The sequence below is a fragment of the Intrasporangium flavum genome (assembly GCF_001956915.1).
GTDB lineage: Bacteria > Actinomycetota > Actinomycetes > Actinomycetales > Dermatophilaceae > Monashia > Monashia flava.
Window position 1 is genome coordinate 1 of the sequence record NZ_MLJO01000028.1, and the last position, 88134, is coordinate 88134.

General features: G+C 72.1%; 83 protein-coding genes. 38 read left to right on the top strand and 45 right to left on the bottom strand.

Features of this window, described 5'->3' with window-relative positions:
• Together BIV28_RS18405 and BIV28_RS18410 are read left to right on the top strand one after the other, a co-directional pair.
• Nucleotides 1-358: hypothetical protein (locus BIV28_RS18405; protein ID WP_207556099.1), on the top strand; the 358-nt coding region annotated here is incomplete at its 5' end.
• A gap of 41 nt (nucleotides 359-399) precedes the next feature.
• Complete coding sequence (locus tag BIV28_RS18410; protein ID WP_083707503.1) at nucleotides 400-1350, top strand: phosphotransferase enzyme family protein; 951 nt, start codon at nucleotides 400-402, stop codon at nucleotides 1348-1350.
• Here BIV28_RS18410 and BIV28_RS18415 read toward each other — a convergent pair.
• Complete coding sequence (locus BIV28_RS18415; protein ID WP_076263992.1) at nucleotides 1343-3094, bottom strand: FG-GAP repeat domain-containing protein; 1752 nt, start codon at nucleotides 3092-3094, stop codon at nucleotides 1343-1345. The genes BIV28_RS18410 and BIV28_RS18415 overlap by 8 nt on opposite strands.
• Nucleotides 3095-3214: 120 nt before the next feature.
• Here BIV28_RS18415 and BIV28_RS18420 point away from each other — a divergent pair, with 120 nt between their 5' ends.
• The 3 genes from BIV28_RS18420 to BIV28_RS18430 all read left to right on the top strand — a co-directional run bounded on the left by BIV28_RS18420 (nucleotide 3215) and on the right by BIV28_RS18430 (nucleotide 4558).
• Nucleotides 3215-3670 carry a helix-turn-helix transcriptional regulator gene (locus BIV28_RS18420; RefSeq protein ID WP_076263993.1) on the top strand — a complete coding sequence of 152 codons (456 nt, stop codon included), beginning with the start codon at nucleotides 3215-3217 and terminating at the stop codon, nucleotides 3668-3670.
• A 10-nt stretch (nucleotides 3671-3680) separates the two neighbouring features.
• The gene (locus BIV28_RS18425) at nucleotides 3681-4091 is read left to right on the top strand and encodes a VOC family protein (RefSeq protein WP_076264055.1); all 411 of its coding nucleotides are present in this window, start codon (nucleotides 3681-3683) and stop codon (nucleotides 4089-4091) included.
• 83 nt (nucleotides 4092-4174) lie between these two features.
• Entirely contained in the window at nucleotides 4175-4558 is a 384-nt protein-coding gene (locus BIV28_RS18430) for a pyridoxamine 5'-phosphate oxidase family protein (RefSeq protein ID WP_479723841.1), read from the top strand.
• Between the two features lie 21 nt (nucleotides 4559-4579).
• Here BIV28_RS18430 and cobA read toward each other — a convergent pair whose 3' ends face one another.
• The 8 genes from cobA to BIV28_RS18470 form a co-directional block, all read right to left on the bottom strand.
• Complete coding sequence (gene cobA, locus BIV28_RS18435) at nucleotides 4580-5800, bottom strand: uroporphyrinogen-III C-methyltransferase (RefSeq protein ID WP_076263994.1); 1221 nt, start codon at nucleotides 5798-5800, stop codon at nucleotides 4580-4582.
• 19 nt (nucleotides 5801-5819) lie between these two features.
• The gene (locus BIV28_RS18440; protein WP_076263995.1) at nucleotides 5820-7199 is read right to left on the bottom strand and encodes a sulfate adenylyltransferase subunit 1; all 1380 of its coding nucleotides are present in this window, start codon (nucleotides 7197-7199) and stop codon (nucleotides 5820-5822) included.
• Nucleotides 7200-8216, bottom strand: a complete 1017-nt coding sequence (gene cysD, locus BIV28_RS18445) for a sulfate adenylyltransferase subunit CysD (RefSeq protein ID WP_242653131.1) — start codon at nucleotides 8214-8216, stop codon at nucleotides 7200-7202.
• Entirely contained in the window at nucleotides 8213-8962 is a 750-nt protein-coding gene (locus BIV28_RS18450) for a phosphoadenylyl-sulfate reductase (RefSeq protein ID WP_076263996.1), read from the bottom strand. Before BIV28_RS18450 ends, cysD begins: the two co-directional genes overlap by 4 nt.
• Nucleotides 8959-10674, bottom strand: a complete 1716-nt coding sequence (locus tag BIV28_RS18455) for a nitrite/sulfite reductase (protein WP_076263997.1) — start codon at nucleotides 10672-10674, stop codon at nucleotides 8959-8961. Before BIV28_RS18455 ends, BIV28_RS18450 begins: the two co-directional genes overlap by 4 nt.
• Before the next feature lie 117 nt (nucleotides 10675-10791).
• Entirely contained in the window at nucleotides 10792-11760 is a 969-nt protein-coding gene (locus BIV28_RS20360) for a lytic transglycosylase domain-containing protein (protein ID WP_076263998.1), read from the bottom strand.
• A gap of 142 nt (nucleotides 11761-11902) precedes the next feature.
• On the bottom strand, nucleotides 11903-13582 hold the full coding sequence (locus BIV28_RS18465; protein WP_207556100.1) for a 5-oxoprolinase subunit B/C family protein: 1680 nt from the start codon (nucleotides 13580-13582) through the stop codon (nucleotides 11903-11905).
• Between the two features lie 3 nt (nucleotides 13583-13585).
• Complete coding sequence (locus tag BIV28_RS18470; protein ID WP_076263999.1) at nucleotides 13586-14344, bottom strand: LamB/YcsF family protein; 759 nt, start codon at nucleotides 14342-14344, stop codon at nucleotides 13586-13588.
• A gap of 192 nt (nucleotides 14345-14536) precedes the next feature.
• Between BIV28_RS18470 and BIV28_RS18475 the strand changes: the two genes are divergently transcribed.
• The gene (locus BIV28_RS18475) at nucleotides 14537-16144 is read left to right on the top strand and encodes a zf-HC2 domain-containing protein (protein WP_076264000.1); all 1608 of its coding nucleotides are present in this window, start codon (nucleotides 14537-14539) and stop codon (nucleotides 16142-16144) included.
• A gap of 23 nt (nucleotides 16145-16167) precedes the next feature.
• On the opposite strand, the gene BIV28_RS18480 is transcribed toward BIV28_RS18475, so the two are convergent.
• Nucleotides 16168-17538: a 6-phospho-beta-glucosidase gene (locus tag BIV28_RS18480; RefSeq protein ID WP_076264001.1), complete on the bottom strand. Its 1371-nt coding sequence runs from the start codon at nucleotides 17536-17538 to the stop codon at nucleotides 16168-16170.
• Between the two features lie 76 nt (nucleotides 17539-17614).
• On the opposite strand from BIV28_RS18480, the gene BIV28_RS18485 reads away from it, so the two are divergent.
• Nucleotides 17615-18733: a carbohydrate kinase family protein gene (locus BIV28_RS18485; RefSeq protein ID WP_083707513.1), complete on the top strand. Its 1119-nt coding sequence runs from the start codon at nucleotides 17615-17617 to the stop codon at nucleotides 18731-18733.
• A gap of 165 nt (nucleotides 18734-18898) precedes the next feature.
• Here BIV28_RS18485 and BIV28_RS18490 read toward each other — a convergent pair whose 3' ends face one another.
• The 4 genes from BIV28_RS18490 to BIV28_RS18505 all read right to left on the bottom strand — a co-directional run bounded on the left by BIV28_RS18490 (nucleotide 18899) and on the right by BIV28_RS18505 (nucleotide 22423).
• Nucleotides 18899-19333, bottom strand: coding sequence for a VOC family protein (locus BIV28_RS18490; RefSeq protein ID WP_076264003.1), 435 nt, complete (start codon nucleotides 19331-19333; stop codon nucleotides 18899-18901).
• 91 nt (nucleotides 19334-19424) lie between these two features.
• Nucleotides 19425-19823, bottom strand: a complete 399-nt coding sequence (locus tag BIV28_RS18495; protein WP_076264004.1) for a hypothetical protein — start codon at nucleotides 19821-19823, stop codon at nucleotides 19425-19427.
• 93 nt (nucleotides 19824-19916) lie between these two features.
• Nucleotides 19917-21584, bottom strand: a complete 1668-nt coding sequence (locus BIV28_RS18500) for an alkaline phosphatase family protein (protein WP_242653132.1) — start codon at nucleotides 21582-21584, stop codon at nucleotides 19917-19919.
• Nucleotides 21581-22423, bottom strand: coding sequence for a CDP-alcohol phosphatidyltransferase family protein (locus BIV28_RS18505; protein WP_076264006.1), 843 nt, complete (start codon nucleotides 22421-22423; stop codon nucleotides 21581-21583). The genes BIV28_RS18500 and BIV28_RS18505 overlap by 4 nt, the downstream gene beginning before the upstream one ends.
• Before the next feature lie 155 nt (nucleotides 22424-22578).
• Here BIV28_RS18505 and BIV28_RS18510 point away from each other — a divergent pair, with 155 nt between their 5' ends.
• The 6 genes from BIV28_RS18510 (at nucleotide 22579) to BIV28_RS18535 (ending at nucleotide 27818) form a co-directional block, all read left to right on the top strand.
• A complete protein-coding gene (locus BIV28_RS18510; protein WP_076264007.1) occupies nucleotides 22579-23604 on the top strand; it encodes a zinc-dependent alcohol dehydrogenase in 1026 nt (341 codons plus the stop codon).
• Between the two features lie 2 nt (nucleotides 23605-23606).
• Nucleotides 23607-24002, top strand: coding sequence for a 6-pyruvoyl trahydropterin synthase family protein (locus tag BIV28_RS18515; protein ID WP_076264008.1), 396 nt, complete (start codon nucleotides 23607-23609; stop codon nucleotides 24000-24002).
• Between the two features lie 10 nt (nucleotides 24003-24012).
• Nucleotides 24013-25056, top strand: coding sequence for a glycosyltransferase family 4 protein (locus BIV28_RS18520; RefSeq protein ID WP_242653133.1), 1044 nt, complete (start codon nucleotides 24013-24015; stop codon nucleotides 25054-25056).
• Nucleotides 25057-25220: 164 nt separating this feature from the next.
• Nucleotides 25221-26225 carry a lysylphosphatidylglycerol synthase domain-containing protein gene (locus BIV28_RS18525; RefSeq protein WP_076264010.1) on the top strand — a complete coding sequence of 335 codons (1005 nt, stop codon included), beginning with the start codon at nucleotides 25221-25223 and terminating at the stop codon, nucleotides 26223-26225.
• Between the two features lie 97 nt (nucleotides 26226-26322).
• Nucleotides 26323-27081 carry a RibD family protein gene (locus BIV28_RS18530; protein ID WP_242653134.1) on the top strand — a complete coding sequence of 253 codons (759 nt, stop codon included), beginning with the start codon at nucleotides 26323-26325 and terminating at the stop codon, nucleotides 27079-27081.
• Nucleotides 27078-27818, top strand: a complete 741-nt coding sequence (locus BIV28_RS18535; protein ID WP_242653135.1) for a GTP cyclohydrolase II — start codon at nucleotides 27078-27080, stop codon at nucleotides 27816-27818. The genes BIV28_RS18530 and BIV28_RS18535 overlap by 4 nt, the downstream gene beginning before the upstream one ends.
• Nucleotides 27819-27923: 105 nt before the next feature.
• On the opposite strand, the gene BIV28_RS18540 is transcribed toward BIV28_RS18535, so the two are convergent.
• From BIV28_RS18540 to BIV28_RS18555, 4 genes are all read right to left on the bottom strand, one after another.
• Nucleotides 27924-28817 carry a hypothetical protein gene (locus BIV28_RS18540; protein ID WP_076264011.1) on the bottom strand — a complete coding sequence of 298 codons (894 nt, stop codon included), beginning with the start codon at nucleotides 28815-28817 and terminating at the stop codon, nucleotides 27924-27926.
• Nucleotides 28818-28918: 101 nt separating this feature from the next.
• Nucleotides 28919-29770, bottom strand: coding sequence for a carbohydrate ABC transporter permease (locus BIV28_RS18545; RefSeq protein WP_076264012.1), 852 nt, complete (start codon nucleotides 29768-29770; stop codon nucleotides 28919-28921).
• The gene (locus BIV28_RS18550; protein ID WP_076264013.1) at nucleotides 29770-30675 is read right to left on the bottom strand and encodes a carbohydrate ABC transporter permease; all 906 of its coding nucleotides are present in this window, start codon (nucleotides 30673-30675) and stop codon (nucleotides 29770-29772) included. The genes BIV28_RS18545 and BIV28_RS18550 overlap by 1 nt, the downstream gene beginning before the upstream one ends.
• Nucleotides 30676-30746: 71 nt before the next feature.
• A complete protein-coding gene (locus tag BIV28_RS18555) occupies nucleotides 30747-32066 on the bottom strand; it encodes an ABC transporter substrate-binding protein (RefSeq protein WP_076264014.1) in 1320 nt (439 codons plus the stop codon).
• 223 nt (nucleotides 32067-32289) lie between these two features.
• Between BIV28_RS18555 and BIV28_RS18560 the strand changes: the two genes are divergently transcribed.
• Nucleotides 32290-32988: a GH25 family lysozyme gene (locus BIV28_RS18560; protein ID WP_076264015.1), complete on the top strand. Its 699-nt coding sequence runs from the start codon at nucleotides 32290-32292 to the stop codon at nucleotides 32986-32988.
• A gap of 27 nt (nucleotides 32989-33015) precedes the next feature.
• Here BIV28_RS18560 and BIV28_RS18565 read toward each other — a convergent pair whose 3' ends face one another.
• Complete coding sequence (locus BIV28_RS18565) at nucleotides 33016-33492, bottom strand: hypothetical protein (protein ID WP_076264016.1); 477 nt, start codon at nucleotides 33490-33492, stop codon at nucleotides 33016-33018.
• 225 nt (nucleotides 33493-33717) lie between these two features.
• On the opposite strand from BIV28_RS18565, the gene BIV28_RS18570 reads away from it, so the two are divergent.
• Nucleotides 33718-34635: an SDR family oxidoreductase gene (locus BIV28_RS18570; RefSeq protein ID WP_076264017.1), complete on the top strand. Its 918-nt coding sequence runs from the start codon at nucleotides 33718-33720 to the stop codon at nucleotides 34633-34635.
• 4 nt (nucleotides 34636-34639) lie between these two features.
• On the opposite strand, the gene BIV28_RS18575 is transcribed toward BIV28_RS18570, so the two are convergent.
• From BIV28_RS18575 to BIV28_RS18600, 6 genes are all read right to left on the bottom strand, one after another.
• Nucleotides 34640-35935 (bottom strand): glucoamylase family protein, encoded by a 1296-nt coding sequence (locus tag BIV28_RS18575; RefSeq protein ID WP_083707505.1) that lies wholly within the window; start codon nucleotides 35933-35935, stop codon nucleotides 34640-34642.
• Nucleotides 35936-36080: 145 nt separating this feature from the next.
• Nucleotides 36081-37097, bottom strand: a complete 1017-nt coding sequence (locus BIV28_RS18580) for a LacI family DNA-binding transcriptional regulator (protein ID WP_242653136.1) — start codon at nucleotides 37095-37097, stop codon at nucleotides 36081-36083.
• Nucleotides 37098-37219: 122 nt separating this feature from the next.
• The gene (locus BIV28_RS18585; RefSeq protein WP_076264019.1) at nucleotides 37220-39073 is read right to left on the bottom strand and encodes an ABC transporter ATP-binding protein; all 1854 of its coding nucleotides are present in this window, start codon (nucleotides 39071-39073) and stop codon (nucleotides 37220-37222) included.
• 3 nt (nucleotides 39074-39076) lie between these two features.
• Nucleotides 39077-40051, bottom strand: coding sequence for an ABC transporter permease (locus BIV28_RS18590; protein ID WP_083707506.1), 975 nt, complete (start codon nucleotides 40049-40051; stop codon nucleotides 39077-39079).
• A complete protein-coding gene (locus tag BIV28_RS18595; RefSeq protein WP_076264020.1) occupies nucleotides 40048-41037 on the bottom strand; it encodes an ABC transporter permease in 990 nt (329 codons plus the stop codon). The genes BIV28_RS18590 and BIV28_RS18595 overlap by 4 nt, the downstream gene beginning before the upstream one ends.
• Nucleotides 41038-41121: 84 nt before the next feature.
• On the bottom strand, nucleotides 41122-42798 hold the full coding sequence (locus BIV28_RS18600; RefSeq protein WP_076264021.1) for an ABC transporter substrate-binding protein: 1677 nt from the start codon (nucleotides 42796-42798) through the stop codon (nucleotides 41122-41124).
• Nucleotides 42799-42979: 181 nt separating this feature from the next.
• On the opposite strand from BIV28_RS18600, the gene BIV28_RS18605 reads away from it, so the two are divergent.
• The 7 genes from BIV28_RS18605 (at nucleotide 42980) to BIV28_RS20140 (ending at nucleotide 54943) form a co-directional block, all read left to right on the top strand.
• A complete protein-coding gene (locus BIV28_RS18605) occupies nucleotides 42980-46498 on the top strand; it encodes a GH36-type glycosyl hydrolase domain-containing protein (RefSeq protein ID WP_076264022.1) in 3519 nt (1172 codons plus the stop codon).
• 1 nt (nucleotide 46499) lies between these two features.
• Nucleotides 46500-48683, top strand: a complete 2184-nt coding sequence (locus BIV28_RS18610) for a glycoside hydrolase family 3 N-terminal domain-containing protein (protein ID WP_083707507.1) — start codon at nucleotides 46500-46502, stop codon at nucleotides 48681-48683.
• A 34-nt stretch (nucleotides 48684-48717) separates the two neighbouring features.
• Nucleotides 48718-51045, top strand: a complete 2328-nt coding sequence (locus tag BIV28_RS18615; RefSeq protein WP_076264023.1) for a beta-galactosidase — start codon at nucleotides 48718-48720, stop codon at nucleotides 51043-51045.
• 247 nt (nucleotides 51046-51292) lie between these two features.
• Nucleotides 51293-51496 (top strand): colicin E3/pyocin S6 family cytotoxin, encoded by a 204-nt coding sequence (locus BIV28_RS18620; RefSeq protein WP_207556101.1) that lies wholly within the window; start codon nucleotides 51293-51295, stop codon nucleotides 51494-51496.
• Nucleotides 51489-51821 carry a hypothetical protein gene (locus BIV28_RS18625; protein ID WP_076264024.1) on the top strand — a complete coding sequence of 111 codons (333 nt, stop codon included), beginning with the start codon at nucleotides 51489-51491 and terminating at the stop codon, nucleotides 51819-51821. Before BIV28_RS18620 ends, BIV28_RS18625 begins: the two co-directional genes overlap by 8 nt.
• A 217-nt stretch (nucleotides 51822-52038) precedes the next feature.
• Nucleotides 52039-52803: an ImmA/IrrE family metallo-endopeptidase gene (locus tag BIV28_RS20135; RefSeq protein ID WP_341350239.1), complete on the top strand. Its 765-nt coding sequence runs from the start codon at nucleotides 52039-52041 to the stop codon at nucleotides 52801-52803.
• 787 nt (nucleotides 52804-53590) lie between these two features.
• A complete protein-coding gene (locus BIV28_RS20140) occupies nucleotides 53591-54943 on the top strand; it encodes an ApeA N-terminal domain 1-containing protein (protein WP_207556103.1) in 1353 nt (450 codons plus the stop codon).
• 163 nt (nucleotides 54944-55106) lie between these two features.
• On the opposite strand, the gene BIV28_RS20145 is transcribed toward BIV28_RS20140, so the two are convergent.
• Nucleotides 55107-55715: a hypothetical protein gene (locus tag BIV28_RS20145; RefSeq protein WP_207556104.1), complete on the bottom strand. Its 609-nt coding sequence runs from the start codon at nucleotides 55713-55715 to the stop codon at nucleotides 55107-55109.
• A gap of 255 nt (nucleotides 55716-55970) precedes the next feature.
• Here BIV28_RS20145 and BIV28_RS20150 point away from each other — a divergent pair, with 255 nt between their 5' ends.
• Both BIV28_RS20150 and BIV28_RS18635 read left to right on the top strand, forming a co-directional pair.
• A complete protein-coding gene (locus BIV28_RS20150; RefSeq protein ID WP_076264025.1) occupies nucleotides 55971-56804 on the top strand; it encodes a DUF4062 domain-containing protein in 834 nt (277 codons plus the stop codon).
• A 1018-nt stretch (nucleotides 56805-57822) separates the two neighbouring features.
• Entirely contained in the window at nucleotides 57823-58443 is a 621-nt protein-coding gene (locus BIV28_RS18635) for a hypothetical protein (protein WP_207556105.1), read from the top strand.
• 670 nt (nucleotides 58444-59113) lie between these two features.
• Here the strand turns inward: BIV28_RS18635 and BIV28_RS18645 are convergent.
• Both BIV28_RS18645 and BIV28_RS18650 read right to left on the bottom strand, forming a co-directional pair.
• Nucleotides 59114-59350, bottom strand: coding sequence for a hypothetical protein (locus tag BIV28_RS18645; RefSeq protein ID WP_076264028.1), 237 nt, complete (start codon nucleotides 59348-59350; stop codon nucleotides 59114-59116).
• A 127-nt stretch (nucleotides 59351-59477) separates the two neighbouring features.
• Entirely contained in the window at nucleotides 59478-59822 is a 345-nt protein-coding gene (locus tag BIV28_RS18650) for a hypothetical protein (RefSeq protein WP_076264029.1), read from the bottom strand.
• A 641-nt stretch (nucleotides 59823-60463) separates the two neighbouring features.
• On the opposite strand from BIV28_RS18650, the gene BIV28_RS18655 reads away from it, so the two are divergent.
• Nucleotides 60464-61042 carry a DUF1269 domain-containing protein gene (locus BIV28_RS18655; RefSeq protein WP_076264030.1) on the top strand — a complete coding sequence of 193 codons (579 nt, stop codon included), beginning with the start codon at nucleotides 60464-60466 and terminating at the stop codon, nucleotides 61040-61042.
• A 41-nt stretch (nucleotides 61043-61083) separates the two neighbouring features.
• Here the strand turns inward: BIV28_RS18655 and BIV28_RS18660 are convergent, their stop codons facing one another.
• The 5 genes from BIV28_RS18660 to BIV28_RS18680 all read right to left on the bottom strand — a co-directional run bounded on the left by BIV28_RS18660 (nucleotide 61084) and on the right by BIV28_RS18680 (nucleotide 65689).
• Nucleotides 61084-61893 carry an NAD(P)-binding domain-containing protein gene (locus BIV28_RS18660; RefSeq protein WP_076264031.1) on the bottom strand — a complete coding sequence of 270 codons (810 nt, stop codon included), beginning with the start codon at nucleotides 61891-61893 and terminating at the stop codon, nucleotides 61084-61086.
• A gap of 24 nt (nucleotides 61894-61917) precedes the next feature.
• Nucleotides 61918-62553: an RraA family protein gene (locus BIV28_RS18665; protein WP_076264032.1), complete on the bottom strand. Its 636-nt coding sequence runs from the start codon at nucleotides 62551-62553 to the stop codon at nucleotides 61918-61920.
• A gap of 11 nt (nucleotides 62554-62564) precedes the next feature.
• Nucleotides 62565-63566, bottom strand: a complete 1002-nt coding sequence (locus BIV28_RS18670; protein WP_076264033.1) for a Bug family tripartite tricarboxylate transporter substrate binding protein — start codon at nucleotides 63564-63566, stop codon at nucleotides 62565-62567.
• A gap of 95 nt (nucleotides 63567-63661) precedes the next feature.
• On the bottom strand, nucleotides 63662-65164 hold the full coding sequence (locus BIV28_RS18675; protein ID WP_076264034.1) for a tripartite tricarboxylate transporter permease: 1503 nt from the start codon (nucleotides 65162-65164) through the stop codon (nucleotides 63662-63664).
• A 3-nt stretch (nucleotides 65165-65167) separates the two neighbouring features.
• Nucleotides 65168-65689 carry a tripartite tricarboxylate transporter TctB family protein gene (locus BIV28_RS18680; RefSeq protein WP_083707508.1) on the bottom strand — a complete coding sequence of 174 codons (522 nt, stop codon included), beginning with the start codon at nucleotides 65687-65689 and terminating at the stop codon, nucleotides 65168-65170.
• Nucleotides 65690-65842: 153 nt separating this feature from the next.
• Between BIV28_RS18680 and BIV28_RS18685 the strand changes: the two genes are divergently transcribed.
• Both BIV28_RS18685 and BIV28_RS18690 read left to right on the top strand, forming a co-directional pair.
• On the top strand, nucleotides 65843-66595 hold the full coding sequence (locus BIV28_RS18685; RefSeq protein ID WP_083707509.1) for an IclR family transcriptional regulator: 753 nt from the start codon (nucleotides 65843-65845) through the stop codon (nucleotides 66593-66595).
• Between the two features lie 112 nt (nucleotides 66596-66707).
• On the top strand, nucleotides 66708-67217 hold the full coding sequence (locus BIV28_RS18690; protein ID WP_242653137.1) for a LysR substrate-binding domain-containing protein: 510 nt from the start codon (nucleotides 66708-66710) through the stop codon (nucleotides 67215-67217).
• Nucleotides 67218-67236: 19 nt separating this feature from the next.
• Here BIV28_RS18690 and BIV28_RS18695 read toward each other — a convergent pair whose 3' ends face one another.
• From BIV28_RS18695 to BIV28_RS18705, 3 genes are all read right to left on the bottom strand, one after another.
• Nucleotides 67237-67569 carry a J domain-containing protein gene (locus tag BIV28_RS18695; protein WP_076264035.1) on the bottom strand — a complete coding sequence of 111 codons (333 nt, stop codon included), beginning with the start codon at nucleotides 67567-67569 and terminating at the stop codon, nucleotides 67237-67239.
• 271 nt (nucleotides 67570-67840) lie between these two features.
• Nucleotides 67841-68149, bottom strand: coding sequence for a hypothetical protein (locus BIV28_RS18700; protein ID WP_076264036.1), 309 nt, complete (start codon nucleotides 68147-68149; stop codon nucleotides 67841-67843).
• Nucleotides 68150-68172: 23 nt separating this feature from the next.
• Nucleotides 68173-68604, bottom strand: a complete 432-nt coding sequence (locus BIV28_RS18705; RefSeq protein ID WP_076264066.1) for an Hsp20/alpha crystallin family protein — start codon at nucleotides 68602-68604, stop codon at nucleotides 68173-68175.
• A 154-nt stretch (nucleotides 68605-68758) separates the two neighbouring features.
• Here BIV28_RS18705 and BIV28_RS18710 point away from each other — a divergent pair, with 154 nt between their 5' ends.
• The 4 genes from BIV28_RS18710 to BIV28_RS18725 all read left to right on the top strand — a co-directional run bounded on the left by BIV28_RS18710 (nucleotide 68759) and on the right by BIV28_RS18725 (nucleotide 70727).
• Complete coding sequence (locus BIV28_RS18710; protein ID WP_207556107.1) at nucleotides 68759-69073, top strand: MerR family transcriptional regulator; 315 nt, start codon at nucleotides 68759-68761, stop codon at nucleotides 69071-69073.
• Nucleotides 69070-69375, top strand: coding sequence for a hypothetical protein (locus BIV28_RS18715; protein WP_076264037.1), 306 nt, complete (start codon nucleotides 69070-69072; stop codon nucleotides 69373-69375). The genes BIV28_RS18710 and BIV28_RS18715 overlap by 4 nt, the downstream gene beginning before the upstream one ends.
• A gap of 70 nt (nucleotides 69376-69445) precedes the next feature.
• Nucleotides 69446-69682 (top strand): hypothetical protein, encoded by a 237-nt coding sequence (locus tag BIV28_RS18720; protein WP_076264038.1) that lies wholly within the window; start codon nucleotides 69446-69448, stop codon nucleotides 69680-69682.
• Between the two features lie 301 nt (nucleotides 69683-69983).
• Nucleotides 69984-70727 carry a hypothetical protein gene (locus BIV28_RS18725; RefSeq protein WP_076264039.1) on the top strand — a complete coding sequence of 248 codons (744 nt, stop codon included), beginning with the start codon at nucleotides 69984-69986 and terminating at the stop codon, nucleotides 70725-70727.
• Nucleotides 70728-70731: 4 nt separating this feature from the next.
• Here BIV28_RS18725 and BIV28_RS18730 read toward each other — a convergent pair whose 3' ends face one another.
• From BIV28_RS18730 to argE, 4 genes are all read right to left on the bottom strand, one after another.
• A complete protein-coding gene (locus tag BIV28_RS18730; protein ID WP_076264040.1) occupies nucleotides 70732-73068 on the bottom strand; it encodes a hypothetical protein in 2337 nt (778 codons plus the stop codon).
• Nucleotides 73069-73219: 151 nt separating this feature from the next.
• Complete coding sequence (locus BIV28_RS18735) at nucleotides 73220-73975, bottom strand: peptidoglycan-binding protein (RefSeq protein ID WP_076264041.1); 756 nt, start codon at nucleotides 73973-73975, stop codon at nucleotides 73220-73222.
• A gap of 115 nt (nucleotides 73976-74090) precedes the next feature.
• Nucleotides 74091-75377 (bottom strand): MFS transporter, encoded by a 1287-nt coding sequence (locus BIV28_RS18740; RefSeq protein ID WP_076264042.1) that lies wholly within the window; start codon nucleotides 75375-75377, stop codon nucleotides 74091-74093.
• Nucleotides 75378-75403: 26 nt separating this feature from the next.
• Complete coding sequence (gene argE, locus BIV28_RS18745; RefSeq protein ID WP_076264043.1) at nucleotides 75404-76642, bottom strand: acetylornithine deacetylase; 1239 nt, start codon at nucleotides 76640-76642, stop codon at nucleotides 75404-75406.
• An 88-nt stretch (nucleotides 76643-76730) separates the two neighbouring features.
• Here argE and BIV28_RS18750 point away from each other — a divergent pair, with 88 nt between their 5' ends.
• The gene (locus tag BIV28_RS18750; RefSeq protein ID WP_207556108.1) at nucleotides 76731-77834 is read left to right on the top strand and encodes an Lrp/AsnC family transcriptional regulator; all 1104 of its coding nucleotides are present in this window, start codon (nucleotides 76731-76733) and stop codon (nucleotides 77832-77834) included.
• Here the strand turns inward: BIV28_RS18750 and BIV28_RS20155 are convergent.
• The 3 genes from BIV28_RS20155 to BIV28_RS18765 form a co-directional block, all read right to left on the bottom strand.
• The gene (locus BIV28_RS20155) at nucleotides 77734-78177 is read right to left on the bottom strand and encodes a GNAT family N-acetyltransferase (RefSeq protein WP_207556109.1); all 444 of its coding nucleotides are present in this window, start codon (nucleotides 78175-78177) and stop codon (nucleotides 77734-77736) included. The two genes, BIV28_RS18750 and BIV28_RS20155, sit on opposite strands and share 101 nt — an antisense overlap.
• 218 nt (nucleotides 78178-78395) lie before the next feature.
• Nucleotides 78396-79103 (bottom strand): class I SAM-dependent methyltransferase, encoded by a 708-nt coding sequence (locus tag BIV28_RS18760; RefSeq protein WP_076264046.1) that lies wholly within the window; start codon nucleotides 79101-79103, stop codon nucleotides 78396-78398.
• A gap of 61 nt (nucleotides 79104-79164) precedes the next feature.
• Nucleotides 79165-80196: an alpha/beta fold hydrolase gene (locus BIV28_RS18765; RefSeq protein ID WP_076264047.1), complete on the bottom strand. Its 1032-nt coding sequence runs from the start codon at nucleotides 80194-80196 to the stop codon at nucleotides 79165-79167.
• 204 nt (nucleotides 80197-80400) lie between these two features.
• Here BIV28_RS18765 and BIV28_RS18770 point away from each other — a divergent pair, with 204 nt between their 5' ends.
• The 5 genes from BIV28_RS18770 (at nucleotide 80401) to BIV28_RS18790 (ending at nucleotide 85537) form a co-directional block, all read left to right on the top strand.
• Complete coding sequence (locus BIV28_RS18770; RefSeq protein ID WP_076264048.1) at nucleotides 80401-81486, top strand: acyltransferase family protein; 1086 nt, start codon at nucleotides 80401-80403, stop codon at nucleotides 81484-81486.
• Nucleotides 81487-81548: 62 nt separating this feature from the next.
• Nucleotides 81549-83417 (top strand): glycoside hydrolase family 15 protein, encoded by a 1869-nt coding sequence (locus BIV28_RS18775; RefSeq protein WP_076264049.1) that lies wholly within the window; start codon nucleotides 81549-81551, stop codon nucleotides 83415-83417.
• Nucleotides 83418-83483: 66 nt separating this feature from the next.
• Nucleotides 83484-83948 carry an aromatic ring-opening dioxygenase LigA gene (locus BIV28_RS18780; RefSeq protein ID WP_076264050.1) on the top strand — a complete coding sequence of 155 codons (465 nt, stop codon included), beginning with the start codon at nucleotides 83484-83486 and terminating at the stop codon, nucleotides 83946-83948.
• 63 nt (nucleotides 83949-84011) lie between these two features.
• Nucleotides 84012-85058 (top strand): glucose 1-dehydrogenase, encoded by a 1047-nt coding sequence (locus tag BIV28_RS18785; RefSeq protein ID WP_076264051.1) that lies wholly within the window; start codon nucleotides 84012-84014, stop codon nucleotides 85056-85058.
• A gap of 68 nt (nucleotides 85059-85126) precedes the next feature.
• Complete coding sequence (locus BIV28_RS18790) at nucleotides 85127-85537, top strand: MmcQ/YjbR family DNA-binding protein (protein WP_076264068.1); 411 nt, start codon at nucleotides 85127-85129, stop codon at nucleotides 85535-85537.
• 33 nt (nucleotides 85538-85570) lie between these two features.
• Here BIV28_RS18790 and BIV28_RS18795 read toward each other — a convergent pair whose 3' ends face one another.
• On the bottom strand, nucleotides 85571-86560 hold the full coding sequence (locus BIV28_RS18795; RefSeq protein WP_207556111.1) for an alkaline phosphatase family protein: 990 nt from the start codon (nucleotides 86558-86560) through the stop codon (nucleotides 85571-85573).
• Nucleotides 86561-86717: 157 nt separating this feature from the next.
• Between BIV28_RS18795 and BIV28_RS18800 the strand changes: the two genes are divergently transcribed.
• Entirely contained in the window at nucleotides 86718-87542 is an 825-nt protein-coding gene (locus BIV28_RS18800; RefSeq protein ID WP_083707512.1) for a hypothetical protein, read from the top strand.
• Between the two features lie 41 nt (nucleotides 87543-87583).
• Here the strand turns inward: BIV28_RS18800 and BIV28_RS18805 are convergent, their stop codons facing one another.
• Entirely contained in the window at nucleotides 87584-88066 is a 483-nt protein-coding gene (locus BIV28_RS18805; protein WP_207556112.1) for a hypothetical protein, read from the bottom strand.
• Nucleotides 88067-88134: the final 68 nt, after the last annotated feature.

Sequence of the window (88134 nt, forward strand, 5' to 3'; positions counted from 1 at the left end):
CGGGGCCGGGGCCGGGGCCGCCCCGGGGTACCCCACCGGCTCCGTCCCCGACCGGCCCGTCGACCCGCTCCTCGGGCAGATCGGCGTCGCCCTCTTCTGGGTGACCGTCGGGTGGTGGGTCTTCGTCCTGGTCCGGCTGCTCGGCTGGTTCACCCGGTACGGGCTCACCGACACCATCCTCATCCGCACCATCGACCGTGGCGCCGAGGAGACCGTCGTGGCCGCCGTCCTGTCGGTGCTCGCGGCGCTGCTGCTGCTCCTCGGCCGCGGCCGGCGCGGTCGCGACCTGCTCGGGTGGGCCTCGCTCGCCCTGGCGGTGGTCACGGTCGCGGTCGCCGTCTGGCGCGTCGTCCCCTGACGCGTCGGGGCGCCAGGGCGATTCGGGCACAAGGGGATCCGGTGATCGGGGGCGATGAGGGCGAGGCGATCGCCGCGGCGTACGGGCTGGCACGACCGGGCGAGGCCGTGCGGCTCGTCGGCCCGGTGGCCCGCGGGCAGCTGGGCCGCATCTGGCGACTCACGGCCGGCGAGCGGTCGTTCGCGGTCAAGGAGTGGTACGCCGGGCCGCGTCTCGAGGACGTCGGCCGCGACGCCGGCTTCGTCGACGCCGCCCGCGCCATCGGCGTCCGCACGCCCGAGGTGCTGCGCACGACCGACGGGCGCGTCGCCGCCGAGGTCGACGGCACCGTGGTGCGCGTCTTCGAGTGGGTCGACCTGCGCCCTCGCACCCGCTCGCTCGACCCGGCGGCGGTCGGGCGCACCGTCGCCCTGCTGCACCGGGCCGCCCGCGGCACCGACGAGCCCGTCGACAACTGGTTCGCGACCGGGGCCGGCGAGCAGAGCTGGCGCGACCTCGCCCGACGCGTCTCCGAGGAGCAGGCGCCCTTCGCCGGGCAGCTGCGCGCCCTCGTCGACGACCTCGTCGCCGTCGAGGCCGTCATCGAGCCGCACGAGGCACCCATCGTGTGCCACCGCGACCTGTGGGCCGACAACGTCCTCGCGACGGCCGGCGGCGAGGTGTGCGTCATCGACTTCGAGAACCTCGGTCCGGCCGACCCGAGCCAGGAGCTGGCCATGGTGCTGTTCGAGTTCGGCGACGACGACCCCTCGCGCGCCCGCGCCCTGCACGAGGCCTACCGTGCCGCCGGCGGCCCCGGCCGCGTGACGCGTCGCGGCCACTTCTCGATGCTCGTGGCCGAGCAGGCCCACATCGGCCAGCTCGCGTGCTCGCGGTGGGTCGGGGCCGACGAGGGGCCCGAACGCGACCGGCTCGCCGACTGGTTCCTCGAGATCCCCGAGGACCCGGTCACCCTCGCGCGGATCGACCGGGTCCTCGCCGCCGTCAGCTGATCGCCGTGGTGAGCGGGTGGCCGGCGTTCGTCAGGCTGCGCGCCGTGAACCCGCCGCGGCCGTTGCCCGGGTAGAGCCAGAGCCGGCCGGCCGGGTCGAGGGCGAGCAGGTCGACCTTGCCGTCGCGGTCGAGGTCGCGCCCGGTCAGCAGCCTGGTCATCGACCCCCAGCCGGTGCCGACCCGCACGGGAGCGGCCAGACCGCCGTTGCCCCGACCCGGGTAGAACCACAGCGTGCCGTCGGGCCGCACGACGTGCAGGTCGGCCAGGCCGTCGCCGTTCGCGTCGCCGAGGGTCACGATGTGCCGCGCCGAGCGGAAGGCGCTCGTGGCCACGACCTTGCCGGCGGCCAGGCCCTGCCGGCCCCGTCCGGCGTAGAAGACGAGCTCGCCGGTGGAGCGGCGCGCGAAGAGGTCGGCCGAGCGGTCGCCGGTGAAGTCGCCGCCGGCCACGAGCAGGTTCATCGAGCCCCAGCCGCTGGCTCCGATCCGGACGCGGTCGCGAACGAACGGGTAGAGCCAGAGCGCTCCCCCGGAGTCACGAGCCAGGAGGTCGTCCCGGCCGTCGTCGTCGAGGTCACCGGCCAGGGAGACCATGCTCATCGACCGGGTCGGCAGGTAGGAGGTGCTCAGGGGGTCACCGAAGTAGAAGGAGCCGGGCCGGCCCTTGTTGAGCCACAGGTCGGGCGTCCAGCCCTGGTACTCGCCGAGGTCCCGGACCGCGTCGTTGCCCAGCAGGGACACGAGCGCCGGCACGCCGGGCACGACGAGCTTCGCCGACCAGAACGTCTGGGGAAGGTAGCCCGGGCTCGTGCACCGCGTCCGAGCCTGGAGCATCCGTCCGCGCTCCATCGTGTGCACGTAGTGGTGCGGCCCGGTCTCGCCGTAGACGGCCGCGCCGTCGCGGTACCACTGGTGGTCGCACGTCAGCTCGGGGACGACGGTGGGGTCGCCCGGGTACCACGACGTCGGTCGGACCTCTGCGGCGAGCGTCTGGCCGGAGAGGCCGCTGCCGGTGATGGCGTAGGCCACCTGCACGACGCCCACCTGGGGCGTCGGTGTGGATGCCCACGTGCTGCCGGCTCCTGTGGAGGCCTGGTGCGACACCACGGCGACGGACAGCGTCTGGCCCTCGTCGGCCGCGGCCCGGGTGTGCACCCAGGGCGCCACCCCGGGCTCGGCGGGGATCGGCGTGCCCGACCGCGACCACTGGTAGGAGACCGTGACCGGGCCGAGCTCGGCGTCGAAGGTCGCAGGCAGCTGCGGCGAGTACCAGGCGAACCGGCGGGTGGCGTCGTCGTAGGTCAGGCCGCCGACGCGCCACCGCGTGGCCACGACGGGCACGCTGCTCTCGGTCTCGGTCGCCCCGTCCGGCGCGGTGGCGGTGACGCGCAAGGTGACCGTACGGCCGAACTTGGCGCGCCCGATGGGCGTCAGGGCTGCCTTGTCCGTGGTCGTCTTGCGACCCAGCTCGCCCGTCTCGTCCGACCACACGTAGGTGTAGGTCGTGCCGGACGGGGCGGCCGGCCCGGCGGTGACGATGCCGAAGGCGTCCGCGTCGAGCACCACGTGCAGCATGACCTTCGAGATCAGGTCGGCGGTTCCGGCAGCGTCTGCGGCCCTCGCAGCGGTCGCCGGTGCCGCGAGCGCGAACGCGGCGGCCAGTGCTGCGGCGCGGCGCCACGGGACGCGTCGGTGCGCCCTCCGCAGCGGCTTCTGGGCACGGCGAGGCACGGACACGTTCATGGTGGTTCCCCTGTCAGGCGAGCCGGGTTCGGCACCGGCTGCACGCACTCTAGGACCGCACCGCCGACAACGGGCCCCTACCGCCGGGTTTCTTCGAGCGCGGGGTGCGAGGATCGGGCCGTGGGGACGAGTGCGGGATCACGGACGGACGAGGCACAGCGGCGGCGCGACCTCGCGCTGCTGCGCAGGGTGCGCGACCGGATCGACCGCGAGTACGCCCAGCCGCTCGACGTCGAGGCACTGGCCCGCGGCGTCAACGTGTCGGCGGGCCACCTGAGCCGGCAGTTCAAGGCGGCCTACGGCGAGTCGCCCTACCAGTACCTCATGACGCGTCGGATCGAGCGGGCCATGGCGCTGCTGCGCCGCGGCGACCTCAGCGTGACCGACGTGTGTTTCGAGGTCGGGTGCTCCTCGCTCGGTACGTTCAGCACCCGGTTCACCGAGCTCGTCGGGGTGCCGCCGAGCGTCTACCGGCAGGAGCAGGCGGGCGCCACGGACGGCTTCGTGCCCTGCGTGGCCAAACAGGTCACGCGACCGGTCAGGAATCGAGAAGCATCCGGCACCCCGCGCGCCTAGCGTGGGCGGCATGGACCTCAGCATTCACTCCAGCTTCCTCCCCCAGGACGACCCCGACGCCGCCATCGCCTTCTACCGCGACGCCCTCGGCTTCGAGGTGCGCATGGACGTCGGCCACGCCGGCATGCGGTGGATCACCGTCGGCCCGCCCGGCCAGCCGGGCACGTCGGTCGTGCTCTACCCGCCGGAGGCGACGCCCGGGCTCACCGACGACGAGCGCCGCACCATCGGCGACATGATGGCCAAGGGCACCTACGGCTCGCTGCTGCTCGCGACGCCCGACCTCGACGAGACCTTCACGCGGATCGAGGCCACCGGAGCCGAGGTCGTGCAGGAGCCGACCGACCAGCCCTACGGCGTGCGCGACTCGGCGTTCCGCGACCCGGCGGGCAACCTCGTGCGCATCCAGGAACGACGCTGAGCGCGCCGGAGTCGGCCGCGCCCGCCCGCGACCGGGCCACGCGCGTCGCCGACACCCGTCACCGGCTCGAGCACGACATCGACCTGTGGGTCGCCACGGCCGACGCCGGTGGTGGCGTGCCGGGGCTCGTGCCGCTGTCCTTCGACTGGGACGGCACCGAGGTCATGGTCGTGACCCCGGTGGGCTCACCGTGCGGGCGCAACCTGCGCGAGACCGGTCGGGCACGACTGGGGATCGGCGAGTTCCGCGACGTCGTCATGGTCGACGCGTCGGCCCGCGAGGTGTCGACCGACGACGTGCCCGAGGAGCAGTGGCAGCACTACATCGAGCGCTGCGACTGGGACCCCCGCACCGAGCGGCCGGACTACGCGGTGTACTTCCTGCGCCCGGAGCGGATCCAGGCGTGGCGTGAGGCGAACGAGATCCCCGGCCGTACCGTGATGCGCGACGGCGCCTGGCTCACCTGATGGTCCGGCCCGCCTGACGCGTCAGGCGGGCTCGTCGGTCCAGGCGGGCGCGAGGCGCACGACGTCGCCGACCACGACGACGGCGGGCGCCTCGATGCCGACCGCCTCGGCGCGGTCGGCGATCGTCGCGACCGTCCCGACGGTGACGCGCTGGTCGGGGGCGAACCCCCGCTCGACGACGGCGACCGGGCAGTCCGGCGAACGGCCATGCGTCGCAAGCAGATCCATGGTGCGCGGCAGGGTGGTGACGCCCATGAGCAGCACGAGCGTGTGGTCGCCACCGGTCGGCAGGGCGGGCACGTCGTCGTGGCCGGTGACGACGGTGAAGCCCCGCGCGACGCCCCGGTGGGTCACCGGGATGCCGGCGGCCGCGGGCACCGAGACCGCGGAGGTGACGCCGGGCACCACCTCGACGGGCACGCCGGCGGCCTCGCACGCGGCGCGCTCCTCGCCGCCGCGGCCGAGGACGTACGGGTCGCCGCCCTTGAGCCGGACCACGCCGAGGCCACGCTGGGCCTCCTCGACGAGCACGTCGTTGATCCGCGCCTGCGGCACCGGGTGGTGGCCGGGCGTCTTGCCGACGTCGATGACGCGCACCGACGCCGGGAGCCGGTCGACGACGCCGCGCGGGGCGAGCCGGTCGAGCACGACGACGTCGGCCGACGCCAGCAGCTCGTGGCCGCGGGCCGTGAGCAGGCCGTCGGCACCGGGGCCACCGCCGACCAGTGCGACCCAGCCGCGGCGTCCGTGCGTGCGGGTGCGGCGCAGGTCGAGCCGCCCGGTCGCGAGGGCCTGCTCGACGCCGTCGCGGACCGTGACGGCGAGGCCCGGGTCGCCGGCGGCGTAGGCCGCGATCGTGACGCGCCCGTCGGGCGTCGTGACGTCGGCCCGGGCCGTGACGCTGGCCGTCGTGCCCGCGGCGTCGGTGGCGTCGACGCACCACACGCGCAGGGCCTCGGCGTCGGCGGCGACCTCGCGGTCGACGGACGGCTCCCCCGTGGCGGTGTGCACGAACCAGGCGCCGTCGAGGTCGGCCGGGCCGGCGTAGTCGCGCTCGACCCACTCGACGCGTCCGGTGGCCGCGAGGTCGCGCAGGTCCTCGCAGGCCCACGGCGCCACGACCCGCACGACCGCGCCCTCCTCGAGGAAGGAGCGGACGCGTCGGGCCGACACCGGGCCGCCGCCGACGGCGACGACGAGCCGGCCGGTGAGGTCGAGGACCACCGGCAGCGCGGACTTCACGGATGCCACGGCGCGGGCCTCAGATGTCCCACTCCTCGTCGCCCTCCGGCGACGAGGGGGCCTCGGGTGCGGTGGGCAGCGTCGCTCCGACCATGCCCGCGGCGAGCGTACGGCCGTCGTGCGCGTCGATGAGCAGGAACGCCCCGCTGCGACGCGACACGGCGTACGGCTCGATCGGCAGTGGCTGCGACACACGGAGCGTCACGAGGCCGATGTCGTTGAGCGACAACGACTCTGCCGGCACGGCGTGCAGGTCGTCGAGGTCGAGGGCGCCGTCGATGGTGCGGACGGCGGTCTGGACCGTGCGCGACCCGTGCTTGAGCAGCAGGCGCTGGCCGGGGCGCAGCGGCGCGTCGCCGAGCCAGCAGACGACCGACTCGACGTCCTGGGTGGGCTCGGGGGCGTCGGCCGCGGCGGCGATGACGTCGCCGCGCGAGATGTCGATCTCGTCGGCGAGGCGCAGGGTCACCGACTGCGGCGCGAAGGCCTCCTGCAGCGACCGGTCGCCGAGGTCGATGCCGGTGACCGTCGTGCGGCGGCCCGACGGCAGTGCCACGACCTCGTCACCGACGCGCACGACGCCCGAGGCCACCTGACCGGCGTAGCCACGGTAGTCGCGGTGCTCGGCGTCCAGGGCCGCGCCCTGTGGGCGGATGACGAGCTGCACCGGGAGCCGGAACGACTCGTGCGCCGGGTCGTCCGAGGGCGGCAGCGCCTCGAGCAGCTCGAGCAGGCTGGGGCCGTCGTACCAGTCGGTGCGGGTCGAGCGGTCCACGACGTTGTCGCCGTCGAGCGCACTCACCGGGACCGTCGTCACCTCCTCGACGCCGAGCTCGCGGGCCACGGCGCGCACCTGCGCGTCGACCCGCTCGTAGACCTTCTGGCTGAAGTCGACGAGGTCGATCTTGTTGACTGCGACGACGACGTGCGGCACCCGCAGCAGGGCCGTGACCGCCAGGTGCCGGCGCGTCTGCTCGAGGACACCCTTGCGCGCGTCGACGAGCAGGACGACGACGTCGGCCGTCGAGCTGCCCGTGACCGTGTTGCGCGTGTACTGCACGTGGCCGGGACAGTCGGCGAGCACGAACGAGCGGCTCGCGGTGGCGAAGTAGCGGTAGGCGACGTCGATGGTGATGCCCTGCTCGCGCTCGGCGCGCAGGCCGTCGGTGAGGAGGGCGAGGTCGGCGGCGGTGAGGCCGCGGTCGCGGGACACGCGCTCGACGGCGGCGAGCTGGTCGGACAGCACCGACTTCGTGTCGTGCAGGAGGCGGCCGACGAGCGTCGACTTGCCGTCGTCGACCGAGCCGGCCGTGGCGAGGCGCAGCAGCGTGCCGGCGGTGGCGGGTGCGGTGACGGGCGCCGAGGTGGCGGCCGCGGCGGGGGCGGTGGTGGTGGCCATTTAGAAGTAGCCCTCCTTCTTGCGGTCCTCCATGGCGGCCTCGGAGATCCGGTCGTCGGCGCGGGTGGCACCGCGCTCGGTCAGGGTCGAGGCGGCCACCTCGACGACGATCTCGGCGTTGGTGCGGGCGGGCGACTCGATGGCGCCGGTGCACGACATGTCGCCGACCGTCCGGTAGCGGACCAGGCGCGTCTCGACGGTCTCGTCCTCGCGCGGCTCGCTGTACGGGCCGACCGCGAGCCACATCCCGTCGCGGCGGAACACCTCGCGCTCGTGGGCGTAGTAGAGCGGCGCGAGCGGGATGTCCTCGCGCTCGATGTAGCGCCAGATGTCGACCTCTGTCCAGTTGCTGATCGGGAAGATCCGCACGTGCTCGCCGGGGCGGTGCCGCGGGTTGAAGAGGTTCCACAGCTCGGGGCGCTGGTTCTTCGGGTCCCACTGGCCGAACTCGTCACGGAGGGAGACGATCCGCTCCTTGGCGCGGGCCTTCTCCTCGTCGCGCCGGCCGCCGCCGAAGACCCCGTCGAAGCGGTTGTCGTTGATGGCGTCGAGCAGCGGGAGCGTCTGGAGCGGGTTGCGGGTGCCGTCCGCGCGCTCGCGCAGCCGGCCGTCGTCGATGTAGTCCTGGACGCTCGCGACGACGAGGCGCAGCCCGAGCCGCTCGACCGTCTCGTCGCGGTAGTCGAGCACCTCGGGGAAGTTGTGGCCGGTGTCGACGTGCAGCACCGGGAACGGGATCGGCGCGGGCCAGAAGGCCTTGGCCGCGAGGTGCAGCATGACGACGGAGTCCTTGCCGCCTGAGAAGAGCAGCGCCGGGCGCTCGAGCTCGGCGGCCATCTCGCGGATGACGAGGATCGACTCGGCCTCGAGGGCGTCGAGCTGGCCGAGGCGGCGCGTCGACGCGTCGGGCGCCTCAGGCGCGTCGATCGGGCCGGGCGCCGCGGCGTCGGGGGTGAGGGTCGTGTCGGTCACGGCGATGGCGTCCGTCCGGGAGGGGATCGTGTCGGTGGTCGTCATGTGTGCAGTCCGCACTCGGTCTTGGTGAAGCCGGCCCAGCGGCCGGCGCGGGGGTCCTCGCCGGGCTCGACCCGACGCGTGCACGGCTCGCAGCCGATCGACGGGTAGCCATCGGAGAGAAGGGAGTTGACCTCGACCTGGTTGTCGGTGGCGTAGGTCTGCAGCTCGTCGAAGGTCCACGCGGCGAGCGGGTTGATCTTGACGAGGCCGTTCTTGTCGTCCCACGTCACGAGGGGCGTCTCGGCCCGCGTCGGTGCCTCCTCACGCCGGACGCCGGTGACCCACGCCTCGTAGGTCGGCAGGGTGCGGGCGAGGGGCTCGACCTTGCGCATCTGGCAGCACAGGGCCGGGTCGCGCTCGTAGAGGCGGGCGCCGTACTTCTCGTCCTGCTCGGCGACGGTCAGCTCGGGCGTCACGTTGACGAGGGTGATCGGCAGGTCCTCGGCGACGATGTCGCGAGTGACGATGGTGTCGGAGAAGTGGTAGCCGGTGTCGAGGAAGAGCACGTCGACGCCCGGGGCGAACCGCGAGACGACGTGTGGCAGAACGGCATCGGCCATCGAGCACGCGACGGCCAGCGAGTCGCCGAAGTGGAACGCGGCCCACGCGGCGACCTCGTCGGCGGTCGGCTCGTGCTCGGGGTCGGCGCCAAGCGTCGCGTTGAAGTCGTCGACGAGCGCCTTGAGCTCGGCCTCGGAGCGGCGCTTTCGCGGCACCTTCGGGGTGGCGAGGGGGACGGCGGTCACTGGAGGGCTCCTTCGTCGGCTCGGCGGGTCCAGGAGGAGAACGTCTCGCCGCCCTCGCGCTCGGCGAGGAAGCGGCGCACGACGCGCTCGACGTAGTCGGGCAGGTCGCCGGCGGTCACCTTGAGGCCGCGGACGGTGCGGCCGAGGCCGGCCTCGTCGCGGTCGACGGAGGCGAGGCCGCCGCCGAGGTGCACCTGGAAGCCGGGCACCTGCTCGCCCTCGATCGTCACGAGCTGGCCCTTGAGGCCGATGTCGGCCGTCTGGATGCGGGCGCACGAGTTGGGGCAGCCGTTGACGTTGAGGGTGATCGGGGTGTCGAGCTGCTCGGTGACGTCGGCGAGGCGCTGCTCGAGCTCGGCGATCGCGGTGGCCGCCGTTGCCTTGGTCTCGACGATGGCGAGCTTGCAGAACTCGATGCCGGTGCAGGCCATGGTGTGTCGCCGGAACGGGCTCGGGGTCGTGGTGAGGCCGAGCTTCTCCAGCTTGCCGACGACACCGCGGACGCGTCGGCCGGGCACGTCGAGGAGCACGAGCTTCTGGTGCGGGGTGAGGCGCAGCCGGTCCGAGCCGACCGACTCCATGATGTCGGCAAGGCCGGCGAGCACGTCGCCGCTGATGCGCCCGACGGTCGGGGCGGCCCCGACGTAGCGCAGGCCGTCCTTCTGCAGGTGCACGCCGACGTGGTCGCCGGGCCCGGTGGCGGGCGCGGGCGCCGGGCCGTCGGGCAGGGCGCGGCCGAGGTACTCGTCCTGGAGCACCTGGCGGAACTTCTCGGCACCCCACTCCGCGAGGAGGAACTTCAGGCGCGCCTTGTTGCGCAGGCGTCGGTAGCCGTAGTCGCGGAAGATCCGGATCACGCCGTGCCACACCTCTGCCGCCTCCTCGGGGCGGACGAAGACGCCGACGCGCTCGGCGAGGCGGGGCGCGGTCGACAGGCCGCCGCCGACCCAGAGGTCGTAGCCGGCGCCGAGCTCGGGGTGCACGACGCCGACGAGCGAGATGTCGTTGATCTCGTGGACGACGTCGAGGCTCGGGTGGCCGGTGACCGCCGACTTGAACTTGCGCGGCAGGTTGGCCAGCTCGGGGTCGCCGATGAAGCGGCTCGTGATCTCGTCGATGACCGGCGTCGGGTCGAGGATCTCGTCCTGGGCGATGCCGGCCACCGGGCTGCCGAGCACGACGCGCGGGGTGTCGCCGCAGGCCTCGGTGGTCTGCAGGCTGACGGCCTCGAGGCGGCGCCAGATCTCCGGCACGTCCTCCACGCGGATCCAGTGGTACTGGATGTTCTGTCGGTCGCTGATGTCGGCGGTGCCGCGCGCGAACTCCGTGGAGATCTCGGCCAGGGTGCGCAGCTGGGCCAGGTTCAGGGCGCCGCCGTCGAGGCGGACGCGGAGCATGAAGTACTCGTCGGACAGCTCGGTGTCGTCGAGCTGGGCCGTGCGGCCGCCGTCGATGCCGGGCTTGCGCTGGGTGTAGAGCCCCCACCAGCGGAAGCGGCCGGAGAGGTCCTGCGGCGGGATGCTCGCGAAGCCCTCCTTGGCGTAGATCGTCTCGATCCGCTCACGGACGTTGAGGCCGCCGTCCTCCTGCTTCCACACCTCGTTGGGGTTGAGGGGTTCGGTGCCGTCGACCTTCCACTGCCCGTTGGAACGGCCGGCGCGAGGGGGTCGGGTCGCCGGACGCGTCTCGGAGGGGGTGTCGGTGACGGTCATGTAATCGAATGTATAACCACCGATTATCGACGCCATCACGGGTCCACGATCCGGCCCATTCCCCTCGAGCCGGTGGGAGATGGCTGGGAGATGCGGTCGGACGCGTGGGACGCGACCTCAGCGGGCGCTCGCCGGCGCCGACGCGTAGAGGCCGAGCACCGTCGCGACGTACCGGGCCGAGTGGTTGTACGACCGGACCGCGGCCCGGCGGTCGGCGTCGCGCGACAGGTCGCGGCCGCCGGCGCAGAGGTAGCGGGCCGCCGCGAGCGCCGCGTCCTCGACGTTCTGCGGGTCGGCGACGCCGTCACCGCTGCCGTCGGCGCCCCAGATGCGCCAGGTCGCGGGGATGAACTGCATCGGCCCGACGGCGTGGTCCCAGCTCGGGTCACCGTCGAGGGCGCCGCCGTCGGTGTCGTGGATGCGCGCGTACGTGCCGCCGGTGAGGGCCGGGCCGACGACCGGGGGAACGACGTCGTGGAACGGGTCGAGCCGTCGCCCGCGCAACGAGGACGACTCCACCTCGCCGATCGAGGCGAGCAGCATCGGCTTGAGGTTGCACGAGCCCTGGGCCTGCGCGGCGGACACGTAGGCGGCCCAGAGGACCTGCTCGGTGGTCACCGGGACCGGCCCGTCCGCGGCCGAGGGCGCCACCGGCACCTTCACTGGCGCGCTCGGCTTCCACGTCTCGGGGGTCGCGACGGACCCGCCGCCCGGCTCGAGGCCCGCCGCTCCAGCAGCGCCGGGCGCCGACCCAACGGCTCCGGTCGCGCCCGAGGCCCGGGCCACGCTGCCGATGCTCGCGAGCGCCGGCAGGACGAGCCCGTCGATGACCGCGCTGACGGCGGCCCCGGCCGGGTCGGCGCCGGTCTGCGGCGTCGACGCACCGGCCTGCGGGGAGGACGGGCCGGCGGCGGGACCGGACTGGTCGGGGATGCTCGGCAGGGCCGACGGCGAGGGCGTCGGGGGCTGGGGCCCGTCGGCGGCGAGGGCCGGCGGTGCGAGCACGGCAGCCGCCAGCATCACGGTCACGGCGGCGGACAGCGCACCCGCCGCTCGGGCGCGGCCGGCCGGGTCGCGACCTGCCACCGGGTCACCTCCAGCCGTCCTCGGGCGCGGCCGTCGCCGCGTCGTCCTCCCAGTACACCTCCGGGGGTCGGCGCTCGGGGCCGATCGGGGTGCATCCGTCCGCACAGGTTCGCACGCGCCCACGGCGCGCGCAGGTCGGGCCTCAGGCCCAGCGCAGCCGGACGCGGTCGCCGGGGCGCAGCTGGGCCGCGCGGTCGACGTCGCGACGCGTCACGACCGCCACGACGGGGTAGCCGCCGGTCACCGGGTGGTCGGCGAGGAAGACGACCGGCTCGCCGCCCGGGGGCACCTGGACGGCGCCGGCCACCATCGGCTCGCTCGGCAGCTCGGCGTCGGCGAACGCGTCGTCGCGTCGGACCGGGCTGCCCTCGAGCCGGAGGCCGACGCGGTTGCTCCGCGACGACACGCTGAACGACTCGTCGGTGAGGGCGGCGAGGTCGCACCAGTCGGCCCGTGGTCCGGGCGTCACGTCGAGGACGACGACGTCGTCGCCGGCGGTCGAGCGGCGCTGCGGCGCCTGCTCGGCGACGGGGAACGCGTCGGGGGCCGGGCCGACGGGCAGCACGTCTCCGACGCCCACCGGCGCGGGGCCGAGCCCGGACAGCGTGTCGGTGGAGCGTGACCCGAGGACGGGCGCCACGGTGACCCCGCCGCGCACGGCGAGGTAGGACCGCAGCCCGACGGCCGGCGTCGCGACCGCGAGCACCTGGCCGTCGCGCAGGTGCAGCGGGGCGGCGTGGCCGACCGGACGCCCGTCGACGGTGGCCGGTGCGGGGGCGCCGGTCAGCGCGACGAGGAGGTCGCCGCGGGCGCGCACCGTGAGGCCGCCGAGCGTCACCTCGAGCGAGGCGGGTGCCTGGGCGTGGAGGTCGGTGGTGGCTGGGTCGGTGGTGGCTGGGTCGGGGTCCACCGGGTGGCCGACGAGCCGGACGCCGAGCAGGTAGGCCGCACGGTCGGCCGCGCCGGACCGACCGACCCCGACGTCACCGAGCCCGGGCCGGCCGAGGTCCTCGACGAGGACGAGCGGGCCGGTGGCGAGCACCTCGAGCCCGCGGGTGACCTCCGGCGCCCGGTCCGGCGGCGCCGCGATGCGGTCGGGGACGCCGGGGGCGGCGTCGGGGGTGGGACGCGCGGCACGCGTCGAGGCGTCGACGAACCGGACGCTCGTGCCGGGCCCGAGGAGGGCGGGCGGGTCGCGGTCGGGGTCCCAGAGGACGGCGTCGGTGGTGCCGAGCAGCTGCCAGCCGCCCGGCGAGTCCTGCGGGTAGACGCCACTGAACTCGCCCGCGAGCCCGACCGACCCGGCGGGCACCCGCGGTCGCGGCTCCGATCGCCTCGGCACGCGCAGCCGCGGGTCGCCGCCGACGAGGTAGGCGAAGCCGGGCGCGAAGCCGCCGAACCCGACGCGCCAGGGCGTGCCGGAGTGGGCACGGACCACCTCGTCGCGGGTCAGCCCGGTCAGCGCGGCGACCTCGTCGAGGTCGGGCCCGTCGTAGACGACCGGCACCTCGACGACGCGGCCCCCACCGTCGCCGGACGCGTGCGCGTCGGACGCGTCGGACGCGTCGGACGCGTCGGTGGCCGGCGTGGCGGCGGCGTCGAGGCAGGCCCGTCGCACGGCGTCGAGGCTCTCGGCGTCGGTCCGCACGAGCACCGTCCGCGCGGCCGCGACGACCTCCCGCACCGAGCGCCACGGCGCGGTGCCGGCGTCGACCAAGGCACGCACCCGGTCACGGAGCGCGACCGCCTCTGCCGTGCCGCCGACCTCGACGAGGAGGGCGTCCTCGCCCATAGGCAGCAGCCGCGCCTCGCCGCCGACCATGGTTCAGCCCGCGAAGGCGTGGATCTCGATGCCGGCCGCCTCGAGTGCGCCGCGGACGCGGCGCGCCATGACGACGGCGCCGGGGGTGTCGCCGTGGATGCACACCGACTCCGCCTCGACCTCGACGTCGTTCCCGTCGACCGACCGGACCACGCCGTCGCGGACGAGGTGCAGCACCCGCTCGGCCACCGCGTCGGGGTCGTGGAGCACCGAGCCGGGCTCGCTGCGCGGCACGAGGCGGCCGTCGCGGGTGTAGGCACGGTCGGCGAACGCCTCTCGCACGACGGGCAGCCCGGCGTCGGCGGCCGCGTCGAGCAGGACGCTCCCGGGCAGGCCGAGCACGGGCAGCGTCGAGTCGTAGGCAGCCACCGCCGCGACCACCGCGGCGGCCTGGGCCTCGTGGTGCACGACCGCGTTGTAGAGCGCGCCGTGCGGCTTGACGTAGGCGACGCGGGTGCCGGCGACGCGGGCCATCGCCTCGAGCGCGCCGAGCTGGTAGAGCACGTCGGCGGCGAGGTCGTCGGGGGCGACGTCGACGAAGCGGCGGCCGAACCCGGCGAGGTCGCGGTAGCCCACCTGGGCGCCGACGACGACGCCACGTCGGGCGGCGTCGTGGCACGTCGTGCGCAGGGTGAGCGGGTCGCCGGCGTGGAAGCCGCACGCCACGTTGGCGCTCGTCACGACGTCGAGGACCCCGGCGTCGTCACCGAGCGTCCACGCCCCGAACGACTCGCCGACGTCGGCGTTGAGGTCGATCCGCATGTCCTCGATCCTGCCCGACACCGCTGCCGTGGCGGGTGCGGACGCGTCGCGAACCACCGTGAATGACCCGAATCGGGCGCTGCATCTGGTCACGGCCCGCGAAGCGCGACATGATCCGACTTCTCGGGCGACTCCCCGCGTGGCGACGGCGCATCGGGGGCCGATCGGCAACGACAGGAGAGCAGCGAGCAGGTGGCGCGACCGAACGAGGAGCGGCGACCGGGCGAGTCCGACTCGGCGCTCCTCGACCGCGCCCGCACCGGCGACGACGCCGCCTTCGAGACGCTGTGGCTGCGGCACGTCGACGCGGCCCGGGAGGTCGCCGAGCGCGTCGCGACCCCGGAGCGCGCGCCGGACCTCGTCGGCGACGCCTTCGCCCGGACACTCGTCACGATCCGCGCCGGCGGCGGCCCCGACAACGCCTTCCGCCCCTACCTGCTGGCCACGGTGCGACGCCTCGCGGCCGAGGCCGCTGACGGCGCCGCGGACGGAACCGACGACGACGCCGGAGGCAGCGAGGGCGCGGCCGGCGGGGAGCTGACGCTCGTCGGCACCGACCGCGACGCCGCCTGGGCGGCCTGGCAGGCGCTGCCGGGCGACGAGCGCGACCTGCTGTGGCGGCTCGTCGTGCACGAGCAGAGCCCTGCCGCGCTGGCGCCGGTGCTCGGCACGACCCCGGACGGCGTCGCGGCGCAGGCCAAGCGGGCCCGGGACCGGTTGCGCCGCGCCTACCTCGTCGACCTCGCGACGGCAACGCCCGACGCGGCCTGCCGGTCGGCGCGACGGCAGTTCGGCCCGTACGGGCGCGACGCGCTCGCCGACGGCGACCGGGACCGGGTCGACGCGCACCTCGACACCTGTGCCCGGTGCCGCGAGGCCGTCGCCGGGCTCGTCGACGTCACCGAGCTGATCCGCGCCGGCGTCGGACCGCACCTGCTGCCCGGCCTCTTCGGCGTCGACGAGGAGAGCGCTGCCGAGGCGACCCCGGGCGAGCCTGCCGCCGACGAGGAGGAGGACGCGGACGACGAGGGGGCGGGTCTCCTGGCCGGCGTCGCCGCCCCAGGGGCGACGCTCGTCGCGACCCGGGCGGACGCGTCCGGGCGCAACGACACCCGACGCCTCGACCTCCCGCTCGTGCTCGTCGGGGGCGCCGCGGTCGTGGCCGTGGCCGGCATCGCGGTCCTGCTCGCGTTGCTCGGCGGCAGCTCGCCGGCTCCCTACGGCGCCGCCGGGCGCCCGACGACCTCCGCGACGCGTCCGGGCCCGGGCACCGAGGCGCGACCCCGGCCCGGGGTCGTCGTCGCGTTCCCGACGCTCCCGGCCGCCGTGTCGACGGCGATCCACGCCCTCAGCACGTCGACGATCGAGGCCGTGAGTGCCGCCGCCCGGGTCGCCCGTCCCGCCACGACCACCGCGGCCGCACGGTCGCGCACGCCGACCCCGACCCGGACCCCCACCCGGTCCCCCCGCCCGACGCCGACCGCGCCGCCACCCGGACCGGTCGTGACGCCGGGCGTGCCGACGGTCCTCGCCTTCGACCCGAGCCCCGACCGGCGGTACACCGCCTCGATCGTCGCGCCCGCCGGCTGGCTCATCACCTCGGTCCGCGACGTGCGCGGCGGCCGGGAGGTGGAGCACGTGGGCGCGCCGACGCAGACGTTCGAGGGCACGCTGCGGGCCGGCCGGCTCGTCGTGGAGGTGACGCCGCAGTCGGGCGCCGCACCGGGCACCCTGGTCACCCGCTTCACGGACCGGACGGGTGCCCTCCTGCCGGGCTCGGGCGGCCACCCGCTCCCCTGACAGGCGGTGCCGGGGGCCTCGCGTCAGCGCAGGGCGTCGTAGAAGGCGGGGAGCCGGTGGCGGTAGCCGTCGAGCAGCTGCCGCGCCACGCTGACCGAGTCGACGAGCGGGTGCAGCGCGAACGCCTCGACGGCGAGCCGGGCCGAGCCCTCGCGAGCGGCCCTGACGACGAGCTCGTCGACGGCCTTGACCTGCTGCGCCAGCCCGAGCGAGGCCCCCGCGAGGGGCGAGACGGGAAGCGGCCGTGGGCCGGACGCGTCGACGGCACAAGGGACTTCGACGACGGCGTCCTCGGGCAGGCCGGGCAGCGTCGTGCCGTTGCGGACGTTGAGGATGAGCCGCGCCGGCTCGTCGCGGGCGATGGCGGCCATGAGCGCCAGCGCGACGCCCTCGTAGCCCCCGCCCTCGACGTCGGACTCGTCGCGCTCGTTGTGCTCGTCGCCGCCGCCGTTGCGGCTCTCCTGCATGTACGTGGCGTTGCGTTCGCGCCGCACCGCGTCCCACACGGCGAAGGCATCAGCGGAATCCCTTGCCGCCGTGTAGAACTGCTCCTGCTGCTTCACGAGGTACTCGCCACGGGTCTCGGCGGCAGCCGTGATCTGGGCGACAGCGTCGCGGGCGAAGTAGTAGTACCAGAGGTACTCGTTGGGGATGGCGCCGAGCGTCTGGAGCCAGTCGACGCCGAAGAGGTGGCCCTCCTCGGTGCCGCCGAGCCGCGCGGGGTCGGCGAGGAGGTCGGGCAGCACGTCGCGGCCCCCGACCCGCAGGCCGGAGAGCCAGCCGAGGTGGTTGAGCCCGGCGTAGTCGATCTCGACGTCGTCGAGGCGGTGGCCCAGGGCGCCGGCGGCCCGCTTGGCCAGCCCGAGCGGGGAGTCGCAGATGCCGACGACGCGGTCGCCGAGCACCTGTTGCATCGCCTGGGTCACGAGCCCGGCGGGGTTGGTGAAGTTGATGACCCACGCGTCGGGGGCCAGGCGCGCGACGCGCTGGGCGACGTCGACGGCCACCGGCACGGTGCGCAGGCCGTAGCCGACGCCGCCCGGGCCGGTCGTCTCCTGGCCGAGCAGCCCGAGGCCGAGGGCGATGCGCTCGTCGGCGGTGCGGCCCTCGAGTCCCCCGACGCGGATCGCGGAGAAGACGAAGTCGGCGCCGTCGAGCGCGTCGTCGAGGTCGGTTGTCGCCCGGACCGTGGGCGGTGCGGGCGAGTCGGGCGCCGCGGCGCACGCGGCCTGCGCGTCGAGGACCCGGAGCACGACGTCGAGCCGAGAGGGGTCGGTGTCGTGGAGGACGACCTCGGTGACGCGTCGGGCGGCGTCGGGCGTCCGGTCGCCGAGGAGCGCGCCGTGGACGAGCGGCACCCGGAAACCCCCGCCACCGAGCACGACCAGCCTCATCGCGTCCTCACCGCGCCACCCCCGTCGTCACCGAACCGACGCTAACAGGGTTGCGGCGGATGGGAGCATGGTGGCGATGCCGACGAGCTCTGCCTTCGACCCGCTCGCAGCCCGACGTACCGCCGCCGGGCCCGACCTCGACGTGTTCGTCTGGGGGACGGTCTTCCTCGACATGATCTTCGCCGGGCTGCCCGCGTCGCCGTCACCCGGCACGGAGGTGTGGGCCGAGGGCCTCGCGTCGTGCCCGGGCGGGATCGCCAACCTCGCCGTGGCGACGCGTCGGCTCGGCCTGCGCACGTCGCTGGCCGCGGCCTTCAGCGACGACGACTACGGCGACTTCTGCTGGCGCACCCTCGAGGAGCAGGAGGGCATCGACCTCTCCCGCAGCCGCCGGTTCGCCGACTGGCACAGCCCCGTGACCGTGTCGATGTCGGTCGACCGCGACCGCAGCATGGTCTCGCACGGCCACCCGTCGCCGGTGCCGGCCAGCGAGCTCATCGGCACGCCGCCGCGGTCCCGGGCCGTCATGGTCGACCTCGCCGAGGACGAGGCGTTCGGGGCCACGAGCACGTGGGTCGACCGTGCCCGCGCCGACGGGGCCCTGGTGTTCGCCGACGTCGGCTGGGACCCCAAGGAGCGGTGGTCGCCCGAGGTGCTCGACCGGCTCGAGCGCTGCGACGTGTTCATGCCCAACGCCGTCGAGGCGATGGCCTACACCGGCACCCGCACGACGGTCGAGGCGCTCTACGCCCTCGCCGACCGGGTGCCCGTCGCGATCGTCACCGACGGGCCGAACGGCGCGGTCGGCATCGACCAGCGCACCGGTGAGGAGGCGCGCGTGCCGTCACTGCGCGTCGAGGAGGTCGACCCGACCGGGGCCGGCGACGTCTTCGGCGCGGCGCTGCTCGTCGGCACCCTCGCGGAGTGGCCGCTCGAGCAGCGGATGACCTTCTCGACGCTGTGCGCCGGGCTCGCGCTGCAGCAGTACGGCGGGTCGCTCGCCGCGCCGGGGTGGGGCGACCTCGCCGACTGGTGGACCGCCCTGGCCGCCGACACGACCGACGACGCGTACCACCGGTCGCTGCGGCGTCGGTACGCCTTCCTCGACGACATCGTGCCGCGCGTGCCGACGATGGCCTGCCGGCGCGCGACGGCGACGATCGCCCGCCGCGCCGACGTCCACGACCTCGACTGACGCCTCGTTTCCCGCCGGTGCACCGGCTCCTCGCGGGTGCACCCCGTGCAACCGGTGCACCCTCCCCTCAGAGGTGCGCGTTTCCGGTAGAGGCGCCGGCTGCAGCGCGCACTCCTCGCGGAAGCGCGCACCGCTGCGGGCACCGCGCACCGCCGGCGAGGCGGGTCAGTCGAGGCAGAACTCGTTGCCCTCGACGTCCTGCATGACCTGGCACGACTCGTTGAACCCGTCCGCGACGAGCAGCTGCACGCGAGAGGCCCCGAGCGCCTCGAGCCGGACCGTCTCGGCCTCGAGGGCGTCGAGCCGTTCCTGCCCGACGAGGCCGGTGCCCACGCGCACGTCGAGGTGCACGCGGTTCTTGACGACCTTGCCCTCGGGGACGCGCTGGAAGAACATCCGCGGCCCGACGCCGTTCGGGTCGACGATCGCGAACGCCGAGCCGTGCATCTCGGCCGGCAGCGACTGCTCGAACGCCGCCCACGAGTCGAAGCCGGGCGGCGGTGCGGGCACCTCGTAGCCGAGCACCTCGCACCAGAAGCGCGCCACGCGCTCGGGCTCCGCGCAGTCGAACGTGACCTGGACCTGTCGCACCGTCGCCATGCCGTCACCCTAGGCGCGGCGGACGACGCCGCGCGCGGCCTTTGTCGACGCGTCCGCGCCCGACTCCCGACGCGTCAGGCGTCCGGACGCGTCAGGCGTGGCGTCCCGTGTGGGCACCCGCGTGGGCGGAGGGGTGCAGCACCTCGTCGCGCTGCTGCACGAGCAGCACGGCCCCGACGACGATGCACACGACCTCGGCGATGGCGGCCAGCCACACGGACCCGCCACGCCACTCGGTGTGCACGCCCATGAGGCCGACCGTCGAGGCGATGGTGAAGGCGCCGAGCGTCGCGGCCCCGAAGCCGAGCGTGAGGAACGCCGAGAGCCAGTGCCGCCACCGCACGATGAGCACGGCGAGGACGATGCCGGCCACGACGTTGACGAGGAACATCGGCCCGACGGTCTGGTTACGCACGCCGTCGAACCACAGGTAGAGGTGCACTCCGGCGGAGACGAGCAGCGCCGCGGCACCCACGAGTCGCAGGGTCATCGAGACCCTCCCTTCTGTGTCACAGCCGGTCGTGAGGCGCGCGGCCCGCTGTTCGGTGGACACCTGTGACGACGCCTGATCGGCCGGGTCGGTTCAGCGGAAGGAGCCGAGGATGCGGTCGCGGACGGCGCTCATCGGCCACACGGGAGCGGCGGCGTCGGGGCGCAGGCCGTCGTGCCAGCCCCACGCGTCGACGCGGCTGCCGACGGTCGCGTCGCGGGTCAGCAGGGCGACCGGCACGTCGTGCGACGCGTTGTCGCCGGACACGACGCTGGCGGGCTGGTGGTCGCCGAGGACGAGCACGACGAGGTTGCGGTCGCGGGTGTGCGACAGCCACGACACGACGCTGTCGAGGGAGTAGGCGACGGTCTGCGCGTAGGCGTCGCGCACCCCGGCGTCGGTGCGCCACACGACCTCGCGCGGGGTGGCCCGACCGACCTGGGCCCGGAAGACCGAGCCGTCGCCGAGGCTCGGCCAGTCGACGAGTCGCGGCAGGGGCGCCCACGGGATGTGGCTCGTGACGAGGTCGACCTCGGCGAAGACCGGCGGACGCGGCGACGGCGCGAGCTCGAGGCGGTCGAGCGCCGACAGCGTGTACTGGTCGGGCATCGGCGCGTAGCCGAACCCCGGGCCGCGGTAGCCGAGCGTGCGGGCGTCCCAGACCTTGTCGTAGCCGTAGAAGTCGCGGCCCTCGGGCCAGTCGTGGCGGTTGGCGGGCACGACGTCGACGGTGCGGTAGCCGGCCCCGGCGAAGACGTGGCTCAGGGTGAGCCGGTGCGTGGTGACGAGCTGGTCGTAGCGCTGCTGGCTGTCGACCCACAGGCCGGACTGGATGCTCGAGTGGGCGAGCCAGCTGAAGCCGCCGAAGGTCGGTGACGTCAACCACGCGCTGCGCACCGAATAACCCTGCGCGGCAAGCGCCTTCGTGCCGGTGGACAGTGACCGGTCGACGACGGGAGCGCCGAGGGCGACCTTGCCGTAGCTCTCGACGAAGACGACGACGACGTCCTTGCCCCGCAGCGCGCCGAGCATCCCCGACGTGTCGGCGCCGGCGAGCGGGTCGGTCGCGATGGCGGTGGCGAAGACCGCATGGTCCTGCGCGTCGTGCACGGCCTTGCGGGCCTGCGCGTCGGCGAGGGCCACGGTGCTCGACGCCGCGACGGGCAGCCCCGGCGCGAGCGCCACCCGGGACACGGCGGCGACGACCCACACGGCGGTCAGGGCAACCAGGACGCGTCGGGCCGCGGTCCGGTGCCGGTCACCGACCCCAGCGAGCCGCCGCAGCGCGAGCGGTACCGCGACGAGGACCCCGACGAGCGCCAGCCCGACGCCCACCGCCGCCAGCACGGCCACGACCTGGCCCGAGGCGTCGCTGGCCAGCTCGAACCCGGACGACGCGTAGCGCCAGTCGCTGAGCAGGTTGAAGGGCCGGTAGAAGACGTCGCGGAAGGCGATGTCGAGGGCCCGGACGAGCAGGAGCACCGCGAGGAGGACCCCGACCGGCGGCAGCACCCAGCGGCGCACCCACCGACCCGTCCGGCGCGGCACGGCCAGGACGAGCGCCCCGAGCACGAGCCCCTCGACCGGCACGCGGAGGAACGCGCTGGGTCGCGTGAGGGCTGCCGCCTCGGGGGCCGTGAGCGCCACCCACACGAGGGCTCCGGCGAGCACCGAGAGCGCGATGCCGCCGGCCCGCCTGACGCGCAGACCCACCCCGACGCGTCGGCGCGCCCGACCTGCCGACGGGGCCGGCTCGGTCATCCGGACCGCCGCTGGGCGACGACGACGCGGGCACCGGACATCGTGACGACGACGGCTCGGCCGTCGGGTGCGAGTGCGGGGACGGCGGTGGCCCGCGCTCCTGCGGCCGCCTCCTGCGCGCGCTCCGTCGCGCCGTCGGCCCCCCGCAGGCGCCACAGCGTCGCGGCCTCGGTGCCGAACGACACGGCGAGCGCCGCGAGCCCCAGCCCGACGACGCCGACGGCGACCGCCGGTGCGAGCAGGCCCGAGGCCGCCGCCGTGAGACCGACGCCCTGGTAGGCGGCGACGGCCTTGCGCCACCGCCGCGCGGGCACCCCGCGGCGCAACCACGGCGCGAACCGCTGGGCGAGGAGGAGCAGGTACCGGGCCGCCCCGACGGCGAGCACCCACTGGCCGAGGTCGCCGGCGACGTGGACCGCGAGCACGAGGATGAGGACGGCGTCGGACTCCATGTCGAACCGGGCGCCGAACGCGCTGACGGTGCCGGTGCGTCGGGCGACGCGCCCGTCGACGGCGTCGAGGGAGAGTCCGACCGACGCGAGCACGACGAGCGCAGCGGTCCGCGTCCCCGCGTCCGCACCGGCAGGACCCACCGCCGCGTCGGTCACCAGCGCGGCGACGCCGCACGTCAGCACCGCCCGCAGGAGGGTGACGCGGTCGGCGGGCCCGGGCAACCGGCGCCCGGAAGCAGCGAGGCCGACGGTGACGAGCACGAACAGCACCGCGGCACAGGCGAACCCGACGGCGGCCCCTTGCGCCCCGACGCCCGCGACGAGCGTCAGCCCGAGCACGAGTGCCGTCGCGGTGGCGAACCCGACCGCGGGGCCCCGGTGAACCATCCGTCCCACGCTACCTCCGGCCCGTCGGGCGGGCGCTCGGCCCGCATCGCACCCGCATTGCACTGACATCGCACCCAAGGACGCCGACCGCCCCGACCCGGTTCACGCGTCGCGCATCGGGCGCCGGCCGGGCGCGGCGTGGTTACTCTGGCGCCGTGGCGACGGACGCGAGGGCGTTCTGGCTGGTCGAGCCCGGCAGGGGCGAGATCCGGCCCGAGCCCCTGCGTGCGCCCGGCCCCGACGAGGTGCTGGTGCGCGCGCTGCACTCCGGCGTCAGCCGCGGCACGGAGACGCTCGTCTTCCGTGGCGAGGTGCCTCGCAGCCAGTGGGACGCCATGCGGGCGCCCTTCCAGGACGGTGACTTCCCGGCGCCGGTCAAGTACGGCTACCTGTCGGTCGGCGTCGTCGAGGAGGGGCCGGACGCGCTGCGTGGGCGAACCGTGTTCAGCCTGCACCCGCACCAGACTGCGTACGTCGTCCCGGCGTCGGCCGTCGTCGTCGTGCCCGACGGGGTGCCGCCGCAGCGGGCCGTCCTCGCCGGCACCGTCGAGACCGCCGTCAACGCGCTGTGGGACGCCACACCGCTGCTCGGCGACCGGGTGGCGGTCGTCGGGGCGGGCATGGTCGGCTGCAGCGTCGCCCGGCTGCTCGGCCGGTTCCCCGGCATCGACTGCACGCTCGTCGACGTCGACCCGGCGCGCGCCGGGACGGCCGCACGCCTCGGTGTCGGGTTCGCGAACCCTGCGTCGGATGCGCTCCCCCTCGGCGACTGCGACCTCGTCGTCCACGCGAGCGCCACCTCGGCCGGGCTGCAGACCGCGCTCGACCTGCTCCGCCCGGAGGGCACCGTCCTCGAGCTCAGCTGGTACGGCGAGAAGACCGTCGAGCTGGCCCTGGGCGGGGCCTTCCACTCGCGGCGGCTGGGCATCCGCGCGAGCCAGGTCGGCGTCGTGTCGCCGGCGCGGCGGTCGCGGTACACCACCTCGCAGCGGCTCGCCCTGGCGCTCGACCTGCTGCGCGACGACGCCTTCGACGCGCTCGTCACCGGCAGCTCGCCGTTCGAGGAGCTGCCCGACGTGCTGGCCCGGCTCGCCGACGGCAGCCTCGGCGCCATCTGCCACGCCATCAGCTACCCCGACAGCCACCAGACCACCGACAAGCCCACCGACGGAGAGGCCTGAGCATGTTCGCGGTCACGGTCCGCGACCACATGATGGTCGCCCACAGCTTCGAGGGCGAGCGGTTCGGCCCGGCGCAGCGGCTGCACGGCGCGACGTTCGTCGTCGACGCGACCTTCCGCGGGCCCGAGCTCGACGCCGACGGCATCCTGCTCGACATCGGCCTGGCCACCGAACAGGTCCACGAGGTCGTCGGGGCGCTCAGCTACCGCAACCTCGACGACGAGCCCGACCTCGTGCGCAACACCTCCACCGAGGTGCTGGCGCGGCTCGTCGCCGACCGGCTCGCCGAGCGCGTCGCGGCCGGCGCCCTCGGCACCGAGCCGGGGCAGCTCACCGGGCTCGTCGTGACGCTCCACGAGTCGCACGTCGCGTGGGCGTCGTACGAGCGCACGGTGTGAGGGGCTGAGGGTGCCCACCCTCCACGCCGTCCTCCCCGACGCGGTCCGCGACCCGGCTCGCCCGAGCGGCGGGAACACCTACGACCGGCGGGTGCTGGCCGGGCTCGCCGCGTTCGGCTGGAGGGTGCACGAGCACCTCGTGACCGGGCGGTGGCCCGAGCCCGACGCGGAGGCGCGACGCAGCCTCGCTGACGCGGCCGGACACGTCGCTGACGGGAGCTGGCCCGTGCTCGTCGACGGGCTGCTGGCCTCCCGCTCCCCCGACGTGCTGGTCCCGCTCGCGCGCCGCGCCCCGCTCGTCGTCCTCGTCCACCTCCCCCTCGGCGGCGAGCCCGAACGCGCCGTGCTCGCCGCGGCCGCGGCCGTCGTCACGACGAGCGCGTGGTCGCGTGACCGGCTCGTCGAGGTGCACGGCCTCGACCCCGCGCGTGTCCACGTCGCCGAGCCCGGCACCGACCCGGCACCCCTGGCGGCCAGCACGCCCGGCGGCGGGTCGTTCCTCTGCGTCGGTGCGGTCACCCCGGTGAAGGGGCTCGACGTGCTCGCCGATGCCCTGGCCGAGCTGGCCACCCTCACCGGCCTGCCGTGGCACTGCCTGGTGGCCGGGTCGCTCGAGGTCGACGCCCCGTTCGCGACGGAGGTCGTGGAGTGGACGCGTCGGGCCGGCGTCACGGACCGCGCCACCTTCGCGGGGCCGCTCACCACCGACGCGCTCGGCGACGCGTACGCCGCGGCCGACCTGCTCGTGGTGCCCTCCCGCGTCGAGACGTTCGGGATGGCCGCCGCCGACGCCCTCGCCCGCGGCCTGCCGGTGGTCGCGAGCGACGTCGGCGGACTGCCCCGGACGCTGCGGGGCGCCGGCGAGACCCTGCCCGGGCTGCTCGTGCCGGCCGGCGACCCGGCCGCGCTGGCGGGGGCGCTGCGCACGTGGCTCTCCGACGCCGGGCTGCGCGAACGGCTGCGGGCCGCCGCCGCGGCGCGACGCCCCACCCTGGCCCCGTGGCCGGAGACGGTCCGACTGGTCGCCGACGTGCTCCGACGGGTGCGCGGGTGACGGATCGTGGGTTCCGGGCGCTTGGGGACCGTCCGGTCGGGGTAGTGGAGAAACCGGGGCGCGGACGACGCGGCGCCGCTGAACCGGGCGGCGCCGCGTGTCGTCCTCGGTGGTGGCGCGTCGGAGCGTCGTGATCGCCGGCCCCGCGCGCGAAGGAGGCAGTGATGGCTCGGACCCGACGGTGGCTGCGCCCGCTCGGCGTCGCTGCGCTCGTGGCCGTGCTCGTCTGGCGCGTCGGACCCGTGGCCGTGGGCGACGCGCTCCGCGCCGTCGACGCGCGTGCCCTCGCGGTCGCCGCGGTGGCGGCCCAAGCCGTGGCCGCGGTCTCGACGGTGTGCGTGGCCTGGCGCTGGGTGCTCGTGGCCCGAGGTCTCGGGCTCGAGCTGTCGCTGCCCGAGGCCGTCCGCGCGTCGTACCGCTCGCAGTTCCTCAACGTCACCCTTCCGGTCGGGGTGGCCGGAGACGTGCACCGCGCCGTCTCGCACGGCCGCTCCTCCGGCGACCTCGGCCGTGGGGTGCGGGCCGTCGTGTGGGAGCGGACGGCCGGGCAGGTCGTCCAGGTGGTGCTCGCGCTCGTCGTGCTCGTGGCGGTGCCGTCGCCCCTGCGTGCCGTGGTGGCCGACCACGCCCCGACGCTCGGCGCGGCCGCACTCGTGCTCGCCCTGGTCGCCGGGGTCGTCCTGCGGATCCGGTTGCGCGACAGCAAGTCCCGCGCCGCAGGCGTGGCCCGCACGGTCGTCGACGACGTCCGCCACGGACTGCTCGCCCGACGCGTCTGGCCCGGGGTGCTCGCCGCGTCGGCCCTCGCCGTCGCCGGCCACGTCGCCACCTTCCTGCTCGCCGCGCGGGCCGTCGGCGGGACCCTCGACCCGGCGCGGGTGGTGCCCGTCGCCTTCGTCGTGCTGCTCGCGGCGGCCCTGCCCCTCAACGTCGCGGGGTGGGGCCCTCGCGAGGGCGCGGCCGCGTGGGCCTTCGGCGTGGCCGGCCTCGGCGCCGCGCAGGGCGTCGTCGTCGCCGTCGTCTACGGCGGCCTCGTGCTCCTGGCCGGGCTGCCCGGCGCCGTGGTGCTGCTCCGCGACGCGGCGCGTCGCCCGGACCGCGCGACGGGGCGGGTGCGCGTCGACCCGCCCACCCGCGTCGACGAGGTCGTGGGTGGTGCCCGTGCCTGACGTCGGTGACATCACCCCAGCGCTGCGCAGCCCCCGGACCACACGTGGGCCGCGGACGTCCGCCGGGACCCACCGGCCCCCGGCGCCCCCGACGAGCGTGCGCGAGCGCCCGACGCCAGAGGCGCCCGACGCGTCCGACCTGTCCGACACCGCCGTCGCGCTGCCGTACGTCGTGCTCAGCTGCGGGATGTCGATCGACGGCTACCTCGACAACCCGACGCCGCAGCGGCTGCTCCTGTCCAACGACGACGACTTCGACCGGGTCGACGCGGAGCGGGCCGCGTCCGACGCGATCCTCGTCGGTGCCGCGACGATCCGCCACGACGACCCGCGCCTGCTGGTCAGGTCCGCGGCCCGCCGGGCCGAGCGCGTCGCCCGCGGTCTGCCGGCCTCGCCCACGAAGGTGACGCTGACGCGGCGGGCCGACCTCGACCCGGACGCCCGGTTCTTCGCCGCCGACGACGCCGAGAAGCTCGTCTACTGCGCGTCCCCGGCGCTCGAGGCCGCCCGCCACCGGGTCGGCGACCGGGCCACCGTCGTCGACGCCGGCCACCCCTGCGACCTCCGAGGCGTCTGGACCGACCTCGCCGCGCGTGGCGTCGGCCGGCTCATGGTCGAGGGCGGCGGCGCCGTCCACACTCAGGTGCTCGCCGCCGACCTCGCCGACGAGCTGCAGCTCGTCGTCGCACCGTTCTTCGTCGGCAGCTCTCGCGCCACCCGGTTCGTCGGCGACGCCGCGTTCCCCTTCAACGAGCAGCGACGCGCCCGCCTGGCCGAGGTGCGCCAGATCGGCGACGTCGTGCTGCTGCGCTACGCCCTCTCGCCCCGCTTCGAGGATCCGACGGTGACCGCATGACCCAGCCCATGGCCCGCTCGCACCGCCCCGCCGGGGGCCTGCCCACCGGCGGGGTCACGCCGATCCGTCCCGCCGTGGGCTCGCCGCCACCGGCGTCGGTCCGTGCCGCCGTGCGCGTGCCGATCGCACTGGCCGACGGGTTCGAGACCATCGCGCTGGCGCACTCCTTCACCGGTCTCGTCGACGGGCTCGAGCACGTCGCCCTCGGCCTCGGCGACCGCGCCGACCCGACGCGCTCCGGCCGCCGCCCGCACGCCCCCGAGGCCCCGCCGCTGGTCCGGTTGCACAGCGAGTGCCTGACCGGCGACGTCTTCGGCAGCCAGCGCTGCGACTGCGGCCCGCAGCTGCACGAGGCCGTCCGCCGGCTCACGGCCGAGGGCGGCTACCTGCTCTACCTGCGCCAGGAGGGCCGGGGCATCGGCCTCTACCCGAAGCTCGACGCGTACGTGCTGCAGGACTCCGGGCTCGACACCTACCAGGCCAACGTCGCGCTCGGATTCGGCGCCGACGAGCGCGACTACACCGTCGCCGCGCAGATGCTCCTGGCCCTCGACCTGCCGCGGGTCCGGGTGCTGACGAACAACCCCGACAAGCCCGCCCAGCTCGAACGGCTCGGCATCGAGGTCACGCGCCAGGAGCCGACCGGGGTCCACGTGTCGCCCGCGAACGCCCAGTACCTGTCGACGAAGGCCACCCGCGGGGCCCACACGCTGCGCCTGCCCGACGCGACGCCCTAGCCGCCCCGACGCCCAAGCGACGTCGCGGCACCTCCTCACCGGTTCGAGGTATTCGCGCGGGCCAGGGCGCGCGCAGATACCTCGAACCGGATGCCACCCGACGCGTCAGCCGGCGGTGAGGCCCGGTGGCGCGGTCGCCCGCCGGTCTCGGCCGACCAGGGCCAGTGCCGCGGTGCCGAGGCCCCACGCGATGCCGGGCACGGTCCACGGGTGCCCCGCGTTGCCCACCAGCAGCGCCACGCTCACCAGCTGCACGACGACGAAGATGCGCCGGAAGTCCGGGTACCGGCGCCGGAGTGCCACAGCCAGGGCGAAGAACCCCGCTGCGAGCGCCAGGCCCAGGACGGCCAAGCCGCCCAGGATGACGTAGGCCGCGCCGGCCCAGGGACCGGTCGACGGGTGCCGCTTCTCGAGGAGGTAGCCCCATCCGGCGTACCCGACCAGCGCGAGGCCGGCGACTCCCTGCAGAGCGGTCGCGGCGACGACCACCGGTGCGAGCAGCCGCTCCGACGCGGACGGCTCGTGGTACGCCGGCTGCACGTGCGCCGTCCCCGCGGTGACGCCATCGCCACCGACCCCACCGACCCCATCGAGCCCACCGTCCCCGGGGGCCGGCTCGGCGCGTCGGTCATGACGCAGCCGGGCCAGGCCCACCGCCGCACTGGTGAACGGGATGGCCAGCACGAGCAGCATCGTCAGGCCCCGCCCACCGGACGCCGCGAGCGCCAGGCACCCGACCATGACGGTGGCCGGAACCGCCCACTGCGCCCACAGCCGCTGCCACGGCAGCGCGGCCGCCACGAGCAGGTACGCGAAGGGCACGACGAGCAGGGCCAGGAGGCCGAGCCCGCCCGACACGGCACCCACCACGGCAGCCACGGAGAGGACCGGACCGATGAGCAGCGCTGCGGCCTGTCCGGGCCGCGGACGCCACGTCGCCGCGGCCATGACCGCGGCGACCGCGGTGGTGATGACGGCGTAGAGCCAGGCCTCACCCATCGATTCCCCCTGTGCGTGTCGGTCCGCGCGCTCGCGCGGGTGAGGTCACTGTCGCGCAGTCGGGGGCGGCGCGGGTGAGTCGCCGTGCTCAGTCGGGGTGCTCAGTCGCCGGCGATGCCGGTGCGCTCGACGCCCTCGACGATCCAGCGCTGCAGGAACAGGAACATGAGCAGCAGCGGCAGGATCGCGACGAGAGCCGCCATGAACAGCTGGCTCACCTGCACCGACTGCGCCGTGAGGAACGTCGACAGCGCGATCTGCACCGTCCACGACTCCTGGTCGCGGCCGATGACGAGCGGCCACAGGAACGCGTTCCACGAGCCGATGAAGGTGATGGTGCCGATCGCGGCGACGAAGCCCATCGAGTTCGGCACGACGATGCGCCAGAAGGTGCCCCAGTACGAGAGCCCGTCGATGAACGCGGCCTCCTCGATCTCCTTGGGGAAGTTGAGGAAGAACTGCCGGAACAGGAACGTCGCGAGCGCCTGGAAGAGCCCCGGGATGATGAGGCCGCGCAGCGTCGAGATCCAGCCGAGCGTCGACACGAGCACGAAGCTCGGCACGAAGGTGACAGCCGCGGGGATGAGCAGCGTCGCGGTGATCGCGTAGAACACCGCGTTGGAGCGGCGGTACGGGATGCGGGCCAGGCCGTAGCCGGCCAGGCCCGAGACCACCAGCACGCCGATCGTCTGGGTCACGGCGATGAGCCCGGAGTTGAGCAGCGAGCGGGCCATCGGGATCGCCGGGTTGGCGAACAGGTCGGTGAGGTTCGCGGTGTTCCACGTCGGCGGCAGCCAGTGGAAGTCGGGCGAGGAGAGGTCCTGCTCGCGCATGAAGGCGCTGCGGACGATGAGGTAGAACGGCACGAGGAACAGCAGCGCCGCCACGACGAGCGCGCTGTAACGGGCCCACCCGGCGGTGCGGGACTGGCGCTTGCTGCGGACGATGGCCATCAGGCGTCCCTCTCCCCGATGCGGAGCAGCCGCCCCTGCACGACGGCGACGATCGCGATGATGAGCGTCAGGATGACGGCGCCGGCCGAGCCGTGCCCGAAGTCCTGACCGGAGCCGAGGGCCGTGTAGTAGAGGTAGACGAGCGGCGGTCGGGCGTAGGGCGGGTAGGTGCCGAACGTCGACAGGATGTTGTAGAACTCGTCGAAGGCCTGGAACGCGTTGACGAGCAGGAGCATCAGCACCGCCGTCGACGTGGCCCGCAGCTGCGGCAGCGTGATGTGCCGGAACACCTTCCAGCCCTCGGCGCCGTCGATGGCGGCCGCCTCGTAGAGCGTCGGGCTGATCCGCTGGATGCCGGCGAGGAACAGGATCATGTAGAAGCCGATCTGCAGCCAGAGCCGGGCCGTGACGATGACGAGCCAGTACCAGGGCGGGTCGGCGAGGCTGAGCCACGGGATCGAGTCGACGCCGAACCAGCCGAGCACCGCGTTGGCCAGGCCGGAGCGGATGCCGCTGAAGATCGACATCTTCCACACGAGGGCCGCGACGACGTACGAGCAGGCCGTCGGCAGGAAGAACACCGAGCGGAAGAACGCCTGCATGACGCGCGTGCGCGCCACGAGCAGCGCCGCGCCGAGCGACAGCGCGAACGTCGTCGGCACGATGAAGAGCGCGAAGAGCACGAAGGTGACCAGGCTGCTGCGGAAGGCCGGGTCGCGCAGCATGTCGAGGTAGTTGCCGACGCCGACGAACTGCGTCGGGGTCACGGTGTTGTACGAGTCGAAGAACGACAGGTAGATCGACCAGGCGATCGGCACGTAGACGAAGACGACGAGCCCGATGACAAACGGCCCGACGAAGAGCCAGAACCACACGTTGCGGTTCTGGTAGCCCCGCAGCCGCACACCGAGCGGAGGCCGGGGCGGACGCGTCGGTGCGGAGACCGACGCGTCCGGCCGGGTGGTGGCCGGCGCGCTCAGGCGAGCACCCGCTTGAGCTCGGGGTCGGCGACGGCCTTGACCTTGGCGATCTCGCCGGCCGGGTCCGCGCCCTCCTTGACGATGCGGTTCATCGCGTCGCCGAAGGCCGTGGCGCACTTTGGCGTCCACAGCAGCGGGCTCTGCGCGTGGCCGACGTCGGTGGCGAGCTTGGCGGCCTCGGCGGCCTGCCCCTCCTTGAGGGTCGAGGCCTGGCTGATGAGGCTGGTGCGCGAGGGGATGTGGAAGCCGTACGCGGTGGCGAAGTCGAGCTGGTCGGCGGTCTGGTCGACCCAGAGCCACTTGGCGAACTTCTTCGCGGCGTCGACGTCCTTGGCCTTGGCGCTGACGCACGAGCCGTACGCGCCGACCGGCACCGACGCCTTGCCGCTGCCGTCGAGGGCCGGCCAGGCCATGACGCCGAAGTCGTCGCCGAGGCCCTTCTTGATGTCGGGGAAGGTCCAGAGGCCGGTGAACTGCATCGCCGTGAGGCCGGAGGTCAGCGCCGACGCGTCGAACCAGTCCTTCGGGGCGCCGAGCAGCAGCACCTTGGCGTCCCACATCTCGCGCAGCTTGCCGAGCGCGGTGGCGGCCCGGGGGTCGTCGAAGCCGAACTCGTTGTTCTCGGTGAGGTAGTCGAGGCCGGCCGACCACAGCATCGGGCCGCCCATGAGGCCGGCGCCGCCGTCGTTGCCGAGGAAGAGGCCCTTGACGTTGCCCTGGGTCAGCTTCTTGGCGGCGGCGATGAGCTCGTCGATCGTCTGCGGAGGCTGGATGCCGGCCTTGTCGAGCAGCGACTTGCGGTAGACGAGCAGCTGCATGTCGACGACCTGCGGGATGGCCCAGACCTTGTCCTGGTAGGTCATCCGCTTGAGGATGCCGGGGTTGAAGTCGCTCTTGGCATCGCCGAGCAGGTCGGTGAGGTCGACGACCTGGTTGCCCTTGATCATGTCGATCGTCGGGCCGTTGCCGTACTCGAACACGTCGGGGCCGGCGTCGGTCAGCAGCGACGCGGCGGTGGACTGGTCGTAGTCGCCGGGCTTCCAGCTGACCTTGACCGTGGCGTCCTTGTACGCGGCGGCGTACTTCTCGACGGCCTGCTGCGTGCCGGCCTCGCCGTACTGGTGGTACCACTGCTGGATCGACGCGCCACCGCCTCCGCCCCCGGTGGCCCCGCCGGACGCCGCGGGCTCGCGGCCGGTGTTGCTGCCGCACGCGGCGAGGGCGCCCGTGAGGACCGCCGCCCCACCGAGGCCGAGGAGGGTCCGGCGGCTGAACGCGCCGGAGAGCTGGGTGAGCTGGGTCTGCTGGTCCGTCATTCCCCTGGGTCCTTCCTGCCCGTGGCACGGGCACCGAGTGTCGGCCGGGCCCTGCGGAACAGATACCCGTCCGCGCTCGATCGTATGCGTCCACCCGGGCCGTCGGCGTTGTGGGCGTGGGCGATTCGCGACCCGGGCGGCCGCCCCGGATGAGCACCCCGACGCCCCAACCCGGCACGAGGCTCACAGGCCGAGCGCGCCTCGCTGTGGCACGATCCCTGCCGTGCGCCGTCGATGCGTCAAGCTGCTCGCGGTCCTCGTCGTGCTCGTCGTCGGCGGGGGCGCCCTGGCCTACGCGGCCTGGCCGCACTACCGGCCCGTCCTGGAGGACGGCGAGGTCTACGGCGTCGACGTGTCCTCGCACCAGGGGGACATCGACTGGCGCGCCGTCGCGGCCGACGGCGTGGCCGCCGCCTACGTCAAGGCCAGCGAGGGTGGCACGTACGTCGACAGCACGTTCGTCGCCAACTGGCGCGGCGCGTCGGCGGCCGGCCTCCGGGTGGGCGCGTACCACTTCTTCACCCTGTGCCGCGGCGGCGACGAGCAGGCCGCCAACTTCCTGGCGCGCCTCCGGCAGGTGCACGGCACCGACGCCGGACGCGTCCTGCCCCCCGTCGTCGACCTCGAGCTCGGTGGCAACTGCAGCGCGCGCCCGGCTGCCGCGGTCGTCGACGCGCGGCTCGTCGACTTCGTGTCACGGGTCGAGGCGGCGACGGGACGGCGGGTGCTCCTCTACGTCGTCGACGACTACGCGAGCCGCTACCCCCTGCCGGCCTCGCTCGAGCGCGACCGCTGGGTCCGCCGCCTCGGGTTGCGCCCTGAGGGGGCGTGGGCGTGGTGGCAGGTGCACAACGACGCGTCGGTCGACGGGGTCCACGGGCCGGTCGACCTCGACGTGGCCCGCCTCGACCACGCGAGGTAGGCGCTCTCCGGCCCTCGGCGGTCGGCCTCAGATGGCGGCCGGGGAGTCGAGCGGGTTGTCGGCCGCGGTCTCGGCGGCGGTGCGGAGCAGCTCGCCGAGGAGGATCAGGGTCTGTTCGTCCTCGGGCAGGATGCGTCGCCCGAACGGCCCGCGGGCCAGGGCCACACCCTCGCCGATGCGCAGGACGGTGCGGCGCACGTCGTCACGGGTGGCGGCGTCCATCCGCTCGAGCAGCCGCGTCACGGCGAGCATCCCCGACACGACGCTGCGCCCGTCGAGCTCGAACTCGTCGAAGAGCCACGTCCGCTCGGCAGCCGCCCCGGCCAGCACCTCCCGCCCGGGGCCCTCGCTGCGCAGGGCGGCCGAGGTGGCGGCGTCCCAGAACGCGCCGCGCTCGTCCTCGTCGAACCGGACCCGGCCGGCCAGTGCGCTGAGCACCCAGACCGGCGCGAGGCGCAGCGTCACCCACTCGGCGGCCGACCACTCGTCCTGCCAGCGGCCCACGGCGCCACCTCCTCCTGCCCGCGCGAAGCCCTGACCGGTGACCCGTCCAGCGTACGACCGCCCGGCAAGGGGGCGATGCCCGCGACGACCGACGCGGGCCTCCCCGGGGTATCCACGGGCGTCCCCGGGCATCCGCCGGCGGGCCCGTGCGTTGTCAGGGAGGATCGGCCCCAGCCCGCCCACGCCGACCCCACCCGGGCAGCAACCCTCAGAGAGGCACCGCGCATGGACCAGCTCCCCGACCTCACCGGCCGTCACGTCGTCGTCACCGGCAGCAACAGCGGCACCGGCAAGGAGGCGGCCCGCCGGCTCGCCGCGGCCGGCGCCGACGTGGTCATGGCGGTGCGCTCCACCGACAAGGGCGACGCGGCGCGCGCGGAGATCCTCGCGGCCACCCCCGACGCGTCGGTGACGGTGCGCCGGCTCGACCTCGCCGACCTCGCGTCGGTGCGGGCCTTCGCGGGCCTCCTGCTCGAGGAGGGCCGGCCGGTCGACGTGCTCGTCAACAACGCCGGGGTCATGGCGCCGCCGAAGCGGTTCGAGACCGTCGACGGCTTCGAGCTGCAGATGGGCACGAACTTCCTCGGCCCGTTCGCGCTGACCAACCTGCTGCTGCCGCTCGTGCTGAAGGGCGAGCGCCCGCGTGTGGCGACGATGACGAGCGGCGTCGCAGCGGTCGGCACCATCGACTTCGCCGACCTGCAGTGGACCTCGCGCCGCTTCAGCCCGTGGCGCGCCTACGCCCAGTCCAAGCTCGCCGACAGCCTCCTCGGCCTGTACCTGGCGCGGGTCGCCACCGAGCGCGACTGGCCCCTGCTCAGCACCCTCGCCCACCCCGGCTACACGCGGACCAACCTGCAGGTCGCCGGTGCGAGCCTCGGGCGCGAGGGTGCCAAGCCGCCGCTCTACACCCGCCTGTCGGTGCTGCCGGTCCAGGAGGTCGAGCAGGGCACCGAGCCGCTCCTGCGCGCCATCGCCGACCCGACCGCCATCCAGGGCGCGTTCTACGGCCCGGGCGGACGCTTCGGGCTGGCCGGTCCGGCGACGCTCGTGCCCCAGCCGCGCTCGGCCCGCAAGCCCGAGCTGGCCGCGTCGCTGTGGGCCGTGGCCGAGAAGCTCACCGGCACGACGCTGCCCGACTGACGCGTCAGGCGATCGGCATCTGCCGCGCCTCGACGACGGGGCGCAGCACGGCCTCGACGTCCGGCGTGCAGAACCAGCGGCGCAGGCAGTCGTCGGCGAGCACGTTGGCGAGCGAGCCGAGCACCATCGACTGGTCGAGCGAGAGGTACCGGCCGGCGCCGCGGCCCGTGCGCACGTCCACGGCGTCGACGAACCCGCCCGGGCCGTACGCCCCGAGGTCGCGCTCGAGCCGCGCGAGGTTGTCGGCCGCGGCGTCGGGCTCGACCATGAGCGCCATGGCGGACGCGTGCGGCGTGACGACGACCTCGCCGTCCTCCTCGCTCGGGTAGCCGCCCTCGACCCACGCGATGGGCGGCACGCCGAAGACGCCGTAGCCCTCGCCCGGTTTGCCGCACGGGCTGAATCCCCAGTAGCCGTAAACCTTCTCGTCGAGGGCGTACTCGCGCTGGAGGGCCACGGTGCGGGCCTCGTTGACGCCCCAGGTGGCCGGCGCCCAGGCCGCCTCGGGCACGAAGATCGTCGGCATGAGCGCCTCGAACATCGAGCCGCCGTAGGTCGGCACGACGTCGCGGCCGCGGTAGTGGCGCACCGGGGTGTCGAGGGAGGCGTAGTGCTCGGGCGGGATCTGGCCGTGGGCGATGCCGACGTAGCTGGCGATGCGCGGCTCGGAGTCGAGCAGGTCGTAGTGGTGCGGGGTGTGCAGCACCGGCGCGTGGCCCTCGACGTAGGCCTCGCTCACCGTGTCCTGGCCGGGGTCGGCCACCCAGAAGCCGCCGCGCAGCCGGCCACGCGGGCCGCCGTCAGAGCCTCCGGCCGCGGCGTCGTGGAAGGCGCCGAAGTGCATCCGGTCGAGCACCCGGTGCGCCTCGGTGGCCACGTCGGGCTCGGCGGCCGCCGCCACCATGAGGCCGGCCGCGAGCCAGCCGTTGTCGACGCTCGACAGGAACGGGTGGATGGTGCCGCCGTCGGGCATCCAGTGCAGCAGCGCGCCGGTGCGGTCGTCGTACCAGTTGAAGAACATCCCGGACTCGTCGTGCACCTCCATCCCGGCGAGGGTCGCGAGGAGGCGGCGCAGGCGGTCGCGGGCGTCGGCGGCCGGGAGCAGGCCGAGGTCGCGGGCGGCCACGGTGCACCACAGCAGGCCGCCGATGTTCGTCGGCGAGGTGTAGCCGCTTCGGGTGGCGGGGTCCAGCGATGTGGCGATGCTGTCGGTGGGCAGGCCGCTGTCGGGGTCGGTCATGGCCTCGAACGAGCGCCACGTGTCGGTGGCCCAGCGGGTCAGCAGGTCGGTGTCAGGCATGCAGGGGTCCTTGGGAGAGACGAGGAGGAGGTCGTGAGAAAGTGCCCACTCGACGGAAGAGGATTCGCGAGAAGGTGGCCACTCGACTGAGGAGAGGGGGCGAGCCCCTCGGTCGAGTGGGCAGTTCCTCGAGGAGGGGGTGGGGTCAGGCGCCGGCGACGGACGCCTGGTCCCAGTCGCAGCCGCACGAGCCGCGCACGACGAGGCGGGTCGGCAGCACCTGGGGGTGCACGTCGGTGGTGCGGCCGCCGATGCGCTCGTGGAGGCGGATCGCGGCCCAGCGCCCGAGCTCGCGCATGGGCTGCTGCACCGTGGTGAGGCCGGGGGCGAGGTAGCGCGAGGTCATGATGTCGTCGAAGCCGACCACCGCGAGGTCCTGGCCGACGACGCGTCCTTCGCGGGCCAGCAGCACCATCGTCGCGAGCGCGAGCTCGTCGTTGGCGCAGACGAGCCCGTCGACCGGGCCCTCCGACGCCTCGATCGCCCGCAGCCCCTCCATGACGGCCCGTCCCGACTGCTCCTCGTACGGCACGTCGATCGGCGGGGCCACCTCCTCGCCCTGCTTGCGGGCGAGCGCGTGCTGGAAACCGCGGTAGCGCTCCGACACGTCGTGCGACGTGGCGGTGTCGCCGACGAAGACGAGGCGTCGGCGTCCGTGGTCGAGCACGTGACGCGTCAGCTCGGCCGAGCTGATGAAGTTCTCCACCTGCACGGCGTCGGCACCCTCGATGGCGTCGCGCGCGACGAGCACCGTCGGCGTCGAGCGGACGATCTGGCGGACCGCCGCGTCGGAGATCGTGTCGTTGGCGATGACGATCCCGTCGACCCGGGCCAGCATCCGGCGCACCGCCGCCTCGACGTCCTTCGACGCGTCGCAGACGAGCACGACCGTGGACTGGTGGTCGGCCGCCGCCGTCGACTCGAAGCCGGAGAGCAGCTCGGAGTAGTAGGGCCCGCGCAGGCCGGGCAGGATCAGGCCGTGCGTCTCGTGCTGGGGCACGTCGACGGGGCGGCCGGCACGCAACGGCACGTACTCGAGCTCCTCGACCGCGCGCAGCACCCGCTGCCGGGTGCGGGCCGAGGCCGGCGTCGACCCGCTGAGCACCCGCGAGACGGTGGCGATGGACACGCCGGCACGCTCGGCCACGGTGTAGATCGTCACCGGGCGAGCGTCGTCGCTGTCTGTCGTCACCGAGGCCCTTTCGTCCCGGGACAACTGTGCACGGCGTCAGCCGACCGGACAAGCCGGGCGCGCGGTGGCGCCCGGCCCGGCCGGTGCTCGGCTCAGAAGGGGTTGGGGATGGCGTCGATGAGCTTGCGCGTGTAGGCGTCGCTCGGGTCACGGATCACCTTGAGGGTCTGGCCCTGCTCGACGACGCGGCCCTGGTTGAGCACGATGACCTCGTCGGCGAGCATCCGGGCGCTGAGCAGGTCGTGCGTGATGTAGAGGATGCCGACGTCGCTGTCCTGCACGAGGTCGTGGAGCAGCTCGAGGATCTCGGCGCGGATCGACACGTCGAGGCTGCTGATCGGCTCGTCGGCCACGATGATCTCCGGCTGCACCGCGAGCGCCTTGGCGATGACGACGCGCTGGCGCTGGCCGCCGGACAGCTCGTAGCCGAAGCGGTTGACGAACCGGTCGGCCGGGGTGAGCGCGACCTTCTCGAGCAGCTCGTGGACGCGGCCACGCAGCTCGGTTCCCTTGAGCCCGTGGTAGTTCGCCAGGGGGCGGGACAGGATGTAGCCGAGCCGCTTGGCCGGGTTGATCGAGCTGTACGGATCCTGGAAGACCATCTGCACGTGGCTGCAGTAGTCGCGCAGGCCGCGTCCGCGGAACCCGGCGACCTCCTCGTCGCCGCGCGGGCCGTGGAAGACGATCCGCCCCGACGTCGGGCTGTCGACGCCGGTGATCATCCGGGCCAGCGTCGACTTGCCGCTGCCGCTCTGGCCGACCAGGGCGGTCACCTCGCCCTTGCGCAGCGTGAACGACGCGTCGGTGACGGCCTCGACCTTGGTGACGGTGAGGCCGCGGCGGCGGCTGAACACCTTCGACACGTTCTCGACGGTGAGGATCGGCTCGCCGCGGGTGGCCGCGGCCGACTCGGTGGCCGTCTTGACGAACTGCGGCCCCTCGAAGTGGCGGGTGGGCTCGCCGAACTCGCGCGCCCCGTCGTCGGTGCGCTGCAGCCGGGCCACGTGGCAGGCGGCGCGACCGCCGGCCAGCGGCGCGAGCTCGGGCTCGACGCTCGTGCACCGCTCGATGCGCTCGGGGCAGCGGGGCGCGAAGCTGCAGCCGGCGATGGGCAGCGACAGGTCCGGCGGGCGGCCCGGCACGTAGGTGATCCGGACCTCCTCGGCGCGGGGGTCGCCGTACGAGCCGAGCAGGCCCTTGGAGTACGGGTGCAGCGGCTCGGCCAGCAGCCCGGCCGCGGTCTGCTCCTCGACGATCCGGCCGCCGTACATGACGAGGATCCGGTCGGACAGGTCGAGGACGGTGCCGATGTCGTGGCTGATGAAGAGCACCGCGAAGCCCTGCTCGGCCTGCAACCGCCGCACGTTCTCGAGGATCGAGTGCTGCACGACGACGTCGAGGCCGGTGGTCGGCTCGTCGAGGAGGATGAACTTCGGCTCGAGGGCGAGCGCCAGGGCGAGGTTGACGCGCTGGCGCATGCCGCCGGACAGCTCGTGCGGGTAGGCGCCGATGAACTTGTGGTCGATGATGACCATGTCGAAGAGCTCGCGGATGCGGCGCGTCACGGCCTCGCCGCGCAGCTTCGAGTGCTGCTCGATGACGTCGCGGAACTGCGCCTCGACGCGGGTCACGGGGTTGAGCGAGTTCATGCTGCTCTGGAAGACGGTCGAGATGTCGCGCCAGCGCAGCGAGCGCAGCTCGTCCTCGGGCAGGCTCGTGATGTCGGTGCCGTCGAAGGTGATGCTGCCGCCGCTGATGCGCCCGGGCCGCTGGAGCAGGCGCAGCACGGCGGTGCCGAGCGTCGTCTTGCCGGAGCCGGATTCGCCGATGAGGCCGACGAACTCGCCCGGTTCGATGCTGAACGACACGTCCTGGACAGCGTCGAGGGCGCGGTGCGCCTTGGGTTCGTAGCGGACCGACAGGTCCAACACGTCGAGCAGGGCCATGGGTCAGTCCTCTCGCAGGTGCGGGTTGGACAGCAGGTCGACACCGAAGTTGATGAACGCCATGCCGGTCATGAGGACCGCGAGCACGAGGCCGGGCACGAAGACCCACAGCCACAGGCCCTGCGCGATGGCGCTCTGGGCGTTGGCCTGGTAGAGCATCGTGCCCCACGAGACGCTGCGGCTGTCGCCGAGGCCGAGGGCCGCGAGGCCAGCCTCCGCGCCGATCGCGCCGGTCGCCGCGCCGACGAAGCTCGCCGCGACGAGCGAGGTCATGTTCGGCATGATCTCCCGGAACACGATGCGCCACGTGCTCTCGCCGGAGAACTTCGCGGCGGTGACGAAGTCGCGGTTGCGCAGCGTGATGATCTGGGCGCGCTTGGCGCGGGCGGCGCCGGCCCACGAGGTGATCGAGATGACGCCGACGATGAGCCAGACGCCGCGCGCCTGCGAGTAGGCGACGAGCGTGATGATGAGCGGCAGCGCCGGGATGACGAGGGCGACGTTCGTCAGGAACGACAGGACGTCGTCGATGACGGTGCCCTCGGTGTAGCCCGAGATCATGCCGACGACGAGGGCGATGGCGGTGGACAGCAGGCCGGCGAAGAGGCCGACGAGCAGGGAGATCCGCGTGCCGTAGATGAGCTGGCTCGCGATGTCCTGCCCGCTCGTCGTCGTGCCGAGCCAGTTGGTGCCGCTCGGGCCGGCGAGGGGCTCGAACGAGCCGTCGAGCGGGTCGTGCGGCGCGATGAGCGGGGCGAAGACCCCGACGATGATGTAGACCGCGACGATGACGACGCCGACGCGCGCCTTCTTGCTCGCCCAGACGACCTCCCACCAGCGGTCGGGACGCGCCGCGTCGGAGACCTGCTCGACCTCGTGGACGGCGAGCTCCTGCGTCGGGTCGCCGGCCTCGATGACGCCGCCGGGGGCCGAGCCGCCGGACGACGGCAGGCCGGGCGTGGGGTTCGAGGTGCTCATGACTGGGCCCTCCTGGCTCGCGGGTCGAGGACGCCGTAGAGCAGGTCCGCGACGAGGTTCGCGAGGAGCACCCCGACCGTCGTGAGCAGCATCAGCGTCTGGAGCAACGGGTAGTCCTTCATCTCGACGGCCTCACCCATGAGCCGGCCGAGGCCGGGGTAGTCGAAGGCCTGCTCGACGAGGATGGCGCCGCCGAGCACACCGCCGAGCGCGAGGGCGAAGCCGGTCACGCTGGGCAGCAAGGCGTTTCGCGCCGCGTACTTGAGGGCGACGGTGCGGTCGGGCAGGCCCTTGGCCTTGGCCAGCCGGATGTAGTCCTCGCCGAGGTTCATGATCATCGTGTTGCGCATGCCGAGGATCCAGCCGATCGGCGTCACGACGAGCAGCGCGACGGCCGGCAGGAACGAGTGGCTCACGGCCTCCTGGACGAAGGCGAAGTTCCAGCCCGGCGTCGACTCCTCGTAACCGCCCGACGTCGGGAACCAGCCGAGGCTGTAGCCGAAGACGTAGAGCAGCAGCAGGGCGATCCAGAACGGCTGGAGGGTGCCGAGGAACGTCGACCCGAGCGTGACGACGCTGTCGAGGCGCGAGTTGCGCCGCCAGGCCGCGTACGCGCCGAGCACGACGCCGATCGCGAAGCTCAGCACCTGCGTCACGACGACGAGGATGACCGTCCACCACAGGGCCTGGCCGATGACCTCGGTGACCTTGTACGGGTAGTAGGTGTAGCTGAGGCCGAAGTTGCCGTGGACGAGCTCGCCGAGGTACTGCGTGTACTGGCTCCACAGCGAGCCGTCGGGCGCGCCGAGCATGGCGCGCATGGCCTTGACCTGGGCGGGGTCGAGCGCCGTGTCCTTGCCGGCCAGGCGCTTGACCATGATCTCCGCGGGGTCTCCCGGCTGGAGCCGTGGGATGAGGAAGTTCAGCGTGACGACTGCCCACAGCGTCGCGAGGAAGAACCCGAGCTTCCGGAGGAAGTACTTCATCGGGATGGCCTTCCGTCGGGCCCGGCGCCGCGGCGGTGGCCGCGGCGCCGAGCCTCTTCAGGGGTCACCGAAGGGTCGCTTCGGTCACTTGGGTGCGGTGAGGTGCGTCAGCACGAGCAGCTTGTCGTCGGACGGGTTGGCGTACGGGTCCTGCTCGCTCGGCCAGCCGACGGCGTGGTCGGTGCGGTAGAGGATGCGCGCCGGGGCGTAGATGAGCGGCGTCACCGGGTACTGCGTCATCATCGCGTCGACGAGCGGAGCGAGGTTCTCCTTCTGCTGCTCCTTGTCGGTGGAGCCGGCCAGCTTGGAGATCGCCGCGTCGATGGACGGGTCGCTGAAGCGTCCGACGTTGGGGAAGATGTCCTTCGCCGTCGGGAACTGCTTGCTCGACAGCTTGGCGCCGATGTTCTTGGCCAGCTCGCAGCCACCGTGCAGGTACTCGAGCATCAGCTGGAAGTCGCCCGACTTCTTCTGGCCGTCGACCGAGTCGGGGGCCGAGGCGGTCACCTTGGCGTCGATGCCCGCGTCGTTGAGTCCCTTGACGACGACGTCGGCGATGGCCTGGTAGTCGATGAACCCGGCCTGCACCGAGAAGTTGACCGACAGCGGCGTGCCGTCGGGGTTGGTGCGTTTGCCGTCGGGGCCCTTCTTGTAGCCGGCGGCGTCGAGCATCTGGCCGGCCTTGGCGACGTCGTAGGGCAGCACCGTGTCCTCGCCGGCGTACTTGGCCGGCAGCAGGTTCTGCATCGAGGGCAGCTTGAGGCCGGACTGGCTCGCGGGCTTCATGATCCCGTACGTCGCCTTGGTCGACATCGACTGCTTGTCCATCGCGTAGCTGATCGCCTCGCGGAACTTCGGGTCGTTGAACGGCGGCTTCTGGTCGTTGCCGGTGAGCACCGTCATGCCGTTGGGCGCGTAGTAGAAGTGGTTGTTCTTCGGGTCGGCGTCGACGAGCGTCTTCTGCGGGTTGGGGACCTCGCCCCAGTAGGCGTCGAGCTGGCCCGAGCGCAGCTTGAGTGCGGCCTGGGCGGCGTCGTAGGTGCCCTCGAGGACGATCTTCTTGACCTTGACCTTGTCGGCCTGCCAGTAGTCGGCGCGGCGCTCGAGCACCAGGCGGCGGCCGTTGTACGTGCCGACCTTGTAGGGGCCGGTGGAGACGGGCGCCTTGTCGACGTACTTCGTCGGGTCGCCGACCTTGGAGTAGACGTGCTCGGGCAGGATCTTCGTGGAGATGATGCCGTCGTACTTCGCGGCGGCGTTGCCGGAGAAGGTGAAGACGACCTTGTTGCCCTCGGCGGTGACGGAGGTGGCGGGGGCGCCGAAGGTGTCGTTCCACACGCCGGACGTGTCGAGGCCCGGGTACTGCTTCATGAGGTTGAAGGTGAACGCGACGTCCTTGGCCGAGAACGCCTGGCCGTCGCTCCACTTGACGCCGTCACGGATGTCGAGCGTCAGCTTGTTGGCGCCCTCCCACGTGGACTTCGTTGCGAGCCAGGGGGTTTCCTCGCACGTGAGGTTGTTGCGCACGATGAGCGGCTCGTAGAGCCACGTCGTCGTCAGCGGCTTCGGCGAGTACGGGTTGTAGTTGACGAGGCCGCCGACCGACGCGTCGACGTCTGCCGGGAACGTCAGCTGGGCGATCATGCCGTCGGCGCTGTCACCTCCGCCCGATGCGTTCTTGCTGCCGGTGCAGGCGGTCAGGGCGAGGCTGGCCGTGAGGCCGGCCAGGATGAACGTGGTCTTGGTTCGAGTTCGCGTCATTGCGGACCTCCGTCAGGGGGGCGGGAATTCCTCTGAGAATTGAGGCGGCCCGCGACGGATGTCAACGCTTTGGACGCATGTAACTACTTTCATGCACTTCCGCGTGCTCACGCTGACTTTCATTTGTTTTCAAGGCAATTGGGGGTGGAGGTCCGAGAGACGCTGGTGGTACGAAAGATCCGTGCTCGACGACAACGCCGTCCTCTCCGCCCTCCCGGCCCGTACCCTCACCAGTGCCGCCGGTCTCACCGCCGAGGTGCTCGACAACGGTGCGTTGCGCCGCCTCGAGGCCTTCGGGCTGAGCCTGCTGCTGCACCCGGCGAGCGTCTCCGAAGCGGGCCTGGCCAACGTCCACCTCCGGGTCCACCGCCCGGACGGCGTGAGCCGCCTGCCCCTGCTCGGCCCCGACGCGGCCGGCCCGGACGCCGGCTCCCGCACCGTCTCGCTCGGCGCCGACGGCACGGACGCCACCGACCGCACGGTCGTCGAGGGCGTTCACGAGGGCGTCGCCTACCGGCTGACGCTGACGCTGGGCCGCGAGCACCCGAGCTGGCACTGGCGCCTGACGACCCGCAACACGACCGACGCCGCGGTCCGCGTCGACGCCGTGCTGACCCACGACCCCGCCCTGGCCCCGCTCGGCGCCGTGCGCACCAACGAGTACTACGTCGCGCAGTACCTCGACGTCTCGCCGGTGTCGGTCGAGGGGCACGGCACCGCCCTCGCGGTGCGGCAGAACATGCCCGGCCCGCGCGTGCCGTGGCTGCTCGTCGGCACGACGGGCCGCGGCACCGGCTGGGCCACCGACGCGCTCCAGCTCGTCGAGCGCCGCGCCGACGGCGTCCGCTGGCCGGGCCTCGACGCACCCGAGCTGCCGGCCGAGCGCCACCAGCACGAGCACACCCTCGCCGCCCTCCAGGACGAGGCCGTGCACCTGGCGCCCGGCGCCTCGCACACGACCGGCTTCTGGGGCATCGCCATCGAGGACCACCCCGAGGCCACCTCCGACGCCGACGCCGAGTGGGCGCGCGTCGCCCTCGCCGACGGCCCGGACGCCACCGCCTCCGGCACCGACGCCCACGCGTCGGGCGGCGCCACCGACGGCGGGACGCCCGCCCACTCGACGCTGTGGACCAGCGCCCCCGGCTTCCCGTCCCGCCCGCTCGCGGCCGACGAGCTCGACGCCCTCGGGCTGACCGCCGGCCGCCGCCACGTCGAGACGATCGACGGCACCGAGGTGGCGTGGCAGCTGCCCGACGGCCAGCTCGTCACGGCCGCCAAGGACCTCGCGGTGCTGCGCCCGCACGGCCAGCTGCTGCGCACCGGCGACGCCCTGACGCCCGACACCCGCACCCTCACCTCGACGGTGTGGATGGCCGGCACCTTCCACTCGCAGCTGACCCGCGGCCACGCCGGGCGGCAGACCGCCGTCACCGGCCGGCGCACCTACCTCGGCCTGCTCCGCGCCAGCGGCGTGCGCCTGTTCGCCGACGACGGCGTCGGCGGCTGGCAGCTGCTCGAGACGCCGAGCGCGTGGAAGGTCGGCCTCGACCACGCCACGTGGTGGTACGCCGACGCGTCGGGCCGGCGCATCGCCGTCACCTCGACCGCACCCGCCGACGAGCACCGCCTCGGCCTCACCGTCGAGCAGTCGGGCGGTCCGGCCGGCGGCGCTCCCCGCCGCCTCCTCCTCGCCGTCCAGGTGGCCGACGACCTCACCGACGCCCCCGAGATCACCCTGCACGACGGCCGCGCCGAGCTGACGCCGGCCGGCTCGCCCCGCGCGTGGCACGTGTCGTGGACCGGGCGCGGCGACGCCGAGGCCGGCGACGCCCGCCTGCAGTCCGACGGTCGCACCCGCAGCGAGGGCTGGCTCACCGTGCTGCTCGAGCCGGCGGCCGCCGTCGACGTGACGATCACCGCCGGTGACGCGCCCGACGAGGTGGACGAGGTGCGCCCCTCCGACGCGCCGCTCGGCGCCGGCTTCTGGGACGCGACGGCCCACGCCGTCAGCCTCGGCACCGACCCCGACGCCACGACGGCGACGCAGGTGGGCAACCTCGCCGCCTCGCTCCCGTGGTTCACCCACGACGCGTTCGTCCACTACCTCTCCCCGCGCGGGCTCGAGCAGTTCTCCGGCGGCGCGTGGGGCACCCGCGACGTGTGCCAGGGCCCGGTCGGGCTGCTCACCGCGCTCGACCGGCAGGACGCGGTGCGCGACGTGCTGCTCAGGGTGTTCCGCGCGCAGAACGAGCGGGGCGACTGGCCGCAGGCCTTCGAGTTCCTGCCGCCGCTGCCCGAGTCGGGCCAGCAGGACTCGCACGGCGACGTCGTGTTCTGGCCGGTGCTCGCGGCCGGCGACTACCTGCGCACCACCGGCGACGCGTCGCTGCTCGACGAGCTCGTGCCGTTCGTCGGCGACGACGCCCTCGCCGCACCGCTGCCCGTCTCCGAGCACCTCGCCGCCGCGGTGCGCCGGATCGCCGAGTCCACCGTGCCGGGCAGCCCGCTGCCGGCCTACGGCCACGGCGACTGGAACGACTCGCTCCAGCCGGCCGACCCGCGCCTCGCCGCGAAGATGGTGTCGACGTGGACGGCCGTGCTGCAGACCCAGGCGCTGCGCACCCTCGCCGAGGGGCTGCGCGCGGCCGGTGGGGCCGGCTCGACGAGGCGCCTGGCCGAGGAGTGCGACGCCTTGGCCGACGCGACGCACGCGGCGCTGTCCGACCAGCTCGACGCCGACCCGGTGCTGCCCGGCTACCTGCTCCAGCAGGACGCCGGCGGCTTCGAGCCGCTCGTGCACCCCGCCGACACGATGACCGGCCTGCGGTACGGCATCCTGCCGTGGATCCACGCCATCAGCGCCGAGCTGCTGACGCCCGAGCAGGCCCGCCACCACCTCGACCTCATCGGCGAGCACCTGCTCGGCCCTGACGGCGCGCGCCTCTTCGACCGGCCGGTGCGCTACGCCGGCGGCCCGATGAGCGTGTTCCAGCGGGCCGAGGCGAGCACGTTCTGGGGCCGCGAGATCGGCCTCATGTACATGCACGCGCACCTGCGCTACGCCGAGGCGCTGGCCCGCGTCGGCGATGGTGCGGCGCTGCTCGAGGCGCTGGCCAAGGCGAGCCCGGTCGGCCTGGATTCGCTGGTGCCGCAAGCCCGCCCGCGCCAGAGTAGCTGCTACTACTCCTCGTCCGACGGCGCCTTCACCGACCGCTACGACGCCCAAGACCGCTACGCCGCGCTCATGGCCGGCGAGGTTCCCCTCGAGGGCGGCTGGCGCGTCTACTCCTCCGGCCCCGGCCTCGTGCTGCGGCTCGTCACCGAGGTGCTGCTCGGCGTGCGCCGGCGCGGCGCCGACGTCGAGCTCGACCCGGTGCTGCCGCCGGGCTCGGGCGAGCTCGTCGCGACCGTCCCGCTCGCCGGGCACCGCGTCCGGCTGACGCTCACCGCGGGCGAGGAGGGCCACGGCGTCCGACGCGTCACCGTCGGTGGTCGCGAGCTCGACACCCGACTCCTCACCAACCCCTACCGACGCGCCGGCGTGGCCGTCGCGCTCACCGACCTCGTCCCGACGCCCGACGGCCCTTCGGCCGCCATCGCGTTCGACGCGCTCGACGCGTCCTTCGCGGCTGCGGCATCCGACGCATCCGACGCGTCCAGGACCCCCACCCTCGAGATCTCCGTGGAGACCTACTGACATGACCAGCCACACCGGCCGCCCCGACACCGACGCGCGACCGTGGCTCGACGCGAGCCTGCCCGTCGAGCAGCGCGTCGACCACCTCATGGCCGCGATGACCCTGGCCGAGAAGGTCGCCCAGACCCACCAGGTCGCCAACATCCATCCCGACGACGACGCCGAGCAGATCCGCGCGGGCCGCATCAGCTCGAGCCTCTACGCGTCGGGCGCCACCGCCGGCAACGAGCGCGACGAGGGCGTCCTCGTCGGCAACATCGACGCGGCGCAGCGGCACGCCGTCGAGGGCAGCCGCCTCGGCATCCCGATCCTCTTCGGCCGCGACGTCATCCACGGCCACCGCACCGTGTTCCCGATCCCGCTCGGGCTGGCGGCCTCCTTCGACCCCGAGCTGCTCGAGGAGGCGGCGGCGATCGCGGCCCGCGAGGCGGCGGTCGACGGTGTGGCGTGGACGTTCACGCCGATGGTCGACATCTCGGAGGAGCCGCGGTGGGGCCGGGTGGCCGAGTCGCTCGGCGAGACGCCGGTGCTCTCGGGCCGGCTGGCGGCTGCGCTGGTGCGCGGCTTCCAGGGGCCCGACCCGAGCGACCGTGACCGGCTCGCCTCGTGCGCCAAGCACTTCGTCGGCTACGGCCTCGCCGCTGGTGGCCGCGACTACGACACGGTCAGCGTCGGGGAGAACACCCTGCGCAACCTGCACCTGCGCCCGTTCAAGGACGCGGTCGACGCCGGTGTCACCACGGTCATGGCGTCGTTCAACGACGTCGACGGCACCCCGATGCACGCCCACGAGCGGCTCATCCGCGAGGTGCTCAAGGACGAGTGGGGCTTCGACGGCGTCGTCGTGGCCGACTGGAACGGCATCGGGCAGATCGTCTTCCAGGGCGTTGCGGCCGACCGGCGCGAGGCGGCCAAGCTCGCGATCCACGCGGGCGTCGACCTCGACATGGTCAGCGCCTCCTACCTCGACCACCTCGAGGAGCTCGTCGAGTCGGGCGAGGTGGACGTCGCGCTCGTCGACGATGCGGTGCGCCGCGTCCTGCGCCTGAAGTTCCGCCTCGGCCTCTTCGAGCACCCGTACGCGACGCGCGAGGGAGCCTCGAATGCCCCGACGCCGCAGACGCGTTCGGTCGCGCGGCGTGCGGCCCACGCGTCGCACGTGCTCGTCAAGAACGACGGCGTGCTGCCGCTCGGTGAGGACGCCGGACGCGTCCTGCTGTCGGGGCCGTTCGTCGACGACGGCGACGCGCTGCTCGGCACGTGGGTGCTCGACGGTCGCGGCGAGGAGGTCGCCACCCCGGGCGACGCGCTGCGCGAGCGGCTCGGGCACCGGGTCACCGTCGCCGACGGACGCTTCCCCGACGTCACGCTCATGCAGGCGCGGGCTGCCGACACGTCGGTGCTGCTGCTCGGTGAGCACCGGTCCCGTTCGGGCGAGGCGCAGTCGGTCGTCGACATCGGCCTGCCGCCGGGGCAGCTGGAGCTGGTGCGGGCGGTGGCCGCGTACGGCAAGCCGCTCGTGGCCGTCGTCTACACGGGCCGTCCGCTCGACCTGTCGGAGGTGCTCGACCTCGCCGACGCCGTCGTCGTCGTGTGGCACCCGGGCATCGAGGCCGGGCCGGCCCTGGCCGACGTGCTCCTCGGTGACGTCGAGCCGTACGGCCGGCTGCCCATGACGTTCCCGCTCTCGACCGGGCACATCCCGACGAGCACCCACCAGCGCCCGACCGGCCGGCTCATCCGCGCCGACGTCGACCGCAAGGAGGGCCGCTACATCGACGCGCTCACCTACCCGCGTCTGCCGTTCGGGCGCGGACTCTCCTACACGACAGTCGAGTACGGCGAGCCGAAGCTGTCCGACGCGACGCTCGTGGGCGATGACTCGGTGGCCCTGTCGGTGACGGTGACCAACACCGGTGACCGGCCGTGCCGCGAGGTCGTCCAGCTGTACTTCCGCGACCCGGTCGCCCAGGTGACGCGTCCGCTCGTCGAGCTGAGCGACTGGGCCGTCGTCGAGCTCGAGCCGGGCGCGGCCCGCGACGTGCTCTTCGACGTGCGCGCCGAGCAGTTCGCCTACTACGGGCGCGACCTCGCCGCGCGCGTCGACGACGGCGCCATCGAGCTGCTCACCGGGCCCGACGCCGCGTCACTGCAGTCGGTGACCCTGACGATCCAGACCGCCTAGCCCTCTCCCCCACCCAGACCACCTGAGAAGGACCATGATCCAGACGAAGGACCGACAGCTGCTCATCGGTGGGCAGCCCCGCATCGTCATGGCGGGGGAGGTGCACTACTTCCGGGTGGCCCGCGGGGAGTGGGGTCAGCGGCTCGACCTGCTCGTCGAGGCCGGCTGCGACACCGTCGCCTCGTACATCCCGTGGATCGTCCACGAGCTGCCCGACGGGTCGATCGACGTCGAGGGCCGGACGCGTCCGGAGCGTGACGTCGCCGCGTTCATCGACCTCGCGGCCGAGAAGGGGCTGCGGTTCCTCGCCCGGCCGGGGCCGTTCATCATGGCCGAGCTGAAGAACGAGGGCCTGCCCTACAGCGTCTACCGCGACCACCCGGAGGTCGTGCCATCGGGCTGGGACGGCGTGCCGACGACGTCGCGCACGGTCGACTACCTCGCGCCGGCGTTCCTCAAGGAGACCGGCCGCTGGTACGACGCGATCATGCCGGTGCTCGCGCCGCGGCTCGAGCCGGTCGGCGGCAACGTCGTCGGCGTGCAGCTCGACAACGAGGTCGGGATGCTTGCGTGGGTGACGAACACGCCCGACCTCACCGACGGGCTCGTCGACGCGTTCGGCGCGTTCGTGCGCGACCGTCACGGCGACGCGTCGCCGTACTCGGCCGCGCCGGGGTCGGACGACTGGGCCTCGCTCGTGCGCTCACCCTCGGAGGCCGACGCGGGGGCTTTGCGCCTCGACCTGGGGCTGTTCATGCGGCGTCGGTTCGGCGAGTACGTCGCGACGCTGCGCGCGATGTGCGAGGAGCGGGCCGTGCGCGACGTGCCGTTCCTCGTCAACATCCACGGCACGGAGGGCGGCAACGGCGCGCCGTTCCCCATCGGCATCAGCCAGCTCGTCGACACCTACTCGGGCATCCCGGGGATGGTCTCGGGCTCGGACCACTACCTCGGCGAGGCGACGCTCAACACGATGACCGACCTCTACGTCATCAACGCCTACATGGCCGCGGTGCACGACGAGGACCAGCCGCTGACGTCGCTGGAGTTCGAGGCCGGGTCGGGCGACTACGGCGCAGGCGCGGAGATGCAGTACGACCCGTCGACGGCCGACCTCAAGACGCGCCTGTGCCTCGCCCAGGGCAACAAGCTCATCAACTACTACCTCTTCGCCGGCGGCATCAACCCGCCCATGGACGAGAAGCTCGGTGACGGCAACGAGCGCGTCTCCTTCACCGGCGAGCGGCACGGCACGGCGGCGCCGGTCGGCCCTGAAGGGCAGAAGGGATACGCCTACTCGGCGACCGCGGCGGGCATCCACGCCGTGAAGGCGAACGAGCCGTGGCTGGCGCGGATGACCGAGGACCACGACGACGTGTCGCTCGGGCTGGTGCTCGACGCGTACATGACCGAGTACCACCACCCCGGCTCCGCGCTCATGACCGATGTCGTCAACGACCTCACGTCGTTCCGCGGGGCGGGCGAGCGCAAGGCGTTGGCGCGGTCACTGCTGCTGGCCGGCTTCCGGTTCGGCGCGACCTGGCTGGAGGCGTCGGAGCCGGCCGCGGGGTCGACGGTCGTCGTCGGTTCCGGGCGGTACCTGTCGGAGCGGGTGCAGTCGCGGCTCGTGGCGCACCTGTCCGCCGGCGGGAACGTCGTGCTGCTCGGACGCGTGCCGGAGCGTGACCTCGACGGCACCCCGTGCACGGTGCTGGCCGACGCGCTCGGCGTGACGGGCGCCGTGGTGCGGCGCGACTTCGAGCACTACTACCCGTCGCTCGTCGCGCACGGGTGGGCGGCGCCGTGGCCGGAGATGCGGGCCGGGTGGGTGCAGCCGCTCTCGCACTCGCGCGGGGACGTCGTACTGACCGACGTCGACGGTGACGTCTGTGGTGTGGACGTGCCGGTGGGTGACGGGCGGTGCATCCTCCTGGCGGCGCAGCTGCCGTCGGACCCGGCGTTCTTCGGGCGGGCGCTGGCTGCTCTCGGGGTTCGGCCGGGGCTGCGGCTGGAGACCGAGTGGCCCGGCGTTTTCGCCACGACGATGAGCTCTTCTGACGGCGAGCGGACGCTGCACCTCATCAACACGTCGGGCTCGCCGGCGCGCGTGACGGTCGGGCTCGACGGCACGGCCATCGCCTCGGGGGTGGAGCTGGTGCTGCCGGCGCGCAGCGGCCACATCCTGCCGCTCGGGCTCTCGGTCGGCGGACGTCGCCTCGACTGGGCCTCGGCCGAGGTCGCCGGCGTCGGCTCCGACGGCGCGATCACCTTCCGTCCCGGCGTCGACCCCGACGCGGGAACGACCGTCGTCGTCGACGGTGAGCACGTCCGGCTCGCGCCGGGGGAGCACGTGCTCGCCTGACGCCTCGGCGACGGTTCGAAGGACGGCCGGGATGCGACGTGCAGTCGCATCCCGGCCGTTCTCCGTCTCCGAACCTATGCCTCGACGTCGTAGCCCACTACGCCCAGGGTGCCTGGGTCAGTGCCCCTGGTAGGCCTGAGCGACACGGCGCCGACTAACATCTCAACCAGACGTTCGTCGAGGAGTAGGAGTGCGCGCTTTGCCAGGGGGACCGCCTGACTACACGCCGCGCCCACGCCCTTCCTTCTTGGACACCTTGGTCAGACTCAAGCGCAACGGCTCGGCGCGCTGGACCGATGTCCGCGGCAAGACCCTCTACGAGTACGACCCAAAGCACGGCGGCGAAATTGAGGCCTACGACGCTAGGACGGGCGTCCATATTGGCGTACTCGACATCTACACTGGTGTCATGATCAAGGCACCGGAGCGAGGAAGGACGATCGATGTCTGAGACGTACATAGACGCGCTCCTCGCCGGGAGTGCCACGATGGATGACTTCCGCGCCTACGTTGAGGCATGGCACAGGGCAGACTTTCCCGAAGGGCAAGCCGTCCCGGAGGTGTACGAGTTTCTCGGCTTGACGTGGGACGAGTACCGCTTCGTCGCGCTGGATGAGACGCGACTCCGATATGTGGCGGCCGCCCGTCGACACAACCAACCTCTGGACGCCTTCGAGCAGTCAGCCGGGCAGCTCGCCCTTGCTGCCAGGGCCGGTGATTCTCGAGAACTCAGCGAATTGGTCGCCTACTTAGTGGATCAAGGTGTCCTTGAGTAGTCCGCCTGAGGCCGCTGAGTGGCTCGCTCCGCCACCGGACGAACCAATTGATAGGATCGCAGACCGCTTGTTTGAGGGCGGAAGTATCCCCGTCGACGTCGAACGACTGGTGCGCGATCGGATAGACGTCGATGTGGTTGACTGGCCCTTCGGCGTGGACGCGCTACTGATTTGGCATAATGGAGTACCCTCGCGAGTCCTAATTCGCAATCGCCCCGTGAATTATGCGCGCCGTGTCCGCATGACGTTCGCCCACGAGCTTGCCCATATCGTCATTCCGTGGCATGTCGGCTACGGCCCTGAGTCATGCACTTCGGATGTCTCCGACAGCCTCGAAGATAACTATGTGCGCACGCAGGAAAACGAGGCAAGGAATTTCGCGGGACGGCTACTCCTCCCATACTCTGAGTTGGCGCGCGCAGCGAGCGGTGTGAGTCTCCAGGCATTTTTGGATAACCTGGACAGATTTGAAGCTTCTGCATGGGCAACGACTCTCCGTCTCACCCAGATCCTGCGCTCAGGCTTCATTTTCGGCGGAAACTTCACGGATTCGAGCCAGTTGGATGTCTTGCGCACCCCTGGCACTCGCAGCGTTTCTTTAGGGGAGGCGCAACGTAGCGCTGTCGATGAGGGGACATTCACGGTTGGAGGGCGCGACGTCCAGTGGTTCCAGTTGACCGATGCCGAGGTGTTTGCCCCATCCCAGGATCCTCGTAAACCGAGTGAGATTATTAAATCGATACTATTTGACGTCTATCCAGCCAAGACCACCGAAGAGCGAGACGGCATCTTCTACAGTACTCAGGGTATGCTCGGCGCGGCGCTCAGCCAAGGCGTCTTCGACACCCCAGATGCGTTGTTGCGTCAAGCGAGACACCGCCTCAAGACAGGCGTAGAGCGTGAGATTCGTTCGCACGTTGATTGGGATGCTTACGTGTTGAAAACGGTCGAGAACCGCGCCCGTAAGCTAGGTCTCCTCTAGGTGAGGGAAGCGGCTACCCCATGGACCTAATGGCGTAGAACGCGATCGCCTCAACGGTTGGTACCGGCGGAAGAATCGGCTGGACCGCGGCGCCCGTAGCCGCGGCGCCTCAAATCGCCAACGATGGGAGTGTCCTTTCAGCCTGGCGATGCAGGATGCTATACCCCGTGCGACGTTCCTCTAAGCCCCTCCGCATGGACCCAGATCGACTTCATCCATGCACCATCGGCTTCGGGTGTGGACGAGTACGTCTTACCGTCGCGAGGTAGGCCGCCTTGCTGACACGCACTTCTTTTCAGTCAACAAATGGGCGATGAGCCCGGCCCGAGACGAACTGCGAGATTAGTTCGGATTTGACGTCCTTACCGTCGAGCGTCGAGCGTCGCGCAACGAGCAAGGTCCCGCGGTGTCGCTCAACTGCCGGAGGTAAGTGCCATCCCAGTGGCCAACTGGGTTCCATGGCATCGAACCCGCGGTACTCGTAGAGGCGCTTCGCCAAACCACGCCGGCCCGATGCGTCGGCACTCGCCTTGCCGATGTATGGGACTTGCGCCCCTGGCGCCTCGTGGCAGTCTCACTCCTTTTCGGCTTACCGATGGTATGGCGCGACGCCCTAGCCAGGGAGAGTCACCCGCGCACACCCCTCGACTCGCCCGACTCGGTGGTCTCCGGCAACTGAACTCGCGAATGTCGGCAGAAACCTGGCGTCCAGTGGTGGAACCGGAGCAGGGTGGTGGATATTTTGGTCCAGCCCGGGTTCATCCGATCCGGCACACACCGTCCAAACATGGAGAGCCAAGTGCCAGATCCGAGTTCGAAAGTGCTGGACGGTAACATCGGATTCTTTTGGCCTCAAGAGGCCCAAGGCACCGCGGACCTTAGCGACGCACTACTCATCCGTGGGTATATCCATCAGACGGCGGATTCGCTCGTCGAAGTCCGGGCATTGGATGAGCACCGTTCCGTGCGCGGAATGTTTGGCATGGGCGCGAGAGCCCGTGCGGTGGCCCTCTTCGGTGCGGCTGAGGAGACGGGCCTGCTTGTTCCAGAAGTGCTGGGTACGGGAGTCAATGCGCAATTCGGGGGTTCGAAGGCTTCGATCTTGCGCTACCGAGCTAGGGCGCTCATTACGGGAGTAGAGGTCCGGGCAGCGAAGAGCAGCCGAGTCCAGTCGGCCTCTCTCACGTTTCAGGAGGGCCTCAGTTTCGCAGAGCTTACGGCCATTCACGAGAGTCACAAGGTGGATCCCGAGTCTAACTTGGTGACCGAGGCGACGTTCACGCTGCGTGCCAATTCCTCGCCTCTCAACGGCGGGACACACGGGTCATTCAATGTGAACCTAGCCCCTGACTGGGCTACCTCTGGAACGTCTACGAAGCGGACGCTGAGTTCTGGATTGACGATCGGGCTGTCTGTCGCTCGTCCCCGTCCCTTCAGCGACTTTCGACCATTGTTATTGGGCCTACAGGATCTTCTAAACCTTGCCTACGACCGCTTCGTCCCCGCGGATGGTGGACGGGCTGTCGTCCATGGCTGTCAGGACCATGGGCACTCCTACTTGTGGATGGAGGAGGTGATGGTTCAGCCGCCTCACATCGCGAGGGCAAGTACAGCCAAGGAGTCTGTACCCCTGTTTACGCTTGCGGACCTCGGTGGACCCGAAGGGTTTCGGAGGTGGTTGTCGCTTCGCGACCGATTCCCGGATGTCACGGTCGTTGTTGCGTCGGGTTACCGCGTTGGCGGAGGCCGACAGCCGTCCCGCCTCTTGGAGGTCGCCGCAGCCATCGAGTACTACGTCAACGCTAACCGTAAGGCGGGAGCGACTTGGGCGAAGAAGGTTAGCGCCCCGTCGCACGCAGAAGCCCTTGCGCGACACGTCGGCAAGCCATTCGAGTCGCTCGTGGGCGATCATTCAGTCTGGGCCAAGACGTTTCTCACGACGTACAACGGCGTTAAACACGACCCGGCCTTCCAGCGCGACCCAGAAGTGTTACAGCTGCTCTCTTGGTCGGGTCAGGTCCTGCTGCTTGGCGCGCTGCTTGACCGCTCAGCCCGTACCAAGGCACCTAGCCGCAAGATCCTCAGCGATCGGAGGCTCGAGGGTGGAGGCGAGCGTCTGCGCGCGATCCTGAAGACATGACCCTTGTTTGCTGCACGATTATCTGCATGTCTAACTGATCCTGCCCCCTGGGTCCCGATGCAAGCACTGCGAGCTGAGGAAAGCCCCATCAGCTGGATCGCAGAAACGGTCGAGTGTGTGTCACATCGCCGCAAACGGGTTGAGAGCGAGAAGCTGCACCGCGTCAGTCATCCTTGGCAGAGCCAAAATTGTGCCGACGCGGTTCGAAGGCTGGCTCGCGATGAACGGCCGCATTGGAGGCATGGCGCGGTTGCACGAGCGCCCAGCGACGCCAGCGTATCCCTCTAGAGTCCACGAAGGAGATGTCCACTGTTGCTCCGCGGGTCTGTTCCAGTGGTAGCAACTCGCCCTGACCATCCCGAAACTCGACCGGCACCCGGAATGCCTGCCGCGCGTTCAAAATGTTAACGCTGGCGCCCGGACCCAGTGCATATGTCCAGTTTGCCGGGGCGAAGACATTATCGAGATACGCGGCCTCCACAACTAGGGCGCCGACTGGCTCGTCACTTGTATTCGTGACGTGCACGACGCCCGTCGGGCTTCCGTTGGTTACATAGGAGACGATCTGTCGCGCTTGACGGGCCGCGTAGTCGGCGCGCTCCTGACGGCGGCGATGGCTTTCTTCTCGAGATAGCTCCCACGCCGCAAGCCCCAACCTGTGTGCTTCTGCAGCTTCTCGGCGCGCGCCCCTGGCTTGGTAGAGAGCAAGCGAGACAGCTACGACTGTTCCGATACTTGCCACCCACGTTGGGATGTCCCCCCATTCGAGCATGGCGCCATCTTAAGCGGTTGAGGCCTCGCCCCTTTCAGCAGCGCCAGCGGACGACTCGGCCCAGTTGCGGCCCGATGAGGTCCCAAACTCATGTACTTGTTGCCCCTGGAGCCCGGATCGACCGCATCACGACCGCCCGACGTCGCGGCGTCAGCGCGGTTGGACCCCTAGTTGCGTGACGGTCACGCCCATGCCCAGCGGCGCCTCCCCATCGTCAGGACACCGCTGATCTACGTCGTAAAGTAGCCTCGCTTCATGTCCTTCCCCGCCCACGTTCTAAACGTCTTCATCGCGTCACCGGGCGACACGAGTGCATATCGCGATGCCGTGGAGCGCGCGCTGCACCGGTGGAACGGTGTCCGCTCGGAGCGCGCGGGGGTCGTTCTGCTGCCGCGTCGATGGGAGGTTGACGGCGTTCCACTTATGGGTGGCGACGGACAAAGCCAACTCAACACACAGCTCGTCGACAAGGCGGACATCGTCATCGGTATATTTCACACGCGTTTAGGTCAGCCGACGCCCCGATCCAAGTCGGGAACGGCCGAAGAGATTGAGCGAACACATGCTGCTGGGAAGCCAGTGCACGTGTATCGGTCGACCGCCCCCCTGCCCGTCGATGTGGACACGAAAAAAGTCGAGGAATTGCGCACATTCTTGGCCGAAATGGAGAAGGATGGCTTAACGGGTTCATTTGCGACTGATGAGGATTTGCAGAGTCAGGTGCAGGCCGCAATAGAGCACGATCTAACGTCACTCAGCCTTGGGGTCGCCATAGCGCCCAGCCAAGGATCGCCGCACGCTGTACTCCGCGCGCACTTCGAGCCGTCAAGCACAACCAGCTATTTGAGGATCGCCAATCACGGGAATGCAACTGCGATGGGGGTTTCATTCAAACTTGAACCGATCGGTGACGGCGTGGTGCCCAACATGTGGGATGAAACGAAGCCGGACTTGATTCCAAACTCGGATTACCCTTACCCCTTGCTGACTCATTCTGGAACGCCAAATGCTGTTCGGGTCCGCATGTCATGGAGAGAGGAGGATGCCGAAGATTACTACCAAGAGCAAACCGTTAGCCTGCTCGGCTAGTCCTTAGATTGCCGTCTTCCGTTACAGGTCGCCCGCCCCGCACGGGAGCAGCGCAAGGTACGCATGGTGTGGACGACGAGTAGTCGACCCCAACGCCCCGGTTTAGGACCGGTCGGCAGAGACCCCCTCAGCGACTGCGTCGGCGCCGTCTGGCTCCGGAGCGTCGTCCGATTGCATGTGGCGAACGCTGAAGCGTGTCGAATCGCCGGATGCCCTAGCTCAGGCGTAACGCTGTCCAGATGGATGAGGGTTATGAGCTGACAGCCCAGGACGGGCAAGCAGGCTGGCCAGAAATGACATCCGCCATTGGACGGGTCGTGGCCGCCTCAGCTTGGGCCACAATCGCACTGCAGGAACTTGCCGTCGCCCTCGCCGACTCTGAGTTCGTGTACTTCTTGATGGAGGACTCGACGATGGGCGGGCAGATCAATCAGGCCGAGACCCTCATCAAGGGTCCAAAGCGCTGGTCGTGGAGCGCCAGGGCGTCGCCGCTCCACCGCGAGAGCGAACAGGTAGCCCTTCAGTGTCTAGTGCCGCTCCGGCGCCTGTCCGTTTTCGGAACAGGATCGTGCACGATGAGTGGTATCCGGACGCGACATGGGGCCATGCCGACGGCCTTCGCGGCCGCCGTGCCACGAGGTATGGGAAGAACGAGATTCTCAGTCGGCGGTCGACCTTTCATCGCATTGCGTACTCATTGAGCATCGCCACGGAGTCCTTGAATCACACGGTAATCGCGGTTCGCGACCTTCGAGGCTCAGGTCAATCGGGGCTAGAAGAGTTGAGGCTCGCCCGCGAGTGCCTGACGGTCCTGGAACGACGACGGCTGGACGCCGAGGCGGGACGGGACCCCGAGTGGCGCTGGTTGGAGCGTCCCTCGCCGTAATTGGATTGGTCGCGGACGTGTACCGGCTTAGCCGACTCGTTGGAGTACTCATACGGTAGTCGCACAACTGGCTGTTGCGTCACTCCGCCGCGAGTTGGGCGGGCAATTTGGTGACCGTGGGAGGCTACAGAGATGGCTGACGCATCAAGTTCACCAGGGCTGGGTGTTCGCGGAGGCGACCCGTGGGCGCAGCCTGTCTTGACTGGCGCCAGCCTGGCCGACCTGTTCACCCTCTATGGGCGCATCTTGGACGAGCTCTCGAGCCGAGAAGTAATCCGTTCTCGCAATCAGCCGCTGGGCGACTACTCCGAGTGGCTGGTCTGTCGCGCGTTGAGGGGACTTCTCGCCGACAACAAGTCGGAGAAGGCATTCGACGTAGTCGCAGACCTGGGGGCCACCTTGCTGGACGGGCGAGGCCCACACGACGGGGCCCATCAGGGTGCCCAGATCCAGGTCAAGGCACGGGCCATATCGGCGCAACCGAAGCGGGACCAACTCCAGACCTCTCCATTTCACGCCGGTGGGTTCGACTACCTGGCATTGGTCCTGCATCGAGCCTTCGACTTTCATGTGGAGCAGGCGGTGCTGATGCCAGTGAGTGCCGTTCATTTGTACGCAAGAACTGCAACTGCGCGCCGCGACGATGTGCTGCGGCTCTGGATGACGCAGCAGGCGATGACCGACCCGTCAACCATCGAGATCACTGGCCTACTGCGATCTGCCGCGGAGACCGAGATCGACTTGATCTCCTGAAACCATGGCCGCCCGTGCGTCCCCTCTAGGCCATCACATGGTCTCGGCAGGAGGTGTCCCACTTCGCCGCGTGTCAGGTGTCAGAACGCAGTCCCGACCCGACAGCTCTCAGACTGCGGGCCCACCGCGCCGCCGTCGACTCATTCCACGTTGGCGGGTGCCGTAAGCAGGGCACATCGCGCTCGACGCGCAGCTTGGACCGTGAGTGCCGCGACACTGGCGGTCACGGGTGGCAACAGCACGTCGTGGATGAGGGCGGGCCACAGCGTCAGCGCGACCACGAACACGAGCACTGGCACATACAAGCGAAGCGCCTCGTGCCGCCATTGAAGGACCGCGGCTGTCGTCAAGGCCGTGGACAGAATGAACGGAGCGAACCACAACAGCCAGAAAAGCCCGTTCAAGAGCCCGTCCATCTCGGTGCCACCGCCTGCGTAAGAGATCCTGATCCCTCGCCGTCGCCTGGTCGCGCTCGGCGATTGAGGTCGCTCTGTAATTGACACTACCGCTGTCATTCGGGTCGCGATCGGCTGGGCCGTGACGCTCGCGCAGCGCTCTCAGAGGGTGCGTCCTACCGCCGCCAGTCGCGCTGGTTACCGGCTGACGTCAGGCCGTCATTCCCTCCCGCCCTGAGCGGCCGGCCTGACCGCCCCAGGCGTGCAAGAGAGGCTCACCAGGAGCCGGGGTCGTCTCTCATCCCACGGCTCGCGTAGTACCTGCGCCTGGCCGCCTCTTCGAGCGCCCGCGCACGAGACGCCTCTTCGATCAGTTCTTTGTCCGGGCGCTGTCGCAACATGCGAGCCGTCGGGTGGAAGAGCCGTTCGAGCACCTCGTCGTAGGCCACGCGCGCCGCTATCCAGGCGTCGAGCAGCTCGCTCTCCTCGTCAGGCGCCGGCTCATCGTCCATGCACGACAAACGCGCGCTCGACCGGTCAGGTTACGCGGCTGCCGGCATGTCGCCCGCCGGACAGCGGGCGACAGCTCACCACCTGTGCCGAGCAAGCGTCGTCAGCCGGTTTGCGCGTTGCCCGCTCTCAGGGCAGCGGACCCTTGGGTCCGTGGTCCCTCTGGAACTGAACGGCCTCCTCGACACGGTCCTCGCGCGCCTGCCCGGTGTCCCCGGCGCCCCCGTCGGCGGACCCCGAGACGGCCGAGGTGACCTTGTCGGTCGCGGTTCGTGCGGCGTCGGCCACCTTGTCCGCCACGACCGGCGCCTGCTCGCGCACGAACTGGGCCCCCTCGTGTGCCTTGGCCTGCACGCGGGGGTCGTCCTTGAGCTGGCCGATCGCGCGCATGAACTGCTCGTAGGGCCCCCGCCCGGCTCGCGAGCCGAGGAGGAATCCAACCGCGCCGGCGGTGACGATGAGCAGTCTCTTCATGAGGGCCTCCGTGCATCGGGTCGGCCGGCCTGGGTCCGGTACCGACAGTCTGATTTGGCCGTACCCACCACCGCCCTGTGCGGCTCACCCGAGCCTGGTATCACGGTCCCGGCGTCGTGCCGCGTCCACCGCGGCGACGCGACGGTGCGCATACGCCGGAGCGCACGCGGACGCGTCGATCATCACGCGTCGCCAGTGACGCCGCCCAGCGTGAAACGGCGGGGGCTTCGATGCGCCGACCCGGGCAGACAGACGCCCCCGCTGGTCACGTCGCCGAACTAGACCAACGGGGGCGGTGTCCGCGACGCGATGACCGCAGGGATAACCGGTCACCGAGTCACAGGGAGCAACTCACGCCAGCGACTATGAAGGCCGACCCTGAAAGAACCCTGAGACCGGCGGGTCCGGCCTGTGTCCGGCCGGCCGATGCGCCCACGCAGCGGAGGCGTCGCAGGCGTCGCTTCATTCCCGGAGGGCGATTCCGCGCCACCGCCGGCGAGTCAGGATGCAGGCAGCGGCGGGTCGACCAGGGCGAGAGCCCGAAGGACGCCTCGGGCGCGGAAGCACGGATGAGCGTGCGAACCGCCACGCCGTGCGACTGCCATCGCAACAGTCGCTTCCGATCCGGATGAGGAGGCTCCATGTCAGAAGATGCGGGCAAGGCCACAGAGCCCACGGTCACGGTCGTCGGTGCCGTCTCCGACGGCGCCTACACCCTGCTGGTCGCAGACTTCGCGGACACGACCAGCGCGCAGGAGGCCTACGCCGCCCTCAAGGAGGTGGAGGACGGCCGACACGTCGAGATCGAGGGCGTCATCGTGGTGAAGCGCGAGACGGACGGCAAGCTCGAGGTCCAACGGGCGACCGACCACACCACCCGTCGCGGCCTCACCTGGGGCGTCGTCGGTGGCGCGGCCCTGGGGCTCATCTTCCCGCCGTCGATCCTCGGGAGCGCGGCCGTGCTGGGCGCGGCCGGTGCCGCAGCGGGCAAGGTGGGTCAGCTGCACCACCGGCGCGAGCTGGCGGACGAGCTCGAGTCCGCCATCGAGCCCGGGCACTCCGGCATCGTCGCCCTGGTCTCCGACCCTGCCGCCGTCGAGCTCCGACGAGCTCTCGAGACGGCCGACTCGATCGTCATGACCGCCATCGACGATGTCGTCGCCAAGGACGTCAAGGCCGCGGCGAAGGAAGCCGAGGAGGCCCAGGAGAAGTCCGACTGACTCGAGAACGAGCGGAGATCCCAACCTCGGATCCGTCGCCGTCACCGCGCCGGCACCTCCTCTGACGCGTCGACGGCCGCTCGCCGGTTCGCCGTGCTGATCCGTTCGTGGGTGGCCTGCGCGGCCGCCGTCATCGTCGGCTCGACGCCGAGGTCGATGAGGTAGCCGGTGGCGTCGCGCATCTCGTGGGCACGTCGTTCGGCGTGCGTCCGAGTGCCGTTCAAGAGCCGGTCGATGACGGCCTGTCCGTCGCCGGCGAGCTGGGCGCTGATCTGCTCGCGGACCCAGCTCTCGTAGCCGGCGGCGCGGCCTGCATCGACGGCCTCGACGATGAGAGAGGCGAGTCCCTTCATGAAGACGCTGCGGAGCAGCTTGTGCGCCATGGCCGACCCCGGCGGCTCGTCGAGGACGTCGATCGGGGCGCCGGCCGGCCGCAGCAGCTCGGCCACGCCGGGCCCACCGACGCCGCTGACCATGAGTGGCGTCCGGGCGCCGTGCCACGCGACGGGCCCGAGGATGGCGACGTCCGCGAACAGCGACCCGGCCGCGGCCACTCGATCCCCGAGCTGCGCCATGACAGTCGGCGCGGACGACGTGAAGTCGGCGTAGCAGCTGCCGGCCTTGAGGTGCGGCACGGCGGTGTCGCAGATCGTCGGCGCGACGCTGGCGCTGGTCATGACCAGCACGACGTCGGCGTTCGAGACGGCTTCCTCGATCGTCGCCACCAGCGCCACTCCGTGCGGTGGTTCCGTGGCTGCGGGGTCGGTGCCGATGACGTCGTGGCCCAGCTCGACCAAGGCTGTGGCGTAACGGATTCCGGCCTCACCGAGACCGATCACAGTGCATTTCATCAAGAGTCCTTGCCGTGTCGTGGTTCAGCCGGCAACCGGGGCCGTGATGGCCGTTCGGCGCCGGGCCTCCTCGTCGAAGACCTCCTGCGCAGCCCGGGCGATCCGGGCCGCCTCCTCGCGGGCGATGACGGCGAGCCCGTCCCCGTCGCCGACGATGACGTCGCCCGGGTTGACCGCGACGCCGCCCACGGCGATGGTGACGCCGACGCGGCCCGGGCCGTACTTGTACGGGCCGGCGGGGGTGCACGCCCGCGCGAAGACCGGCATGCGGATCTCGCCGAGGGTGTCGGCGTCGCGGGCGGCGCCGTCCAGGACGAAGCCGGCGATGCCGGCTGCCAGGGCCCGGGCCCCGATGAGGTCGCCGAGCAGGGCCCGGGTCTCGTCGCCCTGCCCGTTGACGACGATGACGTCGCCGGGCCGGGCGATCCGAATGGCCTCGTGGATGGCGGCGTTGTCGCCGGCGCGGGTCCAGACGGTCAGGGCGGGTCCGGCGAGCCTCCCCCCCGGCCAGATGCTCTGGATGCGGGAGTCGAGCAGCCCAAGACGGTCCATCGCGTCGCCGATGTTGGCGACGGGAAGGTCGGCGAGCGCCTGGACGACCTCACGCGGTGGGCGGGGGAAGTCGGCGTCGGGGGTGTGGATCGTGACGTTCTCGTGCATGGTGTCTGGCCTTACTTCTTCATGACCTGCGGCAGGACGGCCTTGATGGTCGTCTCCTGGTCGGCCCAGAACTGCTGGTAGGCAGCGGCGTCGAGGTAGTTCGTCTGCAGGCCCAGATTGGTCATGCGCTGCTTGACGCCCGGGTCTTCGATGGCCTTCTTCAGGGCGGCCTCGAGCTTGGCCTTGACCCCGGCCGGGAGGCCGGCGGGGGCCGAGTAGCCCCGTGCGGTGGCGGACAGGACGTCGTAGCCCTGCTCCTTGAAGGTCGGCACGTCAGGGAGGAACTGGCTGCGCTGGTCGGCCATGACCCCGAGCATCTTGATCTTCTTCTGCTTGACGAGGTCGGTCACGTCGCTGGCGCTGCCGACGTAGACCTGGACGTGGCCACCGAGGAAGGCGGCGACAGCCTGGGAGGAGCCGTCGGAGAAGTGGACCAGGGCGAACTTCGCGCCGCTCTTGGCCTCGAGGTCGGCGGCGGCGAAGTGCTCACCGGTCTGCAGGCCGGTGGTGCTGACCGTGATCGTGCCGGGCTGGGCCTTGGCGGCCTCGACGAGGTCCTTGACGCTGTTGAACGGGCTGTCGGGTGCGACGCCGATGACGGCGGGGTCGATGACCTGCATGCCGAGGGGCTGGAAGCTGGCGCGGGTGTACTTGGCGCCGCGAGCCGGGTCGAGGGGGGAGACGACGACGGACGGGGAGCCGGTGGCGCCGATGGTGTAGCCGTCGGGCTTGGAGCTGGTCAGGGCGGTGTAGCCGATCTGGCCGCCGGCCCCGGGCTTGTTGACGACCTCGACGTTGGTGCCGAGCTCCTTCTCGAGGATGGGCGCCACCAGACGCGCTGCGGTGTCGACCGCCCCACCGGGCGCGAACGAGACGACGAGGTCGATGGGCTTGCCCTTGCGGGGCCAGCTGTCGGCACTGTTCGTGCCGCCCTGGGCGGTTTGGCTGCAGGCAGCCAGCGAGGTGGCCAGGGCCACGGCGAGGGTCGTGGTCAGCACGGTACGGCGACGCATGGTGTCTCCTTTGACAGCGTGAGGTGAGGTGGTGCGGTGGTTGCGTGATGCGGAGGTGATGGGTGTGCCGTTGGACGGACCAGAGCGGCCGGCCATCAGGTCTCGGGGTCCTCGTCGAGGCCCGCCGGCTTGCGCAGGCGCAGCAGCGGGCTCGCGGCGATGACGAGCCCGATGACGAGCAGCACGACCGTGATCGGGCGGGTCACGAAGATCGAGAAGTCGCCCTGGGAGATGTCGAGCGACTCGCGCAGCGAACGCTCCATCAGCGGCCCGAGCACGAGCGTCAGCACGAGCGGGGCGAGCGGGATGTCGAACCGGCGCATCACCACACCGAGGACGCCGAAGCCGACCATGACGAAGACGTCGAAGACGCTGTAGTTGATCGTGTAGGACCCGATGACGAGGAAGAGCAGGATCAGCGCGGTCAGGATCTTCTGGGGGATCCGCAGGATCGCGGTCCAGACCCGAACCAGCGGCACGTTGAGGATGAGCAGGATGACGTTGCCGACGAAGAGGCTGGCGATGATGGCCCAGGCGATGTCGGCGTGCTCGGTGAACAGCGTCGGTCCTGGCGTCAGGCCCTGCTGGAGGAAGGCGCCCATGAGCACGGCGATGGTGGGGGAGGCCGGGATGCCGAGGGTGAACAGCGGGATGAGGGCGCCGTTGGCGTGCGCGTTGTTCGCGGTCTCGGGGCCGGCCACCCCTTCGATGGCGCCGCGTCCGAGCTCCTGCCGGAAGCGGGAGAACTTGCGTTCGGCGCCGTAGGACAGCAGCGAGGACACCGAGCCGGTCATCCCGGGGATCAGCCCGAGGACGAACCCGATGCCGGTGCCGCGGACGATGGACGGGGTGCTGCGTCGGAAGTCGGTCCGGGTCGGCAGCAGACCGCGCATGCCCGGTGTCTGTGGGTGGTTGGGACGGTTGCCGGCGGTCGACAGGAGGATCTCGGAGAGCCCGAAGAGGCCGACGATGACGGCCACGAAGCTGACGCCGTCCAGGAGCCGGTCGCTGCCGAAGGTGAAGCGCGGCGCCCCGGCGACGGGGTCGATGCCGATCATGGCGATGAGCAGGCCGATGATCCCGGAGATGAGGGCCCGGACCATGCTCTTGCCGGCCAGCGCCGCCAGGAGCGAGATGCCCACGACCATGAGCGCGAAGAACTCCGGTGGCCCGACCTTGAGCCCGAGCGAGCCGAGTGGCTTGGCCGCGATGACGAGCCCGACCGTCGCGATGACGCCCCCGACGAAGGAGCCGATGGCGGCGATGGTCAGGGCGACGCCGGCCCGGCCCTGCTTGGTCATCTCGTAGCCGTCGATCGTCGTGATCGCCGAGGCGGCCTCACCCGGGGTGTTGAGCAGGACGCTCGTGATGGTGCCGCCGTAGGCGGTGCCGTAGAAGATGGCCGCGAGCATGATGATGGCGCTGGCCGGCTCGAGGTTGAAGGTCAGCGGAATCAGCAGCGCGACGCCGGCCACCGGGCCGATGCCGGGCAGCACGCCGATGAGCGTGCCCACGAGACAGCCGATGAACGCGAAGAGCAGGTTCTGGGGCGAGAGGGCTGCGGCGAACCCGCCGAGCAGCTGGTTGAGGACGTCCACGGCTCAGATCCCCCAGAGGCTCAGCGGCGGGACCGACGCCAGAGGGAGCGGCACGAGCAGGAAGTCGCTGAAGAGGTGGAAGGCTCCGACGCTGCCGGCCACGGCGACGAGCACCGAGGTGAGCCAGCCGACCTTGCCGATCCACCGCAGGTGGAAGAGCAGGAACAGGAGCATCGCCAGCTGGAACCCGATGAGGTCCAGCACGAGGCCGAGGACGATCAGGCTGGCCACGGTGATGCCCGCGGAACGCCACACCCGGCGCTGCTCCCGGCCCGGGGCCTCCTCGAGGCGGGGCGTCTGGAAGAACCACGCGATGCTCAGGAGCACCAGCCCGCAGGCGAGGACGAGGGGGAAGAAGCCGGGGCCGGGGCCCTCGGGCGACCAGATCCCCAAGGCGGTCGAGCTGGCGGCCACGTAGAGGCCGACCGCGGTCAGGACCGCTTGGACGGCCCACGTCCCCGCGGGGCGCTGCATCGGCGGCGAGGCCTGCTCCGCGGCCGGGTCGGCTGTCGCGAGAGTCTCCATTGAATCTCAACTTTCATTGTGTGAAACTGTGTCTCACTTGCTGCACGCAAGAGTGTCCGCATGCTGGCTCAGGGTCAAGGGGCTGAGCCGAATTCGCGAAAGAGTCTCACTGTGTGACACTCTGGACCCCCTCACCGAACGGAGCCGTGGACGATGCCGACCTCGCCGCCCAACCCGATGCGCTCCCTCGACCGGGCCATCGACGTCCTCGAGGTCCTCGAGGCCGCTCCCCGGGGCATGCGCCTCACCGAGATCGCGCGGGAGTCCGGGTTGCACGTCGCGACCGCCTTGCGCATCCTCAACGCGCTCCAGGCGCGCGGCCGGGTCGAGCACGACGGCACCCACTACCGGGCCGGCGTCGCCCTCCTGTTCGGCGCCCACGCCTACCTCACCACCAGCCCGCTGGTCGCCGCCGCGAGGCCGGTGCTGCAGGACCTCGCGAGCGAGACCGGCCTCGCCTCCTCCGTCTTCGTCCGCACCGGACTGCATCGCGCGATCATCGCCCGCGTCGAAGGGTCCAACCCGCTGCGGTACGAGCTGCCCGTCGGTGAGCGCCTGCCCCTCCACCTCGGCGCGGGCAAGGTGCTCGCGGCCGCCCTCGACCCGCAGGAACGAGAGCACCTCATCGACGTCGTGACACCCTTCCAGACGGCCGCAGGGCAGGAAGTCACCGCCGAACAGCTCCGCGAGGAGCTCGACTCCGTCATGGCGAAGGGGTACGCGGCATCCGACAGCGAGCGGGTCCTGGGGACCCGCTCCGTCGCCGCCCCCATCACCGACTCGGAGGGCCGGACCGTGGCAGCGATCCAGGTGGCGGGTAACGAGATCGGCTTCCCGCCCGAGCGCCTGGCCGCCTTCTCCGCCACCGTGCGCAACGCCGCACAGGCCCTGAGCCGCCGGCTCTGAGGCCCACGCGACGGGACGTCGCCCAACGGGCCGGACTCCTGGTCCGGCCCTTCGGCCTGCCCGACGCCACGGGCAGGACACCAGCGATCGCTCGTGCGCCGCTACGGCGTCCGTGCATGGGGACCGCCGCCGCGAGCTGACCATGCTCTGGGACTACCCGTGGCAGCCGATCAGGGACCCGGAGCTCGCGACAGCCACCCTCATGAGCGACCCGACGCTGCTGTTGCTGCCGCGCGACCATCCCTTCGCCGGCGCGGATGCCGTCCCGGTGGCAGCGCTCGAGGACCAGATGTGGATCGTGCGTGACGAGCACCCCGTGGCCGACGTCCTGCGACGCGTCTGCCGCAGTGCAGGATTCGAGCCCGAGGTGGCCTTCGCGGCGAACGACTACCAGGAGACCCAGGGGATGGTCGCGGCCGGCATCGGGATCGCCCTGGCGCCTCACCTCGCGCTCAGCGCGCTACGCCCGGACGTCGTCGCCGTGCCGCTGGAGAAGGCACCGAACCGCCGAATCCTGCTGGCACACCTGGCCGGTCGGAGGCTCAGCGCTGCTGCGCGCGAGGCGACGGCGGTCTTCCGCTCGGTCGCGAACACGCGAGCGTCCTCCCAGAACCAGGACTGAAACGATGTGCAGAGGCGCGTCAGGGAGCGGCATGCCAGCGGACCGGGCCGGCGATGATCGGTGGCCGCCCGACCACGCGGTCGTTGCCCCGTCGTTGCCGTGGCACCGGGCGTGACGCACGGGACTGCTGGTCGTATGCAGCTCGGCGGACGGGGTCGTGCAGCACCGCATAGGCGGCGAGCACCTGTTGCAGGGCCGTGTCGGACGCCACGCGTCCGTGCTCGTCACCCGGGTCTCGGGTGTCCGGGTGGTGCCGCCGGAGCAGGACACGGTAGGCACGGCTGATCTGGGCCTGGGTGGCGGTCGGTGACAGCCCCAGGGTGGCGTAGAGCTCGGGCTCCGGTGCGGGCATGGTCCGTTCGATCGTGGGCGGGATCAGGGTGGCGGCGATGTCGTGGCCCCGGCCAAGTGCACGGCCGGGGCCACGGTGCGAGATGAGTTCGACCGGCCCGCCGAAAGGGTGCCGTTCAGGCGCGCGCCGCGCTCCGTGCGTCAGACGCTCTCGGTTCGGATGTGCCGGCGGGGCGAGCGATCACCTCGTGCGGATTGGTTCACGTGTGCCGATCACCTGCCTCCCCTGTCATCGTCCGTCTTGGTTGGGTCCCGTTGGTTCTCAATAGTTCTCAGTGGTTCTCGGTGGGTCTGCGGCTGCCGGGCGGGGGGCCGCGCTCCCGCGCCGAGCGGTCGACCCCGCCGTCCCGTGCTGGACCGGGGCGGGGCGAACCGCTGGCTGGTCGGCGGGCTCGGTCGCTGCCCCGACGCCCGCCGGCGTCGCGACGTCGGGGCCGTCGGGCCGGCGGCTCAGGCCATTCCGCGGCGATGATCGCCTCGAACTCGGCCGCGACCAGGTCCGCGTCGGCGCAGATGAGGTCGTAGAACTGCTCGTCGACCGTCTGCGCGTCGCGGTCACCGGTGAGGGGTGCGGTGGGCATGACCGGTCCTCTCGCTCACCGGGTCAGGCGTTGATGGCCCGCCGGTCCTCGCCCTTGGTCGCGACGGCGATCTTGCGCGGCTTGGCCTGTTCGGCGACCGGGATCTGCAGTGTGAGCACACCGGCGTCGTAGCTGGCGCTGATCTTCTCGGTGTCCAGGTTGTCGCCGAGGATCAGCTGGCGGCTGAAGATCCCGCGCGGTCGCTCGGCTGCGATCAGCTCGGCATCGCTGGCTCGGGCCGGTCGCTCGGCCTTGACGGTGACGACGTTGCGTTCGACATCGAGGTCGATCGAGCCCGGGTCGACCCCGGGCAGGTCGAACTCGACGTGGAAGGTGTCCCCGTCGCGCCAGGCGTCCATCGGCATCACCGACGGTCGGGCGAGGGTGCCGTTGCTGCCGAAGACCTGCTGGGTGAGCCGGTCCAGGTCACGGAACGGGTCGGTGCGCATCAGCATCGTGTCCACCTCCATCACTCCTGTTCTCTCGGATGCTCCGTGTGGGCCACAGATCCGAAAAGGACCTGTGGTGTGCGCTATAGATTTGATATAGCACCCGTGGGATGCTGATGCAAGGGGTCATTCAGATGAGTCGGCGAAAGGACGTCAGGGCGTGGATGTCGTGGGTGCTGCAGCACCGGACCCGGCCCGCGGTGTGTACGGGATCTCCGTCGCGGCGGAGCTCGCGGGTACCGGGGTCCAGAACCTGCGCGCCTACGAGGCACGCGGGCTGTTGACGCCGGAACGCACGGCCGGAGGCACCCGCCGGTACAGCGCCGACGACATCGCCCGGCTCCGGCGCATCGGCGTCCTGCTCGACGCCGGGCTCAACCTCGCCGGGATCGCCATGGTGATCCCCCTGCAGGACGAGAACAGCCAGCTCCGCTCGGAGCACGAGACGCTGACGGAGAAGGAGGAAAAGCCATGACTGACAACCGGATCCGACGTACCAACCACATCGAGCACGTCATGGACCCCCACCTCGTCGATGCCATCGAGCCGGTCCCCGAGTCCGACCGGCTCGAGCAGCTGACCCTTGCCGATCCGACAGCCGACCCCTCGGACGGCCCTCCACCGGCTCCGGGCGCCTCCACCTTGGTCTGGGATCCCGAGGCGTCCGGGCCGGCCGGACTCGTCGACGAGGCGGACTGGCTGGAACAGCAGTTCCCGGTCTCGGCCACCGCACCTGACGACGAGGACTACGCACCCGACCTGGGCGGCTCCCGGTAGCCGAGCTCCTGCCCGCACCCACTTCACCCCACTTCACCGACCGCCCCACTCCCTGAAGGAGACGTCGACGATGACCGTCACCGTCCAGAAGCCCCCGGCCGATCAGGGGGCGCTTGGATCGATGAGCATCCGAGAGCTTGTCCTCGCGCTCGCCGCGCTCGAAGACGACCTGACCGAACCGGCCCACGGGCCTGACGAGCGGCACAGCCGCGCGGCCGACACACCCGCGGACGGAGCATCTGCTCGCGAGCGCGCGATCAGGGACGAGCTGCGGCGACGCCGGCTCGCACTACGCGACCGAGCCTGAGCGCACACCGCGGGTGCGTCCATCGACATCCCGGTCGGCACCGCGTTCCAGTACCGCTGCACCGTCGCCGTTGGGCGTGCCGCGCGAACTGCTCGTCGCGCTCAGGCATGGCTTCGCGGTGCGTCCAGCGACCGGACCGCTCCGGATCGACGCCCGGGCAGGCGCCTGCGCGGTGGGCCCAGCCGCGGGCCCGGCGCCGTTTCACGCTCGGCCGCCGGGTCACGATTGCTGAACGGTGTGGAGAGTCCGAAGACCTGCAGGCGCGCCGCTCCTAGCCTGACCGTCAGGAACAGGGGGTGCGATGGTCCGGAGCCAGGCCGCCGTCGACAAGGCGCTGCGCGTTGCCGTCATCGTGATCGGCGTGGCCTTCGCCGGCTACATCGCGTTGCACGTCCTGCTCTTCCACGCGCTGCAGGAGCCGTATCCGTACCTGGACGTGCAGAACGAGAGCGGGCGCCCGCTGCTCATCGAGCGGGCCGACTTCGCGCCCTCACCCGGCGGGGCGGACCTGAGCGTGCTCGCGTGGCACGCCATGTCGGGATGGCCGGCGGGCAGCTACGAGTGCGACCAGAGCCAGCTGGTGGCCCGCGACGTGCAGGGATCCGTGGTCGCGCGGAGAACCGGCGTCTGCCAGGGCGACACGTGGACCATCACGTCGGAGGGCATGTCGGCAGCACCCCGCTACCGACCCGGGCCGGCAGGCACCGACCTCGTGGAGGCGCGCCTCGTCCTCGTCACGTCCGACTCGAGCGGACCGGTGGTGGTGTGGTGGCGGGCTCTGCCGCAGGCCCTGCAGCAAGCTGCAGCAACGGGCAGTGCGGCGGGTGTCAGCGTGCACGGCCCGTTCCTCGAGGGCGACGACCTGACGTTGTACGTGCGTGGGCCCGATGCCGCCACGGTCCTGGAGTTCGCCCGCACGCGGGTGCTGACTCCGTCACCCGGAAGGGTCGACGCCTACATCACCGATCCGGGCCGGCCTGCGCCGACGTCGCCGACCCCGGTGGTGCTGGAGTCGACGACGTCGCCCCCCGCCCGCACGCGCTGAGCCGTCACGGGCTGGTCGTCGTGGCACCATTTTCGGGAGTCGCGACGGCGCCGTCGGCGCTCGGCGTGGACGCCGGCTCGTCGGAACCGGTGCCGTCCGTGCCCTCGCTCGTCGTGGGTGCCGGCGTGGACGGCGTCGGCTCGTCACCGGTCCCGGCGCCCGTCGGGTCCGGGGCCGGGGCCGGGGAGACGCTGCTCGGGTCGGTGGCCACCGGCGTCGGCGACGTGCTCGGCGTCGACGACGTCCCACCGTCGACGGACGTCGACTCGCCGGGCACGAGCGGCCCCTGCTCCTTCTCGATGATCTGCACGATCTGCTGCTTGTAGACCTCGAGCCGGTCGCTGATCTCGGACAGCGGCACCTCGGTGATGTGCGCCCCGAACGCGGCGATCTCCTTCCAGACGGCGGCGATCTGCTGCTTGCCCTCGTCGCTGAGGGGACCGTCGAGCGTGAGGAAGAGCTGCGAGGCGAGCGCGTAGGACAGGCAGTTGACGCAGTCGACGTTGACCGCGCCGGAGAGGTTCTGCGGGACGGCCACGTGGTTGTCACCGGTGACGAGGACGATCTGGAACCCGATCGCGACCGCGGCGCAGTTGTCGCAGCTGGAGAAGGCGTAGGCCTCGTTGGTGTTGAGCGCCGGCGAATCGTCGTCGATCCACACCAGCGCGAACGCGACGTCGTACTGGATCGTGCCGTCGGTGGTGTTGACGGCCAGCGCCTGGTTGTCCCCGGGGCCGGGAGCGAGCGGCTTGTCGAAGGGGAAGACCCAGCCCGCGGCCGACGGCGTCGGCTCGGGGTTCGCCGCCGAACCGGAGTCGACGCCTCGGGGCACCAGCACGACGGCCAGCTGCGGCTTCTCACGCGTCGGACGCGGGTCGCTCTTGCCCCAGCCTGCGAGCACCGTCCCGCTGGCACCCTGCGTCAGGCCTGCCGGGGACCGCCGCAGGGCGGCGGGCGCCGGGATCGCCCCGGCGGCCTGCACCAGGGTGCCGCCCTCATAGGGCTGCACCGGGCGGTAGCTCCCCTCTCGCGGCCACCAGGCGAGCACGAGGCCGGCCACGAGGGCCAGGGCCACGACGCCGGTGGCCCCGCGCTTCACCGGGGCGCCCCGGGTGCGGCGCAGGGCCGCGGTCACGAGCCCGCGCACGAGGCGGACGAGCAGCACGGCCGTCGCCAGGATCGGGAAGACGACCGCGAGGATCGCGACGCATCGCGCGCCGATCGCGAGGACGTCGGTGTGGGCCCACGCGTCGGTCAGCGCGTGGGACTGTGCGCCAAGGCTGCGCCACGCCGTGCCCAGAACGCGCGGCAGGGCGATGACCATGGTGAAGATCGAGAACATCAGGACCGGCACCACGACGAGCACCCACAGCGTCACGACCACCCGCGCCCAGGGCTTGAGCACCCGCGACTCGGGATCCTTCCACCGCCAGGGAAGGACGCCGAGCAGGGTCGGCCTGATCCGGTGGAAGAGGTCGGGCACGCCGGTGACGTCGGCGAGCACGTGGTAGCCGTCGAACCGGACGAGCGGCGTCAGCTGGCGCACCATCTGCAGGATCTGCGTCGCCACCACGAGCAGCAGCGCGTCCCACCGCGTCAGCCACCAGACGCCGGCCGTGGCCACGGCAACCATCGCGTTGAAGTAGAGGCCACCGAGATCGGTGCGGACCCTCCCGCCTCGGCCGAGCCGGTAGGAGTCGGTGACGTCGGTGTAGAAGGCCGGCCAGACCAGGTAGATGCCCGCGCCCATCACGCCCGGCGTGGCCCCGCCGCGTCGGGCGGCCGCGGCGTGCCCGAACTCGTGGAAGCCGGCCGAGAGCACGGTGACCAGCACGACGACCAGCAGGAGGCCCGGCTGGTCGAACGCCTGGTAGGTCGCGGACGCAAGGCCCTCGTGGAACAGCACCCACCAGCTGACCGCCAAGAACACGGCCACCACGAGGGCCACGAGAACCGGGTGGAAGAGCCGTGCGAACGGTGCGGTCCAGCGTCGGGTTCGCTCGGGGTCGGTCACGGCGTACTTGAACCGGAGCGCGAGCAGCGGGTTCGACTTCTTCAGCTCGGGCTGCGAGCCGTCCTCCCGGGCGAGCAGCCCGAGCGGGCGCAGCTGTTCGTCCACGAGGGTGCGCACGTTGTCGCCGGTGACCGTGCGGCCCTGCACCGCACTGACGTGCTCGGCCACCTCGTCGAAGGACCGGCGGCCGTCGACCGTCGTCAGGACCAGGTAGAGCAGCGGCGTGAGCTGGAACGTCTGCCCGTCAGCCCGACGGGCGAGTGCCGGTGGCACGCGGTAGCCGGAGCCGGCCATCTCGCCGATCAGCTCGACGCCCTCCGCCCGCACGGGTGCACGCGCGCCCCGCGCTGCACCCTCAGACGCCTCACCCTCCGGCGCCTCAGCCGTGGGCGCACCGGGCGCGGGCAGCACAGGACGCGACGGCGACTCCATGTCGTCGTCGCGTCCTGTCCGGCCGGAGAGGACCGTCACGGGCCGGCTACTGCTTGATGTCGGAGGACTGGTCCGAGGTGGCCTCAGCAGAACCGGTGATGTCCTGGTTGATGATCGCGTCCTGCTGCGAGACCGCGACCGCGTCGCTGCCCACGGAGCCGACGTTGGCGGCCACCGCGGCGTCGATGGGGGCGGCCACGTTGGCGTTCGCGGCCACGGCGCCGTTGATGGGCGCCGCGACGTCGGCGTCGGCGTCGACGTTGACGTCGACGTTGAGCAGGTTGCCGTCGAGCATGTCGCCACTGGTGACGCCGCCTGCGGTGTCGCCCACGGCGCCAGCAGCGCCACCGGCGTCAGTGGACCCGGTCGCGCCTCCCACCGCATCGCCGACACCGTCCGCCGGGGCCGTGGACGGCGCGTCGGTGGCGGTGCCCGTCGACGCGTCGGCCGGCGCCGGGGCACCGGAGTCGACCACGTCGTTCCCCTGGTCGATCCCGCTGTCCTGCGTGGCGTGCGCGGTGGCGTCGGTGTCGAGTCCCTGGTCGATGAGCACGCCCTGGTCGCTGAGCGCCTGGGCGCTCGAGTCGACCGAGAGGACGTTGGCGCCGACCGCCGCGTCGATCGGCGCCGCCACGTTCGCGTTCGCGGCGACGGCCAGGTCGATCGGGGCCGCCGCGTCGATGGCCAGGTCGATGTCGGCGTTGAGGTCGAGGATCGAGACGACCTCCTTGTCGGGAAGCGCGGTGGTGCTCTCGGCAGCGAGCTCCTCGGCCGACAGGCCGACAGGCTTGTTGTCACTCATCCCGGGTCTCCGTTCTCGGCAGGCCGTCACTGGCGTGACGCTGCCGACCCTTTACCCAGTCCGGTTTGTCCCGGAACGCGCCCGCCGTCGCAGTCGGTGACGTGGCGGCCCCGCCTCAGCCGACCTGGTAGCGGCGTCGGGCGATGCCGAGGCCGACGAGGGACACGACGGCGACCGCCATGTAGTAGAAGCTCGGCGCGCTCAGGGAGCCGGTCAGGCTGATGAGCCACGTCAGCACGAGCGGGGCGATGCCGCCCATCACGGTGACGCCGACGTTGTAGGCGACCGAGACGCCGGTGGCGCGCACGTTCCGCGGGAACAGGACGGTGAGCAGCGCCGGCAGCGGCCCGAAGTAGAAGGCCATGATGACGCCGAGCACGCCGATGGCGACCACGAGCACCGGCACGCTGGGCGAGGCGATGACCACCGCGAACAGCGGCCACGCGAGCACGAGCGCGCCCACGGCCGCCCAGACCATCACCTTCGCCGGGCCGACGCGGTCGGCGAGGTGACCCACGAGCGGGACGCCGACCATCGTGACGATGCCGGCCACGACACCACCGAGGTAGGCCGCGCTCGCCGGGACGCCGAGGTTCTTCACCGCGTAGGTCGGCATGAAGAGGATGAGGTAGACCGAGATCGTCGCGACGCCGACGCACGCCGAGCCGGTCAGGACGCGTCCGAGGTGCTCGGTCAGGGTGGCCCGGATCGGGGTCTCGTGGGCGGTGCCCTCGGTGAACTCCTGCGTCTCGGACAGGCGAGCGCGGATGTAGAGACCGACCGGGCCGATGAGGCAGCCGAGGACGAACGGGATGCGCCAGCCCCAGCCGTAGAGGTCGGCCTTGGACAGCTGGTTGAACAGGACGTAGCCGAACGCCGAGGCGAGGAACATCGAGATGCCCTGGGCCGCCACCTGCCACGAGGCGTAGTACGCCTTGCGGTGCGGCGCGGTCTCGACGAGGAACGTGGTGGCAGAGCCGAACTCGCCGCCGGCGGAGAAGCCCTGCACGAGCCGCGACACGAGGATGATGACGCCCGCCCAGGCGCCGACCATGGCGTGCGTCGGGGCGGCCGCCATGAGCAGCGTGCCGACCATCATGAGCAGCAGCGTCAGGGTCAGCGCCTTCTTGCGCCCGTGCCGGTCGCCGTACCCGCCGATGAGCATGCCGCCCAGGGGTCGGACCAGGTAGGAGATGGCGAAGGTCGCGAAGGTGAGGATGAGGCCGAGCGTCGCGTCGCCCTCGGGGAAGAAGTTCTCGGCGATGACGACGGCGAACGAGGCGTAGACGATGATGTCGAACCACTCGAGGGCAGCGCCGATGGAGCTGCTGATCACGGCCTTGCGCGCTTGGGCGAGACGCTCGGGCGTCACGTCCGCTGGGATGTCGGTGAGGACGGTCATGGTGCTCCTTGGGTGAGGACGAGCGGTCAGGCGCGCTGGTCCGCGCGGAGGTGGGTCAGCAGGGTGTCGAGGAAGGCGTCGCAGCGCTCGATCTGCTCGAGCTCGACGTACTCGTCGGAGGCGTGGGCCTGGGCGATGTCGCCGGGCCCGCAGACGACGGTCGGTATGCCGGCGCGGTGGAAGAGGCCCGCCTCGGTGCCGTAGGCCACCTTCTCCTGCGAGGGCAGGCCGCCGAGCCGGCCGACGAGCTCGATGACCTCGGCGTCGGCGTCGGTCTCCAGGCCCGGGGCCTGCGCGCCGATGGACACCTCGACGCGGGCGTCCGGGTTCTCCTGCCGCATCAGCCCCTCGATGCGGGCGGCCTCGGCGCGGAACCTCGCGACCGTGGCGTCGACGTCGACGGCGGCGACCGCGCGGAACTCGAACGTCAGGGTGCACTCGGCCGGCACGGTGTTGACGGCGATGCCGCCCTCGACCTGGTTGACGGTGGCGGTGGTGAAGGGGACGTCGTAGTGCTCGTCGAACGGCCCGTCGACGCGGAACTCGTCGGCGACCTCGCGGACGAAGCGGATCAGGTGCGCCGCGTACTCGATCGCGTTGACGCCGAAAGGAGTTCGTGACGAATGGGCGGCGACGCCGTGGAAGGTGACCTGCAGCATCGTCAGCGCCTTGTGCCCGCGGATCACGCGCATGCTCGTCGGCTCGCCGACGATGCACGCCCTCGGCGCCAGCCCTCGGCGGACCATCTCGTCGACGAGGGAGACGGCGCCGACGCAGCCGACCTCCTCGTCGTAGGAGAAGGCCAGGTGCACGGGCTCGCTCAGCGGCGTCGCGGCCAGCTGCGGCACCTGCGCGACGACCGCGCCGACGAAGCCCTTCATGTCGCACGTGCCACGCCCGTAGAGGCGGCCGTCGCGCACCACGGGCACGAACGGGTCGCTGGCCCAGTCCTGCCCGTCGACCGGCACGACGTCGGTGTGACCCGACAGCACGATCCCGCCGGTCGTCGACCCGTCCGCCGCCGGGAACGTGGCGAGCAGGTTGGCCTTGGTGCCCTCCGCGTTCGGGATGAGCACCGGCTCGACGCCGTGCGCCCGCACCTCGTCGGCGATCAGCCCGATGAGCTCGAGGTTGCTGTCGCGGCTCGTCGTGTCGAGGCGCAGCAGCCGGTCGACCCACTCCAGGGTGGGGGTGCGGGTGAGGGCAGCGTCCGTGGACGCGTCCGTCGGGGACGCGGCGAGCGCGTCGGCGGTGTGAGGCGTCAAGGGTCGGCTCCGTCGGTCGGGGTCAGCGGCGTCTTGGTGGTTTCGCTGCGGTGGGCCGAGAATGGCAGCCATGCCGAGGAGAGGCGCAGTGACGCAGGATCGCGCGACGCGTGCTGAGATCACGCAGGATTCCGCCATACGCGTCGACGAGGTGGACCTTGCCATCGTCAACTGCCTCCAGCTGAGCCCGCGCGCCTCGTGGACGCTGGTCGGGGAGGCGCTCGACCTCGACCCGGTCACGGTGGCCCGGCGGTGGCAGCGGCTCAGCTCGGCGGGCATCGCCTGGGTGTCGGGCCGGGCGGCGGGGCAGGGGCAGCCCGAGTCGTGCCTGGCCGTGGTGGAGCTCAGCTGCGCCGCCTCCGAGACGCTGTCCATCGCCGCCCGCGTCACCGAGCTGCCGCACGTGCTCAGCGTCGAGCACACGAGCGGCCCCCGGTCGCTGACGGTGCTCGTCGAGGTGCGCGACCTCGCGTTCCTGTCGCGGTTCCTGCTCGAGTCGCTCGGCTCGATCCCCGGCGTCGTCGCCACGAGCAGCCACGCCGTGACGAAGGTGTACTCGATGGGCGACCACTGGCAGCTGCACGTGCTCGACGCCCGCCAGCGCGCGGTCATGATGCGAGCGCCGCACCCGCGCGTCGACGGGCTCACCTCCGAGCAGGCCGACCTCGCGCGCCCGTTCGACGCCGTCGACCGGCAGGTCACGCTGCTGCTCGGTGAGGACGGGCGGATGCCGGTGGCGACCATCGCGGCGCGAACCGGCTTGAGCGAGAGCACCGTTCGCCGGCGCCTCGCCGGCCTCATCACCAACGGGCGGGTGGTCCTGCGCTGCGACATGGCCCTGCCCGACTCCGGCTGGCCGGTGATCAGCTGGCTGTGGGCCTACGCCGACGCCGGCGACGTCGACAGCGTCGCAATGGCGCTGCGCCGGCTGCCCGGCATCCGGGTGTGCTGGCGGATCTCCGGCGGCCAGCCCAACCTCATGCTGGCCCTCACGACGCACTCCCTGCACGAGCTGTCCGCCGTCGAGGCCAGCCTGGCCGCGGAGGTGCCCCGCATGTCGATCCTCGACCGGTCGATGGTGCTGCGGTCGATCAAGCGTATGGGGCGGGAGCTGGGAGCCGACGGCCGAAGCGTCCGCGCCGTGCCGCTGGACATCTGGGCCGACCCGGCAGGTCCGACGCCGGCGACGTGAGGCACGGCGCGGCGCCGGGGTCGGTGGCGCCCACGAGCTCCGGCGGCAGGTGGACGACGATGTCGGCGTAGGGACCGTCCGGGGTGGTCGTGACCTCCCACCCCGAGCGCCGGATCAGCCCGAGCACCGCCCAGTTCTCGGCCAGGACGGTCGCGGTGAGATGGGTGATGCCCGCGTCGGCGGCACGGCGGGCCAGCTCGTGGACCAGCTGGCCGCCCACCCCGCGGCGGTGGTGGCTGACCGCGACGAAGCGCGCGGCGTCTGCCGGGGTGAAGGAGCGCACCGGCCGGAAGTAGCGCAGGTACCGCGAGTCCGGGGACATCCGTCGGAGCAGGTCGGTCATGTGGGGCGCATCCGTGGGCGTGAGGCGGCGCAGCCGGATCGCACACGAGGTCCCCTCGCGGCCAGCGTGTGCCGGCCGCGCCACCGAGGGCGGGGCGATGGTCGCGAGCCCTGTCCTCGCGTTGCGTTGACGAGATCCGGCCGTCGCGAGCCCGGCCAGGAGGGGGATGCGCATCGAGCTGCCTTTCTGTGAGCTGCGCGGATGTTGCACGGGCGGGCCTAGGCGATGGCCGTACCGGCGATGTGCGTGTTGAACGGCAGGAACGGCGAGCGGATCCGGTAGTCGCCGACGTCGACCCTGGTGAAGCCGGCAGACCGGATGACGCCGGCGAGGTCGCGTTCGCAGGAACAGCCCTCGAAGACCCATGCCCACGGCCGACGCAGCACCCGCTGGGCCCAGCGCGTCGGGGTGCCCGGCTGAGCGGCGACGTGCTCGGCGAAGCTGAACCGGCCCCCGGGCCTCAGCACCCGGCGGACCTCGGCGAGGACGGCCTCCGGGTCCCGGACGCTGCACAGCACCAGGCTGGAGATGACGGCGTCGGCGCCGGCGTCGGGAAGGTCGATCCGCTCGCCGACGACGCTGCGGATCTCGAGGTCGACGCCGTGGGCGCGTGCCGCGCGCTGGAGCCGGGGGTGCATGTGGCGGTTGGGCTCGATGGCCACCAGGCGCGCACCGTCGGGCAGGTAGCGCAGGTTGGCGCCGACTCCCGCGCCCAGCTCGACCACCGTGGGCGGCAGGTCGGCGAAGGCGACGGACTTGCGCTCGTGCATGAGCCGGTCGATGTAACCGCCCATGACCGAGAAGAACGCCGCGTTGAAGCGTCCGCGGCCCGGATGGTCGACGAACTCCGCGACCTCCTGCACCTCCTCGCAGGTGCGGGTGCGCGTGGTGGTCGACGTGGTGGATTCGCTTGCGGGAGTGGTCATGTGACGAGCCTGCGGGACGCGTCACCCCGTCGTCAGCAGTGGAAATACCGCACTTCGGCGGTCAGCCGACCCCGCTCGACGCGACGTACCAGGCCGCGATCTGGGCCCGGGACCCGAAGCCGAGCCGCTCGCGGATCCGTTCGACGTGCGACTCGGCCGTGCGCTCGCTGATCATCAGCTCCTGGGCGATTCGCCGGTTCGACCACCCCAGCGCCACGAGCGCTGCCACCTCCCTCAGCCGGGGCGTCAGCGTCGGAGGGGCCACCGGGCCGAGCGGGGCCAGCCCGAGGCCGACACGCATCGCGTCGAGCACGGCGTGGGTGTCGCCGGCGAAGGGGATGTGCGTCCGGCCGTCCAGCACGGTCAGCGTCGCACCCTCGATGCCGCCGGCCAACCGCTCGCCCTCGGCGAGCGGCACCGCGCGATCATCCCGGCGGTGGATGACGCTGGTGGGCGCGGTGATCCGGCCGAGGTCGCCGGCGACGTCGATGTCGTAGCAGGCCGCCAGCAGCCGGTGCGCCCACGCCGCGGACGTCGAATCCCGCTGGTACCGCGCGAACATGGCGCGGAACCCGGCGTCCGCGTCGGGGGCGAAGATCTCGGTCAGCACGTCCGAGGCGAAGCCCCAGTGCTGGTCGACGAGCCCGAGCACGTGCTCGCGCACGGCCGGATCCGCCACCCCGTCGCCGTCGACCCACCCTCCGTAGAGGACCAGCCTCGTCACCGACTCCGGGTGGCGCGCCGCCCACCGCACGGCCAGTGGTGCACCGAAGGAGGCGCCGACCAGGTCGAAGCGCGTGGCATCGACGGCGGTCGCGACCGCGTGCAGCACCTCCAGCTCGAGGTCGACGACGTCCGTGCGGGCGGTGGGTCCCGACAGGCCGCACCCCGGGCGGTCGTAGCGCACCAGCGTCCGACCATCGGCCAGGCCCTCGTAGAACTGGCGCTCCGCCGGCACCGCCCACCCCAGCTCGAGGTGGGACACCCACCCCGGCACGTAGATCGCGACCGGGCCCCTGCCGGCGACGGCGAACCGGATCGCCGTGCCGTCCTCGAGGTTCGCCGTGCCGAGCTGCTGCTCCACGAGCGCCATTGTCCGGCGACCGAGGGACCGACGGAAGCGATGACTGCATTGCCGCCGGCTCGTCTGAACCGACGGCTCGACCACGTCGTACTCGTTCCGTCGACGTGGATCACGCCGCGCCGCGTCGACGGCGTCAGCGATCTCCGAAGGGAGGAGACGCGGTTGCGCACGAGCACGCATCGGAAGCACCCGGTGGCCTCTGCCCCGAGAGTCGTGACCGCGACCCGCGCCGCTCGGCACGGCGGGTCCCACCAGCCTGCACTGGACGGGGTCCGTGGCGTCGCGATCCTGCTGGTCCTCGGCCAGCACGCCCCCACCAGACCGCTGGTCGACGGCTTCCTCGGTGTGACGGTGTTCTTCGGCATCTCGGGCTACCTCATCACCACCCTGCTGGTCCGCGAGCTCCGGACCGGCCGCATCGACGTCCGGGCGTTCTACCGCCGCCGCGCGGCGCGGCTCTACCCGGCACTGCTGACCGTGGCAGCGGTGACCGTCGTGGTGGTCCTGGTGGCTCGACCCGACCTGGGCGTCGGGCAGGTTCTCGCCCCGGCCGGCGCGGCCGCCACCTACACGACGAGCCTCTTCGACTGGGCCGGCCACCCGTTCGCCACCCAGGACTACCTCAACTACACGTGGACGCTCTCCGTCGAGGAGCAGTTCTACCTCGTGTGGCCCTTCGCGCTGCTCTGGGCCTATCGACGCAGCCCACGGCTGTTCGCCGCGGTCACCGTCTCGCTCATCGGGGTCACGCTGGTGCTGAACCTGTTCCTCGGCCTGAGCCGGCAGGTCCACTTCGACCCGCACGAGTACTTCGGGACCGACACCAATGCGCTGCCGATCCTGGTCGGCGCACTGCTCGCCGTCGTCCTGCACCACGGCTGGCTGCCCGACGCCGTGGGGCGCCTCGCGTTCTTCGCGCTGCCGGCGGTCGCCCTCCTGCCCGCGCTGGCCTACCGCGACGACACCGACCACACCTCGCTGGTGGTCGTCGCCGGTACGGCGCTGACGCTGGTCGTGCTGACCGGCGTCGTGACGCGTCCGGGCTCGGCGGTCGGACGGCTGCTGGCGAGCGCACCGCTGCGGTGGCTCGGCGAGCGGTCCTACTCGATCTACCTCTGGAGCGTCCTCGCGCGGATCGCGGTCCTCAGCTGGTTCGGACACTCGGTGGTCGGGGACGGCGTCTGGGTCGCGATGTTCGTCGTCCTGGCCGAGGTGAGCTTCCGGTTCGTGGAGCGGCCGCTGCGCGCGAGGTTCGCACCGGCGGTCCAGCGCCGGGAGGAGATCACCCCGACGGTGTGATGCCCGCCCGGACCCCTCCGGCGAGCGTGGAGGCTGTCCCGCCGTCGTCGAAGGAGCCCGCCGTGTCCGGTTACCCGCTCATCGCCGACCACGGCCTCATCGGTGACCTGCAGACCTCGGCCCTCGTGTCCACCGACGGCACCATCGACTGGTTCTGCGCCCCCAGGTTCGACTCACCGAGCACCTTCGGCGCGCTGCTCGACCACAAGCGCGGTGGCCGGTGCAGCGTCACCGCCAAGGCAGACGTCTTCACCCGCAAGCAGCTCTACTTCCCCGGCACCGCGGTCCTCGTGACCCGTTTCCTCACCGAGGACGGGGTCGGCGAGGTCGTCGACTTCATGCCTGTCGCGGGGGAGACCGAGGCCGCCGAGCACCGGATCGTGCGGATGGTGCGGTGCGTCCGCGGGGCGATGACCTTCACCGTCGAGATCTCGCCGCGCTTCGACTACGGGCGAGAGCCGCACGAGGCCGACCTGAGCGAGGACGGCGTGGCGTTCCGGGGCGCGCGCACCTCGATGTGCGTCGACCTCGTGCGGGAACCGGATGACGAGCGCCTGGCCATCGGGACCGTGGACGAGCAGGGCGACGTGCGGGCCGAGCTGCCACTGACCGCAGGCCAGATGCGCGGGTTCGTCCTGCGGTCCGGCGGCGCCGGGCCGCCCCGGGCGCTGCGGGTGGCGGAGGCGTGGACGCTCTTCGACGACACCGTCCGGTTCTGGCGCTCGTGGCTGTCGCAGTGCAGCTACTTCGGGCGCTGGCGCGAGATCGTGCACCGCTCGGCCATCACGCTCAAGCTCATGACGTACGCGCCCAGCGGGGGCCTCGTCGCCGCCCCGACCGCGGCCCTGCCCGAGCAGATCGGCGGGGAGCGCAACTGGGACTACCGCTACACGTGGGTGCGCGACGCGTCGTTCTCGGTCTACTCGCTGCTGGGGCTCGGCTTCACCGAGGAGGCCGCCGCGCTGGGGCGGTGGCTGGGTGCCCGGGTCCGCGAGCAGCGCAGTGGAGCGGCCGGGCCGCTGAACATCATGTACCGGGTCGACGGGTCCAGCGACCTCGTCGAGGAGGTGCTCGAGCACTGGGAGGGCTATCGCGGCAGCGCCCCGGTGCGCATCGGCAACGGCGCCGCCGACCAGCTCCAGCTCGACATCTACGGCGAGGCGATGGACAGCATTTGGGTCGGCGACCGGCGTGGCCTCGAGGCGAGCCACGAGGGCTGGCAGCACATCCGCGACCTGCTCGACTGGCTGGCCGAGCACTGGGACCAGCCGGAGGAGGGGATCTGGGAGACGCGCGGGGGGCGTCAGGACTTCACGTACGGACGCGTCATGTGCTGGGTCGCCCTCGACCGCGGCATCCGCCTGGCCGCCGACAACGGGCGGCCGGCGCCGCTGGACCGGTGGCGCGCCGAGCGGGACGCCATCTACGAGCAGGTCATGGAGCGGGGCTGGCACGAAGGTCGGCAGGCCTTCGTGCAGCACTACGACACCGACGTCCTCGACTCCTCCCTGCTGCGCATGTCGTCGGCCGGCATCATCGCCCCCACCGACCCGCGGTGGACCTCCACCCTCGCGGCGATGGACGACGAGCTCGTCACCGACAGCCTCGTCTACCGCTACGACCCGGCCGCCTCCCCGGACGGGCTGCGCGGCTCGGAAGGCACGTTCTCGCTGTGCACCTTCGCCTACGTCGACGCCCTCGCCCGGGCGGGGCAGCTCGACAAGGCGCTGGTGACCTTCGAGAAGATGCTCACCTACGCCAACCACCTCGGCCTCTACTCCGAGGAGATCGCCCTGACCGGTGAGCAGATCGGCAACTTCCCGCAGGCGTTCACCCACCTGGCCCTCATCGACGCCGCCATCACCCTCGACCGCGCGCTCGGATCATCCGAAAAGTGTCATGTGCCGAGGGCGAGGTCAGCCCTACCGTGAAAAACGCCGCCGCCCCGGCGGCAGCGAGCGAGGTCTGTGCAGTTCACCAGTTCAGGAGGCTGTGAGATGACAAGCACTGTGCGAACAACAGGGGGCACGACCGAGGGGCGCGGCCTGCGCGGCGTGGCCGTCATCGGCCTCCTCCTCATCGTCTTCGGCGCGATCCTCGCCGTGGCCGGCGTGGTCACGTGGGTGACGGTCGCCAACCAGCTCTCCGCCGAGAACATCACGGTCTCCAAGGACGCCGCGCAGTTCGCGGGCGCGACGGTGGACACCCCCTGGGAGGCCTACGCCCAGGCCGAGGTGATCCAGAAGCACGCCCTGGAGGCGTCCGGCGGGAAGACCTACGCCGAGCTCGACCAGACGGACCCGAAACGCACGACGGTGATGACCGCCTCGTTCCTGCGGGCCTCGCTCTTCACGTCGGTCGTCGCCTTCGGGGTGGCCCTCATGGCCGCCGCGCTGGGCGTCGGGTTCATCCTCGTCGGGTTCGCCCTGAGGCGGGTGGCCAGACGCGCCGACGTGGTCTGAGCCCAGTCAGCCCGGACGCGGCAGCCGGTGTCGCGCCGACCCCGCGAGACGTGAAGGGGAGACATGCAGGCGGTGACGGTGGTCCCCGGCATGGCCGGCTCAGCCGTGCTCGACGACGTGCCGGAGCCGGCCGCTGACGCCGGGCCGGTGCTCGTCGAGGCCCTCGCGGTCGGGGTGTGCGGCACCGACGCGGAGATCGCGAACGGCGGCTACGGGTGGGCACCACCGGGGCAGGAGCGCCTCATCCTCGGGCACGAGTCCCTGGGCCGGGTGCTCGACCCGGGCCCGACCGGGCTGGCGATCGGGGAGCACGTCGTCGGCATCGTCCGGCACCCCGACCCGATGCCCTGTCCCAGCTGCGCGGTCGGCGAGTGGGACATGTGCTCCAACGGCCTCTACACCGAACGCGGCATCAAGCAGGCCCACGGCTTCATGGCCGAGCGCTGGAGGGTCGAGCCGGAGTACCTGGTCCGGGTCGACGAGCGGCTCGGCACGCTCGGGGTGCTCCTCGAACCGGCGACCGTGGTCACCAAGGCGTGGCAGCACATCCTCTCGATCGGCCAGCGCACCTTCTGGGACCCCCAGGTCGTGCTCATCGTCGGGGCCGGCCCCATCGGGCTGCTGGCCGCCCTGATCGGCGTGCAGCTGGGCCGGGAGGTGCACGTGCTCGACCGGGTCACGACGGGCCCGAAACCCGGACTCGTCGAGCAGCTGGGCGCGAGCTACCACGTGGGCACGGTGGCCGAGCTGGGGCTGCAGCCCGACATCGTCATCGAGTGCACCGGCGTCGTGCCGCTCATCGTCGAGGCGGCCGACGCCGTGGCAGCGGGCGGCATCGTGTGCCTCACCGGCATCGGGTCGCCCGACACGACGACGGCCGCCACCGCCGCGCTGCTCGCCAAGGACGCGGTGCTCAAGAACCTGGTGATCTTCGGCTCGGTCAACGCCAACCGTCGGCACTACTTCCGAGCCGCCCGGGTGCTGGCTCGAGCAGACCGGGCCTGGCTCGAGCAGCTCGTGACCCGCCGGGTGCGACCCGCCGATGTCGAGCAGGCCCTCGCCGGCCGGCCCGACGACATCAAGGTCGTCATGGAGTTCGCCCAGCCGTGACCGGCGACGTCGGCGAACGCACACCGGACGCGCGACCCCCTGTCGGGGGCCGCTGGCAGACTCGGGCCGTGTCCCGGCCGCCGCGCATCGAGCCCTCCGGCGACGTCGTCGAGCGGATCGCGTCCACGGCGCTGGAACTGCCCGACGCCTACGAGGAGGACGCCTGGACCGGCGTCCGGTGGCGGGTGCGGGCCAAGACGTTCGCCCACGTGCTCGTCGCCCAGGAGGGGTACACGTCCGCCTCCCGCGACGTCACCGGCGCGACCGAACCGACGACGGTGCTGACCTTCCGCTCGGCCGGCGACGAGCTGCTCGCCCTCGTCAACGCGGGCCGGCCGTTCTACCGGCCGCCGTGGTCGCCGACGGTCATCGGCATGGTGCTCGACGACGACACCGACTGGGACGAGGTCGCCGAGCTGGTCACCGAGAGCTACCGGTTCTGCGCACCACTGATGCTGAGGCGTCGCCTCGACGCGTGAGGGTGCGGACGCGTCCGGCGAGCCGAGCGACCCTCAACCGGCTGCGAGGTGCAGGCCGAACGCGGTGGCCATCGACGGAGCGGAGGCCGCCTCGCCGAGGGGCTGCGCACCGAGGACCTCGCTGTAGAGGCGCGCCAGCGAGTAGTGCGTCAGCGGTGTCGTGACGACGGCGCCGTGCAGTGACGGGTGGGCCACGGTGGTCAGCACGAGGTTGCCCTGCCCGTGGTCGTCCTCGTCGGCGGTCACCACGATCGCGAGATGCCCACTGCGCCAGTCCGGCCCGGCCATCACGGCCTGGGTCTGGGTCCGCAGCCAGCTGTCCGCCGTCGAGAGGTCGCAGTCGTGGGCGTCGTTGCACACGTCGGGGATCACCATCCCGGCGTCGGGGAGCGAGCCGTCGGACGCGTCGGTGCCCAGCCGGCCCAGCGGCACGTCGAAGCGGGCGCACGAGGACCGCTCGGCCACGTGGTAGGTCCACGGGTTGTGCCGCACGGCGTACCGCCCGGAGTCCTCCGTGGCGCAGTTGGTGGGCATGCCCTCGGCGTAGAGCCTCGCCGTCCTGCCCAGCGAGAGGGCCTGTCCGAAGACCGACGGCTGGTCGATCGGGTGGCTGGAGGGCGGGTCGTCGTCGGTGACGCCGAAGGTGCTGCCGCCCGTCATCGCCAGGTAGTTGGGCAGCGAGGGATGCGTCACCGCCCGGTAGCTCGTCGCGAGACCGAACCGCTTGCCCAGGGACGCGGTGTACGGCATGTCGGCCCGCATCTGGTCCAGCGAGTGGTTCTCGACGACGAACACGAGCAGCTTGGTCACCGTGCCCGGCGGCACCGACGCCGAGGTGGCGGCGGAGGCGGAGGTCGCGGTGGCGGAGGCGGTGGGCGAGGTGGAGGTCGCGGAGGTGGTGGAAGTGGGGGTACGGGTGGCGGAGCCGGCGGGGGCGGGCGGCGCCGGGGACTCGCCCGCCGCGCAGCCGCCGAGCACCGCCAGCGCGGTGGCCATCACCAGTCCGAGCACCTTGTTCGTCACGCGTCCCCCCGGTCTGAAGCGGTCTGCCGGCCGACCGTACCTCGCAGCCCTGAAGGCCGGCTGTCGATTGCGCACCGCAGGACGCCCGGGGTTCGATGGGCGTATGCGCGTCCGGCTCCGCCGCGGCCCGCCGGGGGTTGCCACGGCAACGTGCCTGGTGGCGTTGGCCGCCGGCTGGCTCGCCGGGTGCAGCGGTCGCGCGGCGAGCGACCCGACCGACGCCAGCCCGTCGGCGTCCGGGCGCGGCGACACCGTGCGCGTCCTGCAGCTGAACCTGTGCAACAGCGGGATCGCCGACTGCTACACCGGCGGACGGGCCGTCACACGGGCGGTCGAGGTGGTCCGCGAGCACCGCCCGGGCATGGTCAGCCTCAACGAGGTGTGCCGCGACGACGTGCGTGTCCTCGAGCAGGCGATGACGGCCGCCTCGCCCGCCGCGACGGTCGCCTCGGCCTTCGCTCCCGCCAGGGACCGCGGGTCAGGAGCACCGGTGCGCTGCCTGAACGGCCAGGAGTTCGGCGACGCCGTCCTCGTCGGTCTCGCGGCCCCGGGCGTCGCCGCCCGCAGCACCAGCGGCGACTACCCGGTGCAGGACCCCGGCGACACGGAGAAGCGCGTCTGGGTGTGTCTAGACCTCCCTGAGCGGTTCTCGGCCTGCACGACGCACACCAGCAGCACCGACGCGGCCGTCGCCCTGGCCCAGTGCCGGTACCTGCTGAGCTCGGTTCTTGCGACGCCGCAGGCCGCCACGACCGACGGCGTCCAACCGGTCGTCCTCGGCGCCGACCTCAACCTCGCGGCGGGAGGCTCACCCGGCCCGGACGCGTGCCTGCCCGGCGGCTACCGGCGCACCGACGACGGCGGTCGCCAGGACGTGGTCGTCAGCCCGGGCCTCGCGATCACCTCGCACACGGTCATCGACATGCAGGGCACCACTGACCACCCCGGGCTGCTGGCCGACGTCGCACTGCACCCCCGATGACGTGCTCGTCGTCCGCTCCCTGACCGGAGCGCTCGACGGAGTCAGAGGGTTGCCCAGCAGTAGAGCGCCTGGCCGGCCTCCCGGGCGCGACGGGCCAGGGCGCCGAGGTCGATGACCACCTGGGTGACATCGGGGACGGTGAAGCCGGCGCCGAGCTCGGGAACCCAGCCGTCTGCGAGCGCGGGCGCTCGGGCGGCGTCGATGTCGGCCAACCCGTCTCGGATCCGGGTGTCCAGCCGATCCACGCTCGGGTCCGTGAGCCACAGGGAGGTCTCGTCGACCGGTGGCGGGGTGTCCGGGGGCGGCCACAGCAGAGTGCTTTTCGGTCGACTGCTGAAGGGCGCGCCCTGTGCCAGCGTCACGAGCTGCTCGAGGTGGGGAGAGTGGAAGATCCCCTTGGTGGCCACCCCGTCGAAGGGCGGGTTGCCGCCGTCCGCGGCGTGCAGCGGCCCGCCGACGCGTCCGTGGGTGGCGCGGGCAGTCTCGTCGTCAGCGGCACGGAAGTAGTCGAAGTAGACGCCCATCGCGACTCCCCTCTCGGACGCGACCCTGTGCGCGCGGGGCGAGCCTAACGCGGCTACTTGTTCCATTG

Bases quoted from the DNA above. Each gene is read 5' to 3' on its own strand.
- BIV28_RS18525 (WP_076264010.1), top strand. From the start codon at position 25,221: ATGGCTCGGACCCGACGGTGGCTGCGCCCGCTCGGCGTCGCTGCGCTC.
- BIV28_RS18765 (WP_076264047.1), bottom strand. From the start codon at position 80,196: ATGGCGCTCGTGGAGCAGCAGCTCGGCACGGCGAACCTCGAGGACGGC.
- BIV28_RS18735 (WP_076264041.1), bottom strand. From the start codon at position 73,975: ATGAGTGACAACAAGCCTGTCGGCCTGTCGGCCGAGGAGCTCGCTGCC.
- BIV28_RS20150 (WP_076264025.1), top strand. From the start codon at position 55,971: ATGTCCTTCCCCGCCCACGTTCTAAACGTCTTCATCGCGTCACCGGGC.
- BIV28_RS18725 (WP_076264039.1), top strand. From the start codon at position 69,984: ATGGTCCGGAGCCAGGCCGCCGTCGACAAGGCGCTGCGCGTTGCCGTC.
- BIV28_RS18575 (WP_083707505.1), bottom strand. From the start codon at position 35,935: ATGCCTGACACCGACCTGCTGACCCGCTGGGCCACCGACACGTGGCGC.
- BIV28_RS18505 (WP_076264006.1), bottom strand. From the start codon at position 22,423: ATGGTTCACCGGGGCCCCGCGGTCGGGTTCGCCACCGCGACGGCACTC.
- BIV28_RS18695 (WP_076264035.1), bottom strand. From the start codon at position 67,569: ATGCCCGCACCGGAGCCCGAGCTCTACGCCACCCTGGGGCTGTCACCG.
- BIV28_RS18665 (WP_076264032.1), bottom strand. From the start codon at position 62,553: ATGCACGAGAACGTCACGATCCACACCCCCGACGCCGACTTCCCCCGC.
- BIV28_RS18740 (WP_076264042.1), bottom strand. From the start codon at position 75,377: ATGACCGTCCTCACCGACATCCCAGCGGACGTGACGCCCGAGCGTCTC.
- BIV28_RS18495 (WP_076264004.1), bottom strand. From the start codon at position 19,823: ATGACCCTGCGACTCGTGGGTGCCGCGGCGCTGCTCGTCTCCGCCGGA.
- BIV28_RS18785 (WP_076264051.1), top strand. From the start codon at position 84,012: ATGCAGGCGGTGACGGTGGTCCCCGGCATGGCCGGCTCAGCCGTGCTC.
- BIV28_RS18455 (WP_076263997.1), bottom strand. From the start codon at position 10,674: ATGACCGTCACCGACACCCCCTCCGAGACGCGTCCGGCGACCCGACCC.
- BIV28_RS18645 (WP_076264028.1), bottom strand. From the start codon at position 59,350: ATGGACGATGAGCCGGCGCCTGACGAGGAGAGCGAGCTGCTCGACGCC.
- BIV28_RS18535 (WP_242653135.1), top strand. From the start codon at position 27,078: ATGACCCAGCCCATGGCCCGCTCGCACCGCCCCGCCGGGGGCCTGCCC.
- BIV28_RS18480 (WP_076264001.1), bottom strand. From the start codon at position 17,538: ATGAGGCTGGTCGTGCTCGGTGGCGGGGGTTTCCGGGTGCCGCTCGTC.
- BIV28_RS20155 (WP_207556109.1), bottom strand. From the start codon at position 78,177: ATGACCGACCTGCTCCGACGGATGTCCCCGGACTCGCGGTACCTGCGC.
- BIV28_RS18780 (WP_076264050.1), top strand. From the start codon at position 83,484: ATGACAAGCACTGTGCGAACAACAGGGGGCACGACCGAGGGGCGCGGC.
- BIV28_RS18610 (WP_083707507.1), top strand. From the start codon at position 46,500: ATGACCAGCCACACCGGCCGCCCCGACACCGACGCGCGACCGTGGCTC.
- BIV28_RS18680 (WP_083707508.1), bottom strand. From the start codon at position 65,689: ATGGAGACTCTCGCGACAGCCGACCCGGCCGCGGAGCAGGCCTCGCCG.
- BIV28_RS18700 (WP_076264036.1), bottom strand. From the start codon at position 68,149: ATGCCCACCGCACCCCTCACCGGTGACCGCGACGCGCAGACGGTCGAC.
- BIV28_RS18485 (WP_083707513.1), top strand. From the start codon at position 17,615: ATGCCGACGAGCTCTGCCTTCGACCCGCTCGCAGCCCGACGTACCGCC.
- BIV28_RS20140 (WP_207556103.1), top strand. From the start codon at position 53,591: ATGGAGAGCCAAGTGCCAGATCCGAGTTCGAAAGTGCTGGACGGTAAC.
- BIV28_RS18425 (WP_076264055.1), top strand. From the start codon at position 3,681: ATGGACCTCAGCATTCACTCCAGCTTCCTCCCCCAGGACGACCCCGAC.
- BIV28_RS18490 (WP_076264003.1), bottom strand. From the start codon at position 19,333: ATGGCGACGGTGCGACAGGTCCAGGTCACGTTCGACTGCGCGGAGCCC.
- BIV28_RS18585 (WP_076264019.1), bottom strand. From the start codon at position 39,073: ATGGCCCTGCTCGACGTGTTGGACCTGTCGGTCCGCTACGAACCCAAG.
- BIV28_RS18635 (WP_207556105.1), top strand. From the start codon at position 57,823: ATGGCTGACGCATCAAGTTCACCAGGGCTGGGTGTTCGCGGAGGCGAC.
- BIV28_RS18440 (WP_076263995.1), bottom strand. From the start codon at position 7,199: ATGGCCACCACCACCGCCCCCGCCGCGGCCGCCACCTCGGCGCCCGTC.
- BIV28_RS18720 (WP_076264038.1), top strand. From the start codon at position 69,446: ATGACCGTCACCGTCCAGAAGCCCCCGGCCGATCAGGGGGCGCTTGGA.
- BIV28_RS20145 (WP_207556104.1), bottom strand. From the start codon at position 55,715: ATGCTCGAATGGGGGGACATCCCAACGTGGGTGGCAAGTATCGGAACA.
- BIV28_RS18595 (WP_076264020.1), bottom strand. From the start codon at position 41,037: ATGAAGTACTTCCTCCGGAAGCTCGGGTTCTTCCTCGCGACGCTGTGG.
- BIV28_RS18555 (WP_076264014.1), bottom strand. From the start codon at position 32,066: ATGACGGACCAGCAGACCCAGCTCACCCAGCTCTCCGGCGCGTTCAGC.
- BIV28_RS18415 (WP_076263992.1), bottom strand. From the start codon at position 3,094: ATGAACGTGTCCGTGCCTCGCCGTGCCCAGAAGCCGCTGCGGAGGGCG.
- BIV28_RS18760 (WP_076264046.1), bottom strand. From the start codon at position 79,103: ATGACCACTCCCGCAAGCGAATCCACCACGTCGACCACCACGCGCACC.
- BIV28_RS18655 (WP_076264030.1), top strand. From the start codon at position 60,464: ATGTCAGAAGATGCGGGCAAGGCCACAGAGCCCACGGTCACGGTCGTC.
- BIV28_RS18465 (WP_207556100.1), bottom strand. From the start codon at position 13,582: ATGGTCGGCGGCGAGGCGCGGCTGCTGCCTATGGGCGAGGACGCCCTC.
- BIV28_RS18540 (WP_076264011.1), bottom strand. From the start codon at position 28,817: ATGGGTGAGGCCTGGCTCTACGCCGTCATCACCACCGCGGTCGCCGCG.
- BIV28_RS18660 (WP_076264031.1), bottom strand. From the start codon at position 61,893: ATGAAATGCACTGTGATCGGTCTCGGTGAGGCCGGAATCCGTTACGCC.
- BIV28_RS18615 (WP_076264023.1), top strand. From the start codon at position 48,718: ATGATCCAGACGAAGGACCGACAGCTGCTCATCGGTGGGCAGCCCCGC.
- BIV28_RS18545 (WP_076264012.1), bottom strand. From the start codon at position 29,770: ATGGCCATCGTCCGCAGCAAGCGCCAGTCCCGCACCGCCGGGTGGGCC.
- BIV28_RS18570 (WP_076264017.1), top strand. From the start codon at position 33,718: ATGGACCAGCTCCCCGACCTCACCGGCCGTCACGTCGTCGTCACCGGC.
- BIV28_RS18515 (WP_076264008.1), top strand. From the start codon at position 23,607: ATGTTCGCGGTCACGGTCCGCGACCACATGATGGTCGCCCACAGCTTC.
- BIV28_RS18470 (WP_076263999.1), bottom strand. From the start codon at position 14,344: ATGCGGATCGACCTCAACGCCGACGTCGGCGAGTCGTTCGGGGCGTGG.
- BIV28_RS18670 (WP_076264033.1), bottom strand. From the start codon at position 63,566: ATGCGTCGCCGTACCGTGCTGACCACGACCCTCGCCGTGGCCCTGGCC.
- BIV28_RS18715 (WP_076264037.1), top strand. From the start codon at position 69,070: ATGACTGACAACCGGATCCGACGTACCAACCACATCGAGCACGTCATG.
- BIV28_RS18500 (WP_242653132.1), bottom strand. From the start codon at position 21,584: ATGACCGAGCCGGCCCCGTCGGCAGGTCGGGCGCGCCGACGCGTCGGG.
- BIV28_RS18625 (WP_076264024.1), top strand. From the start codon at position 51,489: ATGTCTGAGACGTACATAGACGCGCTCCTCGCCGGGAGTGCCACGATG.
- BIV28_RS18590 (WP_083707506.1), bottom strand. From the start codon at position 40,051: ATGAGCACCTCGAACCCCACGCCCGGCCTGCCGTCGTCCGGCGGCTCG.
- BIV28_RS18600 (WP_076264021.1), bottom strand. From the start codon at position 42,798: ATGACGCGAACTCGAACCAAGACCACGTTCATCCTGGCCGGCCTCACG.
- BIV28_RS18805 (WP_207556112.1), bottom strand. From the start codon at position 88,066: ATGGGCGTCTACTTCGACTACTTCCGTGCCGCTGACGACGAGACTGCC.
- BIV28_RS18705 (WP_076264066.1), bottom strand. From the start codon at position 68,604: ATGCTGATGCGCACCGACCCGTTCCGTGACCTGGACCGGCTCACCCAG.
- BIV28_RS18685 (WP_083707509.1), top strand. From the start codon at position 65,843: ATGCCGACCTCGCCGCCCAACCCGATGCGCTCCCTCGACCGGGCCATC.
- cysD (WP_242653131.1), bottom strand. From the start codon at position 8,216: ATGACGACCACCGACACGATCCCCTCCCGGACGGACGCCATCGCCGTG.
- BIV28_RS18650 (WP_076264029.1), bottom strand. From the start codon at position 59,822: ATGAAGAGACTGCTCATCGTCACCGCCGGCGCGGTTGGATTCCTCCTC.